This window comes from Streptomyces iranensis, assembly GCF_017874715.1.
Lineage (GTDB): Bacteria > Actinomycetota > Actinomycetes > Streptomycetales > Streptomycetaceae > Streptomyces > Streptomyces iranensis.
Genome location: NZ_JAGGLR010000006.1, coordinates 1 through 115,343, shown reverse-complemented (window position 1 = coordinate 115,343; position 115,343 = coordinate 1). Strand labels below are relative to the sequence as shown.

The window sequence follows — 115,343 nt, the reverse complement described above, 5'->3', positions numbered from 1 at the left end:
GGTCCGCCATGAGCTGCAGTCCACCATCCAGGAGGATCTGCTGCGGGCCGAGATGATCGCCCTGCCCATCACCCTGGTGCTGCTCGTCATGGTCTTCGGCAGCGCCGTGGCCGCCCTGCTGCCGCTCGGCGTCGGCATTATCGCGATCCTCGGCACCGACGCGGTGCTGCGCGGGCTCACCGAGCTCACCGATGTCTCGGTCTTCGCGCAGAACCTGACCACCGCGCTCGGCCTCGGACTCGCCATCGACTATGCCCTGTTCATCGTGCGCCGCTTCCGCGAGGAGCTGGGCCGGGGCGCGGAGAAGCTGCCCGCTGTCGCGGCCACGCTGCGCACCGCCGGGCGCACCGTGCTCTTCTCTGCGCTGACCGTCGCCGCCTCGCTCGCCGCCATGCTGGTCTTCCCGCAGTACTTCCTGCGCTCCTTCGCCTATGCGGGGATCGCGGTGGTGCTGATCGCCGCCACCGCGGCCCTGGTGGTCCTGCCCGCGGCGCTCATCCTCCTGGGCGACCGGGTCAACGCACTGGATCTCACCCGGCTGCTGCGCCGTGGCCGCCCGGCCCGCGGCGGTGAGCCCGGAGCGGGCTGGGCGCGGCTCGCGCGGCTGGTGATGCGGCGCGCCCCGGTGTTCGCGCTGGCCACCGTCGCCGGTCTGGTCGCGCTGGGACTGCCGTTCCTGAGGGTGGAGTTCGGCACCGCGGACGACCGTCAGCTGCCGTCGAGCGCCGAGTCCCATGTGGTGCAGCAGCACGTCCGGGAGGGGTTCCCCGGCGGTCCCGGGGGCGCGGTGGAGGTTCTCGCCGAGGGCACCGGCAGCGGCACCAACGCCCTCGCCGACTACAGCGCCAAGGTCTCCGCCCTCCCCCAGGTGCTGCGGGTGGACAGTCCGGCGGGCCGGTTCGCCGACGGGCGGCGGGTGGCCGAGCCGGGGCCGGCGGAGGCGGCGCGGCTGTCCGATGGCTCGGCGGAGATCACCGTGCAGCCCAAGGGCGAGGCCGTGGACACCGCCAGCCAGGATCTGGTGCGGACGATCCGCGCCCAGGAGCCGTCGTTCACCACCTCGGCGACCGGCACCGCCGCCGTCCTGGTGGACACCAAGGACTCCATAGCCGATCGGCTGCCCTGGGCCGCGGCCATCATCGTCGCCGTCACCCTGCTGCTGGTCTTCCTGCTCACCGGCAGCGTGCTGATACCGATTCAGGCAGTGCTGCTCAACGCGCTCAGTCTGACGGCGATGTTCGGCGCGGTGGTGTGGGTCTTCCAGGACGGGCATCTGTCCGGTCCGCTCTCCTTCACCACCTCCGGCGATATCGAGACCACCCTGCCCGTCCTGATGTTCTGCGTCGCCTTCGGGCTCTCCATGGACTACGGGGTCTTCCTGCTCTCCCGGATCAAGGAGGAGTACGACCGCACCGGGGACCATCAGGCGGCGGTGGAGTTCGGGCTGCGGCGCACCGGCGGCCTGATCACGGCGGCGGCGCTGATCCTCGCCGTGGTGATGGTGGGCATCGGCACCTCGCGGGTCACCAACACCAAGATGCTGGGGCTGGGTATCGCCCTGGCCGTGCTGATGGACGCGATGGTGGTGCGCGGGCTGCTGGTGCCGGCGGTGATGAAGCTGACCGGCCGGGCCACTTGGTGGGCCCCGGGCCCGCTGCGCCGGCTGCACACCCGGTTCGGGCTGAGTGAGGGGGAATCCACCCCCGCCGAACGCCGCGGGGACTCCGGGGCCGGCGCGGATGCCGCCACCGGAGGCGAGGCCGACGATCGCCGGTGCGGCGGCAAGGGCGGACCTCGTGGTGAGGACGGGGCACGCGGCAAGGGCGGGCCTCGTGGTGAGGACGGAGGTCAGGGAGAGGGGGAGAAGGCGCGGGACCGGGTGAGCACGGGCCGCTAGCGGTTCACGCGGGTGTGGCCGCACCGCTAGTCCTTGCCATCACGCCGGGCGCGGCGGTTGCCGGGTCTGCGGACCACCCAGGAGCGGATCGTATCCGCGTACCAATACGGCTTGCCGCCCTCCACATGATCGGGGGGCGGCAGCAGACCGTGCTTGCGATAGGACCGTACGGTGTCGGTCTGCACACCGATATGCGCGGCGATCTCCTTGTACGACCACAGCCTCCGGTCGGTCATCTCTTATGCCCTTCCGCAGGGCGTCGCGGTCACGGCCCGGTGGGGCCGTCGGGGGAGCCACGGCGCGCCTGCTCACATTGCATCAGCCTGTGCCCGGTCAACGACGCTGAGTGAAGGGCGGCTCGGGGCTGTTGAACACCTGTGACGGAGGCGTGTGGAGATGTGACCGCTGTGACGCACGAGTGACGCACCGGACGGGACTCGGACGCCATGACCACAGCGGGCCGGCCGCAAGGTCACGGCCGGCCCGCTGGGTGTCAGCTGGAGACGGGATGTCAGCTGTAGAAGGCGGGGCGCTCGATCATCTCGACGGCCGTGCGCCGGCCCGTGGCCTGGGCCCGGACCCCCGCCTCACTGACGGCGGTCGCGGCATAGCCGTCCCAGGCGCTGGGGCCCTCGATCTCCCCGCGCCGGGTGGCGTTGACCCAGCTCTGCACCTCGCGGTCGTACGCCTCTTCGAAGCGGGCCACGAAGTCGGGGGCGATCTCCCCGCCCCAGGTGCCGGGCCGGTTGACCAGCATCCCGTGGGCGTCGCCGACGCGGGCGGTGCCCCGCTCGCACACCGCCTCCGCCTGCACCTGGTAGCCGAAGCCGCAGGTGGCGAAGATCTCCACATTGACGATCGCTCCGCCGGTGGTCTCGAAGACCACCAGCTGGGGGTCGCTGAGCGGCTCGGGCGACAGCGAGCTGGGTGTCGGCTTGAGCACGGTGACCGCGGCGATCTCCTGCTCCAGCAGCCAGCGCGACTGGTCCATCTCATGCACCACCGAGTCGGTGATCATCATCTCGTTGGTGAAGTACGAGTGCACCGAGGCATTGCGGTGGCGGCAGTGCAGCAGCAGCGGGCGGCCCAGCTCACCCCCGGCCAGCAGCGCCTTGAGCTTCATGAACTCGGTGTCGTAGCGGCGCATGAAGCCCACCTGCACCCGGCGGTGGCCCAGCCGCTGCTCGGCCTCCAGCACCCGCAGCGCGGACGCGGAGTCCGGGGTGAGCGGCTTCTCGCACAGCACCGGCAGATCGCGCTCGAACGCGCTGAGCAGCGCGGCCTCGTGCGCGGGCCCCGGCGAGGCGATCAGCACCGCGTCCACGCCGGGCGCGGCCATCGCGGCGGCCGGGTCGGTGAACGCCTGACAGCCGTCGGCGGTGTCGGCGACCGCCTTGGCCCGCGCCTCGTCGATGTCGACCACGGCGGCCACCCGGGCGCCGCTGATCACGTCGTTGACGCGGCGGACATGGTCGGCGCCCATCTTGCCGGTCCCGATGACGGCGACCCCGAGCGTTCCCTGCTGGGTCATAGACTGCTCTCTCTTCTCTCTCTGCTCTCTGGACGGTTCGAAGGCCCGTGGGGCGAAGGCCCGGGTGGGCGAAGGCCCGTGGGGCGAAAAGGGACGGGTCAGGCGCCGCAGGAGCGCAGGAAGCGCCGGGTGCGCTCGGCGATGGGGAAGGGCCGGCCGGGCGGGCAGGGGTACATGTCCTGCTCGACGATGGCGAACAGATCCACATCCAGGTTCTGGGCCGCGGTCAGGACGGGGCCCAGCTCCGGAATGCCGTGGGGCGGTTCGCACATCACACCGCGCTGGACGGCGGGGCCGAACGGCACCTGGTTCTTGACCACATCGGCGAGGATCTCCGGGTCGACCTGCTTGAGGTGGAGATAGCCGATGCGCTCGCCGTAGGTCTCGATCAGCTTGACGCTGTCGCCGCCGCAGTAGGCGTAGTGGCCGGTGTCCAGGCAGAGGTTGACCAGGTCTGCGTCGGTGGCGTCCAGGAAGCGGGCCACGTTCTCCTCGGTGTCGATATGGGTGTCGGCATGCGGGTGGACGACGATGTCCAGCCCGAAGCGCTCCCGCACCTCACGGCCGAGCCGCTCCATCCCGGTGGACAGATGGCGCCACTGCTCCGCGCTGAGCGTCGGGGGCTCGATCAGCTCGGCGGTCTTGTCGTCCCGCCAGAAGGAGGGGATGACCACGAGGTGCTTGGCGTTCATCGCCCGGGTCAGCTCGGCCACCTGGGAGACGTGCTCCCAGGTGGCGTCCCAGACCTCGGGGCCGCGGTGCAGCGAGGTGAAGACGGTGCCCGCGGAGACCGTGAGACCGCGCCGGCCGGTCTCCTCGGTGAGCCGGGCCGGGTCCGTGGGCAGATAGCCGTAGGGACCCAGCTCGATCCACTCGTAACCGGCCTCGGTGACCTCGTCGAGGAAGCGCTGCCAGGGGACCTGCTGATCGTCGTCGGGGAACCACACCCCCCAGGAGTCGGGGGCCGAGCCGACCCGGATGCGGTCCAGGGCGGGTACGGGGGAGGCGTCGGCAGTCATGGCAGAGGGTCTCCTCGGTGTGCTGGGGTGCCCGCGTCGTGCTGTTTTGGGCAGCTTCACCGGCCGGGCGGGCGTCCGTCAAGGCTTCGTCAGGACATTCGGACGTCTTGTCAGGGAAAGGCGTCGGAAGAATGGCGTCCGTCAGGTGGCGTCCGTCAGGAGGAAGGGGCGGCCACCTCCTCCGGCAGCTCGTCCACATCGACCCCGCGGACCTGGGCCAGCTCATGCTTGAGCGCGGCCAGTTCGGCACCGCCGGCCATATGGTTGGTGAGCTCTTCGAGGCTGACGTCCTCGCGCGCCGCGTTCAGCTCCAGGGCGCCGAGCCGGAGCACCGCGAAGTGGTCGCCGACCATATAGGCGTGGTGCGGGTTGTGGGTGATGAAGATGACGCCGAGCCCGCGCTCGCGCGCCGCCGCGATGTACTTGAGCACCACACCGGACTGCTTGACGCCGAGCGCCGCGGTGGGCTCGTCCAGGATCAGCACCCGGGCGCCGAAGTGGACCGCTCGGGCGATGGCCACGGACTGCCGCTGACCGCCGGAGAGGGTGCCGATGGGCTGCTCCAGGTTGTCGAGGTGGATGCCCATGGCGGACAGCTCCTCGCCGGTGATCTGCTTCATCCGCTGGATGTCCAGCCGCCGCACCGGCCAGGGGCCGCGGGTCAGCTCGGAGCCGAGGAAGAAGTTCCGCCATACCGGCATCAGCGGCACGGTGGCGAGGTCCTGGTAGACGGTGGCGATGCCCAGTTTCAGGGCGTCGCGCGGGGTGTTCAGCCGCACCGGCTCGCCGTCCACGAGGTATTCGCCCTCGTCATGCTGGTGCAGCCCCGAGATGATCTTGATCAGGGTGGACTTGCCGGCGCCGTTGTCGCCGAGCACACAGGTCACCCGGCCCGGCCGGACGGCCAGGTCGATGCCCTCCAGGGCGCGGATGTTCCCGTAGAGCTTGCCCACGTCCCGCAGCCGGATCACCGGCTCCTCGTCCGGTGCGGAAGCCTGTGCGGCGCTGTCCTTGGTGACGTTCGTTGCCATTCCGATCACCTCCTGGCGGCCTGACGGCGCACCCACAGATTGACGAGGGTCGCGAGCAGCAGCATCACGCCGACGAAGAACTTGAACCAGTCGGGGTTCCAGTTGGCGTAGACGATGCCCTGGTTGACCATGCCGAAGATGAAGGCGCCGAGGACCGCGCCGATCGCGGAGCCATAGCCGCCGGTGAGCAGGCAGCCGCCGATCACGGCCGCGATGATGTAGTAGAACTCGTTGCCCACGCCCTCGCCGGCCTGCACGGTGTTGTACTCGAAGAGCAGATGCATGCCCACGAACCAGGCCGCGAAGCCCACCGTCATAAAGAGGGCGATCTTGGTGAGGTTCACCGGGACGCCCACGGCCCGTGCGCTCTCCTTCGAGCCACCGGCCGCGAAGATCCAGTTGCCGAACTTGGTGCGCAGCAGCACCCAGGTGGCGATGGCGGCGAAGATCAGCCACCACAGCACGGTGATCTTCACATCGACGCCGAAGACGTCGACCTCGGAGGCGAAGAGCGACTTGGCCTGGTCGAAGCCGTCCATGTCGCTGATGGTGTCGGTGGCGACATTGCCGGTCAGCAGCTTGGTGATGGCCAGGTTGGCGCCCTGCAGCATCAGGAAGCTGGCGAGGCTGACCAGGAAGCTGGGCAGCCCGGTCTTGATCAGCAGCAGCCCGTTGATCAGCCCCACGGTGAGCGAGACCAGCAGGGCGACGAGCACACCCACCCAGACATTGGCGGTGAGCTGGAAGCTGAGCATGCTCGCGGCCAGCGCCGAGGAGGTGACGGCGACACCGGCCGACAGGTCGAACTCGCCGCCGATCATCAGCAGGGAGACGGCCAGCGCCATGATGCCCATGGTGGACGCCTGGTAGAGAACGGTGGCGAAGGAGTCGGCCTGCCGGAAGGTGGGGGCCACGGCGAAGAAGAAGAGGTAGACGCCGACGGCCGCGACCAGCGCCCCGATCTCGGGCCGGGCCAGCGCCCGCCGGGCCAGCGAGCGCTCGGCGGTGCGGCTCTTGGGCGGGACCGCGGGGGAGGCGGGCGGGGTCGCGGCCGCCGGGGTGGCGGTATGGGTCATGACCGGCTCACCGCGTTCCCTTCTGGGCGAACGTAGCGATGGTGTCCACGTTGTCCTTGGTGACGAACGCGGGCCCGGTCAGCACGGGCTGCTCGCCGCCGCCGCTGAAGTTGCCGTTGTTCTTGTAGAGCCACAGGGAGTCGATGGACAGATAGCCCTGGAGGTACGGCTGCTGGTCGACGGCGAACTGGACATCGCCGCTCTGCACGGCCGAGACCAGGTCCTTGTTGAGGTCGAAGGTGGCGACCTTGGCCTTGTCGCCCGCGTCCTTCGCGGACTGCACGGCGGTCAGGGCGAACGGGGCACCCAGGGTGACGACATAGTCGATGCTCGAATCCTGCTTGAGCTTCGCGGAAATCGTCGACTTGACCGACGGCATGTCGGTTCCGTTGACGTAGAGGATGTCGGTCTTGCCCTTGAAGGTCTTCTTCACACCCGCGCAGCGGGCCTCGAGGGCGACATGGCCCTGCTCCTGGATCACACAGATGTCGTGCTTGGCGCCGATCTCGTTGAGGTGCTTGCCGAACGCCTGGCCCGCGATGTTCTCGTCCTGGCCGAAGTACTCCAGCAGGCCCATGTCCTTCCACTGGTCGAGTCCGGCGTTGAAGGCGACGACCGGGATCCCGGCCTTCTTCGCCTTGGCTATCGCGCCCTTCATGGCGTCGGGCTTGGCGAGGGTGACGGCGATGCCGTCGACCTTCTGGTTGATCGCGTTCTGGATCAGGTTGGCCTGGTCGGCTCCGTTGGGGTTGCTGGAGTAGACGAGGTCGACGTTGTCCTTGGCCGCCGCGGCCTTGGCGCCCTTGCGCACCGTGTCCCAGAAGGTGTCGCCCGGGGCGGCGTGAGTGATCATCGCGATCCTCATCCGCGGGGTGTCGGCCTTACCGGCCGCGAGGCCGGCGTCGGCTTCCTGGGCCTTCTTGCCACCCTGACTGCTGCAGGCCGCCGCCAGGAGGGCGGCTGCGGTGGCGAGTGCGGCGAGGCCCGCTCTGCGGTGTCGATTGAGTCTGAGGTCCATCCGTTCCAGCACCTCTCAAAGCCAGGTCCGTCGAATCAGCACGGCCGTTGCAGAACGGGAGCCTCTCCCCGTGGGTGGCCACTGTCAAGACTTTGTCATGACAACATTTCATCTGGACGTAACGAGGTAATAACGTGCCCTGTGGGCCCGGATGATTACGTCCGTATGTAAGGACAAAGTCTTGACAGTGGGTAGGGCGCACGTCTAGACCTGAAGAGCCGGGGCGGATCCCGGAATTCTGAAGTCCAGACCCTGAGCTGCGTCTTTCCCGAAGGGGCAGGCATGAGTGAGCCGCACGACCTGATCACGATGGGCCGCATCGGAGTGGACCTCTATCCACTCCAGACCGGTGTGCCACTGCCGCAGGTTGAATCGTTCGGAAAGTTCCTCGGCGGCTCGGCGACCAACGTCGCGGTCTCCGCGGCCCGCTTCGGCCACCGCTCCGCGGTGATCAGCCGCACCGGCGCGGATCCGTTCGGCGACTACATCCACCAGGAGCTGCGGGCCTTCGGGGTGGACGACCGCTTCGTCACCCCCGTCGAGGAGTACCCCACCCCGATCACGTTCTGTGAGATCTTCCCGCCGGACGACTTCCCGCTGTACTTCTACCGCCGTCCCAAGGCGCCCGATCTGGAGATCCACTCCGATGAGCTGGACCTCGACGCCATCCGCGCCGCCCGGATCTTCTGGATGACCGGCACCGGGCTCAGCGAGGAGCCCAGCCGCACCAGCACCCTCGCCGCGCTCGCCGCCCGCGCCAAGAGCGGCACCACCGTCTTCGACCTCGACTGGCGGCCGATGTTCTGGGCCGATCCGGAGACCGCCCGCCCCTTCTACGCCGAGGCGCTGCGCCACGCCACCGTCGCCGTCGGCAACCTGGACGAGTGCGAGATCGCCACGGGTGCGCGCGAGCCCAAGGCGTGCGCGCAGGCGCTGCTGGACGCGGGTGTGGAGATCGCCGTCGTCAAACAGGGACCGCGCGGGGTGCTCGCCGTGCACCGCGACGGCACCACCGCGGAGGTCCCGCCGGTCCCGGTCGAGGTGGTCAACGGGCTCGGCGCGGGCGACGCGTTCGGCGGCGCCCTGTGCCACGGGCTGCTCTCGGGCTGGCCCCTGGAGCGCGTGATGCGGTACGCCAACGCGGCGGGCGCCATCGTCGCGTCCCGCCTCGCCTGCTCCTCCGCGATGCCCACGGAAGCGGAGGTCGAGGCTCTGCTCGGTGGAGGCTGACCCCGGGGCCCAGTGGGGAGGCCGCTGGGTGCCCATCGTTACGGGTGTCTCCGTCCGACCGGCCGGGGGTACCTCCCAGCGGTAGCTGGGGGCGAGCCGAAGGGGCGCGTCGCTGTCGAAAGGGAGTCGCGCGCAGGGAGCGAGGAACGAGCGACCGAGCCCGTCGACCGTCGACAGCGACTTAGGCGCCCCGGAGGCGAACCGAGCCTCGAAAAGAGAGGAAAATCCCTTGAGTATCAGCGTTTCCGACCTCGTGACGGTGCGCAGCCGCCACCCGGAGGCCATCGCCGAGGCGGCCGCCCGCCGGGTCCGCCGCCCCCTCATCGGTGACAGCGGCCGCCTGATGATCGTGGCCGCCGATCATCCGGCGCGCGGCGCCCTCGCCGTCGGCGGCCACAAGCTGGCCATGGCCAACCGGGTCGAACTGCTGGAGCGGCTGTGCGTGGCGCTGTCCCGGCCCGGGGTCGACGGGGTGCTCGCCACCGCCGACATCCTCGAGGACCTGCTGCTGCTCGGCGCCCTCGACGGCAAGGTCGTCATGGGCTCGATGAACCGCGGCGGTCTCGCCGGGGCCTCGTTCGAGCTCGACGACCGGTTCACCGGACACCGCCCCCAGGACATCGAGCGCCTCCGCTTCGACGCCGGCAAGCTGCTGCTGCGCATCGACTACGAGGACGCCGGTTCGCTGACCACCATGGTCACCACGGCCCGCGCCATCGACGACATGGCCGAGCGGCGGCTGCCCGTCTTCGTCGAGCCGTTCATCTCCCGGCGGACGGGCGGAAAGGTCGTCAACGACCTGTCCGCCGAGGCCGTCACCAAGTCCATAGCCATCGCCTCCGGCCTCGCCGGAACCTCCGCCTACACCTGGCTGAAGGTGCCGGTCACCGACGACGCCGACGAGATGGCGGCGGTGATGGAGACGAGCACCCTTCCGGCGGTGTTGCTCGGCGGCGACGTGGGCAAGTCTCCGCAGGACCAGGAGGAGGCGTACGAGAAGTGGCGCAAGGCGCTGGGCCTGCCCACCGTGCAGGGGCTGGTCGTCGGCCGCTCCCTGCTCTATCCGGCGGAGGGCAGTGTCGAGACCGCCGTGGACACCGCCGTCGGCCTGCTGTGACGCTGTAAGAAAGGCAGAGACTTCACGCCATGACCACCACCGATCCGTTCCCCGGCTTCCATGTGCAGGCCGGCAAGGCGGCCGACGGCCCCTACGCCGTGGACATCGACCCCGAGCGGGCCGGCTGGGGCTACTCCAGCCTGCGGGTCCTCGATCTGCCGCCCGGCGGTTCGCACTCGCTGGCCACCGGGGACAGCGAGTGGATCGTGCTGCCGCTGAGCGGCGGCTGCACCGTGATCGCCGAGGGCCAGGCGTTCGAACTGCACGGCCGGGAGAGCGTGTTCAGCGGGGTGAGCGACTTCGTCTATCTGCCGCGCGACTCCCACGCCCAGATCGCCAGCGGCGCGGGCGGCCGCTTCGCGCTCACCGGCGCCCGCTGCGAGCGCCGGCTGCCCGCGCGCTACGGACCGGCCTCCGCCGTCCCCGTCGAGCTGCGCGGCAGCGGCAACTGCTCGCGCCAGGTCAACAACTTCGGCGCGGCGGCCCCCGCCGGAGGCGGAAAGTCAGCCGGCGGTTTCGAATGCGACAAGCTGATCGCCGTCGAGGTGCTCACCCCGGGCGGCAACTGGTCCTCGTACCCGCCGCACAAGCACGACCAGTGCCGCCCCGGTGAGGAGAGCGAGCTGGAGGAGATCTACTACTTCGAGATCGCCGAGGCCCACGGCAACGAGGGCGTCGGCTATCAGCGAGTCTCCCCGTCCGGCCACGGCCGCGGCACCGATGTGCTCGCCGAGGTCCGCTCCGGGGACACCGTCCTGATCCCCGACGGCTGGCACGGCCCCTCCATCGCGGCTCCCGGGCATGACATGTACTACCTGAACGTCATGGCGGGCCCGGAGGCGGAGCGCGCCTGGCTCATCTGCGACCACCCCGACCACGCCTGGATCCGCTCCACCTGGCCGGACCAGCCCGTCGACCCCCGTCTGCCCCTCTATCAAGCACCCGCTGGAGACCCACGATGAACGGTTCGGCAGTGCGCCGCCTCACCGTCGCCCAGGCGCTGGTGGAGTTCCTGGCCCACCAGTACACCGAGCGGGACGGGCAGCGGCATCGCCTGATCAACGCCACCTGGGGAATCTTCGGCCATGGCAATGTGGCCGGGCTCGGCCAGGCGCTGCTGGAGTCCGGGCCGGACACCATGCCGTACCTCCAGGGCCGTAACGAACAGGCGATGGTGCACGCCGCGGTCGGCTACGCCCGGCAGAACAACCGGCTCGCCGCCCAGGCCGTCACCACCTCCATCGGCCCCGGCGCCACCAACCTGGTCACCGGTGCCGCGCTCGCCACCGTCAACCGGCTGCCGGTGCTGCTGCTGCCCGGCGACATCTTCGCCACCCGGCCCGCCGACCCGGTGCTCCAGCAGCTCGAAGTGGGCTACGCGGGCGACATCTCGGTGAACGACGCGCTGCGCCCGGTCTCCCGCTACTTCGACCGGGTGATGCGCCCCGAGGCGCTGATCCCGGCCGCGCTCCAGGCCATGCGGGTGCTGGCGGACCCGGCCGAGACCGGCGCCGTCACCCTGGCCCTGCCACAGGACGTCCAGGCCGAGGCGTTCGACTGGCCCGAGGAGTTCTTCGCCGACCGGGTGTGGCACGTGCGCCGCCCCGCCCCCGAGGCGGCCGAGGTGGCCGCCGCCGCGCGGACCATCCGCGCCGCCCGCCGGCCGCTGATCGTCGCGGGCGGCGGGGTCCACCACAGCGAGGCCGAGGACAGCTTGCGCGCCCTCGTGGACGCGACCGGCATCCCGGTGGCCTCCACCCAGGCGGGCAAGGGCTCGCTGCGCCATGACCACCCCGCCGACATCGGCGGCATCGGCCACACCGGCACCGCCGTCGCGGACGACCTCGCCCGCACCGCCGACCTGGTCATCGGAGTGGGCACCCGCTACAGCGACTTCACCACCGCCTCCGCGACCCTGTTCGCGGACCCGGCCGTCCGCTTCCTCAACCTCAACATCACGCCGTTCGACGCCCATAAGCTCGGCGCCACCACCGTGGTCGCCGACGCCCGCGCCGCGCTCGAAGCGCTCACCGCCGAGCTGGCGGGCCACCGGGTGGACGAGATGTACGAGGCCGAGTACCGCACCGGGAAGACCGCGTGGGAGCGCCGGGTGGACGCCGCGTACGCCGCCGAGGACGAGACCGCCCGCCCGTCCCAGACCCAGGTCCTGGGCGCGCTGGACGCGGTCGTCGGCGACGAGGACGTGGTGATCAACGCGGCGGGCTCGCTGCCGGGCGACCTCCACAAGCTGTGGCGCGCCCGCTCCCCGCGCCAGTACCACCTCGAATACGGCTACTCCTGCATGGGATACGAGATCCCCGGCGCCATCGGCGTACGGCTCGCGGCGCCCGGCACCCCGGTCTGGGCGCTGGTCGGCGACGGTACGTATCTGATGATGCCCACCGAGATCGTCACCGCGGTCCAGGAGGGCATCAACATCAACATCGTGCTGCTCCAGAACCACGGCTACGCCTCGATCGGCGGTCTGTCGGAGACGACCGGCGCCGAGCGCTTCGGCACCGCCTACCGCTTCCGGGCGGCCGACGGGCGGTACACCGGCGATCCGCTCCCGGTCGACCTGGCCGCCAACGCCGCCTCGCTGGGCATGGACGTGCTGCGCGCGAAGAGCGTGGGCGAGCTGCGGGAGGCGCTCGCCGAGGCCCGCGCCTCGGACCGGCCCACATGTGTCTATGTGGAGACCGAAACGGCCGACACAGTGTCCGGCGCACCCGAGGCACAGGCGTGGTGGGATGTGCCTGTCGCCCAGACCGCGACCCGTCCGGCCGCCGTGAAGGCCCGCGAGGACTACGACCGGCAGGCCGCCGCACGCCGCCGCCACCTCTGACGTTTTTCTAGAGAAAGGCTCCGCACCCATGAAGACCGTCAACCACTGGATCGGCGGCAAAACCGTCGAGGGCGCGACCGGCGCGTACGGGCCGGTCTACAACCCCGCCACCGGGGCCCAGGACACCCAGGTCGCCCTGGCCTCCGTGGACGAGGTCGACGCGGCCGTGGCCGCGGCCAAGGAGGCGTTCCGCTCCTGGGGCACCTTTTCGCTGTCCAAGCGCACCGCGGTCCTCTACAAGTACCGCGAGCTGCTGGACGCCCATCGCGACGAGATCGCCGAGCTGATCACCGCCGAGCACGGCAAGGTCCACTCGGACGCGCTCGGCGAGGTGGCCCGCGGTCTGGAGATCGTGGAGCTGGCCTGCGGGATCGCCGAGAAGCTGAAGGGCGAGCTGTCCACCCAGGTCTCCACCGGGGTCGACGTCTCCTCGATCCGCCAGCCGCTCGGTGTGGTCGCGGGCATCACACCGTTCAACTTCCCGGCGATGGTGCCGCTGTGGATGTTCCCCGTGGCCATCGCCTGCGGTAACACCTTCATCCTCAAGCCCAGCGAGAAGGACCCCTCGGCCTCCCGCCGGCTGGCCGAGCTGGCCTCCGAGGCGGGGCTGCCGGACGGGGTGCTGAATGTGGTCAACGGCGACAAGGTGGCCGTCGACCGGCTGCTGGAGCACCCGGACGTCGCCGCCGTCAGCTTCGTGGGTTCGACCCCGATCGCGAAGTACATCCAGTCCAGGGCCGTCGAGCACGGCAAGCGGGTGCAGGCGCTCGGCGGCGCCAAGAACCACATGCTGGTGCTGCCCGACGCCGATCTGGACTTCGCGGCGGACAACGCCATCAACGCGGCCTACGGCTCGGCCGGTGAGCGCTGCATGGCGGTCTCCGTCGTGGTCGCGGTCGGCGACGCGGGCGACGACCTGGTGAAGAAGATCGCCGACCGGGCGGCCAAGTTGCGGATCGGCCCCGGGAACGACCCGGCCTCCGAGATGGGCCCGCTCATCACCAAGGAGCACCGCGACAAGGTCGCCTCCTATGTGCACGGGGCCGCGGCCCAGGGCGCCGAGGTGGTCGTGGACGGCACGGGGTACTCCGTGGCGGGCCATGAGAACGGCTTCTTCATCGGCGTCTCGCTGCTGGACAGGGTCCCGCCGACGGCCGACGCCTACCGTGACGAGATCTTCGGCCCGGTGCTGTGCGTGGTGCGCGCCGAGACCTACGACGAGGCCATCGCGCTGATCAACAGCTCCCAGTGGGGCAACGGCACGGCCATCTTCACCCGTGACGGCGGCGCCGCCCGCCGCTTCCAGCTGGAGGTGGAGGCGGGCATGGTCGGCGTCAACGTGCCGATCCCGGTGCCGGTGGGCTACCACTCCTTCGGCGGCTGGAAGGACTCGCTCTTCGGCGACCACCACATCTACGGCAACGACGGGGTGCACTTCTACACCCGCGGCAAGGTCGTCACCACCCGCTGGCCGGAGCCGTCCGAGGAGGTCGGCATCAACCTCGGCTTCCCGAAGAACCACTGAGGCGCAGAGCCACTGAGGGTGAAGAACCACTGAGGATGTAGAACCACTGAGGCGTATGTGACGTGTGATTCGCACGTTTGAGTGGTTTCCCCGCCCCCTGCCGGACCCGGTCCGGCAGGGGGTTTCGCCGTTGTGACGGGCGGGGATCCCAGGCGCAACAAGCACGGAAAGCCGGGGGAAAGCGGGGGAGCCGACGTGCCTGGGTTCACGGAGGGGGAAGGGACCGAGGAGTTCATCGAGGCGTTCAAGGGCGCCGTGGTGCCTCGGGACCGAAAGGCCAAGGCGCGGGATCTGCTGCCGCCCGTGCTGCTGCTCGCGAGCGGCGAGGGGGCGCCGGGCCGCGCCCACCGGGCGATACGGGGGCTGCGCCGGATGCTCTATCCGGACGGCGCCAAGCGGGTGCCGTACGCGGCGCTGGGCCCCGATGAGCTCCGCGCGGCCGCCGGGCGGCGGCCGCTGGCGCTGGACCTCGGCCGGGAGCTGTGCGTCGATGTGCCCCGCCGCACCGGCGGTCTGCGGCTCACCGACTTCTGGTTGATGCGGGACATCGTCGAGCAGGCGCTGGACCCGCGGGCCGCCGAGCCGGACGGCGGCGCGCTGCGCGACCACGCTTACGCACAGCGGCTCAAACGAGGGCCGCTGCTGCGGGCGTTGTGGACGTTCGGCGGCGAAGGCGGTGACAGCGGGTCGGGGAGCACGGCGGGGCCGGGCTGGATCGCGGAGCTGCGCCGGCTGCTGGTGCGCCCCCTCTTCCAGCTGCTGCCGCGCTGGTGGTGGGGGCGGCGCCGGACCCGTCGGCTGCTGCGCTCCACCCGGCGCGGCTGGTACGCGGACTGGCGGCGCATCAGCCATGGCCGCACCGCCGAGAAGTTCTTCGAGAACGCCGCGCGGCTGGTGCGCGCCGAGCGCGCGCGGGACGGCGAGGCGGCGGTCGGCCGGTGGGAGGAGCTGCTGCTGCGCGCGCTGCTGGCGGATCTGCGGCGCGCGGCGCGGCCGGGCCGGATCTCGCCCTGGCGGCGCCGCCGGCGCACCAGGTGTGTCTTTCTGCTGGAGCTGCCGGAGGACGCCGCGGGCGTGGCGGCCGGGGAGCGCTTCCTGGAGCGGTACGGAGAGGCCGCCCGGGACACCCGGTGCGCGGCGGTCGTGGTGGTGGCGGTGGCGCCGGTGTCCCCGGCGGGCGAGCCCCCGGAGGGTGGGGTGACCGCGTCCCCGGCGGGCGGTGTGACCGCGTCCCTGGCGGGCGGGGTGACCGAGGGGGAGAGCGGCGGGCTGGGGCGGGCGGCCGCCCGGCTGCGCGGCGCGAGCGGAATGCCGTCGCGTGCGCCCCGGCCGTTGCGGGCCGCGCTGCCCGAGCCCATGCCGGAGTCGGAGGCGCTGGACCTCGACCCCGTCTCGCCGCGCGCCTTCCGGCTCGGCCCGGCCGCCGAGCTGGCCCTGACCGGGGCCGTGGTGGCGGCCCTGCTGAGTGCGCCGGGCGTATGGCTGGTCGACCGGATCACGGACGAGCCGGACCGCGGCTGTCTGGGCGGGGCGTCCAGCGAGGTCGTGGCGGGCCGCCCCGAACTGAGCGCGGACTCGCCGCGGAAGCAGTACGAGGACGCCCGGCGGCTGATCCGCGAGGAGAACGCACGGGTGGACCGCGAGGTGGAGGACCACGGCGGCACCGCCCGTACGGTGGTGCACATCGGCTCGGACGTGGCCGCCGACCAGGAGGGGCAGCGGTACAACGCGGCCGTGCCCGAGTTGCGCGGTATCGCCCTGGCCCAGCGCTCGCTGAACGACGAGGCGAGCAACGACTCCCAGAAGGTCTGGCTGCGCGTCGACAGCCGTAACGCGGGGGAGAACTTCGCGGGCGCACCGCGCATCGCCCGCCAGGTCGCCGAGGACGCCCGTGAGAAGGGCTCCGGGATCATCGGGGTGGTGGGCTTCTCCAAGAGCCTGAAGCAGACCCAGGAGGCCGTGCGCGTCCTGGGGGCCGCGCGGATCCCCGTCGTGGGCACCACGGCCACGGCGGATCTGATGCAGGTGGACGGGTACTACCGCAGGGTGGCGCCCACCAACAGCCGTGAGGCCGCGGTCGAGGCCGACTTCGCCCACCGGGGCAACGTCATGGACGACGGCACCGGGCGCTGCTCCCCGGCCCGCGCCGCCGTGGTCGTCAAGGATCCCCGGGATCTGTACAGCGACGAGATAGGGACGCTGTTCGCCGAGCGGTTCGGCGCCCGGCCGTTCACCCTGGAGTACACCCCGGGCGGCCGGGGCGGCGGTCTCGGCCAGGGGCAGTCGCCGAAGGACGGTGTCGCCCGTAAGGAGAGCATCGGCGAGCTGGCCGACGCGGTGTGCGAGCGGATCACCGCCAACCCCCGGACGGTCGTCTACTGGGCCTCCCGCGCCCTCCAGTTCAGCGCGTTCCTCGACGACTTCGGGGACAACACGGCGTGCGAGGGCAGGAAGCTCACGGTGCTGGGCGGCAATGACCTCACCACCGCCGCCCTCGCCGGTGAGTATGCGGACCGGCCCTGGCTGCGGCTGTACCACACCGTCCATGTGCTGCCCGCGGGCCATCCGCGGCTGAGCGACATCGCCAAGAAGTTCAACGCCGACTACGCAAGGGACTTCGGATCCCATGACCTGTGGCGCGACGACGGACGGGCCGCCCTGGCGTACGACGCGATGCAGCTGATGGCCGAGGCGGCCAACCGGGCCTTCCGCAGTACGGACAACGTGGAGCGCTCCAATGTGCAGATCGGCCTCGACAACGGCATCCGGAAGCAGGGCGCCAGCGGCTATCTGGACGTCGGGCGGGGCCGCTCGGTGCCCAGGGACAAGCCGGTGGTGATCCTGCACCACACCGACCGGGGCTCGGAGCCGGTGCTGTACTGCGGCGCGTTCACCCAGAACCCGGCGGGGCGGATAGCGCACTGGGGTCCGCATGGGAAGTTCTCATGTCCCAGGGACAGTTGAGCAACCATTCGAGGGGCTGAGGGGTCTTCTTGTGTGCTCGCCCGGCTAAGGGGCGAATCATCAACGCAAGACCGTATACAGGGGGATTTTCCATGCTTCGTTCCATTCGTGCGCTTCGCTCCCGCGCCGCGGTGGCCGGCGGCTGTGTGGCCGCGCTCGGCCTCGGACTCGCCCTGGCCGCCGGGTCGCCCGCCTCGGCCGCCACGCAGACCGACCCGAACGGCCGCTACACCGCCGAGGAGATCCACCACTTCCTGGAGGGCTTCTACGGAAACCACGGCCCGCGCCCCTGGGAGCGGGAGCACCTGGTCTCGGATCAGCTCAAGGAGGAGGCCGCCCAGACGCCCGACTACGACCTGCTGCTGTGCGCGCAGAACGAGCCGCAGGACATCGAGGTCGGCGAGGTGACCACGGCCCAGTCCGCGCGGGTCGGCTGGGCGACCATCACCACCCACTGGGGCCAGGCGCCGACGACCCGGTCCTTCACCGCCTATGTGGACCTCGACGCCAGCCGGCCGATCCAGCTCCTCCAGGTGGACTGCGCACCCGGGGACTGATCCCCGCCGGGGGTCGCTCCCGGGCGGCGCCAGGGGCCGCTCCCGGGCGGCCCGGACCGGAACGGCTGGTTCAGTTCTCCCGGGGCCACCCCGTAGTCTCGCCGCATGACCTGGTCGCACGCCTTGAAGGAGACCGCCCGGACGGGCCTCGCGATCGAGCGCACCAGGACCGAACCGCTGGTCGCGGTCCGCGGCGCATGCGGGGTCGCGCTCGTCGTCGGGGTGGCGCTGTGGCTGGGCTCGCCGACGCTCGCCGTCTCGGCGGCCTTCGGCGCCTTCTCCGCCGGGATCGCCACCTTCCAGCGCAGCTGGCGCCCCCGCCCCTGGCTGGCGCTGGCCGCCGCGAGCGGTCTCGCGGTGAGCACCTTCCTCGGCTATCTGGCCGCCGCCCACACCCTCACCTTCGTCCTCATGCTCGCCGTGTGGACGCTGATGACGGGCATGTCGTGGGCGGTCGGCCCGGTCTCCGGACTGGTCTCCACCCAGATGGTGGCCGTCATGCTGATCACGGTCACCCTCCCGACCTCGGTCACGGGCGCCCTGGGGCACGCCCTGCTGGTCGGGCTCGGCGGTGTGGTGCAGGCCGCGCTGATCGTGCTCTTCCCGGTGCGGCCGTGGGGTGTGCAGCGCGACGCCCTCGCGGACGCGCTCGCCGCCGTGGCCGACTACGCCCGCAGGCTGCGCCACGAGCCGGTGGCGCCCTTCGACCCCAAGCCGCTGATGGACGCCCGCAGTGCCGCCGCGCTGACGCCCCGTCAGGCCCGGCGGGCCCCGGCAGCTGAGCGGCTACCGGCTGCTGGCCGAGCGGATCCGCCCGGTGCTCGCCTCGCTCGCCGACCCGGTGGTCGGCGCCCCCGAGGAGGGGCCCGAGCGCGACCGGGTGCGGGAACTGCTGGCCGCCACGGCCACCGTGCTGGACGCGGTGGCCCACGCCATCCGCCACGGCACACCGGTGCGGGTGCCCTCCGAGGCCATGGCCGTCCTGCGGATGCCGGAGGACGGGCCCAAGCTGACCGGTGCCGCCCGCCGTGCCGCACTGCGGCTCTTCTCACTGGTGGCGGACGTGGTGGAGGCGTCCGACGAGCCGGTGGAGGAGGTGTCCGCAGAAGGCCGGATGGTGCACCGCTTCCTGCCCCGCCCCGGTATCGGGGGCACCGCCGCCATGGCGCTGCGCGCCGTCCGCCGCGAGGCCCGCTGGTCCTCGCCGGTGCTGCGCCACGCGGTGCGGCTGTGCGTGGTCGGCGTCAGCGGCTATCTGCTGAGCACGACGCTGCCGCTGGGGCACTCCTACTGGGCGCCGCTGACCTCCACGATGGTCCTGCGGCCGGACTTCGCCCAGACCTACTCCCGCGGTGTCGCCCGCTTCCTGGGCACCCTGGCCGGGGTGCTGGTCGGCGGCGGGGTGGTGGCGCTGGTCCACCCCGGCTCGTATCTGAGCGCGGGGCTGGCAGTGCTGTCCGTCATGTCGATGTATCTGCTGCTGCGCACCGGCTTCATCGTGACCTCCGCGTGCGTGAGCGCGTACGTGGTCTTCCTGCTGAGCATCGCGGGCGAGGCATGGCATCAGACCGTGCAGGCGCGGGTGGCGCTGACGCTGCTCGGCGGGGTGCTGGCGATGGTCGCGTACGCGGTCTTCCCCGCCTGGGAGACACCGCGGCTGCGGGACCGGCTCGCGGACTGGCTGGCCGCCAACGGCGCCTTCGCCACCGCCGTCTTCGACGCCTACGCCCGCCCCGCCGAGCGCCGTCCCCGGCAGGTGCGGGACGCCCTGCTGGACGCCCGCGCGGCGCGGGAGGCCTGGGAGCAGAGCGAGACCCAGGCGCACCGGGAGCCGGTGCGCCACCGCGGGCTGTCGCGGCCCGCGGCGCGGGCGGCGCAGACGGCGCTGTCCACGATGGGCCGGGTCGCCATGCTGCTGGAGGCGCATCTGCCGGAGCGGGACGCGTCGCCGTCGGAGGAGGCCGGGGACTTCGCCGCGGCGCTGCGGCAGGCGCTGCCGGAGGCGGTGAAGGCGGTACGGGAGCGGCGGCCGCTCAACTGGTCGGCGGTGCACCAGTCGCTGGAGCGGTGGCGCCGGCGGTCCGGGGACCGTCCGGGGGTGGCGCTGCGCGACGCGGAGCAACTCGTCGACGCCCTGGACGATCTGGTGGAGGCGCTCAACAAGGGCGTACGACAGTCACGCACGCCCCGTGACCCCAGTCAAGAAGGATCCCCCTAGACTAGGGGTGCCCCCTACATCATTGGGCGTGTTAATCATGAAGGGGCAGTGCTTGCCGACGCGTCCTCGGGCGCGTGCCCGGTACGCTCTGCCGTCTGTCCCCCCACATATCGCTTGACGAGTGAAAGACTTTCCCTACGCATGGGTGCACAGCGAGAAGACAGCGTCTGGATACGACGATTCCATCCAATGCCGGAGAGTCGCGCCCGTCTGGTCTGTCTGCCCCACGCCGGGGGTTCGGCGTCGTTCTTCTTCCCGATGTCCCAAACGCTTTCGTCGTCCGCGGATGTCCTGTGCGTGCAGTACCCGGGGCGTCAGGACCGGCGGCAGGACCCGCTGATCGAGAACATCGACGAGTACGCCGACGCCATCGCCGCGGAGTTGAAGCCCTGGCTCGATCTCCCGGTCGTCTTCTTCGGGCACAGTATGGGCGCCGTTCTCGCGTTCGAGGTCGCCCGCCGGCTGGAGGAGTCCGACCCGGAGTTCTCCGCGCTCGCCCTCTTCGCCTCGGGCCGCCGGGCGCCGTCCCGTTACCGCGACGAGAATGTGCACCGGCGCGATGACGACGGCGTCGTACGCGAGATGAAGCTGCTGAGCGGCACCGATTCCCGCGTCCTCGGAAATGAGGAGATCCTGCGCATGGCGATGCCGGCGATTCGCGGTGACTACAAGGCGATCGAGAGCTACCGCTCGGTGCCCGGCGCCGCCGTCCGCGCGCCGATCACCGTGCTGACCGGCGACAACGACCCCAGGACCAGCCTCGAGGAGGCCGAGGCGTGGCGGTCGCACACCACCGGCGCGTTTGACATCCGGGTGTTCCCCGGTGGCCACTTCTTCTTGGCCGGGCATCAAGCGCCGATTATGAGTCTCGTCGCGGAGGCGCTTTCGGGGTCGAGACCCTGAGCCGACCGCCTCAGAAACCTGCCTGACGCACCGGAAAACACCACTCGTCATGCTCGATGCCCCCGGCGGTCCGCTGGGGGCATCAGGTGGCTTCATCGGGGGATGAATTCTTTGCCTGCGAACCTCTTCGAATGGGAGAACCACCTCTCCGCGCTGCGTGAAATGCTGCGCGGCGCGACGCAGGGCCGGGGTCGGCTGGCTCTTGTCAGCGGTGCGGTGGCCAGTGGCAAGACCACACTGCTGAACACCTTTGCCGAACAGGCCATCGAAAGCGGTGCGTTGCTCCTGGAAGGGACCGGTTCGCGGGCCGAACGGGACCTTCCCTTCGGAATTGTCCGAAAGATTTTCGATAACGGTACGATGCCCGCCGATGTGCGATCCGAAGTGATCGCGCTGCTTGACGGAAACGCGCTGGAAAGCACCGCCACGGGGCGCATGCACGTGATGTCCCAGATTTCCTCGGCGCTGCTGCGAATGGTCGACGATCGCACACTTGTCGTCCTTGTCGACGATGTGCACTGCGGCGACGACCAGTCCCTGCAATTCCTGCTCCACCTGGCACGGCGGGTGCGTCAGGCGAAGGTTCTCATCGTGCTCACCGAATCCCCCCGGCTCCGTCAGGAGCAGTTCACCTTCCACGCCGAACTGCTCCGCCAGCCCAACTGTGTGCGCATGCGGCTGCACATGCTCACCGAGTCGGGCGTCGCCGAGGCGCTGTCCGGCACCCTGTCCGCCACCGTCGCCGCCCGCCTCGCCCCCGAATGCCACCGCGTCTCCGGCGGCAACCCGCTGCTGCTGCGCGCCCTGCTGGAGGACTGGCGGACCGTCGGCGAGCACGGCGAGGCCCAGCAGCGCCCGGCGCCCGGCGAGGCGTTCGCCCACGCCGTCCTCGGCTGTCTGCACCGCGGCGAGCCCGAGGTGCTGCGGATCGCCCGCGGGGTCGCCGTCCTCGGCGACGCCTGCTCCCCGCGGCTGCTCGGCCAGCTCCTCGACCTGAGCGCCAACACGGTCCAGCAGGGTGTCCAGGACCTGCACCAGTGCGCCATCCTCGAGCACAACGCCTTCCGCGACGAGGTGGCCCGTACCGCGGTGCTCGACGCGACCCCCGCCACCGCCCGCGGCGCACTGCACGCCCGCGCCGCCCGGCTGCTGCACGCCGACGGCGCCTCCGCGCTCGACGTGGCCCGCCAGCTGGTCTCCGCCCCGCAGGACGCCGAGCGCTGGGCCGTCCCCGTGCTGCGCGAGGCCGCCGAATTCGCCCTGGTCGAGGAGGAGTTGGAGTTCGCGCTCCACTGCCTCGAATGCGCCCACCACGCCTGCGCGCCCGGCCCCGAGCGCACCGCGCTCAAGGCCCGGCTGGTCAGCGTCGCCTGGCGGATCGGCCCCGCCGCGGCCGAGAGCCATCTGCCGGAGCTCACCGAGGGCGCCGAGCGGGGCCGGCTCGCCCCGCGCGACGTCGCCCCGATCACCTCCTACCTCGCCTGGTCGGGACGGCTGGACGCGGCGGCCGGCGCCGTCTCCGCGCTGGCCCGCACGGCCGCCACCGGCGACGGCCTCGCGATGACCGCCGCCGTCTCCGCCTCCGCCCAGTGGCTGACCATGCTCAGCCCCCCGCTGCGCGACCGTCTCCCCACCGTCGGGACCGGCGCCACCGGCGCCACCGCCGGAGCCCCGCGCGACATGGCCGACCTGGCCCACGCCCACGCCGCCGCCACCATGTCCGCCGTGCTCACCGAGGGCCAGGCCGACCGGGCCGTCATCGAGGCCGAGCGGGTGCTGCAGCGCTACCACCTGAGCGACAGCACCCTCCAGCCGCTGGTCGTGGCGCTGATGGCACTCGTCCTGGCCGGACGGCTCGACCTCGCGCTGTCCTGGTGCGAGCGGCTGCAGGGCGAATGCTCCGCCCGCCGCGTGCCCACCTGGCAGGCGCTGCTGTCCGCCGTACGGGCCGAAATCGCGCTGCGCCAGGGCGACTTGCAGGTCGCCGCGCACCAGGCGCGCACCGCGATGTCACGGATCTCGGTGCAGGGCTGGGGCGTCGGCATCGGGCTGCTGCTGTCCACCCTGATCCAGGCCGAGACCGGAATGGGCCACTACGACGAGGCCATGGCGCTCCTCGAACAGCCCCTGCCCGAGGAGCTCTTCCAGACCCTCCCCGGACTGTTCTACCTGCGTGCCAGAGGCCGCTGCCATCTGGCCACCGGCCGCTACCACGCCGCGCTCGGCGACTTCACGGCCGCCGGTGAGCTGATGGGCGCCTGGCGGGTGGACATCCCCCTGCTGACCCCCTGGCGGCTGGACGCCGCCGAGACCTGGCTGGCCCTCGGCGACCCGGGGCGCGCTCGCGCGCTGGCCGAGGAGCAGCTGCGGCTGGGCTCGGAGGACGCCCGGCTGCGCGGCGCCCTGCTGGTCGTGCTCGCCCGCACCGACGAGCTCAAGCGCCGGGTGCCCCGGCTCAAGGAGGCCGTGGAGATCCTGGAGGGCGGCGAGGACCGCATCCAGCTGGCCGTCGCCCTCGGTGAACTCGGCCGTGCCTACCGCTCGCTGGGCGACTTCAACCGGGGCCGGGTGCTCGTCCGCAAGGCCTGGCACGTGGCCAAGACCTGCGGCGCCGATCCGCTGTGCCGTGAACTGATGCCCAGGCACGCGGACCCCGGCGAGCTCGCGGCGGCCGCCGCCCAGCCGGGCCAGGGGGCCGAGGCACAGCGCGATGTGGAGGCGCTGACCGAGGCGGAGGTGCGGATCGCGGTGCTGGCCGCGCACGGCAACACCAACCGGGAGATCGCCTCCAAGCTGTTCGTCACCGTCAGCACGGTGGAGCAGCACCTGACCCGCATCTACCGCAAGCTGAACGTCAAGCGCCGCCGCGACCTCCCCGCGAAGCTCTCCGACAGCAGCCTCACGGGAACGGTGTAGAGGGACCGCTTAATTCAGCAAGCCCTGTTCCATGGCCTTCATCACCGCGGCCGTGCGGTCGGACACACCGAGCTTCCGATACGCGCGCAGCAGATGCGTCTTGACCGTGGCCTCGCTGACGAACAGCTCGGCACCGATCTCGGCGTTGGTCAGCCCCCGGCCGACCAGCCGCAGCACCTCGCGCTCACGGCCGGAGATCGGGGACGGCTCGGGGGCCCGGGTGCGGAAGAGCTTGCCCGCGAGGGACGGGGTGAGCACGGTCTCGCCACGCGCCGCGGTCTGCACCGCGTCGATCAGCTCCTGGCGTGAACTGCCCTTCAGCAGATAGCCCGCGGCGCCCGCCTCCACCGCGCGCAGGATGTCGGAGTCATCCTCGTACGTGGTCACGATGACCACTTTGCAGCCCGGCACCTGGCGCAGGATCTGCCCGGTGGCCTCGACCCCGTCCATCCCGCCCATGCGCAGATCCAGCAGGGTGATGTCCGGCCGCAGCGCGACCGCCTGGACCACCGCCTCCTCACCGGAACCGGCCTGCCCGACCACCGTGATCCCCTCGGCGGACTCCAGCATGGCGCTCAGCCCCTCCCGCACCACGGGATGGTCGTCGGCCAGCAGGACCCTGATCGGGCTCGGCCCGCCCGGCGTGGTCTCAGCCATTCACTGTCTCCCCGGCCGGTGCGGTCATCGGCACGCTCACCTCCACGGTGGTGCCCCGCCCGGGGCCGCTGGTGACGGACGCCACCCCGTCGATCTCCTCCACCCGGGCCTGCATGCCGCGCAGCCCGTAGCCTTCCTGGCCGCCGTCCGGGGTGAACCCCTCGCCGTCGTCGCGGACCAGCAGCCGGACCCCGCCTTGGTCGAAGACCACGATCACATCGACCGTACGGGCCTGTTTGGCGTGCTTGCGCACATTGGCGATGGCCTCCTGCACCGTACGCAGCAGCACCACGCTCACCGCCATCGGCAGCGACTTCTCCTCGCCCATCACCGAACACCGCACCTCCAGGCCGGTTTCGGCGATCAGCCCCTCCGCCTGCCGCCGCACCGCCTGGGAGAGCGAACCGCCGCGCAGCGCGGGCGGGGTGAGGGCGGCCACGAAGCCACGGGCCTCGGCGAGCGACTCCTTGGCCACCCGCCCGGCCAGCGACAGATGGCTCACCGCCTGGTCCGGGGTCTCGCGCACCTCCGACTCGGCCGCCTGCACCAGGCTGATGATGCTGGTCAGACCCTGTGCCAGAGTGTCGTGGATCTCCCGGGCCAGCCGCTCGCGCTCGGCCGAGATACCGGCCTCGTGGGAGAGCCTGGCCACCCGCTCACGGCTGCGTTGCAGCTCCTCGATGAGCTGTCCGCGCCCCTTGCTCTGCCGCACCACCCGCTTGATCCACATCCCCAGCAGCACCGACAGCGCGATGCTCAGCAGCGAGATGGGCAGCACGCCCAGGACGCTCAGCCCCAGATCCTCACCGGTGAACGCCACCACCAGCACGGGGCAGAGATTGGCCGCCGTGGCCAGCACCACCGCCGAGGCCATCGGCAGGCTCATAATCAGCATCGGGATGACGGCGAACAGCGCAAACGCGCCGACGAGGTTGAACGCCGTGGTGAGACAGAACAGCGTCACCAGGCCCGCCGCGAAGACCAGGTTCCGCGGGCCGTAGGTGTCCTCGATCATCAGCGTCCGGCCGACCGCCGCGTACCAGGGCACGGTGAGGGTCAGCGCGGCGATCGGGATGGAGTGGTTGACCTGCGAGCCGGCGGAGAGGAAGAGCAGGACCGCCGTAACGAGATAGGAGACGGCGAAGAAGCCGTCCCACAAGCCGAACCAGCGGGTGCCGGACTCGGGACCGTAGTACGCCCCGGTCTGCGAGCCGTCCCCCGGAGAGTGATTGCGCACGGCTCAGTACTACCACGCGTGTCCACCGTGTCCACCGGACGGTTGACAGCCAGAACCCACCGTTCAGTCGTCTCGCGGTGGCGCGCCCGCTTCTAGCGTTGAGCCAGGTGAGGCGGAGAACCGTCACACCGAACGCACATCCCCGTTTGGCTTGGAGAACGTCGCATATGCCACAGATGAGCCAGTTCCTGTCCGCACTGATCGCCAGTGGCACGATCCTGATCATCATCCTGGCGACCGACATCGGCCGCCGCCGCATCACCACAATGCGGATGGCGCGCTCGGTCATCGCCGTGGCCGTGGTCATCGCGATCTTCGTCGAGTCCTTCCCGACCAAGGGCAACGACATTTCCCTGCAGCTCGTGGGCGTCGGCACCGGCGTCATCTGCGGTCTGATCGCCGGAGTGCTGCTGCCCGCCTACAAGGACGCCACGTCCGGTGAGCTCTACACCATCGGTGGCATCGGCTACGCCCTGGTGTGGATCGTCCTCTCCGCCGGACGCATCCTCTTCGCCTACGGCGCCGAGCACTGGTTCACCATGGACCTGGTCAAGTTCTCCATCGACTACAAGATCAGCGGCCAGGACACCTACGCCAACGCCTTCGTCTTCATGTCGCTGGCCATGGTGCTGACCCGAACCGCCGTACTGCTGGCCAAGATGCGCAAGCTGAAGGGCCAGCACACCGGAAGTGGTCAGCTGCCGCAGCAGACCGCCACCGGTGCGTCGGTCTGAGCCGCCTGATTTCATAGTCCACCAACCCCCGCCGGGCCCCGCCCCGGCACCCGTCAGACGCAAGAGCAGGGTGAAGCAGTGGAAAGCCATGACAATCTGAGGCTCCGACCGCCTCGGCACCGGGTCGACCGCCGTGCGATCGGCTGGTGGACGCTGCAGTCCGCACTCTTCGCCCTGCCCCTGCCGCTCGTCTTCGGGATCCTGTGGGCCTCCATTCCCCCCACGCGTGAGTTCTTCATGTGGGCCACGCTGATCTCGCTGGTCCCCGGGCTGCTCTACATGGCCGTCATGCCGGCCTGGCGCTACCGGGTCCACCGCTGGGAGGCCACCAACGAGGCGGTCTACGCGGCCTCCGGCTGGCTCTGGCAGCAGTGGCGGGTCGTGCCGCTGTCCCGGGTCCAGACGGTGGACACCCTGCGCGGCCCGCTGCAGCAGATGTTCGGGCTCTCCGGCGTCACCGTGACCACCGCATCCGCCGCGGGCGCGGTGAAGATCAAGGGCATCGACCACAAGCTCGCCGGGGACCTGGTGGAGCACCTGGCCACGTACACCCAGGCCGTGCCGGGAGACGCCACATGAGCTCCGAGACCACCGTACGGAGGTCCTCCCACGCGGCCAACCGCGACTGGGGGCGGCTCAACGGGCGGCTGCTCCTGGTCAACCTCTCCATCCTCGCCGCGCCGGTGGCCATGTTCCTGGCCAGCCTCGCGGTCACCGGAGGCGACACCAACCTCCAGGTCATCATCACCCTCGGCTCGCTGTTCCTGACCTTCCTGGTCATCAGCGGCATCGGGCTGATGCGGCTGTTCACCACCCGCTACCGGCTCACCGAGGACCGCTTCGAGCTCCACACCGGACTGCTCTTCCGCAGCGAGCGCTCGGTCCCGATCGGCCGCATCCGCGGTGTCGACGTCACCGCCAACCCGGTCCACCGCGTCTTCGGCCTCACCACGCTGCGCATCGACAGCGGGGACCAGAGCGACGCCGCCGCGCGCAGGCTCGCTCTCGACGGCATCACCAAGGCCGAGGCCGTGGAGCTGCGCCGCCAGATCATCGCCCTGCGCGACGCGGGCCGGGCCCGGCCGGTGGCCGACAGCGACGGTGTGCTCAGCCGGCTGGACTGGTCCTGGCTGCGCTACGGCCCGCTGACCGTATGGGGCGTGGGCGGTGTCTTCATCGCCGCGGCCAGTGTCTTCCGCACCCTGAGCGAGCTCCAGGTGAACCCGCTGGACCTCGGCGTCGTCAAGGACCTCGAAGGCCGCTTCGGCACCATTCCGCTCTGGTACGGAGTCCTGCTGGCCGTCGTCGTCATCGCCGTCCTCGGCATGCTCGGCTCCACGGCCACCTACATCGAGAACTGGGCCGGTTACGAACTGCGCCGCGAGGACGGCGGAATCCTCCGCATCCGCCGCGGACTGCTGGCCACCCGGTCCGTGAGCATCGAGGAGCGCCATCTGCGCGGCCTCGAACTCGTCGAGCCCGTCCCGCTGCGCTGGGCGAAGGGCGCCAAGCTCAACGCCGTGGCCAGTGGCCTGGGCAACCAGGAGGACAACCGCAGGCGCCGCGGACTGACCCCGCCCACCCCGCGCGACGAGGCCATGCGGGTCGCCGCCCAGGCGCTGCCGACCGGCCCAGGGCTGATCGAGCGCAAGGGCCTCCTCCCGCACCCCAAGGCGGCCCTGCGGCGCCGGATCAACCGCGCCCTCATGTGGTCGGTCCTGATCGCGGCCGTCCCGGTGGGCCTGGGTCTGTGGCTGGGCCGGTGGCTTGTCATCACCGGCGTGATCACCGGTGTGGTGCTGGTGCCGGTCCTGGTGGCGTTCGCCTTCAGCGCCTACCACAGCCTCGGCCACGGGCTGCGCGACCGCTATCTGGCCGCCTGCTCCGGCGCGTTCGCCCGCCGCACCGTCGCCCTCCAGCGCGACGGGATCATCGGCTGGAAGCTGTCCCGGACGCCCTTCCAGCGCCGGGCCGGGCTGATGACCCTCGGCGCCACCACCGCCGCGGGCGAAGGCGTCTACCACGTGCACGACCTGACCGAAGGCCAGGGAATCGCCCTCGCCGAGACCGCGGTACCGGGGCTGCTGGCCCCGTTCATCGAGAGAGCCCCCGACCGCGGCTGACCACCCCGAGACCAACTGGCGATCCCCCGAGAGGTGGAGGGGCGGACCGAAAGGCCGCCCCTCCACCTCTGAACCCCCCCTCCGCCTCTGAGCCCCTCCCGCCTCCGAACCCTCCGCCTCTGAACCTCTCCATCTCTGAGCCCCCTCCACCGCTAAAAATTGAATACTGGGCGCATTATTTGCTCGAGATCCTTGTCGCCACCGGAATTCTCATGCACTCTGGTGAATTAACGGTGGCCATTGCGCGATGCCCCTCGGATACGGGACCCCAAAGGGATGATAGGGGTCCATAGGGGGTTTGAAGGGGTTTCTGGCCGCCCTGCCCTGTGTAAAGCTGACGTACGGTCTTGGTGTTATGTCTGCGAGGGTAATGGGGCGCGCGATGGTGAGTGAGTCCGTGGATTTCACGCCCGAGCACACCGAAAAGGGGGGTACGAGCCCCGAAGGGACGTCCCCGTGGCGTGACCGGCTCGCCGCACTCCCCGAGGCCGAGCGCGCCGAGGCCCTCACCGCCTGGGTCGGCGAGATCGTCGAACAGGCCCTCAAGGACAAGGCGCCGGACCTCCTCGACCCCGAGCGCCCCTTCCTCGACCTGGGCTTCGACTCCCTCGCCACCGTCGATCTGCACGCCCGGCTGACCGCCGCCACCGGACTGCGGCTGCCCGTCACCCTCGCCTTCGACCACCCCACCCCCGCCGACCTCGCCCGCCATGTGCGGGCCGAACTGCTCGGCGCGGACGACGACTCCGACGCCCTCCCGGCCGACGCCGGAATGGGCCCGATCGCCGCCGACGAACCCATCGCCATTGTCGGAATGAGCTGCCGGTTCCCCGGTGATGTCGGGTCCCCCGAAGAACTGTGGGAAATCGTCGCGGGAGGAAAAGACGTCATCTCCGAATTCCCGGTGAGCCGGGGCTGGGATCTCGCCGGACTTTACGACCCCGACCCGGACCGGCCGGGCAGCAGCTATACCCGCGAAGGCGGATTCCTGCACGACGCCGATCAGTTCGACCCGGCGTTCTTCGGAATCTCCCCGCGCGAGGCCCTCGCGATGGATCCGCAGCAGCGGCTGCTGCTGGAGACCTCCTGGGAGGTCTTCGAACGCGCCGGTATCGACCCCGCGATCCTCCGAGGCGGCCGGACCGGTGTGTTCGTCGGCGCCGAGACCCAGGACTACGGACCCCGGCTGCACGAGGCCGAGCAGGGCTTCGAGGGCTATCTGGTCACCGGCAACGCCGCCAGCGTCGCCTCCGGCCGGATCGCCTACACCTTCGGCTTCGAAGGTCCCACCGTCACCGTCGACACCGCCTGCTCCTCCTCCCTGGTGGCGCTCCACCTGGCCGTCCAGGCGCTGCGCACGGGCGAGTGCACCATGGCGCTCGCCGGTGGCGCCGCGGTCATGGCCAACCCCGGCTCGTTCATCGCCTTCAGCCGCCAGCGCGGCCTCGCGCCCGACGGCCGCTGCAAGCCGTTCGCCGCCGCGGCCGACGGCACCGCCTGGGGCGAGGGCGTCGGCATGCTGCTCGTCGAGCGGCTCTCGGAGGCCCGGAAAAACGGCCACCGGGTCCTCGCCGTCGTCCGCTCCACCGCCATCAACCAGGACGGCGCCAGTAACGGCCTCACCGCCCCCAGCGGCCCGTCCCAGCAGCGCGTCATCCGCCAGGCCCTCGCCAACGCCGGACTGACGGCCGGCGACGTCGACACGGTCGAGGCCCACGGCACGGGGACGACCCTCGGCGACCCCATCGAGGCCCAGGCGCTGCTCGCCACCTACGGCCGGGACCGCGAGGCGGACCGGCCGTTGTGGCTCGGCTCGCTCAAGTCCAACATCGGCCACACCCAGTCCGCGGCCGGTGTCGGCGGCATCATCAAGATGGTCATGGCGATGCGCCACGGGGTGCTGCCGCGGACGCTGCACGTGGACGAGCCGACCCCGCATGTCGACTGGTCCGCCGGTGACATCGAGCTGCTGACCGAGGCGCGGCCCTGGCCGGAGAGCGACCGCCCGCGCCGCGCGGGCGTCTCGTCGTTCGGCATGAGCGGCACCAACGCGCACGCCATCATCGAGCAGCCGCCGGTCGAGGGCGCGGAGCAGGACGGGGCCGAGGAGCCCGAGGGCGAGGGTTCCGCGGAACCCGCCGTGCTGCCCTGGACCCTCTCCGCGAAGACCACCGACGCCCTCCGGGGCCAGGCCGAGCGGCTGCACGCGCTGCTCGACGCCGACTCCGGCCTCGCCCTCACCGACATCGGCCACTCCCTGGCCACCACCCGCGCCACCTTCGAACAGCGCGCCGTGCTCCTCGCCGGTGACCGCGACGGCTTCCGCTCCGCCCTGCGCACCCTCGCCGACGGTGGCGACGGGCCGTCCGTCGTACGCGGCGCCCCCGTCGCGGGAAAGCTCGCCCTGCTGTTCACCGGACAGGGCAGCCAGCGCCTCGGCATGGGCCGCGAGCTCCACGCCGCCTACCCCGTCTTCGCCGAAGCCCTCGACGACGCCTGCTGGTACCTCGAGGAGCAGCTCGAACTCCCGCTCCTCGACGTGCTCTTCGCCGAGGAGGGCAGCCCCGAGGCCGCCCTCCTGGACCGCACCGACTACACCCAGCCCGCCCTGTTCGCCATCGAGGTCGCGCTCTACCGCCTCCTCGAGTCCTGGGGACTGCGCCCCGAACTGCTCGCCGGACACTCCATCGGCGAGCTCGCGGCCGCGCATGTTGCGGGTGTGCTGTCCCTGGAGGACGCCGCCGCTCTGGTGGCCGCCCGTGGCCGTCTGATGCAGGAGCTTCCGGCCGGTGGCGCGATGGTCGCGGTGCAGGCGTCGGAGGACGAGGTGCTGCCGCTGCTCGCCGGGCGCGAGGACCGGATCGGCATCGCCGCGATCAACGGCCCTCACTCCGTCGTCGTCTCCGGCGCCGAGGAGGACGCGCTGGAGATCGCTTCTGGTCTTGAGGCGCGGGGTCGGAAGACCAAGCGGCTCACCGTCAGCCATGCGTTCCACTCCCCGCTGATGGACGACATGCTCGCCGAATTCCGGCGCGTCGCCCAGGTGCTGGAGTACGCACCGCCGCGCATCCCCGTGGTCTCCACCGTCACCGGGCGCGTCGCCACCGCCGAGGAGCTGTGCTCGCCCGAGTACTGGGTGCGCCACGTCCGCGAGGCCGTCCGCTTCCTCGACGCTGTGCACACCCTGGCCGACAAGGGCGCCGCCACCTTCCTGGAGCTCGGCCCCGACGCCGTGCTCACCGCCATGGCCCAGGACTGTCTGCCCGACGCCGACGCCGACGCCGACGCCGACGCCGACGGCACCGCGTATGCCGCCGCGTTGCGCGCCGGGCGCTCCGAGGCCGAGACCCTGACGGCTGCCGTGGCGCTGGCGTACGTCCGGGGCAAGAAGGCCGACTGGGCCGCTCCGTACGCCACCACCGGCGCCCGCACGATCGACCTGCCCACCTACGCCTTCCAGCGCCGGCCCTACTGGCTCAACGCCCCGGCCCCGGCCGGAACGGCGGCCGAGGCCGGGCCGGGCTCGGCGGTGGACGGGCGGTTCTGGGATGTGGTGGAGCGCGGGGATGTGGCCGCGTTGGCGGCGGAGCTGGCGGTGGATCCGGGGCTTTCGCTGGGTGAGGTGTTGCCCGCGTTGTCGTCGTGGCGGCGGCAGGAGTCGGTGCGTTCGGCGGTGGATGGCTGGCGTTACCGGGTGACGTGGAAGCCGGTGTCGGAGCGGTTGGGCACCGGGGTGTTGGGTGGTTGCTGGCTGGTGGTGGTCCCTGCGGAGGCGGCTGGGGGTGCCTGGGCCGCGGGTGTGGTGCGGATGCTGGCTGGGCGTGGTGTGGATGTGCGCGTGGTCGAGTCGGCTGCGGTGGACCGTGCCGGGCTGGCGGATGAGCTGCGTACGGCGGTCGTGGGCGGTTCGGTGGCGGGGGTGTTCTCGCTGCTGGCGGTCGAGTCCGCGTCGGGGTTGTTGCGTACGGCTGCGTTGGTGCAGGCGTTGGGTGAGGTGGGTGTGGGCGCGCGGTTGTGGGTGGCGACGCGGGGTGCGGTGTCGGTGGGGCGTTCGGATGGTGTGGTGAGTCCGGCTCAGGCGTTGGTGTGGGGGTTTGGGCGGGTGGCGGCGTTGGAGCTGCCGGAGCGGTGGGGTGGTCTGGTCGATCTGTCGGAGTCGGTGGATGAGCGTGCGTTGGGTCGGTTGGCGGGTGTGCTGGCCCCCGGTGGTTCGGGTGAGGACCAGGTCGCGGTGCGGGCCTCGGGTGTCTTCGGACGCCGGCTGGTGCGGGTGGTCGGGTCCCGGACGTCGGGCGACGAGGGCTGGCGGGCCTCGGGTTCGGTGCTGGTGACCGGTGGTACGGGTGCGCTGGGTGCGCATGTGGCGCGCTGGCTGGTGGCGAACGGTGCCGAGCATGTGGTGCTCACCAGCCGTCGTGGGCTGGAGGCTCCGGGTGCGGCCGAGCTGCGGGATGAGCTGGCGGCTTCGGGTGCTCGGGTGACGGTTGCCGCGTGTGATGTGGCGGACCGGGACGCGCTCGCCGAGCTGCTGGCGTCCATACCGGCCGAGTTCCCGCTGACCGCCGTCGTGCACGCGGCCGGTGTGCTGGACGACGGCGTACTGGACGCGCTCACGCCCGAACGGTTCGCCTCGGTGCTCCGGGCGAAGGCCGACGCCGCGCTCCATCTGGACGAGCTGACGCGTGGCCTGAACCTCTCGGCCTTCGTCCTCTTCTCCTCGATCACCGGGTCGGTGGGCGCCGCCGGACAGGGCAACTACGCCGCCGCCAACGCCTACTTGGACGCGCTGGCCGAGCTGCGCCGCGCCCAGGGCTTGCCCGCCACCTCGATCGCCTGGGGCCCGTGGGCGGACTCCGGGATGGCCGGTGACGACGCCATGGAGCGGCGGATGCGCCGCGAGGGCATGCCGCCGATGGCGCCCGAGTCGGCCGTCGCCGCGCTGCGGCAGGCGCTGGACCTCGATGACACCGCCGTGACGGTCGCGGACATCGAGTGGGAGAACTTCACCCGCACCCTCACCGCCGTACGGCCGAGCCCGCTGATCGCCGAGCTCGCGGCGGTGGCCGGGCCGGGCGCGGCGACCGGCGCCGACACCGTCAAGGTCGTCACCGACGCCGACTCCGCCTCTCCGCTCGGCGAGCGCCTGAGCGGCCTTCCGAGGGCCGAACAGGACCGTGCGCTACTGGAGTTGGTGCGTACGCAGGTCGCGTCGGTGCTGGGGCACGGCGGGGCGGAGGCGGTGGCGGCCGGGCGCGCCTTCAAGGAGCTGGGCTTCGACTCGCTGGCCGCGGTCGAGCTGCGCAACCGGCTGAACGCGGCGACGGGCCTGCGGTTGGCCGCCACGCTCAGCTACGACTACCCGAACGCCACCGCGCTCGCCGACCATTTGCGGACGGAGCTGGTGGGTTCGGATGCTGCGGTGAGTGGTGGCGTGGTGGCGCCTGCGGTTGCGGTGGCCGATGATCCGATCGCGATCGTGGCGATGAGCTGTCGTTTCCCGGGTGGGGTGCGGTCGCCGGAGGAGCTGTGGCAGCTGCTGACGGCGGGTGGGGATGCTATTGCGGAGTTCCCGTCGGATCGTGGTTGGGATCTGGCGGGGCTGTACGACCCGGATCCGGATCGTCAGGGGACGTCGTACGCGCGTGAGGGTGGTTTCGTTTACGACGCCGGGGATTTCGACGCGTCGTTCTTCGGGATCTCACCGCGTGAGGCGCTGGCGATGGACCCGCAGCAGCGGCTGCTGCTGGAAACCTCCTGGGAGGCGTTCGAGCGCGCGGGCATCGACCCGGCCACGCTGCGCGGCAGCCGTACCGGTGTCTTCGCGGGCACCAACGGCCAGGACTACGCCGGGCTCGTCTCCACGCCGCCCGAGGGCCTGGAGGGCCATCTGGGCACGGGCAACGCGGCGAGCGTCGTGTCCGGGCGAGTCGCCTACACCTTCGGTCTCGAAGGCCCGGCCGTCACGGTGGACACGGCGTGTTCGTCGTCGCTGGTGGCCCTGCACATGGCCGTTCAGGCGCTGCGACAGGGTGAGTGCACGATGGCGCTCGCGGGCGGAGTCACGGTGATGTCCACGCCGGAGGCGTTCGTGGACTTCAGCCGTCAGCGCGGACTCGCGGAGGACGGCCGGATCAAGGCGTTCGCGGCGGGTGCGGATGGCACCGGCTGGGGTGAGGGCGCGGGCATGCTGCTTGTGGAGCGGCTTTCGGACGCGGAGAAGAACGGCCACCCGGTGCTGGCCATCGTGCGGGGCAGCGCGATCAACCAGGACGGTGCGAGCAATGGCCTGACCGCGCCGAATGGTCCCTCGCAGCAGCGGGTGATCCGGCAGGCGCTGGCTGGTGCGGGGTTGTCGGCCGGGGATGTGGACGCGGTCGAGGCGCACGGTACGGGTACGACGCTGGGTGACCCGATCGAGGCGCAGGCGCTGCTGGCCACGTACGGGCAGGAGCGGGATGGGGACCGGCCGTTGTGGCTGGGGTCCATCAAGTCCAACATCGGTCATACGCAGGCGGCTGCCGGTGTCGCGGGGATCATCAAGATGGTGCTGGCGATGCGGCACGGTGTGCTGCCGCAGACGTTGCACGTGGACGCGCCGTCGCCGCATGTGGACTGGTCGGCGGGGGCCGTCTCGCTGCTGAGCGAGCGGGTGGAGTGGCCGGAGACCGGCCGTCCGCGCCGCGCGGGCGTGTCGTCCTTCGGGCTCAGCGGCACCAACGCGCACACCATCATTGAGCAGGCCCCGGCCCTTCTGGTCGCGCAAGCCGAGAAGCCCGTGCCGCGTGAGCTGACCGCGCTGCCGTGGCTGCTGTCCGCGAAGGACGGCCAGGCACTGCACGCCCAGGCCGCGCAGCTGGCCACCCATCTCCGCACCCACCCCGAGCTGAGCACGACCGACCTCGCCTTCTCGCTCGCCACCAGCCGCGCCGCACTGGAGCGGCGCGCGGCGCTCGTCACCACCGACCGTGAGACGTTCCTGGCGGGCCTGGACGCCCTGGCCCGGGGCGAGTCCGTCCCGGATGTGGTCGAGGGGACGGTTGCGGAAGGCAAGCTGGCGTTCCTGTTCACGGGGCAGGGGAGTCAGCGGCTGGGGATGGGGCGTGAGTTGTATGACGCCTATCCGGTGTTCGCGGATGCGTTGGATGAGGTGTGTGCGCATCTGGATCTGTATCTGGAGCGGCCGCTGCACGATGTGCTCTTCGGGGATGATGCCGAGGCGCTGGACCAGACGGGGTTCACTCAGCCTGCGTTGTTCGCGGTTGAGGTGGCGTTGTTCCGGCTGGTTACGGAGGCGTGGGGTCTGACGCCGGACTTCCTCTCCGGGCATTCGATCGGTGAGCTGGCAGCCGCGCATGTGGCGGGGGTGTTGTCGCTTGCCGATGCGGCGAAGTTGGTGGCGGCGCGTGGGCGGTTGATGCAGGAGCTTCCGGCCGGTGGCGCGATGATCGCGGTGCAGGCGTCGGAGGACGAGGTCGCACCGCTGCTGAGCGAGCGGGTCAGCATTGCCGCCCTCAACGGTCCGTCGTCGGTCGTGATCGCCGGTGATGAGGACGAGGCTGTCGCGATTGCGGCGGGTTTCGAGGCGCGGGGTCGGAAGACCAAGCGGCTCACGGTCAGCCATGCGTTCCACTCGCCGCGTATCGACGGCATGTTGGATGCGTTCCGGCAGGTGGCCGAGGGCCTTATGTACGAGGCCCCGCGCATCCCGATCGTCTCCAACCTCACCGGCGCCATCGTCTCCGCCGACGAGATCGCGACCCCCGACTTCTGGGTGCGCCACGTCCGCGAGGCCGTTCGCTTCCTCGACGGCGTCCGCACGTTGGAAGCGGAGGGTGTGACGACCTTCATCGAGCTTGGCCCCGATGGCGTTCTCACCGCGATGGCGCAGGAGTGCGTGACCGGCGAGGACGCCGCGTTCGCCGCCGCGCTGCGGAAGGGGCGTGCCGAGGCCGAGTCGGTGACTACCGCCCTCGCCCTGCTGCATGTCCGGGGTCAGTCCCCGGACTGGGGCGGCTACTTCGAGGGCACCGGGGCTCGGCGGGTCGAGCTGCCGACGTATGCCTTCCAGCGCACCCGGTACTGGTGGGAGGAGGCCCCGGCGGTGGCGGAGGTCGCGCCGGGCGGTGCCGTCGACGGGCGGTTCTGGGATGTGGTGGAGCGCGGGGATGTGGCCGCGTTGGCGGCGGAGCTGGCGGTGGATCCGGGGCTTTCGCTGGGTGAGGTTTTGCCTGCGTTGTCGTTGTGGCGGCGGCAGGAGTCGGTGCGTTCGGCGGTGGATGGCTGGCGTTACCGGGTGTCGTGGAAGCCGGTGTCGGGGCGGTCGGCGGCCGGGGTGCTGGGTGGCTGCTGGGTGGTTGTGGTGCCTGCCGGTGAGGCCGGGGGCGTGTGGGCCGCGGGTGTGGTGCGGGTGCTCGCCGGGCGTGGTGTGGATGTGCGCGTGGTCGAGTCGGCTGCGGCGGATCGCGCCGGGATGGCGGATGAGCTGCGTACGGCCGTCGTGGGCGGTTCGGTGGTAGGGGTGTTCTCCCTGCTGGCGACGGTCGACGATGAGACGGGTCTGCTGCGGACGGCCGCGTTGGTGCAGGCGTTGGGCGATGCGGGTGTGGGCGCGCCGCTGTGGGTGGCGACGCGGGGTGCGGTGTCGGTGGGGCGTTCCGATGGCGCGGTGAGCCCGCGTCAGGCCCTGGTGTGGGGTCTGGGCCGGGTGGCGGCGCTGGAGCTGCCCGAGCGGTGGGGCGGTCTGGTCGACCTTCCCGAGACGGCCGACGAGCGTGCGCTCGGACGGTTGGCGGGCGTGCTGGCCGGGGCCGGTGGTTCGGGTGAGGATCAGGTCGCGGTGCGGGCCTCGGGTGTCTTCGGACGCCGACTGACGGAGGCTTCCGGGACGCGAACGCGAACGCGAACGCGGACGCGGACGTCGGGCGACGAGGGCTGGCGGGCCTCGGGTTCGGTGCTGGTGACGGGCGGTACGGGTGCGCTGGGTGCGCATGTGGCGCGCTGGCTGGTGGCGAACGGTGCCGAGCATGTGGTGCTCACCAGCCGCCGGGGTCTCGACGCCCCGGGCGCGGTGGAGTTGCGCGATGAGCTGGCGGCTTCGGGTGCTCGGGTGACGGTTGCCGCGTGTGATGTGGCGGACCGGGACGCGCTCGCCGAGCTGCTGGCGTCCATACCGGCCGAGTTCCCGCTGACCGCCGTCGTGCACGCCGCCGGTGTGCTGGACGACGGCCTCGTGGACACGCTGGACGCCGAGCGTCTGGAGCGGGTGGTGCGCGCCAAGGCCACCTCCGCGCAGAACCTCCATGAGCTCACCCGCGACCTGGACCTTTCGGCGTTCGTCCTCTTCTCCTCGCTCGCCGGATCGGTGGGCGCCGCAGGACAGGGCAACTACGCCGCCGCCAACGCCTACTTGGACGCGCTGGCCGAGCTGCGCCGCGCCCAGGGCTTGCCCGCCACCTCGATCGCCTGGGGCCCGTGGGCCGAGGGCGGCATGGCCGCCGACGAGGCCCTGGAGCGGCGGATGCGCCGCGACGGAGTGCCGCCGATGGCACCCGAGTCGGCGCTCACCGCGCTGCGGCAGGCGCTGGACCTCGATGACACCGCCGTGACGGTCGCGGACCTCGACTGGGACCGGTTCCTCGCCGGGTTCACCGCCGTACGGCCGAGCGCGCTGTTCGGCGAGGTGCGGGCCGCGCGTCCGGCGCCGGCCGCCGAGGGCGCGCCGCGTCCGGCCGCCACCGCCGGGACCGGCACCGGCACGCTCGCGGAGCGGCTGTCCGGGCTGACGGGGAACGAGCGTGCACAGACGCTGCTGGAGTTGGTGCGTACGCAGGTCGCGTCGGTGCTGGGGCACGGCGGGGCCGAGGCGGTGGCGGCCGGGCGCGCCTTCAAGGAGCTGGGCTTCGACTCGCTCACCGCCGTCGAACTCCGCAACCGGCTCAACGCGGCGACGGGCCTGCGACTGCCCGCCACGCTCAGCTACGACTACCCGAACGCCACCGCGCTCGCCGACCATTTGCGTGCTGAACTGCTGGGTTCGGATGCGGCGGTGAGTGGTGGCGTGGTGGCGCCTGCGGTTGCGGTGGCCGATGATCCGATCGCGATCGTGGCGATGAGCTGTCGTTTCCCGGGTGGGGTGCGGTCGCCGGAGGAGCTGTGGCAGCTGCTGACGGCGGGTGGGGACGCTATTGCGGAGTTCCCGTCGGATCGTGGTTGGGATCTGGCGGGGCTGTACGACCCGGATCCGGATCGTCAGGGGACGTCGTACGCGCGTGAGGGTGGTTTCGTTTACGACGCCGGGGATTTCGACGCGTCGTTCTTCGGGATCTCACCGCGTGAGGCGCTGGCGATGGACCCGCAGCAGCGGCTGCTGCTGGAAACCTCCTGGGAGGCGTTCGAGCGCGCGGGCATCGACCCGGGGGCGCTGCGCGGTCAGCAGATCGGTGTCTTCGCCGGGACCAACGGCCAGGACTATCTGTCGCTGCTGATGCGGGCGTCCGAGGGTCTGGAGGGCCATCTGGGCACGGGCAACGCGGCGAGCGTCGTGTCCGGGCGGGTGGCGTACACCTTCGGTCTCGAAGGCCCGGCCGTCACTGTCGACACGGCCTGCTCGTCCTCGCTGGTGGCGCTGCATCTGGCGGTGCAGGCGCTGCGGCAGGGCGAGTGCACGATGGCGCTCGCGGGCGGCGTCACGGTGATGTCCACCCCCGAGAACTTCATCGACTTCAGCCGTCAGCGCGGACTGGCCGCCGATGGCCGGATCAAGGCGTTCGCGGCGGGTGCGGATGGCACCGGCTGGGGCGAGGGCGCGGGCATGCTGCTCGTGGAGCGGCTGTCGGACGCGCGGAGGAACGGCCACCCGGTGCTGGCGGTGGTCAGGGGCTCCGCCATCAACCAGGACGGTGCGTCCAATGGCCTGACGGCGCCCAACGGTCCGTCCCAGCAGCGCGTCATCCGGCAGGCGCTGACCAGCGCCGGGCTGACGACCGGCGATGTCGATGTCGTCGAGGCGCACGGCACGGGTACGACGCTGGGTGACCCGATCGAGGCGCAGGCGTTGCTGGCCACGTACGGGCAGGAGCGTGAGGCCGAGCGGCCGTTGTGGTTGGGGTCAATCAAGTCCAACATCGGGCACACGCAGGCCGCCGCCGGTGTCGCGGGGATCATCAAGATGGTGCTGGCGATGCGGCATGGTGTGCTGCCGCAGACGTTGCATGTGGACGCGCCGTCGCCGCATGTGGACTGGTCGGCGGGGGCCGTCTCGCTGCTGAGCGAGCGGGTGGAGTGGCCGGAGACCGGCCGTCCGCGCCGCGCCGGTATCTCCTCGTTCGGCATCAGTGGCACCAACGCGCACACCATCATCGAGCAGGCACCGTCGGTCGACGCACCGACCGAGGCACCGGTCGACGCACCGCCCGACGCACCGCCCGAGGCCCCGGCCGAGGCACCCGAGAAGCGGAACGGCCTCGGCGGCCTTCTGCCGTTCGCCCTGTCGGCCAAGAACGCCGAAGCGCTGCGGGAGCAGGCCGCGCGGCTGCACACTCACATCGCGTCGCGGCCCGAGTCGGTGCCGCTCGACCTCGCCCACGCCCTGGCCGTCGGCCGCGCCGCCCTGGAGCGGCGTGCGGTGCTGACCGTCGGCGACCGGGACGAACTGCTGCGGACACTCGACGCGCTGGCCCGGGGCGAGTCCGCCTCGGGTGTGGTTGAGGGGACGGTCGCTGAGGGCAAGGTGGCGTTCCTGTTTACGGGGCAGGGGAGTCAGCGGCTGGGGATGGGGCGTGAGTTGTATGACGCCTTCCCGGTGTTCGCGGATGCGTTGGATGAGGTGTGTGCGCATCTGGATCTGTATCTGGAGCGGCCCCTGCGGGATGTGTTGTTCGGGGGCGACGCGGCGGTATTGGATCGGACGGGGTTCACTCAGCCTGCGTTGTTCGCGGTTGAGGTGGCGTTGTTCCGGCTGGTTTCGGAGGCGTGGGGACTGCGGCCCGACTTCCTCTCCGGGCACTCCATCGGTGAGCTGGCCGCCGCGCATGTGGCGGGTGTGCTCTCGCTCGCGGACGCGGCGCAGCTGGTGGCCGCCCGTGGCCGGTTGATGCAGGAGCTGCCCGCCGGTGGCGCGATGATCGCGCTGCAGGCGTCGGAGGACGAGGTCACGCCGCTGCTGACCGAGCGAGTCTCGATCGCCGCCCTCAACGGGCCGACCTCCATCGTCATCGCGGGCGATGAGGACGCGGCGCTGGAGATCGCCGCCGGTTTCGAGGCCCAGGGCCGTAAGACCAAGCGGCTCGCGGTCAGCCACGCGTTCCACTCCCCGCGTATGGACGGGATGCTGGAGGCGTTCCGCGAGGTGGCGCAGGGGCTGACCTACGAGTCCCCGCGCATCCCGATCGTCTCCAACCTCACCGGGAACGTCGTCTCCGCAGACGAGATCACGACGGCCGACTTCTGGGTGCGCCACGTCCGCGAGGCCGTCCGCTTCCTCGACGGTGTCCGGACCTTGGAAGCCCAGGGCGTTACCACCTACCTCGAACTCGGCCCCGACGGCGTCCTCTCCGCGATGGCGCAGGAGTGCGTCACCGACGCCGACGCGGCCGCCTTCGCCGCCGCCCTCCGCAAGGACCGCCCCGACGCCGAGGCGCTGCTCTCGGCCCTCGCACAGGCGCATGTCCGTGGTGTGACGCCGGACTGGGCGGCCGTGTTCGCCGGTGCGGGCGCCGCCCCCGTGGACCCGGCCGAGCTGCCCACCTACGCGTTCCAGCGGCAGCGGTACTGGCCCAGCGCCGCCGCCCTCGCGTCGGGCGACCCCGAGTCGATCGGGCTGGGCGACATCGACCATCCGCTCCTCGGCGCAGCCGTCGCGCTCGCGGACGCCGATGGCCTCCTCCTCACCGGGGTGCTCTCCATCCGCACCCACCCCTGGCTGGCCGATCACGCGGTCATGGACACCGTGCTGCTGCCCGGCACGGCCTTCGTCGAGCTGGCGAGCACGGCGGGCGCCCAGGTCGGCTGTGAGCGGCTGGACGAACTCACCCTCGAAGCACCGCTCGTGCTGCCCGAGCACACCGGGGTACGGGTGCAGCTCGTCGTGGACGGGACGGACGAGTCCGGCCGCCGTTCCTTCAGCCTGCACTCGCGCCGTCAGGACGCGCTCGGCACCGAGCCGTGGACGCGCCACGCCACCGGTGTGCTCGCCCCCGGCGCCCGGATGGCCGAGCCGGACCAGTCCGGTGAACTGGCCGTATGGCCGCCGCAGGGCGCGACGCCGATCGCGGTCGAGGGGCTGTACGAGGAGCTGGCCGGGGCGGGCCTCGGCTACGGGCCGGTGTTCCAGGGGCTCCAGGGCGCCTGGCGGCTCGGCGAGAACCTCTACGCCGAGGTGGGCTTCCCCGAGGGCGCGCCGCTGACGTCGGGCGCCGAGGCCGAGCGGTTCGGGCTGCACCCGGCCCTGCTCGACGCCGCGCTGCATGTCATCGGCCTCGACAGCGCCGACCGCGAGTCGGCGCTTGCCGAGGGCGCGCTGCTGCCGTTCGCGTGGAACGGCGTCCAGCTGCACGCGGCCGGGGCCGGTGCGCTGCGGGTGCGGCTGTCCGAGCGGTCGTCGAACGCGGTCTCGCTGCGGGTGGCCGACGGCACGGGCCGTCCGGTGGCCACGGTCGAGTCCGTGGCGCTGCGGGCGGCCTCGGCCGACCAGGTGCGCGCGGCGCGTGGCGGGCCGCACGAGTCGCTGTTCCGGCTGGACTGGACGGCGGTTCCGGCGCCCGCGACCGGCGCGGTCACGGGCGACTGGGCGGTGCTCGGCGCCGACACCGCCGAACTGGCCGTGCTGGAGGGCGCGTTCGGGCCGGGGGTCCGGCTCGCCGCGTACCGCGATCCGGCGGTGCTGCGGACGGCCGTGGAGTCCGGGGCACCCGTGCCCGACACCGTCCTGCTGAGCGCTACCGGTGGCGATGGCGACGCACCCGCCGTGCACGAGGCCACGCAGACCATGCTCGCCCTGCTCCAGGAGTGGCTTGCCGATGAGCGGTTCGCCGGGTCGCGGCTGGTGCTGCTGACCCGGGGCGCGGTGGAGACCGAGCCGGGCACGGGCGTGGCGGATCTGCCGTACGCCGCCGTGCGCGGTCTGTTCCGCTCCGCGCAGTCGGAGAACCCGGGGCGTCTGGTGCTGCTGGACGTGGACGGCGAGGAGAGCTCGTACCGTACTGTGCCCGCCGCGCTCGGCGTGGACGAGGCGGAGTTGGCGCTCCGCGCGGGCGTGGCGCTCGCGCCACGGCTGGCCCGGGTGCCGGTCACGGATGACGCGGACATCGAAAACAGCGCGGAAACCGTCACCGTCCCGTCGTACGACCCCAACGGCACCGTACTGATCACCGGCGCCACCGGAACCCTCGGCGGCCTCTTCGCCCGCCACCTCGTCTCCGCCCACGGCGTACGCCACCTGCTGCTGGTCAGCCGCCGTGGCGCCGACGCCGAGGGCGCCGAGGAGCTGGGCGCCGAGCTCACCGCGGCCGGTGCCACCGTCACCTGGGCGGCCTGCGACGCGGCCGACCGCCACGCGCTCGCCGCGACCCTGGCCGCCGTCCCGGCCGAGCATCCGCTGACCGCCGTGGTGCACACGGCGGGCGTCCTGGACGACGGCGTCCTCGGCTCGCTGACGCCCGAGCGGGTGGCGCGGGTGCTGCGCCCCAAGGTGGACGCGGCGCTGAACCTGCACGAGCTGACCCGCGACCACGAGCTGTCCGCGTTTGTGCTGTTCTCCGGTGCCGCCGCCGTGTTCGGCGCGCCCGGACAGGCGAGCTACGCGGCTGCCAACTCCTTCCTGGAGGCGCTCGCGCAGCACCGCGTTGCCCAGGGCCTCCCGGCCACCGCGCTGGCCTGGGGCCTGTGGGCCGGTGCGGGCATGGGCAGCGAGCTGGACGAGGTGGACCTGCGGCGCATCGCGCGTGGCGGGGTCGCCCCGATCGCCGCCGACGAGGGGCTCGCCCTCTTCGACGCGGCCCGCGCCGACGGTGCGGCCGTGCTGTTCCCGATGCGGCTCGACTATGCGGGGCTGCGTACCGAGGCCACGGCGACCGGGACCGTACCGGCCCTGTTCCGGGGCCTGGTGCGGACTCCGGTCCGGCGGGCCGCCGCCACGGCCGCCGCCGAGGGCTCCTCGCTCGCCCAGCGCCTCGTCGGCCTCGCGCGGCCCGAACAGGACCGTGAGCTGCTGGAGTTGGTGTGCGGCCGGGTCGCCGCGGTGCTCGGTTATGCGGGCCCGGACGCCGTCGAGGCCGGGCGGGCGTTCAAGGAGCTGGGCTTCGACTCGCTCACCGCGGTCGAACTCCGCAACGACCTCAAGACCGTCACCGGACTGCGGCTCCCGGCGACGCTCGTCTTCGACTACCCGACCCCCGCCGCCCTCGCCGGCCATCTGCGCGAGGAACTGCTGGGCGCCGAGGAGACCGCCACCGCGCCGCAGGTCCCCGTACGGACGGGGGCGGCCCCGGCGCTCGACGACGACCCGATCGTCATCGTCGGCATGAGCTGCCGCTACCCGGGCGGGGTGCGTACCCCGGAGGAGCTGTGGGAGCTCGTCGCCACCGGCGGCGACGGCATCTCCGGCTTCCCCGTGGACCGTGGCTGGGACCTCGACGGCCTCTACCACCCGGACCCCGACCACGCGGGCACCTCGTACACCCGCGAGGGCGGCTTCCTGCACGACGCCGCCGACTTCGACCCGGACTTCTTCGGGATCTCGCCGCGTGAGGCGCTGGCGATGGATCCGCAGCAGCGGCTGCTGCTGGAGACGTCGTGGGAGGCGTTCGAGCGTGCGGGAATCGACCCGGCGCGGGTGCGCGGCAGCCGGGTCGGCGTCTTCGCGGGCGTCATGTACCACGACTACGTGACCGGCCTCGACGGAATCCCCGACGGTGTCGAGGGCTACATCGGCACTGGCAACGCGGGCTCCATCGCCTCCGGCCGGGTGGCGTACACCTTCGGTCTCGAAGGCCCGGCGGTCACCGTGGACACGGCGTGCTCGTCGTCACTGGTGGCGCTGCACTGGGCGATCCAGGCGCTGCGCGCGGGCGAGTGCACGATGGCGCTGGCCGGTGGTGTGGCGGTCATGGCCACGCCCGAGACGTTCATCGACTTCAGCCGTCAGCGCGGCCTGGCCACGGACGGCCGCTGCAAGTCGTTCGCGGCGTCGGCGGACGGCACGGGCTGGGCCGAGGGCGCGGGCATGCTGCTCGTGGAGCGGCTGTCGGACGCGCGGAGGAACGGCCACCCGGTGCTGGCGGTCGTACGCGGCAGCGCGATCAACCAGGACGGTGCGAGCAATGGCCTGACCGCGCCGAATGGTCCCTCGCAGCAGCGGGTGATCCGGCAGGCGCTGGCTGGTGCGGGGTTGTCGGCCGGGGATGTGGACGCGGTCGAGGCGCACGGTACGGGTACGACGCTGGGTGACCCGATCGAGGCGCAGGCGCTGCTGGCCACGTACGGCCAGGAGCGGGATGGGGACCGGCCGTTGTGGCTGGGGTCCATCAAGTCCAACATCGGTCATACGCAGGCGGCTGCCGGTGTCGCGGGGATCATCAAGATGGTGCTGGCGATGCGGCACGGTGTGCTGCCGCAGACGCTGCACGTGGACGCGCCCTCCCCGAACGTCGACTGGGAGGACGGCGCGGTCTCGCTGCTGAGCGAGCGGGTGGAGTGGCCGGAGACCGGCCGTCCGCGCCGCGCCGGTGTGTCGTCGTTCGGCATCAGCGGCACCAACGCGCACACCATCATCGAGCAGCCGCCGGCCGCCGAGGACCGCGAGGACGCGGCGGCGCGGCCGTCCGCCGTACCGCCGGTGCTGCCGTGGCCGCTGTCGGCCATGGGCGGCGACGCGCTGCGCGACCAGGCCCGCCGCCTGCGCGACCGGCTCCGCGCCGCCGACGAGGACGTGGACCTGGCCGCCATCGGCTACACCCTGGCCGCCGGGCGCACCGCCTTCGAGGACCGCGCGGTGTTGGTGGCCGACGGGCGCGACGGCTTCCTGCGCGCCCTGGAGGCGCTGGCCTCCGGCGAATCGGCCACGGGCCTGGTGCAGGGCTCGCCGGTGGCCGGGAAGCTGGCGTTCCTGTTCACGGGGCAGGGCAGCCAGCGGCTGGGGATGGGCCGTGAGCTGTACGACGCCTACCCGGTGTTCGCGGAGGCGTTCGACGCGGTCTGCGATGAGCTGGACGGGCATCTGATGCGGCCGCTGAAGACCGTGGTGTTCGGGGAGGACGCGGCGGAGCTGGACGAGACCGGGTTCACCCAGCCCGCGCTGTTCGCGGTCGAGGTGGCGCTGTTCCGGCTGGTCTCGGAGGCGTGGGGTGTGCGGCCCGATTTCCTCTCGGGGCACTCCATCGGTGAGCTGGCCGCCGCGCATGTGGCGGGTGTGCTCTCGCTCGCGGACGCGGCGAAGCTGGTGGCGGCGCGTGGCCGTCTGATGCAGGAGCTTCCGGCGGGTGGCGCGATGATCGCGGTGCAGGCATCCGAGGACGAGGTGACGCCGCTGCTGACCGAGCGGGTCTCGATCGCCGCGCTCAACGGGCCGTCGTCGGTGGTCATCGCGGGTGATGAGGACGCGGCTCTGGAGATCGCTTCCGGTTTCGAGGCGCAGGGTCGTAAGACCAAGCGCCTCACGGTCAGCCACGCGTTCCACTCCCCGCGTATGGACGGCATGTTGGACGCGTTCCGCGAGGTGGCCGAGGGGCTGTCGTACGAGGCCCCGCGCATCCCGATCGTCTCCAACCTCACCGGGGACGTGGTCTCCACCGAGGAGATCACGACGGCCGACTTCTGGGTGCGCCACGTCCGCGAGGCCGTCCGCTTCCTCGACGGTGTTCGCACCCTCGAGGCCCAGGGCGTCACCACCTACCTCGAACTCGGCCCCGACGGCGTGCTCTCCGCGATGGGCCAGGACTGCCTCGCCGAGGGCGACACGGCGGCGGGCTTCGTCGCCGCCCTGCGCGGTGGCCGCCCCGAGGCCGAGACCGTCGCCAACGCCCTCGCCACCCTGCACACCCGGGGACTCGCCCCGGACTGGGAGGCGTTCTACGCCGGAACCGGCACGCGGCGTGTGGAGCTGCCGACGTACGCCTTCCAGCGGCGGCGCTACTGGCTGGACGTACGGACGGCCACCACCACCCCCGAGGCCACGGCTCAGAGCGCCGTGGACGCCCGCTTCTGGGAGGCCGTCGAGCGCGCGGACCTGGCCTCGCTCGCCGAGACCCTGAACCTCGGCACCGAGGACAACGGCGCGCTGGAGGCCCTGCTGCCTTCCCTCTCGTCGTGGCGGCGGCAGCAGTCGGAGCGTTCGACGGTGGACGGCTGGCGCTACCGGGTGTCCTGGAAGCCGGTCACCGACCGCTCCGCCGCGTCCCTGAGCGGCGGCTGGCTCGTGGTGGTACCGGCCGAGGCGGCCGAGGACGCCTGGGTCGCGGGCGCCGTACGGATGCTGAACGACCGTGGCCTCGACGTACGCCGCGTCGAGCTGACCGCCGACGACGACCGCGCCACGGTGGCCGAGCGGCTGGCCGGGGCCGTCGGCGACGCGCCCGTGACCGGTGGTGTGCTCTCCCTGCTGGCCTTCACGGACAGCGATGGCGACGGCGATGGCGACGGCAACGGTGACGGCGATGTGCTGCTGCGGACGGCCGCGCTGACGCAGGCCCTGGGCGACACGGGCATCGGCGCGCCGCTGTGGGTGGCCACGCGGGGCGCGGTGGCCGTGGGCCGTTCGGACGGAACGGTCAGCCCCGCGCAGGCGCGGCTCTGGGGCCTGGGCCGGGTGGTCGCGCTGGAGGTGCCCGAGCGCTGGGGCGGTCTGGTCGACCTACCGGAGGCGGCCGACGAGCGGGCGCTGGGGCGCCTGGCGGAGGTGCTTGCCGCTGCCGGTGCCAGTGCCGGTGCCGGTGGCGAGGACCAGGTGGCGGTGCGGGCGTCGGGCGTGTTCGGACGCCGCCTCGTCCGGGCCTCCGTGCCCACGTCCGCGTCCGCCAGTGGCTCCTGGACGCCGGGCGCCGGTACGACCCTGGTCACCGGCGGTACGGGCGCGCTGGGCGCGCGGGTGGCCCGCTGGCTGGTCGCGGGCGGCGCCGAGCATGTGCTGCTCACCAGCCGCCGTGGCCTCGACGCCCCCGGCGCCGCCGAGCTGCGCGATGAACTCGCCGCCTCCGGCGCACGGGTGACGGTCGCCGCGTGCGACGTGGCCGACCGGGACGCGCTCGCGCGGCTCCTGGCCGACATCCCGGCCGAGCTGCCGCTGACGGCCGTGGTGCACACGGCGGGGGTGCTGGACGACGGCGTGCTGGACTCGCTCACCCCCGAGCGCTTCACCGGCGTCCTGCGTGCGAAGGCGGCCGCCGCGGCCCATCTCGACGAGCTGACGCGCGATCGGGAGCTGTCGGCCTTTGTGCTGTTCTCCTCGATCAGCGGCACGTTCGGCGCCGCGGGTCAGGGCAACTACGCGGCCGCCAACGCCTACGTGGACGCGCTCGCCGAGCGGCGCCGCGCCGAGGGTCTGCCCGCCACCTCGATCGCCTGGGGCCCGTGGGCCGAGGGCGGGATGGCCACGGACGGGGCGCTGGAGCAGCGTCTGCGGCGCGGCGGACTGCCGCCGATGGACGCGGAGTTGGCGATCGGCGCGCTCCAGCGGGCGCTCGACCTCGACGACACGGTGGTCACGGTCGCGGACATCGGCTGGGACCGGTTCGCACCGGACTTCACCGCCGGGCGGCCCAGCCGTCTGCTCGCGGACCTCCCGGAGATCCGCGCGGCGGCGGAGGACACCGCCACCGCCACCGCGCCCGCCGCCGACGGCTCCTCGCTCGCCGCCCGGCTGGCCGGGCTGGGCGAGGCGGAGCGGGACCGGCTGCTGCTGGACCTGGTCCGTACGCAGGTGGCCGCGGTGCTCGGACACGACGGCTCGGAGTCCATCGGCGCCGACCGGGCCTTCGGCGAGCTGGGCTTCGACTCGCTGACCGCCGTCGAGCTGCGCAACCGGCTCGGTGCCGCCAGCGGTGTCCAGCTGCCCGCGACCCTGGTCTTCGACTACCCGACGGCCTCCGCCCTCGCGGGCTATCTGCGCGGGGAGCTCATCGGAACCAGTACCGTCGCCGAGCCCGTGCACCCCACGGCCGTGACGGCGGCGGCCGATGACGACCCGATCGCCATCGTCGCCATGAGCTGCCGCTTCCCGGGCGGGGTGCGGTCGCCCGAGGAGCTGTGGCAGCTGCTCACCGGGGGCGGGGACGCCATCGCCGAGTTCCCGGCCGACCGCGGCTGGGACCTGGACGCGCTCTACGACCCGGACCCGGACACGCGGGGCACCTTCTACGCACGCGAGGGCGGATTCCTCTACGATGCGGGCCACTTCGACGCCGGGTTCTTCGGGATCTCGCCGCGTGAGGCCCTGGCCATGGACCCGCAGCAGCGGCTGCTGCTGGAGACCTCCTGGGAGGCGTTCGAGCGAGCGGGCATCGACCCGGCCACGCTGCGTGGCACCTCCGCCGGGGTGTTCGTCGGCTCCAACGGGCAGGACTACGACGCCTCGCTGCACACCGTCCCCGAGGGCGTCGAGGGCTATCTGGGCACGGGCAACGCGGCCAGCGTGGTCTCCGGCCGGCTCGCGTACACCTTCGGCCTGGAGGGCCCGGCGGTCACGGTCGACACGGCCTGCTCGTCGTCGCTGGTGGCGCTGCACTGGGCGATCCAGGCGCTGCGCCAGGGTGAGTGCTCGCTCGCGCTCGCGGGCGGTGTGACGGTCATGTCGAGCCCCGGTGCGTACATCGAGTTCAGCCGTCAGCGCGGGCTGGCCCCGGACGGCCGCTGCAAGGCGTTCGCGGCGGGCGCCGATGGCACCGGCTGGGGCGAGGGCGTGGGCATGCTGCTCGTGGAGCGGCTGTCGGACGCCCGGCGCAACGGCCACCCGGTGCTGGCGCTCGTCCGTGGCTCCGCCATCAACCAGGACGGCGCCTCCAACGGTCTGACCGCGCCCAACGGCCCCGCCCAGCAGCGGGTCATCCGCCAGGCGCTGGCCGGTGCGGGCCTGTCCGCCGCCGAGGTGGACGCGGTCGAGGCCCATGGCACCGGCACCCGGCTCGGCGACCCGATCGAGGCGCAGGCGCTGCTGGCCACCTACGGCCGGGAGCGGGACGCGGAGCGGCCGCTGTGGCTGGGCGCCATCAAGTCCAACATCGGCCACACCCAGGCCGCGGCCGGTGTCGCGGGTGTCATCAAGATGGTGCTGGCCATGCGCCACGGGGTGCTGCCGCGCACCCTGCACGTGGACGAGCCGTCGTCGCATGTGGACTGGTCGGCGGGGGCGGTCTCGCTGCTGACGGAGCAGGTGGAGTGGCCGGAGACCGGCCGTCCGCGCCGCGCCGGTGTCTCCTCGTTCGGCTTCAGCGGCACCAACGCCCATACGGTCCTGGAGCAGGCACCGGTCCACGGCGAGACCGCCCAGGCACCCTTCCACGACGAGACCGCCCAGGCACCGGTCCACGACGAGACCGCGGAGGAAGCCGCGCCGCGGCGCCCGCTCGTACGGCCCGATGTGGTGGCCTGGCCGTTGTCGGCCAAGGGCGAGGACGCGCTGCGGGCCCAGGCCGAGCGGCTGCGCACCCACCTCGAGGCCGACGCCGGGCTCGACGCGGTGGACGTGGCGTACTCGCTGGCCACCACCCGGTCCGCCCTGGAGCACCGCGCGGTGGTCCTCGGCCCGGACCGGGACCGGCTGCTCGCGGGACTCACCGCCCTCGCGCGCGGCGAGTCCGCCGCGCAGCTGGTCCGGGGCGTGCCCGTGGAGGGCCGCACCGCCGTGCTCTTCACCGGGCAGGGCAGCCAGCGGCTCGGCATGGGCCGTGAGCTGTACGAGGCCAGCCCCGTCTTCGCGGAGGCGCTGGACGCGGTCTGCGCCGAGCTGGACCGGCACCTGGAACGGCCGCTGTACGACGTCCTGTTCGGGGACGACAAGGAGCCGCTGGACCGGACCGGGTTCACCCAGCCCGCGCTGTTCGCCGTCGAGGTGGCGCTGTTCCGGCTGGCCGAGGCCGCCGGGCTGCGGCCGGACGTGCTGACCGGGCACTCCATCGGCGAGCTGGCCGCCGCCCATGTGGCCGGTGTGCTGTCGCTGGAGCACGCCGCCACGCTGGTGGCCGCGCGCGGCCGTCTGATGCAGGAACTGCCCTCCGGCGGTGCGATGATCGCGCTGCAGGCGACGGAGGACGAGGTCGAGCCGCTGCTCACCGAGCGTGTCGGCATCGCCGCGCTCAACGGGCCCACGTCGGTGGTCATCGCGGGCGACGAGGACGCGGCGATGCGGACAGCGGCGTCGTTGGAGGAGCGGGGCCGCAAGACCAAGCGGCTCACCGTGAGCCACGCGTTCCACTCCCCGCTGATGGACGGCATGCTCGCCGAGTTCCGCAAGGTCGCCGAGGGGCTGACCTACAACGCGCCGTGCATCCCGATCGTCTCCACCGTCACCGGACAGCAGATCTCCGACGAACTGGGCATGGCCGCCGACTACTGGGTGCGCCACGTCCGCCACGCGGTCCGCTTCCTCGACGGGGTCCGCGCCCTGGAGGCCCAGGGCGTCACCACCTACGTCGAACTGGGCCCGGACGGGGTGCTGTCCGCCATGGCGCAGGACTGCGTCACCGCCGGGGACGAGGGCGCCGAGGACGTGGCCTTCGTGCCCGTGCTGCGCGCCGGGCGCCCGGAGACCGAGACGCTGACCGGCGCCCTCGCCACGCTGCACGTCCGGGGCGCGGCCCTGGACTGGGAGGCGCTGTTCGCCGGGACCGGCGCCCGCCGCGTCGAGCTGCCCACGTACGCGTTCCAGCGGCGGCGGTACTGGCTCGAGGGCACCCCGCGCCATACGCCCGGCCAGGAGGCCACGGACCTCGACACGGCCGGCGCCCGGTTCTGGGAGGCGGTCGAGAGCGACGACCTCGCCTCGCTGTCGGACGCCGTGGGCATCGACGTGGACCAGCCGCTCAGCGCGCTGCTCCCGGCGCTGTCCGCGTGGCGGCGCCGTGAGCGCGAGCAGTCCGCGCTCGACGGCTGGCGCTACCGCGTCACCTGGAAGCCGCTGGAGGAGCCCCGGCTCGCCGCCGCCCCCGGCGTCTGGCTGGTCGCCGAACCGGCCGGAGCCGCGGGCCACGCCGACACCGTGCGGCGCGTCGTGGCCGCGCTGGCCGACCGAGGCGCCGACATCCGGCGCATCGCGGCCGATGGCGCGGACCTCGACCGGGACGCCCTGGCCGAGCGGATCCGCCGCGCCGCGTCCGGCGAGCCCGTGCACGGGGTGCTGTCGCTGCTCGCGCTGGACGAGAGTGCGCACCCCGGCCACCCCGCCGTGCCCACCGGGCTGTTGCGCACCGGAGTGCTGGTGCAGGCGCTCGGGGACGCGGGCCTGGACGCCCCACTGTGGTGCGCCACCACCGGCGCCGTCGGCACCTCGGCCGCGGAGCCGGTCGGCAGCGCCGCACAGGCGCAGATCTGGGGCCTGGGCCGGGTGGTCGCGCTGGAGCACCCCGAGCGCTGGGGCGGTCTGATCGACCTGCCCGCGACGCTCGACGAACGGGCCGCCGACCGCCTGGCCGGTGTGCTCGGCGGACACGGCGACGGCGACGAGGACCAGCTGGCGATCCGTACGGCCGGAGTCCTGGCCCGCCGCCTCGCCCATGCCGAGCGCGCCCACGCCGAGCGCACTCACGCTGAGCGCGCCCACGCCGAGGGCGCCCCGGCCACCGGCGCGCCGTGGCGGCCGCGTGGCACGGTCCTGGTCACGGGTGGCACCGGCGCACTGGGCGCCCATGTGGCCCGCTGGCTGGCGGAGAACGGCGCCGGGCATCTGGTGCTCACCAGCCGCCGTGGCCCAGACGCCCCCGGCGCCACCGAGCTGCGCGACGAACTCGCCGCGTCCAGCGCCCAGGTGACCGTCGTCGCCTGCGATGTGACCGACCGGGACGCGGTGGCCGGGCTGCTGGCCCGGATCCGCGACGCACACCCGCACCACCCGCTCACGGCGGTCGTGCACACGGCGGGTGCCGGGCAGTTCGCACCGCTCGCGGAGACCACCCCGGCCGATGTCGCCGATGTGGTGGCCGCCAAGGTGGCGGGCGCGGCCCATCTGGACGCGCTGCTCGGCGACGCCGAGCTGGACGCCTTCGTGCTCTTCTCCTCGATCGCCGCGGTGTGGGGCAGTGGCGGCCAGGGCGCGTACGCGGCCGGAAACGCCTTCCTCGACGCGCTGGCCGAACAGCGCCGGGCACGCGGTCTCACCGCCACCTCCGTGGCCTGGGGCCCGTGGGCGGACGGCGGGCTCGTCGCCGACGACGAGGCGGCCGAGCAACTGCGCCGCCGTGGCCTGCCGGTGATGGCCCCGCACTCCGCCATCGCCGCACTCCAGCAGGCGCTGGACCGGAACGAGACCGCCGTGGCAGTGGCCGACGTCGACTGGGGCCGCTTCGCCCCCGCCTTCGCCGCGGCCCGCCCCCGTCCGCTCATCGCCGATCTGCCCGAGGTCCGCGCGGCCCTCGCGGCGGACCCGGCGGAGGGCGCGGGCGGCGGCGGTTCGGCCGACGCACCGGCGGAGTCCCTGCGGCAGCGGGTCGCGGGGCTCACCGGGCCCGAGGCCGAGAAGGTCCTGCTCGACCTCGTCCGTACGGAGGTCGCCGCCGTCCTCGGACACGACGACACCACGGCCGTCCAGGCGGGCCGGGCCTTCAAGGAGCTGGGCTTCGACTCCCTCACCGCCGTCGAACTCCGCAACCGGCTGGGCGCGGCCACCGGACTCCAGCTCACCGCCACCCTGGTCTTCGACCACCCGACGCCCAGCGCGCTCGCCGGTGTGCTGCGCGCCGACTTCCTCGGCGAGGACACCACCCCCGGACTTCCGGTTCTCGCCGAAATCGACAAGCTGGAATTCACCCTTTCCAACGTCTCCGACGACGCGACGGAACGCGAGCGGGTCACCGCGCGCCTCGAAGCGCTGTTGCGGACCTGGAACGAGAACGAGAACGCGGCGGGCGCCGACGGTGCCGACGACGATGAACTCGACCTCGACGCCGCCTCCGCCGAAGACATCTTCGACATCATCAACAATGAATTCGGAAGGTCCTGACGTGATGACCGCCCTCAATTCAACCGACCTCAGGAGGTGACGTTTCCGTGGCTAGCGCGAACGAAGAGAAGCTTCTCGACAATCTGAAGTGGATGACCACTGAGCTGCGCCGGGCCCGTCGCCGCCTGACCGAGGTGGAGGCGGACGCGCAGGAACCGATCGCCATTGTGGCGATGAGCTGCCGTTTCCCCGGTGGCGTCGGTTCGCCCGAGGATTTGTGGCAACTGGTCGCGGAGGGCGGCGACGCCATTTCCGGATTCCCCGCCGACCGCGGCTGGGACATCGAGGGACTGGCCGATCCGGACCCCGACCGCAAGGGCACCTTCTACAACAGCGGTGGCGGATTCCTCGACGGCGCCGCCGAATTCGATCCGGGATTCTTCGGCATTTCGCCGCGCGAGGCGCTGGCCATGGACCCGCAGCAGCGGCTGCTGCTGGAGACGTCCTGGGAGGCGTTCGAGCGCGCGGGCATCGACCCGACGTCCGTCAAGGGCAGCCGCACCGGCGTGTATGTGGGCGCCGCGGCCATGGGCTACGGCTCCGACGTCCAGGGCGCGCCGGAGGAACTGGAGGGCCTGCTGCTCACCGGCGGCGCCACCAGCGTGCTGTCCGGCCGTATCGCCTACACCTTCGGCCTCGAGGGCCCGGCCGCCACGATCGACACCGCGTGCTCGTCGTCGCTGGTCGCACTGCACTGGGCGGCCCAGGCGCTGCGGCAGCGCGAATGCTCGCTCGCCCTCGTCGGCGGCGTCACCGTGATGCCCAACCCCGATGTCTTCGTGGAGTTCAGCCGCCAGCGCGGCCTCGCCCCCGACGGCCGCTGCAAGTCCTTCGCCGCCTCGGCGGACGGCACCGGCTGGTCCGAGGGCGTCGGCGTGCTGCTGGTCGAGCGGCTGTCGGACGCGCGCCGACACGGCCACCAGGTGCTGGCCGTGGTGCGCGGCAGCGCGGTGAACCAGGACGGCGCGTCGAACGGTCTGACGGCGCCGAACGGCCCCTCCCAGCGGCGTGTCATCCGCCAGGCGCTGGAGAACGCCCGGCTCTCCGCCGCCGAGATCGACGTCGTCGAGGCGCACGGCACGGGCACCACGCTGGGCGACCCCATCGAGGCGCAGGCGCTGCTGGCCACCTACGGCCAGGAGCGGCCCGAGGGGCGGCCGCTGTGGCTGGGCTCGCTCAAGTCCAACCTGGGCCACGCCCAGGCGGCGGCGGGAGTCGCGGGCGTCATCAAGATGGTCATGGCGATACGCCACGGCCTCATGCCCAGGACCCTCCACGTCGATGAGCCCTCCCCGACCGTGGACTGGACGGCGGGCGAGGTGTCCCTGCTGACCGAGGCCCGTCCCTGGGACGAGACCGGCAGGCCGCGCCGGGCCGGTATCTCGGCCTTCGGCGTGAGCGGCACCAACGCCCACACCATCCTGGAGCAGGCCCCCGATCAGGAGGAGGCTCAGGAAGATTCTCCGGAGCCGGACGGGGACGCCACCCCGGCCGCGAACGCCGCGCCGGTCACCACCAACGTGCTGCCGTGGCTCCTCTCCGCCAGGAACGCGGCGGCGCTGCGCGACAACGCCCGGCACCTCGCCTCCCGTCTCGACCGCGAACCCGCCCTCGGCACCGCCGATGTGGGCCACTCACTGGCCACCGGCCGGGCGGCCCTGGAGCGCCGCGCGGTGCTCGTGGGCGAGGACCGCGCCGGACTGGCCGCCGGTCTGGAGGCACTGGCGCGGGGTGAGTCCGCGCCGGGGCTGATCGAGGGCGCGGTCGTCGAGGGCGAGACGGCGTTCCTGTTCACGGGGCAGGGGAGTCAGCGGTTGGGGATGGGGCGTGAGCTGTACGACGCGTTCCCGGTGTTCGCGGAGGCGCTGGATGAGGTGTGTGCGGAGCTGGATCCGCATCTTGAGCGGCCGTTGCGGGATGTGTTGTTCGGGGATGATGCGGCGGTACTGGATCGGACGGGGTTCACTCAGCCTGCGTTGTTCGCGGTTGAGGTGGCGTTGTTCCGGTTGGTTTCGGAGGCGTGGGGGCTGCGGCCCGATTTCCTTTCCGGGCATTCGATTGGTGAGCTGGCTGCCGCGCATGTGGCGGGTGTGCTCTCTCTGGCTGACGCCGCGAAGTTGGTTGCGGCGCGTGGGCGGTTGATGCAGGAGCTTCCGGCGGGTGGCGCCATGATCGCCGTCCAGGCGTCGGAGGACGAGGTGACGCCGCTGCTCAGCGAGCGGGTGTCGATCGCCGCGCTCAATGGGCCGTCGTCGGTGGTCGTCGCGGGTGATGAGGACGCGGCTGTCGCGATTGCTTCCGGTTTCGAGGCGCGGGGTCGTAAGACCAAGCGGCTCACGGTGAGCCATGCGTTCCATTCGCCACGTATGGACGGGATGTTGGAGGCGTTCCGTCGGGTGGCGGAGGGGCTGTCGTACGAGGCTCCGAAGATTCCGATCGTGTCGAATCTGACCGGTGGTGTGGTGTCCGCCGAGGAGATCACGACTCCCGACTTCTGGGTGCGTCACGTCCGCGAGGCCGTGCGCTTCCTCGATGGTGTGCGCACTCTCGAGGCCAAGGGCGTCACCACCTTCATCGAGCTGGGCCCGGACGGTGTGCTCACCGCGATGGCGCAGGAGTGTGTGACCGAATCCGCTTCCGACGCCGCGTTCATCTCGGCGCTGCGCAAGGACCGCCCCGAGGCCGAGGCGCTGACCACCGCCGTCGCTCGCGCCCATGTGCGCGGTGTGGCGGTGGACTGGGCCGGATACTTCGCCGGTAGGGACGCCCAGCACGTCGATCTGCCGACGTATGCCTTCCAGCATGAGCGGTTCTGGCTGGAGCCGGGCGCGGCCTCCGTGGGCGATGTGGCGTCCGTGGGCCTGGAGTTGGCGGGGCATCCGCTGCTGGGTGCCGCCGTGCCGCTGGCGGAGACCGATGGGCTGGTGTTCACGGGACGGCTGGGTGTGGATACGCATCCGTGGCTGGCCGACCATGTGGTGCAGGGCGCGGTGGTGCTGCCCGGCACGGCGTTCGTGGAGCTTGCCGTCCGCGCCGGTGACCAGGTCGGCTGCGATCTGCTCGACGAGCTGACCCTGCACGCCCCGCTGGTGCTGCCCGAACGCGGTGGCGTGCGGCTGCAGCTCACCGTCGGCGCGCCCGATGGCGCCGGTCGGCGGCCCCTGGCCGTGCTGTCCCGCGCGGAGGACGCCCCGGCCGAGGAGCCCTGGACGCGACACGCCGACGGTGTGCTCGCCACGGGCGCGCCCCGGCCGTCGTTCGCGCTGACCGCGTGGCCGCCGCAGGGCGCCGAGGCGGCCCGTACCGAGGAGCTGTACGCGGCGCTCGCGGACGGCGGGCTGCGGTACGGCCCGGTGTTCCAGGGGCTCACGGCCGCGTGGCGGCGCGGGGACGAACTCTTCGCCGAGGTCCGGCTGGACGATTCCGCCGCCTCCGACGCGCAGGCGTACGGCCTGCACCCGGCGCTGCTCGACTCGGCGCTGCACGCGCTCGGCCTGGACGGCCTGGGCGACGGCGACGGCCAGGGGCGGCTGCCGTTCGCCTGGAGCGGTGTGTCGTTGTACGCGAGCGGCGCCTCGGCGCTGCGGGTACGGCTGCAGCTGCGTGGCGCGGACGGTGTCCGGCTGGAGATCGCGGACGCGGCCGGTGCGCCGGTCGCGGCCGTGGACTCGCTGGTGCTGCGCGCCGTGTCGGCGGAGCAGGTGCGGGCCGCGCGGGCGGCGTACCACGAGTCGCTGTTCCGCGTGGAGTGGACCGAGCTCCCGGCGGGGGCGGGAGCCGGCGCGCCCGGCGGCGGTCGCTGGGCGGTGCTGGGCACGGATGCGTTCGGGTTGGGTGCCACGGCATACGCGGACCTCGCGGGGCTGGGCGAGGCCGTCGATTCCGGAACGGCGCTGCCGGAGTACGTAGTGGTGTGCCCGGCACTTGAACACTCGGGTGCGGCAATTCAAGCCCGTCCGGCGATTGAGGACACGCCCGAAGGGCGTACCCACCCGCACGCAGACGGCGCGGTACTCGAATGCCCGGGTGCGGCATCTCCGGCCCGTCCGGCGCTTGAGGACCGGGGCCAAGGGGCGGAGCCCATTGTTTCGGGGAGGGGCGGGGTGGGGGAAAGCCCCTCGCCCGCCACCACGGCGCATCAGGCCACCACTCAGGTGCTGGGACTGCTTCAGCAGTGGCTGGCCGACGACCGCTTCACGGACTCACGTCTGGTCCTGCTGACCTCGGGGGCCGTGGCCATCGAGGCCGGTGAGCCGGTGGCGGACCTCGCGGGCGCCGCCGTCCACGGTCTGCTGCGCACGGCGCAGGCCGAGAACCCGGACCGCTTCGTCCTCCTGGACATCGACGGCCAGGACGCGTCGCTCGCGGCGCTTCCGGCCGCGCTGGCGGCGGGCGAGGAGCAGCTGGCCGTCCGCGCGGGTGTGGCCCGTGTCCCGAGGCTGGCCAGGGTGCCGGTCGCGGAAGGGACGACCACCGGGAACACCTTCGACCCCGAGGGCACGGTGCTGGTCACGGGCGCGTCCGGTTCGCTGGGCGGGCTGGTGGCCCGGCATCTGGTGGCCGAGCGTGGCGTACGGCGTCTGCTGCTGGTGAGCCGTCGTGGCGGCGAGGCCCCTGGTGCGGAAGAACTCCATGCGGAGCTCGCCGAGTTGGGCGCCACGGTCAGCTGGTCGGCGTGTGATGTGGCCGACCGGGACGCGCTTGCCGCGACCCTCGCGACCGTCCCCGGCGAGTATCCGCTGACGGCGGTCGTGCACACGGCCGGTGTACTGGACGACGGTGTGATCGGCTCGCTGACGCCTGAGCGCATAACGCACGTCATGCGCCCGAAGGTGGACGCGGCCTGGAACCTCCACGAGCTCACCCGCGAGCTGGACCTGACCGCCTTCGTGCTGTTCTCCTCCGCCTCGGGCGTGTTCGGCACCCCCGGTCAGGGCAACTACGCGGCCGCCAACGCCTTCCTCGACGCCCTGGCCGCACACCGCCGCGCCGAGGACCTGCCAGCCGTCTCGCTTGCCTGGGGCCCCTGGGCGGGCGCCGGGATGGCCGGTGGCCTGGACGAGTCCGACATCAGCCGGATGCGGCGCGCCGGACTTCCGCCGCTGTCCCCGGCGGAGGGCCTGGCGCTTCTGGACGCCGCGCTCACCACGGACGAGGTGGCACCGGTCCCGATGCGCGTGGACGCCGTGGCGCTGCGCGCCCAGGCCGCGGCGGGCGCGCTCGCGCCGCTGCTGCGCGGGCTGGTGCGGGTCCCGGTGCGCCGCGCGGTGGACACCGCCGCGGGTGGCGGTTCCGCGCTGGCGGAGCGGCTGGCCGGGCTGAGCGCGGCCGAGCGGGACCGGCTGCTGCTGGACCTGGTCCGTACGCAGGTGGCGGCCGTCCTCGGCTATGCGGGCCCGCAGGCCGTTGAGGAGGGCCGGGCGTTCAAGGACCTGGGCTTCGACTCCCTGACCGCCGTCGAGCTGCGCAACCTGCTGCGCGAGGCCACCGGGCTGCGGCTGCCGCCGACGCTCGTCTTCGACTACCCCACCTCGACCGCCCTGGCGGGCCATCTGCGTCAGGAGATCGCGGGGGATCCGGCCGACGGAGACGTCCCCGACCGGGTGATCAGCGCGGTGGACCGCGACGACCCGATCGCGATCGTCGCGATGAGCTGCCGCTTCCCCGGCGGGGTGCACTCGCCCGAGGAGCTGTGGCAGCTGCTGGTGGCCGGTGACGACGCCATCACCCCGTTCCCGGCCGACCGCGGCTGGGACCTCGCCACCCTCTACAGCGACGACCCCGACCTCGAGGGCACCAGCTACACCCGCGAGGGCGGCTTCCTGCACGACGTGGCCGACTTCGACGCCACGTTCTTCGGGATCTCGCCGCGTGAAGCCCTCGCGATGGACCCGCAGCAGCGGCTGCTGATGGAGACCACCTGGGAGGCGTTCGAGCGGGCCGGGATCGACCCGGCCGCGCTGCGCGGCAGCCGTACCGGCGTCTACATCGGCTCCAACGACCAGGACTACCTGACCCTGTGGCTGAACGAGCCGCAGGGCCTCGAAGGCCACCTCGGCACCGGCAACTCCTCCAGCGTGGCCTCCGGCCGTCTCTCCTACGCCTTCGGGCTCGAAGGCCCGGCGGTCACCATCGACACCGCCTGCTCGTCCTCGGTGGTGGCGCTGCACCTGGCCGCACAGGCGCTGCGCACCGGCGAATGCTCGCTCGCGCTGGCCGGTGCCGTCACGGTCATGTCCACCCCGGGCGCCTTCCTCGAGTTCAGCCGGCAGCGCGGACTGGCCGCCGACGGCCGCGTCAAGGCGTTCTCCGGTGACGCGGACGGCACCAACTGGTCAGAGGGCGTAGGCCTGTTCCTGGTGGAGCGGCTCTCCGACGCACGCAGGAACGGTCACCCGGTGCTCGCGATCCTCGGCTCCACTGCCATCAACCAGGACGGCGCGTCCAACGGCCTGACGGCGCCCAACGGCCCGTCCCAGCAGCGCGTCATCCGGCAGGCCCTCGCCAACGCCGGGCTGTCGGCCACGGACATCGACGTCGTGGAGGCCCACGGCACCGGTACGACGCTGGGCGACCCGATCGAGGCGCAGGCGCTGCTCGCCACCTACGGCCAGGACCGGCCCGGGGACCGCCCGCTGTGGCTGGGCTCGGTGAAGTCCAACATCGGCCACACCCAGGCCGTGGCGGGCGCCGCCGGCATCATGAAGATGGTCATGGCGATGCGGCACGGTGTGCTGCCGCGGACCCTGCACGTCAGCGAGCCTACCCCGCACGTCGACTGGACCGCCGGGGACATCGAGCTGCTGACCGAGGCCCGGCCCTGGCCGGAGACCGGCCGTCCGCGCCGCGCGGGCGTGTCGTCGTTCGGCTTCAGCGGCACCAACTCGCACGCCATCATCGAGCAGGCCCCGGCCATGGACGCGGTCTCCGCGCCCGCCCCGGAGCGGTCCCTGCCCGTCCTCGCCTGGCCGGTCTCGGCCCGTACCGAGGACGCGCTACGGGCCCAGGCCACACGGCTGCGCCCCTCCGTGGCCACCGCCGGGGCCGACGGTCCGCGCCCGCTCGACCTCGCGTACTCCCTGGCCACTTCGCGTGCCGCGCTGGAACACCGGGCCGTGCTGCTCGGCCGGGACGGCGACCTCCTCGGCGACCAGCTCGCGGCGCTGGCCGAGGGGCGTGGCGCGGCGGGGCTCGTTCAGGGTTCGGCGGCCGGTGGCAAGGTGGCGTTCCTGTTCACGGGGCAGGGCAGCCAGCGGCTGGGGATGGGGCGTGAGCTGTACGACGCGTTCCCGGTGTTCGCGGAGGCGCTGGACGCGGTGTGTGCGGAGCTGGACGCGCATCTTGAGCGGCCGTTGCGGGAGGTGCTGTTCGGGGATGACACCGAGACGCTGGACCGGACCGGGTTCACTCAGCCCGCGCTGTTCGCCATCGAGGTGGCGCTGTTCCGGCTGGTGGAGGCGTGGGGTCTGAAGGCGGACTTCCTGTCCGGCCACTCCATCGGTGAGCTGGTCGCCGCGCATGTGGCGGGTGTGTTCTCGCTCGCGGACGCGGCGAAGCTGGTGGCCGCGCGTGGCCGTCTGATGCAGGAGCTGCCCACTGGTGGGGCGATGATCGCCGTCCAGGCCTCCGAGGACGAGGTGCTGCCGCTGGTCAACGAGCGGGTCTCGATCGCCGCTCTCAACGGGCCCACTTCCGTGGTCATCGCGGGTGACGAGGACGCGGCTGTCGCGATCGCTTCCGGTTTCGAGGCGCAGGGCCGTAAGACCAAGCGCCTCACGGTCAGCCACGCCTTCCACTCCCCGCGCATGGACGGCATGTTGGAGGCGTTCCGTGAGGTGGCGCGGGGGCTCACATACGAATCCCCGCGCATCCCCATCGTGTCCAACCTGACCGGCGAGCTGGTCTCCACCGAGGAGATCACCAGCCCCGACTTCTGGGTGCGCCACGTCCGCGAGGCGGTCCGCTTCCTCGATGGCGTACGGACGTTGGAAGCCCAGGGCGTCACCACCTACGTCGAGCTGGGCCCCGATGGCGTCCTCACCGCCATGGTCCAGGAGTGCGTCACCGACGCCGGCGCGGCCGGTTCCGCCGCCGCGCTGCGCAAGGACCGCCCCGAGGCCGAGACCGTCACGACCGCGCTCGCCCAGGCGTATGTCCGGGGTGCCGAGGTGGACTGGGCCGGATACTTCGCCGGGACCGGCGCACACCGCGTCGACCTGCCGACGTACGCGTTCCAGCGCCGCCGCTACTGGCCGGACACCGCCCCGGTGGCCGGGACCCCGGCCGAGGGCGCCGTGGACGCGGTGGACGCGCGGTTCTGGGAGGCCGTGGAGCGCGAGGACTGGGAGTCGCTCGCCGGTGAGCTGCGGGTCGAGGGCGACCAGCCGCTCAGCGCGGTGCTGCCCGCCCTGTCGTCGTGGCGCCGCGCCCAGCGCGAGCGGTCCGCCGCCGACGGCCACCTCTACAACGTGATGTGGAAGCCGCGTCCGCAGGGCGGCCCGTCGGGTGCTCCGGTCCCCTCCGGCACCTGGCTGACCGTCGTCCCGGCGAGCCACGCCGACGACCCGCGGATCACCGCCGTGGCCGACGATCTGACGCGGCGCGGCCTACGGGCCGTCACGCTCGAACTGGACGCCGTGGACACCGACCCCGCCGCCCTGGCCGACCGTCTCGCCGCGGCGTCGGCCGACGGCCCGGTGGCCGGGGTGCTGTCCCTGCTGGCGCTGGACGAGCGGCCGCATCCGGAGCATCCGGCGGTGCCGGTCGGCCTCGCGCTGACCGGTGCGCTGGCCGATGCGCTGGCGCGGCGGGGTGACGACGCCCCGGCGCGGCTGTGGTGCGCCACCCGGGGCGCGGTCTCGACCGGCGGCGCCGACCGGCTGGACAGCGCCACCCAGGCCCAGGTGTGGGGCTACGGCCGCGTGGTCGCCCTGGAGCAGCCCGAGCGCTGGGGCGGTCTGGTGGATCTGCCGGAGACCGTGGACGAGCGGGCACTGGACCGGCTCGCGGCCGTACTCGCCGGGTCGGACGACGAGGACCAGGTGGCGATCCGCGCCACCGGGGTCTTCGTACGCCGCCTCGTCCCGGCCGCGCGCACCGCGGCCACCGCGGCGGCCGAGCCCTGGACGCCGCGCGGCACCGTGCTGGTGACCGGGGGCACGGGCGCCCTGGGGCGGCATGTGGCCCGCTGGCTGGCGGATCACGGTGCGGAGCGGCTGGTGCTGCTCAGCCGCCGTGGCCCCGACGCGCCGGGCGCGGCCGAGATCGTGGCCGAACTGTCCGGCACCGACACGGCGGTGACCGTCGAGGCGTGCGATGTGGCCGACCGCCCCGCGCTCGCTGCGCTGGTGGAGAAGCTGGCTGCCAACGGCACCCCGGTCCGGGCCGTGGTGCACTCGGCCGGGATCTCCCAGGAGCCCGGCACCGGCACCGAACTCCCCGAGTTCGCCCGGATCGTGGCGGCCAAGACGACCGGTGCGGTCCACCTCGACGCGCTCTTCGGCGCGGACGCCGACCCGCTGGACGCCTTCGTGCTCTTCTCCTCGATCGCCGGGGTGTGGGGCAGTGGCGGCCAGGGCGCGTACGCGGCCGGAAACGCTTTCCTCGACGCGCTGGCCGAACAGCGCCGGGCCCGTGGCCTGCCCGCCACCTCGGTGGCCTGGGGCCCGTGGGCGGAGGGCGGCATGGCCGCCGAGGGCAACGCGGAGGAGCAGCTGCGCCGCCGTGGACTGCCGCCCATGGCACCGGAGTTGAACATGGTCGCCTTCCAGCGGGTGCTCTCCCGCGAGGAGACCGCCGTGACGGTGGCCGATGTCGACTGGGAGCGTTTCGCCCCGGCCTTCACCGCCGCCCGCCCCCGCCCGCTGATCGACGATCTGCCGCAGGTGGCCAAGGCCCTGCGCGGCGGCGGCGACGGCGAGCCGGCGGACACGGCGGCGGCCGAAGGCGCGTCGGGCCTGCGCGAGCGGCTCGCCGGGCGGTCCGCGGCCGAGCGCGAGGACGCGGTGCTGGAGCTGGTCCGCAGCCATGTGGCCGGCGCCCTCGGCCACGCCTCCGCCGACGAGGTCGAGGCCGGGCGCGCCTTCAACGAGCTGGGCTTCGACTCGCTCACCGCGGTCGAACTGCGCACCCGGCTCGGCGCGGCCACCGGCCTCAAGCTGCCCGCGAGTCTGGTCTACGACTACCCGACACCGGCCGCGCTCGCCGAGCACCTGCTGACCGAGCTGGTCCCGGACGGCCCCGGCCACGGTCCCGGCCACGCCCTGTCCGACGTGGACCTCGATCCGCAGGACGTCGAGCTGCGCCGCACCCTGGCCACCATCCCGATGAGCCGGATCCGGGAGGCCGGACTGCTGGACACGCTGCTCCGGCTGGCCGATCCACAAGCCGCCACTTCCGACCCCAGCCGCGCCGAGGACGAGGCGGAGTCCATCGACGAGATGGACGTCCAGCACCTCATCGACATGGCGCTCGACCTCGACAGCCTCGACGGCAACGATTCCTGACGCGGGCCCAAGCACGGAGTACACGATGACAACCCCCAACGAAAAGCTCGTTGACGCGCTGCGGGCCTCGCTGAAGGAAACCGAGCGGCTGCGGAAACAGAACCAGCAGCTCTCCGACGCCTCCCGGGAACCGATCGCGATCGTCGGCATGAGCTGCCGGTTCCCCGGCAGCGTCGGGAGCCCCGAGGAGCTGTGGCGGCTCGTCGCGGACGGCCAGGACGCCATCTCCGGCTTCCCCGACGACCGCGGCTGGGACATCGAGGCGCTGTACGACCCGGACCCGGAGCGCGAGGGCACGTTCTACGCCCGCGGGGGCGGCTTCCTGCACGACGCGAGCCGGTTCGACCCGGGATTCTTCGGGATCTCGCCGCGTGAGGCGCTCGCGATGGACCCGCAGCAGCGGTTGCTGCTGGAGACGTCGTGGGAGGCGTTCGAGCGGGCCGGGATCGACCCGGCGACGATGCGGGGCTCGCGCACCGGTGTGTTCGTCGGCGCGTCCACGCAGGCGTACGGGGCGGGGGAGTACGACCTGCCGGAGGGTGTCGAGGGCCATCTGCTCACCGGCACCGCTTCCAGCGTCGCGTCCGGGCGGCTCTCCTACGCCTTCGGGCTCGAGGGCCCGGCGGCCACCATCGACACCGCCTGCTCCTCGTCCTCGGTCGCGCTGCATCTGGCGGTCCAGGCGCTGCGGCAGAGCGAGTGCTCGCTGGCAGTGGCGGCGGGCGCGACCGTGCTGTCCTCCCCGGATGTGTTCGTGGAGTTCAGCCGCCAGCGCGGACTCTCCGCCGACGGCCGCTGCAAGTCCTTCGCGGCCTCGGCGGACGGCACCGGCTGGTCCGAGGGTGTCGCCGTGCTGCTGGTCGAGCGGCTGTCGGACGCGCGGCGGAACGGCCACCCGGTGCTTGCGGTGGTGCGCGGCAGCGCCGTGAACCAGGACGGTGCGTCCAACGGTCTGACGGCGCCGAACGGCCCGTCCCAGCGGCGTGTCATCCGGCAGGCCCTGGAGAACGCCCGGCTCGCCCCCGCCGACGTGGACGCGGTGGAGGCCCATGGCACGGGTACGACGCTCGGCGACCCCATCGAGGCCCAGGCGCTGCTCGCCACGTACGGGCAGGAGCGGCCGGAGGGGCGGCCGCTGTGGCTCGGCTCGCTGAAGTCGAACATCGGCCACACCCAGAACGTCGCCGGTATCGGTGGCGTCATCAAGATGGTCATGGCGATGCGGCACGGGGTGCTGCCGCAGACGCTGCACGTGGACGAGCCCACCCCGCATGTCGACTGGTCGGCGGGAGAGGTGTCCCTGCTGACCGAGGCGCGGCCGTGGCCCGAGACCGGCCAGCCGCGCCGGGCGGGCATCTCGTCGTTCGGTGTGAGCGGCACGAATGTGCACACGATCATCGAGCAGGCGCCGGTGGTGGAGGCGGCTGAGGCGCCTTCGGGTGCTGTGGCTCCGGGTGTGGTGCCGTGGGTGCTGTCGGGGCGGGGCGCTGCCGCGCTGCGTGCTCAGGCCGAACGGCTGGTCGCGCATGTGGAGGCCCGCGGCGAACTGCGCCCGGTCGATGTCGGGTACGCGCTGGCGACGAGCCGGTCGGCCTTCGAGCACCGCGCGGTGGTGGTGGCCGGGGACCGTGCGGGGCTGCTGACAGGGCTGGGGGCACTGGCGCGGGGTGAGTCGGCACCGGAGCTGGTCGAGGGCAAGGTCGCCGGTGGCAAGGTGGCGTTCCTGTTCACGGGGCAGGGGAGTCAGCGGCTGGGGATGGGGCGTGAGCTGTACGACGCCTATCCGGCATTCGCGGAGGCTCTGGACGCGGTGTGTGCGGAGCTGGACCCGCATCTTGAACGGCCGCTGCGGGATGTGTTGTTCGGGGATGATGCGGCGGTACTGGATCGGACGGGGTTCACTCAGCCTGCGTTGTTCGCGGTTGAGGTGGCGTTGTTCCGGCTGGTTTCGGAGGGGTGGGGGCTGCGGCCCGATTTCCTCTCGGGCCACTCGATCGGTGAGCTGGCCGCCGCGCATGTGGCGGGTGTGTTGTCGCTTGCGGACGCGGCGAAGCTGGTGGCCGCTCGTGGCCGTTTGATGCAGGAGCTTCCGGCCGGTGGCGCGATGATCGCCGTCCAGGCGTCGGAGGACGAGGTGACGCCGCTGCTCAGCGAGCGGGTGTCGATTGCCGCGCTCAACGGGCCGTCGTCGGTGGTCATCGCGGGTGATGAGGACGCGGCTGTCGCGATCGCGGCCGGTTTCGAGGCGCGGGGCCGTAAGACCAAGCGGCTCACCGTGAGCCATGCGTTCCACTCGCCGCGCATGGACGGGATGTTGGACGCGTTCCGTCAGGTTGCGGAGGGGCTGTCGTACGAGGCTCCGAAGATTCCCATCGCGTCGAATCTGACCGGTGGTGTGGTGTCCGCCGAGGAGATCACGACCGCCGACTTCTGGGTGCGCCATGTCCGCGAGGCCGTTCGCTTCCTCGATGGCATACGGACACTGGAGGCGCAGAACGTCTCGACGTTCATCGAGCTGGGCCCGGACGGTGTGCTCACCGCCATGGCTCAGGACTGTGTGACCGGCGAGGACGCCGGGTTCATCTCGGCACTGCGCAAGGACCGCCCGGAGGCCGAGGCGCTGACGACGGCCGTCGCCCGCGCGCATGTCCGCGGTGTGGCCCCGGACTGGGCCGCGTACTTCGCCGGGACCGGTGCCGCACACGGCGTCGACCTGCCGACGTACGCCTTCCAGCGCGAGCGGTTCTGGCTGGAGCCGGGTGCGGTGTCCGTGGGTGATGTGGCTTCTGTGGGGCTGGAGTTGGCGGGACATCCGCTGCTCGGTGCTGCCGTGCCGCTGGCGGAATCCGATGGGCTGGTGTTCACGGGACGGCTGGGTCTCGACACCCATCCGTGGCTGGCCGATCACACGGTCCGGGACGCGGCGGTGGTGCCGGGCTCGGCGTTCGTCGAGCTTGCCGTTCGGGCCGGTGACCAGCTCGGCTGTGACCGCCTCGACGAGCTGACCCTGCACGCCCCGCTGGCGCTGCCCGCACGCGGTGGCGTCCGGCTGCAGGTCACGGTCGGTGCGCCGGACGACGCCGGGCACCGCTCGTTCACCGTCTCCTCCCGCGCGGAGGACGCCGCCGCCGACACGGCGTGGGTGCGCAACGCGAGCGGAGCGCTCGCCTCCGGCGCCCCCAGCCCGTCGTTCGACCTCGCCGAGTGGCCGCCGACCGCCGCCGAGGCCATCGAGCCCGAGGCGCTCTACGCCCGGCTGGCCGAGGACGGGCTGCGGTACGGCCCGGCGTTCCAGGGGCTCACGGCCGCCTGGCGGCGCGGGGACGAACTCTTCGCCGAGGTCCGGCTGGACGACGACGCCAAGCCCGGCGCCGAGGAGTTCGCCGTGCACCCGGCGCTGCTGGACGCCGCCCTGCACGCCCTCCACGGCCGCGACGGCGCCCAGCTGACCGATGGCTGGCAAGGCGTCTCCCTGTACGCGGAGGGCGCGTCCGCGCTGCGCGTACGCATCGCACCCGCCGGAGCCGACACGGTGTCCCTGGCGCTGGCCGACGCCACGGGCGAGCCGGTCGCCGCCGTGGACGGCCTGCGGTGTCGTCCGCTGCCCGACGACCTCACCGGTGACGCGGACGTGGCGCGGCAGAGTCTGTTCCAGCTGGACTGGGTGGCCCCGCGGACCGCCTCCGCCGGGCCGGATGCCGCCGCTCGCCGTATCGCCCTGGGCGAGGACCCGTTCGGGCTGGTCGCGGCCGGAGCGGCCGTCGACTCCGCCCCCGATCTGGCCGCGCTGGGCGCGTCCGTCGAGGCGGGCGACACCGCCGCCCCGGAACTGGTCCTCGCGTCCTTCGGGCCCATATCCCGCGACGCGAACGAGAACGTGGCCGAGGCCGCGCACCGGGCGGCGCGGCGTGCGCTGGCGCTGGTGCAGGGCTGGCTGGCCGATGAGCGGTTCGCCGACGCGCGCCTGGTGCTCGTCACCCGGGGCGCGATGGCCGCTGATGCCGAGGAGGACGTCACCGACCTGGCGCACGCGCCCCTGTGGGGTCTGGTGCGCTCCGCCGAGACCGAGAACCCCGGCCGATTCGTCCTCGTCGACCTCGACGAGACCTCCGCCGACGCGCTCTCCGACGCCCTGGCCACCGGGGAACCGGAGCTCGCCCTGCGCACGGGTCGCCCCCTCGCCCCCCGCCTGACCCGCACCCCGGCCCCGGGCAACGGCTCCACGGCCGCCGCTCCCGCGTTCGACGCCGACGGCACTGTGCTCATCACCGGCGGCACCGGCGCCCTCGGCCGGCTGCTCGCCCGCCACCTGGTGGCCGAGCACGGCGTACGCCATCTGCTGCTGACCAGTCGCCGTGGCGCGGACGCCGACGGCGCCGCCGAGTTGGCCGCCGAACTCCGCACGCGGGGCGCCGAGGTCACCCTCGCCGCCTGCGACGCCGCGGACCGTGACGCGCTCGCCGCGGCTCTGGCCGCCGTCCCGGCCGGGCATCCGCTGACGGCCGTCGTGCACACCGCCGGTGTGCTGGAGGACGGCACGGCCGCCGCCCTGACGCCCGACCAGCTGGAGCGGGTGCTGCGTCCGAAGGTGGACGCGGCGTGGAATCTGCATGAGCTGACCCGCGACCTCGACCTGTCCGCGTTCGTGCTGTTCTCCGCCATCGCGGGCACGCTGGGCGGTGCGGGCCAGGCCAACTACGCCGCGGCCAACGTCTTCCTCGACGCGCTCGCCGCACACCGCCACGCGGCGGGCCTGCCCGCCACCTCGCTGGTGTGGGGCCTGTGGGCCCAGTCCGGCGGGATCACCGGCGGTCTGACCGAGACCGATCTGCTGCGGCTGGCCCGCAGCGGCATGGGCACCCTCAGCGACGACGAGGGCATGGCGCTCTTCGACGCCGCTCGCCGCACCGGCCGTACCCTGCTGATCCCGGCCCGCCTCGACCTCGCCGCGCTGCGCTCCGCGGCCGGATCCGGCCCGGTCCCGGCGCTGCTGCGCGGGCTGATCCGGACCACCGGCCGGCGCACCGCCGCGGGCGCGGTCGCCGCCGGTTCGTCCCTGGCCGAGCGGCTGCGCGCGCTCTCCCCGAACGAGCGCCGCCGGACGCTGCTGGACCTCGTACGCGGCCATGTGGCCACGGCCCTCGGCCACGCCTCCGCCGACGCCATCGAGGCGCGCCGCGCGTTCAAGGAGCTGGGCTTCGACTCGCTCACCGCCGTCGAACTGCGCAACCGGCTCTCCGCCGCCACCGGGCTCAAGCTGCCCACCACGATCGTCTTCGATCACCCCAACCCCGCTGTCCTCGCCGACCATCTGCGCGCCGAACTCCTCGGCCCGGACGAGAACGAGGCCGAGGCCGAGGCCGAGCCGGCGGGCGCGGGACTCGCCGCCACCGCCGCCTCCCTCGCCGACGACCCGATCGCCATCGTCGCCATGGGCTGCCGCTACCCCGGCGACGTCCGCTCGCCCGAGGAGCTGTGGCAGCTCGTGGCCACGGGCTCGGACGCCATCACCGGGTTCCCCGTCAACCGCAACTGGGAGAGCCAGTGGGCGGCGGACGGCGACGAGGCCGACGCGGGCCCGTCCGACTACGCCCGCGCCGGTGGCTTCCTGCACGAAGCGGACCTCTTCGACGCGGCCTTCTTCGGGATCTCACCGCGTGAGGCGCTGGCCATGGATCCGCAGCAGCGGCTGCTGCTGGAGACGTCCTGGGAGGTGTTCGAGCGCGCCGGGATCGACCCGGACTCGATGCGCGGACGCTCGGTCGGCGTGTTCGTGGGCGCGGCCTACAGCGGCTACGACGCGGGCCTGGAGCAGGCCGGTTCGGAGGTCGCGGGCCATGTGATGACGGGCAACGCGGGCAGTGTCATGTCCGGCCGTATCGCCTACGCCCTCGGTCTGGAGGGCCCGGCGGTCACCGTCGACACGGCCTGTTCGTCGTCGCTGGTGGCGCTGCACTGGGCGATCCAGGCGCTGCGCCAGGGCGAGTGCACGATGGCGCTCGCGGGCGGTGTCACCGTGATGACGACGCCCGGCCACTTCACCGAGTTCAGCCGCCAGGGCGGCCTGGCCGCCGACGGCCGCTGCAAGGCGTTCGCGGCCGGGGCGGACGGCACCGGCTGGGGCGAGGGCGTCGGCATGCTGCTCGTGGAGCGGCTGTCGGACGCACGGCGCAACGGCCACCAGGTGCTGGCCGTGGTGCGCGGCTCGGCCGTCAACCAGGACGGTGCCAGCAACGGCCTCACCGCGCCGAACGGCCCGTCCCAGCAGCGCGTCATCCGCAAGGCGTTGACCAGCGCCGGGCTGACCAGCGGCGATGTGGACGTGGTCGAGGCCCACGGCACGGGTACGACGCTGGGCGACCCGATCGAGGCGCAGGCGCTGCTCGCCACGTACGGCCAGGAGCGGGCCGAGGGGCAGCCGCTGTGGCTGGGCTCCATCAAGTCCAACATCGGCCACGCCCAGGCGGCGGCCGGTGTCGCCGGAATCATCAAGATGGTGATGGCGATGCGGCACGGTGTGCTGCCGCAGACGCTGCACGTGGACGAGCCGTCGCCGCATGTCGACTGGGCGGCCGGTGACATCGCGCTGCTGACCGAGCGGATGGCGTGGCCGGAGACCGGCCGCGCGCGCCGGGCCGCGGTGTCCTCGTTCGGCATCAGCGGCACCAACGCGCACACCATCATCGAGCAGGCCCCGGCCATCGCCGTCGAGCCGGTGGCGGACGCCGGGCTGGACGGCTCCGGTGTGCTGCCGTACGCGCTCTCGGCCAAGGGCACCGACGCCCTGCGCGCCCAGGCCGAGCGGCTGTACGCCCATCTGAACGGCCGGCCCGACCTCGAACCGGCAGCCATCGCCCACACCCTGGCCACCGGCCGCGCCGCGCTGGACGCACGCGCGGTACTGGTCGCGGACGGCAGGGACGACCTGCTGGCCGGTCTCGACGCGCTGGCGCGGGGGGAGTCCGCGCCGGGGCTGGTCGAGGGCGCGGTCGCCGAGGGCGAGACGGCGTTCCTGTTCACGGGGCAGGGCAGCCAGCGGCTCGGGATGGGCCGCGAGCTGTACCACGCCCATCCGGTGTTCGCGGAGGCGCTGGACGCGGTCTGCGATGAGCTGGACGCACACCTTGAACGGCCGTTGAAGACGGTGCTGTTCGGGGACGACGCCGAGGCGCTCGACCGGACCGGGTTCACTCAGCCCGCGCTGTTCGCGGTTGAGGTGGCGCTGTTCCGGTTGGTCGAGGCGTGGGGGCTGACGCCGGACTATCTGTCGGGTCACTCGATCGGAGAGCTGGCCGCCGCGCATGTGGCGGGTGTGCTCTCGCTCGCCGACGCCGCCAAGCTGGTGTCGGCCCGTGGGCGGTTGATGCAGGAGCTGCCCGCCGGTGGCGCGATGATCGCGGTGCAGGCGTCCGAGGACGAGGTCGCGCCGCTGCTGACCGAGCGCGTCTCGATCGCCGCTCTCAACGGCCCGGCCTCCGTGGTCATCGCGGGCGACGAGGACGCGGCTGTCGCGATCGCTTCTGGTTTCGAGGCGCAGGGTCGTAAGACCAAGCGCCTCACGGTCAGCCACGCGTTCCACTCCCCGCGCATGGACGGCATGTTGGACGCCTTCGGCGAGGTGGCCGAGGGGCTGACCTACGAGGCCCCGCGCATCCCGATCGTCTCCAACCTCACCGGCACCGTCGTCTCCGCCGAAGAGATCACGACCGCCGAATTCTGGGTGCGCCACGTCCGCGAGGCCGTCCGCTTCCTCGATGGCATCCGGACCCTCGAGGCCCAGGGCGTCACCACCTTCATCGAGCTCGGCCCCGACGGTGTTCTGACCGCCATGGCGCAGGACTGCGTCACCGACGCCGACGCGGCCGCCTTCGCCGCCGCGCTGCGCAAGGACCGTCCCGAGACCGAGGCGCTGACCACGGCCGTCGCCCGCGCGTATGCGCGTGGCGTGGCGCCGGACTGGGCCGCGTACTTTGCCGGGACCGGCGCGCACCGCGTCGACCTGCCGACGTACGCCTTCCAGCACCGCCGCTACTGGCCCGAGGAGCCGGTGACGAGCCCGGCCGCCGCCGCGGGTGTCGACGGCTGGCGGTACCAGGTGGCCTGGAAGCCGCTGTCGCTGGGCTCCGCGGCCCGGCTGTCCGGGGTGTGGCTCGTCGTCGCCCCCGCCGAGGACTCCGCCGCCGCCGCGTGGACGGACGGTGTCGTCCGTACGCTGACCGAGCGGGGCGCCGAAGTACGGCGGCTCGACCTGGCACTCGACCTGGCAGACAGTGCCGACGGTGCCGCCGAGGACCGCGCGTCCATCGCCGGGCGGCTGCGTACGGCGGCCGACGGTGGTGCCGTGGCCGGTGTGCTCTCGCTGCTGGCCACCGGGGACGCCGACGCCCTGCTGCCCACGGCCGCTCTCGTGCAGGCCATGGGCGACGCCGCGATCGACGCGCCGCTGTGGTGTGCCACCCGGGGCGCGGTCTCCACGGGGCGTCAGGGCGAGCCGGTGGACCCGGCCCGCGCCCAGGTCTGGGGCCTGGGCCGGGTGGCGGCCCTGGAGCTGCCCGACCGCTGGGGCGGTCTCATCGACCTCCCCGAGACGATGACCGACCGGGTGCTGTCGCGGCTCGCGGTGGTGCTCGCCGGGGCCGGGGACGAGGACCAGATCGCCGTCCGCGCCTCCGGGGTGTTCGGCCGCCGACTGGCGCGGGCGACCGCACGGCGGGTGGCGGAGTCCGAGGGCTGGAGCGCTCACGGCACGGTGCTGGTGACGGGCGGTACGGGCGCGCTGGGCGGCCAGGTGGCCCGTTGGCTGATCGACAAGGGCGCCGAGCATGTGGTGCTCACGAGCCGCCGTGGCCTCGACGCCCCGGGCGCGGCCGAGCTGCGCGATGAACTCGCCGCGTCCGGCGCCCGGATCACGGTCGCCGCGTGCGATGTGGCCGACCGGGAGGCCCTGGCCGGGCTGCTGGCCGACCTCCCCGCCGAGCTCCCGCTGACTGCCGTGGTGCACGCGGCCGGGGTGCTGGACGACGGCGTCCTGGAGTCGCTGACTCCCGAGCGCTTCGCCACCGTCCTGCGCGCGAAGGCCGACGCGGCGCTCGCGCTGGACGAGCTGACGCGCGATCTCGACCTGTCCGCGTTCGTGCTGTTCTCCTCGACCAGCGGCACCGTGGGCGCCGCGGGCCAGGCCAACTACGCCGCCGCGAACGCCCTCCTGGACGCGCTCGCCGAACGGCGGCGCGCCGAGGGCCTGCCCGCCACCTCGATCGCCTGGGGCCCGTGGGCCGCGGGCGGCATGGCCGCCGACGAGGCGCTGGAGCAGCGCATGCGCCGCGCGGGGATGCCGCCGATGGACTCCGATCTCGCGATCGACGCCCTGGAGCGCGCCCTCGACCTGGGCGATGCGGCCGTGACCGTGGCCGACGTCGACTGGGACCGGTTCGCACCGGGCTTCACCGCGGGCCGTCCCAGCCCTCTGCTGGCCGACCTGCCCGAGGTGCGCCAGGCCGCTGTCACCGCGACCAGCGAGTCCGCACCCGCCGAGACGGCCTCCGCGCTCGCGCGGCGCCTCCTCGGACTGCCCGAGGCGGAGCGCCACCGGGCGCTGCTGGATCTCGTACGGACCCATGTCGCGGAGGTCCTCGGCCACGCCGATGTGTCCGACATCGGCGCCGAACGGGCCTTCCGCGAGATCGGCTTCGACTCCCTCACCGCCGTCGAACTGCGCAACGGCCTCAACGCCGCCACCGATCTGCGGCTGCCCGCCACCCTCATCTACGACTACCCGACACCGCTCGCCCTCGCCGACCACCTCTTCGCCGAACTGCTCGGCGGGCAGGCGGCGGCCACGGGCGACGTCTCGCCGGTGGCGGGCGTGGCGGGCGTGGCGGCCGACGACGATCCGATCGCGATCGTCGCGATGAGCTGCCGCTTCCCGGGCGGTGTCCGCACCCCCGAGGAGCTGTGGCGGCTGCTGGTGTCCGGCACGGACGTCATCTCGGACATGCCCGCCGACCGCGGCTGGGACCTCCACACGCTCTACAACCCGGACCCGGACGCCGAGGGCACCTCGTACGTCCGCGAGGGCGGATTCCTGCGGAACGCGGCCGACTTCGACCCGGCGTTCTTCGGCATCTCGCCGCGCGAGGCGCTTGCCATGGATCCGCAGCAGCGGTTGCTGCTGGAGACGTCGTGGGAGGCGTTCGAGCGGGCCGGGATCGACCCGGCCACGCTGCGCGGCTCCACCGCCGGTGTCTTCGTCGGCACCAACGGCCAGGACTACCTGTCCCTGCTGCTGGGCGACTCGCAGGGCCTCGAAGGCCATATGGGCACGGGCAACGCGGCCAGCGTGATCTCGGGCCGGCTCGCCTACACCTTCGGTCTCGAAGGTCCCGCGGTCACCATCGACACCGCCTGCTCCTCCTCGCTGGTCGCCCTCCACTCGGCGATCCAGGCGCTGCGCGGCGGCGAGTGCTCGATCGCGCTCGCGGGCGGTGTGACCGTGATGTCCACGCCCGGTGTGTTCGTGGACTTCAGCCGTCAGCGCGGGCTCGCGGAGGACGGCCGGATCAAGGCGTTCGCGGCGGGTGCGGATGGCACCGGCTGGGGCGAGGGCGTCGGCATGCTGCTCGTCGAGCGGCTGTCGGACGCGCGGCGCAACGGCCACCCGGTGCTGGCGCTCGTGCGTGGCACGGCCGTCAACCAGGATGGTGCGAGCAACGGTCTTACGGCGCCGAATGGTCCGTCGCAGCAGCGGGTGATCCGTCAGGCGCTGGCGGGTGCGGGGTTGTCGGCGTCCGAGGTGGACGCGGTCGAGGCCCACGGCACGGGCACCCGGCTGGGCGACCCGATCGAGGCCCAGGCGCTGCTCGCCACGTACGGCCGGGACCGGGCGGAGGGGCAGCCGCTGCTGCTCGGCTCCATCAAGTCCAACATCGGCCATACGCAGGCCGCCGCCGGTGTCGCCGGTGTGATGAAGATGGTCCTCGCCATGCGGCACGGGATGCTGCCACGCACCCTGCACGTGGACGAGCCCACCCCGCATGTGGACTGGTCGGCGGGCGACATCAGTCTGCTGACGGAGGCGCGGGAGTGGCCGGAGACGGGCCATCCGCGTCGTGCGGGCATCTCCTCGTTCGGCTTCAGCGGCACCAACGCCCACGCCGTCCTGGAAGAGGCCCCGGCGGCTGACGTTGTCGAGGCTGCTGCGGACACCGATGAGGGCCGGGCGGCCCTGCCGGTGCTGCTCTCGGCCCGTACGGAAGACGGGCTGCGCGCCCAGGCCGAGCAGTTGCACGGCCACCTGACCGCGCGGACCGATCTCCGCACGGCCGACCTCGGCTACGCACTCGCCGTGGGCCGCTCGGCCTTCGAGGAGCGCGCGGCGCTGGTCGCCGAGGACCGGGACGGGCTGCTGTCCGCTCTGGAAGCGCTCGCCGAGGGGCGTGCGGCGGCCGGGCTGGTGCAGGGCTCGGTGGCCGGTGGCCGGGTGGCGTTCCTGTTCACGGGGCAGGGCAGCCAGCGGCTGGGGATGGGCCGTGAGCTGTATTACGCGTACCCGGCCTTCGCGGAGGCGCTCGACGCGGTCTGCGATGAGCTGGACGGGCATCTGATGCGGCCGTTGAAGACGGTGCTGTTCGGGGAGGATGCCGAGGCGCTGGATCGGACGGGGTTCACTCAGCCCGCGTTGTTCGCGGTTGAGGTGGCGCTGTTCCGGCTGGTTTCGGAGGCGTGGGGGCTGCGGCCCGATTTCCTCTCCGGTCACTCGATCGGTGAGCTGGTCGCCGCGCATGTGGCGGGTGTGCTCTCGCTCGCGGACGCGGCGAAGCTGGTGGCCGCTCGTGGCCGTTTGATGCAGGAGCTTCCGGCCGGTGGCGCGATGGTCGCGGTGCAGGCGTCGGAGGAAGAGGTGGCGCCGCTGCTCACCGAGCGGGTGTCGATCGCCGCGCTCAACGGGCCGTCGTCGGTGGTCATCGCGGGTGACGAGGACGCGGCGGCTGAGATCGCGGCGGCCTTCGAGGCGGAGGGCCGCAAGACCAAGTGCCTCACCGTCAGCCACGCGTTCCACTCCCCTTGCATGGACGGCATGTTGGACGCGTTCCGCGAGGTGGCGGAGGGCCTGTCGTACGAGGCCCCACGGATCCCGATCGTTTCCAACCTCACCGGGGACGTGGTCTCCGCCGAGGAGATCACCAGCCCGGACTTCTGGGTGCGCCACGTCCGCGAGGCCGTGCGCTTCCTGGACGGCATCCGCACGCTCGAAGCGCGCAACGTCACCACGTTCATCGAGCTGGGCCCGGACGGGGTCCTGACCGCGATGGCGCAGGACTGCGCGACCGATTCGGCGTCCGACGCCGCGTTCATCTCGGCGCTGCGCAAGGACCGTCCCGAGGCCGAGGCGCTGACCACGGCCGTGGCACGGGCGCACGTCCGTGGCGTGGCGGTGGACTGGGCGGCCTGCTACGCCGGGACCGGCGCCGTCCGGCTGGCGCCGGACGAGCTGGCCGAGCTGCCCACGTACGCCTTCCAGCGGCAGCGCTACTGGCCGAAGGTCTCGTCGCTGTTCCTCGGCGACGTGGCCGCGGTCGGACTCGGCCGAGCCGAGCACCCGCTGCTCGGCGCAAGTGCCGAACTGCCCAGCGCGGACGGCATGTTGTTCACCGGACGGCTGGCGCTGTCCACGCACCCGTGGCTCGCCGATCACACCATCATGGACACCGTGCTCCTGCCCGGCACCGCGTTCGTGGAGCTCGCGGTCCGCGCCGGTGACCAGGTGGGGTGCGAGGTGCTGGAGGAGCTGACCCTAGAAGCGCCGCTGGTCCTGCCCGAGGACGGCGGGGTTCAGCTGCGGCTGTGGGTCGGCGCGGCCGATGACACCGGCCGCCGCCCGCTGGAACTGCACTCCCGGGCCGAGCACCTGTCGGCCGAGGAGCCGTGGACCCGGCACGCGTCCGGTGTGCTGGCGTCCGGCGGTGCGCCGGAGGCGGCGTTCGAGCTGAGCGGATGGCCTCCGGCGGACGCCGCCGAGGTCGAGGTCGGTGACCGTTACGCCGAGCTGTGGGACGTCGGTTTCGCGTACGGCCCCGCGTTCCAGGGGCTTCGTAAGGCGTGGCGGCGCGGCGGCGAGGTGTTCGCCGAGGTGGCGCTGGACGAGGGCACGGCCGAGGAGGCCGCCGCGTTCGGGCTGCACCCGGCGCTGCTGGACGCCGCGCTGCACGCGCTCGGCCTGGCCGGGCTCGGCGGCACCGAGACCGAGGGGCGGCTGCCGTTCGCCTGGACCGGGGTGTCGCTGTACGCGAGCGGCGCGGCCACGCTGCGGGTGCGGATGGCCGCCCTGGGCGGCGACGGCGTCCGGCTGGAGATCGCGGACGCCACCGGCGCACCGGTCGCGGCCGTGGACTCGCTGGTGCTGCGCCCGGTCTCGGCCGAGCAGTTGGAGAGCGCACGCACGGCCTACCACGAGTCGCTGTACCGCGTGGAGTGGACGACCACGCCCGCACCCGCGGACGCGGCCGACGGCCGCTGGGCGGTGCTGGGCACGGACGCGTTCGGGCTGGGCGCCACGGCGTACCCGGACCTGGCGGCGCTGTCCGAGGCCGTGGATTCCGGAACGGCCCTGCCGGACCAGGTCGTGGTGGACTTGACGCATCAAGCGCGTCCGGGTGTGCATTCGGACGGTGCGGCGTTTGAAAGGCCGGGCGCGGTGTCTGAAGGCTCGGGTGCGGCAATTCAAGCCCGTCCGGCGTTTGAGGACACGCCCGAAGGGCGTCCGGGCGTGCACTCGGATGGCGCGGCATTCGAAGGCCCGGGTGCGGTATCTCCAGCCCGTCCGGCGTTTGAGGACCGGGGTCTTGGGGCGGAGCCCCAAGTTGCGGGAAGGGGCGGGATTGGGGAAAACCCCACCCGAGCCGTACACGACACCACCACCCAGGCCCTCCACCTCCTCCACTCCTGGCTGGCCAACGACCGCTTCACGGACTCCCGCCTGGTCCTGCTGACCTCAGGAGCCGTGGCCACCACAACCGGTGAGCCGGTGACGGACCTCGCGGGCGCCGCCGTACGCGGTCTGCTGCGCTCCGCGCAGTCCGAGAACCCGGACAGGCTCCTCCTGATCGACCTGGACGGCCACGACAACTCGCGGGCCGCACTGCCCGCCGTCCTCGCCGGCGGCGAGACCGAGGTCGCGGTGCGAGAGGGCGTCCTCAAGACGCCACGCCTGGCCCGCGCCGCATCGGCGGCCGACAGCGAGGCCCCGGAGTGGAACCCGGACGGCACGGTGCTGGTGACCGGCGCGTCCGGCTCATTGGGCGGCCTGTTCGCCCGCCACTTGGTGGCCGAGCGTGGCGTACGGCAGCTGCTGCTGGTCAGCCGCCGTGGCGACCAGGCACCGGGCGCGGACGAACTAACCGCCGAACTCACCGAGTTGGGCGCAAGGGCACGCTGGGCGGCGTGCGACGTGGCGGACCGGGACGCGCTCGCCGCGACCCTGGCCACCATCCCCGCCGAGCATCCGCTGACGGCGGTCGTACACACCGCAGGCGTGCTGGACGACGGCGTAATCGGCTCGCTGACACCGGAACGACTGACCAAGGTGCTGCGCCCGAAGGCGGACGCGGCCTGGAACCTGCACGAGCTGACCCAGGACGCGGACCTGTCCGCGTTCATCCTGTTCAGCTCGGCCGCAGGCGTCTTCGGCGGCCCGGGTCAGGGCAACTACGCGGCCGCCAACGTCTTCCTGGACGCCCTCGCCCAGCACCGCGCCGCCCAGGGCCTGCCGGCCACCGCGCTGGCGTGGGGTCTGTGGGCCGGGGCCGGTATGGGCGACACCCTGGACGAGGCCGACATCGCGCGGATGCGGCGGGCCGGAGTGCCCCCGCTGCCGGTGACGGAGGGGCTGCGGCTCTTCGACGCCGCGCTGACCGTCGACGAGGCGTCGTTGGTGCCGATGCGTCTGGACCTCGCGGCGCTGCGCAACCAGCCCGTCGTCTCGCCGTTGCTGCGCGGTCTGGTGCGGGGCCCGGCGCGGCGTGCGGTGGACGCGGTCGCGGCGGGCGGCGAGTCCGGTCTCGCCGGGCGGCTCGCCGGGCTGTCCGAGCCCGAGCAGGAGCGGCTGCTGCTGGACCTGGTCCGGGCGCAGGTGGCCACCGTGCTCGGCTACGCGGGCGCGGAGACCATCGGCTCCGGGCGGGCGTTCAAGGAGCTGGGTTTCGACTCGCTGACCGCTGTCGAGCTGCGCAACCAGCTCAACACGGTCACCGGGCTGCGGTTGCCCGCGACGCTCATCTTCGACTACCCGGACCCGCAGCTCTTGGCCCGCCATCTGCGGACCGAGCTGGTGGGCGAGGAGTCGGCGGAGGTGCACACCCCGGTCCCGGTGGCGGCCGTCACGGAGGACGAGCCGATCGCCATCGTCGGTATGAGCTGCCGCTACCCGGGCGGGGTCACCACCCCCGAGGAGCTGTGGCAGCTCGTCATCGGCGCCACCGACGCCATCTCCGACTTCCCCGTCGACCGTGGCTGGGACCTCGACGCGCTCTACAGCGACGACCCCGACCAGGTGGGCACCAGCTACACCCGCGAGGGCGGCTTCCTGCACGACGCCGCCGACTTCGACCCGGACTTCTTCGGGATCAACCCGCGCGAGGCCGTGGCGATGGATCCGCAGCAGCGGCTGCTGCTGGAGACGTCGTGGGAGGCGTTCGAGCGGGCGGGCATCGACCCGGCGGCCGTACGGGGCAGCAGGACCGGTGTCTTCGCGGGCGTCATGTACCACGACTATCTGACCCGGCTCACCGCCGTCCCCGAGGGGCTCGAGGGCTACCTCGGCACCGGTGGCGCGGGCAGCATCGCCTCGGGCCGGGTGGCGTACACCTTCGGTCTGGAGGGTCCGGCGGTCACCATCGACACGGCGTGTTCGTCGTCGCTGGTGGCGCTGCACCTCGCCGCGCAGGCGCTGCGCAACGGCGAGTGCTCGCTGGCGCTGGCCGGTGGTGTGACCGTCATGGCCACACCGGACACGTTCATCGACTTCAGCCGCCAGCAGGGACTGTCCACGGACGGCCGCTGCAAGTCCTTCTCGGCGTCGGCGGACGGCACCGGCTGGGCCGAGGGCGCGGGCATGCTGCTGGTCGAGCGGCTGTCGGACGCACGGCGCAACGGCCACCGCGTGCTGGCGATCGTGCGTGGCTCCGCCATCAACCAGGACGGCGCCTCCAACGGTCTGACGGCGCCCAACGGCCCGTCCCAACAGCGCGTCATCCGCGACGCGCTCACCAGCGCCCGGCTCACCACCGCCGATGTCGACGTGGTGGAGGCGCACGGCACGGGTACGACGCTGGGCGACCCGATCGAGGCCCAGGCCCTGCTCGCCACCTACGGCCGCAACCGGCCGGAGGGGCAGCCGCTGTGGCTGGGCTCGCTGAAGTCCAACATCGGCCACACGCAGGCCGCCGCGGGTGTCGCGGGCATCATCAAGATGATCATGGCGATGCGCCACGGGGTGCTTCCGCGGACCCTGCACATCGACGAGCCCACCCCGCATGTGGACTGGTCGGCGGGCGACCTCGAGCTGCTGACCGAGGCCCGGCCGTGGCCGGAGCTCGACCGGCCGCGCCGGGCGGCCATCTCGTCGTTCGGCGTGAGCGGTACGAACGCCCACACCATCCTGGAGCAGCCCCCGGCCCCCGCCCCCGCCCCCGAGGAGGCCCCCGCGACCGGTCGTCCGGTGGCGGCGCCGCCGACGGTGCCGTGGGTGCTCTCGGGCAAGTCCGAGGCCGCCCTGCGCGGGCAGGCCGAACGGCTCCTCGCCCACCTCGCCACCCACCCCGAGCTGGACACCACGGACGTCGGCCACTCGCTGGCCACGGGCCGGGCGGCGCTGGAGCGGCGCGCGGTGGTCATCGGCGAGGACCGCGCCGGGCTGCTGTCCGGCCTGGAGACGCTCGCGCGCGGCGAGTCGGCGGCCGGGCTGATCCAGGGAACGGTGGCCGAGGGCGGCAAGGTGGCGTTCCTGTTCACCGGCCAGGGCAGCCAGCGGCTCGGCATGGGCCGTGAGCTGTACGACACCTACCCGGTGTTCGCGGAGGCATTGGACGCGGTCTGCGATGAGCTGGACGGGCATCTGATGCGGCCGTTGAAGACGGTGCTGTTCGGGGATGACGCCGAGGCGCTGGATCGGACGGGGTTCACTCAGCCTGCGTTGTTCGCGGTTGAGGTGGCGCTGTTCCGCCTGGTCGAGGCGTGGGGTGTGCGGCCCGACTTCCTCTCCGGGCACTCCATCGGTGAGCTGGCCGCCGCCCATGTGGCCGGTGTGCTCTCGCTCGCGGATGCGGCGAAGTTGGTGGCGGCGCGTGGGCGGTTGATGCAGGAGCTTCCGGCCGGTGGCGCGATGATCGCGGTCCAGGCGTCCGAGGACGAGGTGACGCCGCTGCTGACCGAGCGGGTGTCGATCGCCGCGCTCAACGGTCCGACCTCCGTGGTCATCGCGGGTGATGAGGACGCGGCGGCTGAGATCGCGGCTGTATTCGAGGCGCAGGGCCGTAAGACCAAGCGGCTCACCGTGAGCCATGCGTTCCACTCACCGCGTATGGACGGCATGTTGGACGCGTTCCGCGAGGTGGCCGAGGGGCTGACCTACGAGGCCCCGCGGATCCCGATCGTCTCCAACCTCACCGGGAACGTGGTCTCCGCCGAGGAGATCACCAGCCCCGACTTCTGGGTGCGCCACGTCCGCGAGGCCGTCCGCTTCCTCGACGGTGTCCGGGCGATGGAAGCCCAGGGCGTCACCACCTACGTCGAGCTGGGCCCGGACGGTGTGCTCACCGCCATGGCCCAGGAATGCGTGTCCGGCGATGCCGACGCCTTCGTCTCGGCGCTCCGCAAGGGGCGTACCGAGCCGGTGGCGCTGACGGCGGCGCTCGCCGCGCTGCACACCCGGGGGCTCGCCCTGGACTGGGCGGCGTTCTTCGCCGGTACGGGGGCCCGCGTGGTCGAGCTGCCGACCTACGCCTTCCAGCGGCAGCGCTTCTGGGTCGAGAACCCGGAGGAGGTCCGCGAGGCCGTCGCGGCCATGGATTCCGTGGACGCGCGGTTCTGGGAGGCGGTCGAGCGGGAGGACTTGGAGGCACTGGCCGGGACGCTCCAGTCCGAGGACGCGGACGCCGACGCCGACGCGCTCTCCTCGCTGGGCGCCGTCCTGCCGATGCTGTCCTCGTGGCGGCGCCGCCAGGGCGAGCGGTCCACCGTGGACGCCTGGCGCTACCAGGCGACCTGGAAGCCGGTGGCCGCCCGCGCCGAGGTGGCGCCGACCGGCCGCTGGCTGGTGGTGGCCCCGGCCGACGCGACAGCCGATGCACTGGCCGAGGGTGTCGTACGGACGCTGTCCGCACGCGGCGCCGAGGTGCGGACGGTCGAGCTGGCCGCAGAGGACCGTACGGACATGGCCGAGCTGCTGGGCGAGGCGATCGCCGACGCCCCGGTGGCCGGGGTGTTCGCGCTGCCGTCCCTGACGGAGGGCGCCGACGGGCTGTTCCGCACGGCCGCCCTGGCACAGGCCCTGGGCGATCTGGCCGTGGACGCGCCGCTGTGGGTCGCCACGCGCGGCGCGGTCTCGACCGGCCGGGCGGACGGTCCCGTGGACCCGTGGCAGGCGCGGGTCTGGGGCCTGGGCCGGGTCGCGGCCCTGGAACTGGCCGAGCGGTGGGGCGGTCTGGTCGATCTGCCGGAGACGGTGGACGCCCGTGCGCTGTCGCGGCTCGCGGGTGTGCTGGCCGGTGGCGACGGCGAGGACCAGGTGGCGGTGCGCGCCTCCGGTGTCTTCGGCCGCCGGCTGACCCGGGCCGCCGAGACCGCCGCCGAGACCGCCGCCAAGACCGCCAAGACCGCCAAGACCGAGCGTGGCCGCGACTGGCGGCCGGGCGCGGGCTCGGTGCTGGTGACCGGCGGTACGGGCGCGCTGGGCGCGCATGTGGCCCGCTGGCTGATCGACAAGGGCGCCGAACACGTGGTGCTCACCAGCCGCCGTGGCCTCGACGCCCCCGGCGCGGCCGAGCTGCGGGACGAACTCGCCACCTCCGGCGCCCGGGTCACCGTCGCGGCCTGTGACGCCGCCGACCGCGAGGCGCTGGCCGCGCTGGTGGCCGGGCTCCCGGCCGAACTGCCGCTGACGGCGGTGGTGCACGCGGCCGGGGTGCTGGACGACGGCGTTCTGGAGTCGCTGACCCCCGAGCGCTTCGCCACCGTCCTGCGCGCCAAGGCCGACGCCGCGGCCAACCTCCACGAGCTGACGCGGGACCTGGACCTGGACCTGTCGGCCTTCGTCCTGTTCTCCTCCTTCGCGGGCTCGATCGGCGCCGCAGGTCAGGCCAACTACGCCGCCGCCAACGCCTTCCTGGACGCGCTCGCCGAGCGCCGCCGGGCCGAGGGCCTGCCCGCCACTTCGATCGCCTGGGGCCCATGGGCCGAGGGCGGAATGGCCGCGGACGACGCGCTGGAGCAGCGCATGCGCCGCGCGGGTGTGCCGCCGATGGCCGCGGACCTGGCCATCGCCGCGCTGCAGCGCGCCCTGGACCTGGACGAGACCGCGGTGATGGTGGCGGACATCGACTGGGAGCGGCTGGCCCCCGGCTTCACCGCCTCCCGGCCGAGCCCGCTGCTGCTTGAGCTGCCCGAGGCGCGCGCGGCGCTGGAGGCCGAGGGCGGGCGTACGGCCCGTACGGCCGGTGGCGGCGCGGACGAGTCCTCGCTGGCCCAGCGGCTCGCGGGGGTCCCGGCGGCGGAGCGCGAGCGGATGCTGCTGGACCTGGTGCGCTCGGCCGTGGCCGATGTGCTGGGCCACTCCGACGCCGAGGCCGTCGAGGCGGACCGGGCCTTCCGGGACCTGGGCTTCGACTCGCTGACGGCGGTGGAGCTGCGCAACCGGCTGAACACCGTGACCGGGCTGCGGCTGCCGCCCACCCTGGTGTACGACTACCCGTCGTCCTCGGCGCTCGCCGCTCACCTCCGTACGGAGATCCTGGGCGACGAGAGCGCGGCCGACGCGGTGGCCGGTGTGCCGTCCACGGCGGTGGCCGTCGCCGACGATCCGATCGCGATCGTCGGCATGAGCTGCCGCTTCCCGGGCGGTGTGCGGTCGCCGGAGGAGCTGTGGCGGCTCCTGGTCGCCGGGCAGGACGCGGTGACGGGCTTCCCGGCCGACCGCGGCTGGGACCTGGAGGCGCTGTACGACCCGGACTCGGCCACCGAGCACACCAGCTATGTCCGCGAGGGCGGATTCCTGGCGGACGCCGGGGAGTTCGACGCGGCGTTCTTCGGTATCTCGCCGCGTGAGGCGCTTGCCATGGATCCGCAGCAGCGGTTGCTGCTGGAGACGTCGTGGGAGGCGTTCGAGCGGGCCGGGATCGATCCGACCACGCTGCGCGGCCAGCAGGTCGGCGTGTTCGCGGGCACCAACGGCCAGGACTACATGTCGCTCGTCCTCCACTCGCCGGACGGCGGCGATGGCTTCATGGGGACGGGCAACGCGGCCAGTGTGATGTCGGGTCGGGTGTCGTACGCGCTCGGCTTGGAGGGCCCGGCGGTCACCGTCGACACGGCCTGCTCCTCCTCACTCGTCGCGCTGCATTGGGCGATTCAGGCGTTGCGGGCGGGTGAGTGTTCGTTGGCGTTGGCCGGCGGTGTGACGGTGATGTCGACGCCGGGTTCGTTCGTGGACTTCAGTCGTCAGCGTGGGCTGGCCGCTGATGGACGGATCAAGGCGTTCGCGGCGGGTGCGGACGGCACCGGCTGGGGCGAGGGTGTGGGCATGCTGCTCGTGGAGCGGCTGTCGGACGCCCGGCGGAACGGCCATGAGGTGCTGGCGGTCGTGCGCGGCAGCGCCATCAACCAGGACGGTGCCAGCAACGGCCTCACCGCGCCGAACGGTCCCTCGCAGCAGCGGGTGATCCGTCAGGCGCTGGCGGGTGCGGGTCTGTCGGCGTCCGAGGTGGACGCGGTCGAGGCCCACGGCACCGGTACGACGCTGGGCGACCCGATCGAGGCCCAGGCGCTGCTGGCCACCTACGGCCGGGACCGCGAGGAGGGCCGACCGCTGTGGCTCGGCTCCATCAAGTCCAACATCGGGCATACGCAGGCCGCGGCCGGTGTCGCCGGTGTGATGAAGATGGTGCTGGCGCTGCGCCACGGTGTGCTGCCGCCGACGCTGCACGTGGACGAGCCGACCCCGCACGTCGACTGGTCCGCCGGTGAGCTGGAGCTGCTGACCGAGGCGCGGGAGTGGCCGGAGACCGGCCGTCCGCGCCGGGCGGCGGTGTCGGCGTTCGGCATCAGCGGCACCAACGCGCACACCCTGCTGGAGCAGGCTCCGGAGCCGGAGGAGACTCCCGCCGCCACCCCGGTGGTGGAGTTGCCGACGGTGCCGTGGGTGCTGTCGGGCAAGTCCCCGGCCGCCGTACGCGGTCAGGCCGAACGGCTCCTGGCCCACCTCGGCGGACTCGGCGGCGTAACAGCGACGGCCGCACCGGCCGCCACCGATGTGGCGTACTCACTGGCCACGACCCGCGCCGCCCTGGACCACCGGGCCGTGCTCACCGCGGACAGCGGGGACGGGCTGTCGGCCGGTCTCGCGGCGCTGGCGCGCGGCGAGACCGAGGTGCCGGGCCTGGTCGAGGGTTCGGTGACCGGTGGCAAGGTGGCGTTCCTGTTCACCGGTCAGGGGAGTCAGCGGCTGGGGATGGGGCGTGAGCTGTACGACGTCTTCCCGGTGTTCGCGGATGCGCTGGACGAGGTGTGCGCGCACTTGGACGGGCACCTGGAGCGGCCGCTGCGGGAGGTGCTGTTCGGTGAGGACGCCTCCGCGCTGGATCAGACGGGCTTCACTCAGCCCGCGCTGTTCGCGGTTGAGGTGGCGCTGTTCCGGCTGGTGGAGGCGTGGGGTCTGAAGGCGGACTTCCTGTCCGGGCATTCGATCGGTGAGTTGGCCGCCGCGCATGTGGCGGGTGTGTTCTCGCTCGCGGATGCGGCGAAGTTGGTTGCGGCGCGTGGGCGGTTGATGCAGGAGCTTCCGGCCGGTGGCGCGATGATTGCCATCCAGGCGTCCGAGGACGAGGTGACGCCGCTGCTGACCGAGCGGGTGTCGATCGCCGCGCTCAACGGGCCGACCTCCGTCGTCATCGCGGGTGATGAGGCCGCGGCGGCCGAGATCGCGGCTGTATTCGAGGCGCAGGGCCGTAAGACCAAGCGGCTCACCGTGAGCCACGCGTTCCACTCGCCGCGTATGGACGGGATGCTGGAGGCGTTCCGCGAGGTGGCCGAGGGGCTTACGTACGAGGCTCCGCGGATCCCGATCGTCTCCAACCTCACCGGGGACGTGGTCTCCGCCGAGGAGATCACGACCGCCGACTTCTGGGTGCGCCACGTCCGCGAGGCCGTCCGCTTCCTCGACGGTGTCCGGACGCTCGAAGCCCGAGGCGTCACCACCTACGTCGAGCTCGGCCCCGACGGTGTCCTCACCGCCATGGCGCAGGACTGCCTGGCCGAGTCCGACGCGGCCGAGCTGCTGCCCGCGCTGCGCAAGGGCAGGCCGGAGGCCGAGGCGGTGACGGGCGCGCTGGCCCGGCTGTACGTCCGTGGCCTGGCCCCCGACTGGGAGGCGTTCTTCGCCGGTACGGGCGCGCGGAAGGTCGCGCTGCCGACGTACGCCTTCCAGCGCGGCCGCTACTGGGTCGACGCCCAGCTGAGCCTGGACGAGGTGGCCTCGGCGGGGCTCGGCTCGGCCGATCACCCGCTGCTGGGCGCGGCGGTGGAACTGCCCGACGCGGACGCGTATGTGTTCTCCGGGCGGCTTTCGCTCGCCTCGCACGCGTGGCTGGCGGACCACACGGTCGCGGACACGGCCGTGTTGCCGGGCTCCGCGTTCGTGGAGCTGGCGGTGCGCGCCGGGGAGCATGTGGGCTGTGCGCTGCTGGAGGAGCTGACCCTGGACGAGCCGCTGGTCCTGCCGGAACGCGGCGGGGTGCGGCTGCGGGTCTCGGTCGGCGAGCCGGACCGTGACGGCCGTCGCCCGCTGGCCGTGTACGGGCGTGACGAGCGCTCGGAGACGGACCGGCCGTGGACCCGGCACGCCGCCGGTGTCCTCGCGTCCGAGGCCCCGGCGGGTGGCGGCGCCGAGTCGCTGTCCGTCTGGCCGCCCGCCGACGCGGAGCCGGTCGACACCGATGAGCTGTACGCGAGCATGGCGCGCGCCGGGCTGCTGCACGGCCCGGCGTTCCAGAGCCTGCGCCGCGTCTGGCGGCGTGGCGAGGAGGTCTTCGCGGAGGTGCGTATCGCGGCGGAGCGGCAGCCCGAGGCGGCCCGCTTCGCCCTGCACCCGGCCCTGCTGGACGGCGCGTTGCAGCCGCTGGCGCTGGGCGCGGGCGGTGCCGCGGTGGCGCGCTCCTGGCGCGGGGTGAGCCTGTACGCGGTGGGCGCCGAGGCGCTGCGCGTACGGCTCGCGCTGACCGAGGGCGGCGCGGTGTCGATGGTGGCGGCCGATGAGTCGGGTGCGCCGGTGGCGTCGGTGGACGCGCTGGTGACCGGGGCGCTGGAGGTGGACCGGATCGCCGGTGCGGCCGCCTCCGACCGCCATGAGTCGCTGTTCCGTATCGACTGGGCGCCGGTGGCGGCGCCGTCCGAGGCCGCGTCGGCGGGCTTCGCCGTCATCGGCGGCGATGAGCTCAAGCTGAGCGTGGCCCTGGAGACGGCCGGGTTCCGTGCCACGGTCCACGACGACCTCGTATCGCTGAACGCGGCGGTCGAGGCGGGCGGGCCCGCGCCGGACACCGTGCTGGTGCCGTTCCCGCCGGAGCCGGGCGCCGCGGAGGGCGGCCTCGCCGCCGGTGCGCACACGGCCACCCACCGCGTCCTGGCCCTGGTTCAGGAGTGGCTGAACGGCGGCCGGCCCGGTGCGGCCCGGCTGGCCGTGGTCACCCGTGGCGCGGTCGCCGCGGCCGGTGACCCGGCGGTGGCGGACCTGGTGCACGCCCCGGCGTGGGGTCTGCTGCGGTCCGCGCAGACGGAGAACCCGGGCCAGTTCGTCCTGCTGGACGTGGACGGCGAGATGTCGTACCCGGCGATCGCGGCGGCACTGGACTCGGGCGAGCCCGAGCTGGCGCTGCGCGCCGGGACGGCGTACGCGCCACGCCTGGCCAGGGTCGAGACGGCCCCGGCCACCGAGGCCGTCGACCCGGCCGGGGTCACCGAGGCCGTCGACCCGGTTGAGGTCCCCAACGCCGTCGGCTCGGCCGGGGCCACCGAGTCCGTCGACTCGGCTGGGGTCGCCAATGCTGTCGGCGTCGCCGGGGCCGCCAAGGCGATCGATCCGGACGGCACTGTGCTGATCACCGGCGCCACCGGCGGTCTGGGCAGGCTCTTCGCCCGGCATCTGGCCACCGCGCATGGCGCCCGCCATCTGCTGCTGACCAGCCGCAGTGGCCCCGCCGCCGACGGTATGGACGAACTGGTGGCGGAGCTTGCCGAGTTGGGTGCGGGGGCCACCGTCGCCGCGTGCGACGCGGCCGACCGGGAGGCGCTGGCCGGGCTGTTGGCCACGATTCCGGCCGACCGTCCGCTGACGGCCGTGGTGCACACCGCGGGCGTCCTCGACGACGGCGTCATCGACATGCTGACGCCCGAGCGGGTGGACGCGGTGCTGCGGCCCAAGGTCGACGCGGCGGTCAACCTCCACGAGCTGACCCGCGATCTGGACCTGTCCGCCTTCGTGCTCTTCTCGGCCGCGGCCGGCACGCTGGGCGGCGCGGGCCAGGGCGGCTACGCGGCGGCGAACGTCTTCCTCGACGCCCTCGCCGGTCACCGCCGCGCCACCGGCCGTACCGCGCTGTCCCTGGTGTGGGGCATGTGGGCCGAGGAACGTGGCATGGGCGGCAGGCTCGGCGAGGCCGATCAGAAGCGGGCGGCGCGCGGCGGGGTGCTGCCGCTGTCCGCGGAGGAGGGGCTCGCCCTGTTCGACGCGGCCCACGCCGTGGCCGACGAGGCGGTCCTGGTGCCCGTACGGCTGGAGATGGCGACGCTGCGCGCCGCCGCCACCACCGGGGAACTGCCGTCGCTCTACCGAGGCCTGGTGCGCACGCCGGTGCGCCGCGCCGCGGCCGGTGGCCCCGCCGCCCCGGAGGCGGTGGCGGACACCGGCGAGGGCACCCTGGCCCAGCGGCTTGCCGGGCAGTCGGAGGCCCAGCGGCAGCGGACCGCGCTGGACCTGGTCCGCCGTCAGGTGGCCGCCGTGCTGGGCTACGCCTCGAAGGACCAGGTGGGCGCCGAGCAGGCGTTCAAGGAGCTGGGCTTCGACTCGCTGACCGCCGTGGAGCTGCGCAACCGGCTGAACGCGGCCACCGGGCTGAAGCTCACGGCCACGCTGGTCTACGACTACCCGACGCCGGTGGCACTCGCGCGCCATCTGCGCCAGGAAGTGGCGCCGGACGCCGAGGGCCCCGGAGTGCCCGTACTGGAGGAGCTGGAGCGGTTGGAGAACAGCCTGTCCTCGCTGACGCCGGAGGAGCTGGTCTCGGTGACGGAGGACGAGGCCGCGCATGCGAACATCGCGGTGCGCCTGCAGACGCTGCTGGCGAAGTGGAACGACGTGCGTCGCACCGCGGACGACCCCGGGGCGGACGCCGAGGCGGAAGCGTTCGAAGAGGTCAGTGACGACGAGCTCTTCGACTTCATCGACAAGAGGTTCGGTAACGGCTGAAGCGCGGCAGCACCCTCATCCGGACCCCCCGACGATCAAGAGCATTGCGAATAGGTGAACGTCCATGGCGACTGCGAACGAAGCCAAGCTCCGCGAATATCTGAAGAAGGTCACCACCGACCTCACCGCCGCCCACCGGCGGCTGCAGGAGGCCGACGACCAGGCCCATGAGCCGATCGCCATCGTGGGCATGAGCTGCCGTTTCCCCGGAGGTGTCAGCACCCCCGAGGAGCTGTGGCAGCTCATGGCCTCCGGTGGTGAGGCGCAGACGGAGTTCCCGGCCGACCGCGGCTGGGACCTGCGGAACCTGTTCGACTCCGACCCGGACACCCCGGACACCACCTACACCCGCGAGGGCGGGTTCCTGGGCGACGCCACCCGGTTCGACGCGGCGTTCTTCGGGATCTCGCCGCGTGAGGCCATGGCGATGGACCCGCAGCAGCGGCTGCTGCTGGAGACCTCGTGGGAGGCGTTCGAGCGGGCCGGGATCGACCCCGCGTCCCTGCGCGGCAGCCGGACCGGTGTCTTCGCGGGCATGAACGCCTCCGACTATCTGACGGTGGCGCTCGACGCCGAGGACGACTTCGGCGGCCACCTCGGCACCGGCAACGCCAGCAGCGTCGTCTCCGGCCGGCTCTCCTACGTGTTCGGCCTGGAGGGCCCGGCCGTCACGGTGGACACGGCCTGCTCCGCGTCGCTGGTGGCGCTGCACCTGGCCGTCCAGTCGCTGCGGCTGGGCGAGTGCTCGCTCGCCCTGGCGGGCGGCGTCCATGTGATGTCCACCCCGGGTCTGTTCATCGAGTTCAGCCGTCAGCGGGGACTGTCCGAGGACGGCCGCTGCAAGGCGTTCTCGGCGGACGCCGACGGTTTCGGCCCGGCCGAGGGCGTGGGCGTACTGCTGCTGGAACGGCTCTCGGACGCCCGCCGCCTGGGCCACAAGGTGCTGGCCGTGGTGCGCGGCTCGGCCGTCAACCAGGACGGCGCGTCCAACGGTCTGACCGCGCCCAACGGCCCGTCCCAGCAGCGCGTCATCCAGCAGGCGCTGGCCAACGCGCGGCTGTCCGCGGGCGATGTGGACGTCATCGAGGCCCATGGCACGGGCACCTCGCTGGGCGACCCGATCGAGGCGCAGGCGCTGCTGGCCACCTACGGCCAGGAACGGACCGAGGAACTGCCCCTGCTGCTCGGTTCGGTGAAGTCAAACATCGGCCACACCCAGGGCGCCGCGGGCATCGCCGGGGTGATGAAGATGGTGCTGGCGATGGAGCACGGGGTGGTCCCCGAGTCGCTGCACATCGCCGAGCCGTCCCCGCACATCGACTGGTCCTCGGGGAAGCTCGCGCTGGTCAGGTCGGTCACGCCGTGGCCCGAGACCGGCCGTCCGCGCCGCGCGGGCATCTCCTCCTTCGGCTTCAGCGGCACCAACGCGCACACCATCGTCGAGCAGGCCCCCGCCGAGGAGCCGGGCCCGGTCGAGCTGGTGTCCAAGCAGCCGGGTGTGCTGCCGTGGGTGCTGTCCGGCAAGAGCGAGGCGGCGCTGCGCGCCCAGGCGTGGCGGCTGCTGGACCGGCTCCACGACGAACCGGCGCTGCGCACGGTGGACATCGGCCTGTCGCTGGCCACCACCCGCTCCGCCCTGGACCACCGCGGTGTGGTCCAGGGCCGGGACCGCGAGGAGCTGATGGCCGGGCTGACCGCCCTCGCCGAGGGCGGCATGGCGGCCGGTGTGGAGCGGGGCGCCGTGGTCGCCGGGCAGACGGCGTTCGTCTTCCCCGGGCAGGGGTCGCAGTGGGTGCGGATGGGCGTGGGGCTGATGGACGCCTCGCCCGTCTTCGCGGCCCACATCGAGGAGTGTGCGGCGGCGCTCGCGGAGTTCACCGACTGGTCGTTGGTGGATGTGTTGCGGGGTGCGGAGGGCGCGCCGTCGCTGGAGCGCGTGGACGTGGTCCAGCCGGTGCTGTTCGCGGTGATGGTGTCGCTGGCGGAGCTGTGGCGTTCGCTGGGTGTTGTCCCGGCGGCGGTGATCGGTCATTCGCAGGGTGAGATCGCGGCGGCGTGTGTGGCGGGAGCCCTGTCGCTGAAGGACGCGGCGCGTGTGGTGGCGCTGCGCAGTCAGGCGATTGGCCGGGTGCTGGCGGGCAAGGGCGGCATGGTGTCGGTGGCGCTCCCGGTGGCCGACGTACGCGAACGGATCGCGGCCTGGGGCGAGGAGCGGATCTCCATCGCGGCGGTCAACGGGCCGTCGTCGGTGGTGGTTTCGGGTGAGCCCGAGGCGCTGGAGGAGCTTCTGGCGTCCTGTGAGGCGGATGAGGTGCGGGCGCGTCGGGTGCCGGTGGACTACGCCTCGCACTCCGCGCAGGTGGAGTTGCTCCGCGAGGAGCTGCTGGAGCTGCTGGCTCCCGTACAGCCGAAGAACGCTCAGGTGCCGTTCCTGTCGACGGTGACGGGGGAGTGGGTCGAGGGTCCGGAGCTGGACGCCGAGTACTGGTTCACCAACCTCCGTAGGACCGTTGAGCTGGAGGGTGCGGTCCGGCGGCTGCTGGACGAGGGCTTCGGGGTGTTCATCGAGTCCAGCGCCCACCCGGTGCTGACGATGGCGGTGCAGGAGACCGCCGAGGACGCCGGTGTGGACGCGGCCGCGATCGGGTCGCTGCGCCGTGACGAGGGCGGACTGGACCGGTTCTGGGCCTCCGTCGGCGAGGCGTGGTCGCGCGGTGTGGCCGTGGACTGGGACGCGTTTTTCGACGGCACCGGCGCCCGCCGCGTCGAGCTGCCCACGTACGCCTTCCAGCAACAGCGCTATTGGCCCGAGGCCGCGCAGGCGCAGGCCGCGGGGGAGACCAGGCACGACGCCGTGGAGGCGAAGTTCTGGGCCGCGGTGGAAGCCGAGGACTGGCGGACGCTGGCCGCGGAGCTGACGGTCGAGGGCGATCAGCCCATGAGCGCCGTTCTGCCCGCCCTGGCCTCCTGGCGCAAGCAGGCCCGTGAGCAGTCCACGGTGGACGGCTGGCGCTACCGCGTGACGTGGAAGCCGCTCGCCGAGGAGCGGTCCGCGCGGCTGACCGGCGCCTGGCTCGTCGTCACCCCCGCCACCGAGGACACCTGGACCGACGCCGTGGCCGGTGTGCTCGCCGAACGCGGCGCCGACGTACGGCGGATCGCCGTGGACACCGCCATCGACGGCCGGGAGGAGCTGGCCGGGCGGCTGCGCACCGCGCTCGCCGAAGCCGAAGCCGAAGCCCAAGCCGAAGCCGATGCGGAGGCCGAAGCCGACGGCGCCGCGTTCGCCGGAGTGGTGTCGCTGTTGGCCCCGGCCGAGGGCGCACACCCCGAACAGGCCTCCCTGCCCGCCGGAACCGCCGCACAGCACGCGCTGGTCCAGGCCCTCGGCGACGCGGGAATCGGCGCACCGCTGTGGTGCCTCACGCACGGCGCGGTCTCCGTCGGCGGTACGGACCGCCCGGCCGCGCCCGAGCAGGCCCTCGTCTGGGGGCTGGGCCGGGTGGCCGCGCTGGAGCACCTGGAGCGCTGGGGCGGTCTGATCGACCTGCCCGACACGCCCGACGAGCGCGCCCTGACCCGGCTGGTGGGCCTCCTCGCCTCCGACGGCGAAGACGACCAGGCCGCGATCCGTGCCACGGGCGTCTTCGGGCCCCGCCTGGTGCGTGCCCCGCTGGCCGACACCCCCGCCGTACGGGCCTGGAAGCCGACCGGCACCACGCTGGTCACCGGCGGTACGGGACGGCTCGGCGCACAGGTCGCCCGGTGGCTGGCCCGCAACGGCGCCGACCATCTCGTGCTGGCGAGCCGCAGGGGCCCGGACGCCCCCGGGGCGGTCGAGCTGGAGGCCGAGCTGACCGGGCTCGGCGCCAAGGTCACCCTCGCCGCGTGCGATGTGACCGACCGCGCCGCGCTCGCCGACACCCTCGCGGCCATCCCGGCCGACCAGCCGCTGACGGCCGTCGTGCACACCGCCGCCGTCATCGACGACGGGGTGATCGAGGGGCTGACCCCCGGTCAGGTCGAGCGGGTGCTGCGGCCGAAGGTGGCCGCCACGCGCCATCTGCACGAGCTCACCCGGGACCTGGACCTGACCGCGTTCGTGCTGTGCTCGCACTTCTCCGCCACCTTCGGCGCACCCGGCCAGGGCAACCAGGCGCCCGGCAACGCCTTCCTGCACGCCTTCGCCGAGCAGCGCCGCGCCGACGGGCTGCCCGCCACCACGCTGACCTTCGGCCCGTGGGGCGACGGAGCCACGGTGGACGGCGCCGTCGGCGACCGGATGCGCCGCCACGGCATCAACGAGATGGCGCCGGAGCCGGCCACCGCCACGCTCCAGCACGCGCTCGACCGGGACGAGACCGCGCTGACCGTCATCGACATGGACTGGCGACGCTTCACCCTCGCCTTCACCGCCGACCGGCCGCGTCCGCTGCTGCACGACCTGCCCGAGGCCCGCGAGGTCGTCGAGGAGACGGCCGCCGCCGAGGCCGACGACGCGGGCGCGGCCGGTGCCGCCTTGGCCGGGCAGCTCGCGGGCCTGCCGGAGACCGAGCGGGAGCGGGTGCTGCTGGATCTGGTGCGCAGCGCGGTGGCCGCCGTGCTGGGCCACTCCGGCGCCCAGGCCATCGAGGCCGGGCGGGCCTTCAAGGAGCTGGGCTTCGACTCGCTGACCGCGGTCGAGCTCCGGAACCGGCTGGGCGCCGCGAGCGGGCTGAAGCTGCCGCCGAGCCTGATCTTCGACCACCCGACTCCGGCCGCCGTGGCCGCCTATCTGCGGGCCGGGATCGCGCCCGACGAGGCGGCCGACGGCACGGCGGTGCTCGAGGAACTCGACAAGCTGGAGTCCGCGCTCACCGGCACCGCGCCCGACAACATCACCCGGGCCCGGATCACCATGCGGCTGCAGTCGCTGCTGGCGAAGTGGAACGAGTCGGACGGCACGGCGGTCACCGCCGAGCCCGCCGCCGCGGCGGCGCCGGAGCGCCCGGCGAAGGACACGGTGGACGCCGGGCAGCTCCAATCGGCCAGCGACGAAGAGCTCTTCGCATTCATCAACAAGGGCCTCGGAAGGGCTTGACGAGAATTTCGCTATTGACGTCGTATCCGATGTCGGCCAGGATTTTCTCTACCCTTCAATAGAGTTTCGAAATACCGGGTTGCCCCCTATCGCTCCTTGGGTCTCCAGGGGGTCATAGGGGGCAGCTAGGGGTTGTTATGAGGGTTAGTTCTTACATAGCCTCTCAGCGAGAAGTCGACTGATTTGGTTGTTGGTTACCGGCTCCCGTTGAGGATCTGTGGAGCATTTCCGATGCCGTCTGCCGTAATTGGATTGCGTAAATGGCGAATGAAGAGACGCTGCGGGACTACCTCAAGCTGGTAACGGCGGATCTGCACCAGACTCGCCTCCGCCTGCAAGAGGCCGAGGCGAAGAACCACGACCCCATCGCCATCGTGGGGATCGGCTGCCGTTATCCCGGAGGCGTCCAGTCGCCCGAGGACCTGTGGCGCATCGTCAGCGAAGGCGTCGACGCGGTCAGCGAGTTCCCACTGGACCGTGGGTGGAATGTCGACACGATGTACCACCCGGACCCGGACCACCCCGGCACCAGCTATGTGCACGAGGGCGGATTCGTCGACGGCATAGCCGATTTCGACCCCTCCCTGTTCGGCATCAGCCCCCGGGAAGCGCTCGGCATGGATCCGCAGCAGCGGATGCTGCTGGAGACCTCCTGGGAGGCGTTCGAGCGCGCCGGAATCGACCCGGTCGCGGTGCGCGGCCGGCAGATCGGCGTCTTCGTCGGCACCAGCAATCACGATTACCTGGGCGCGATCCTCAGTTCCAATGAGAACTTCGAGGGCTACTTCGGCACCGGTAACGCCGCGAGCGTCGCCTCCGGCCGCCTTTCCTACACCTTCGGTTTCGAGGGCCCGGCCGTCACCGTCGACACCGCCTGCTCCTCCTCGCTGGTGGCGCTCCACCTCGCCGTCCAGGCGCTGCGCAACGGCGAATGCTCGCTCGCCCTCGCCGGTGGCGCCACTCTGATGTGCGCGCCCGGCGTCTTCGTCGACTACAGCAAGATGCGCGGACTGGCCCTCGACGGCCGCTCCAAGCCCTTCGCCCCGGAGGCCGACGGCTTCTGCCTGGGCGAGGGTGTCGGCATGCTGCTCGTCGAGCGGCTGTCGGACGCCCAGCGCAAGGGCCACCCGGTGCTCGCCGTGGTCCGCGGCTCCGCCGTCAACCAGGACGGTGCCAGCAACGGCCTCACCTCGCCCAACGGCCCCTCGCAGCAGCGCGTCATCCTCCAGGCGCTGGCCAACGCCCGGCTCAGCCCCGACCAGGTGGACGCCGTCGAAGCCCATGGCACCGGCACCGCCCTCGGCGACCCGATCGAGGCGCAGGCGCTGCTCGCCACCTACGGCCAGGACAGGCCCGAGGGCAAACCGCTGCTCATCGGCTCCATCAAGTCCAACATCGGCCACGCCCAGGCGGGCGCCGGTGTCGGCGGCATCATCAAGATGGTCATGGCGATGCGGCACGGTGTGCTGCCCCAGACCCTCCATCTCACCGAGCCCACCCCGCACGTCGACTGGACGGCCGGGGAGGTCGAACTGCTCACCGCCCCCCGCGAGTGGGGCAAGGACCCCGAGGGCGCCACCCCGCGCCGGGCGGGCGTCTCGTCGTTCGGCATGAGCGGCACCAATGTGCACACCATCCTCGAGGAGGCCCCGGCCCTCGCCGCCCCCGTCGAAAGTGGTGGGGACGACGAGCCGGAGCGGGCCGAGGTCCCCCTCGTCCCGGTCGTGCTGTCCGGCAAGAACGAGCAGGCGCTGCGCGCCCAGGCGCTCCGGCTGCGGACCCAGCTGGCCGCCCGCCCCGGCCACCGCCTCGCCGACATCGGCTACTCCCAGGCCGTCACCCGTGCCGCCCTCGACCGCCGTGCCGCGGTCGTCGCCGCCGACCACGACGAACTGCTCGCGGGCCTCGACGCGCTCGCCGAGGGCCGCCACCACCCCGAGGTGGCCGAGGGGCTCGCCACCGAGGGCAAGGTCGCGTTCCTCTTCACCGGGCAGGGCAGCCAGCGCCTCGGCATGGGCCGTGAGCTGTACGACGCCTACCCGGTGTTCGCCGAGGCGCTGGACGCGGTCTGCGGTCAGCTCGACCGCTTCCTCGACCGGCCGCTGAAGGACGTGCTGTTCGGCGACGACGCCGCCACCCTCGACCTGACCGGCTACACCCAGCCCGCCCTCTTCGCCGTCGAGGTGGCTCTCTTCCGCCTCGTCGAATCCTGGGGGCTGCGGCCCGACTTCCTCTCCGGCCACTCCATCGGCGAGCTCACCGCCGCCCATGTCGCCGGGGTGCTCTCGCTCACCCACGCTTCCGCCCTGGTGGCCGCGCGCAGCCAGCAGATGCAGCAACTCCCCACCGGCGGCGCGATGATCGCGGTGCAGGCGGCGGAGGACGAGGTGACGCCGCTGCTCACCGAGCGGGTGTCCATCGCCGCCATCAACGGCCCGACGTCGGTCGTCATCGCGGGTGACGAGGGTGCGGCCCAGGAGATCGCGTCCGGTTTCGAGGCGCGGGGCCGCAAGACCAAGCGGCTCACCGTCAGCCACGCGTTCCACTCCCCGCACATGGACGGGATGCTGGAGAACTTCCGTCAGGTGGCCGAGCGGCTGACCTACGAGGCCCCGAAGATCCCGATCGTCTCCAACCTCACCGGCACCCTGGTCAGCGCCGACGAGATCACCACGCCCGAGTTCTGGGTCCGCCACGTCCGCGAGACCGTCCGCTTCCTCGACGGCGTGCGCCGCCTCGAGGACCACGGCGTGACCACGTATCTGGAGCTCGGCCCCGACGGGGTGCTGTCCGCCATGGCCCAGGAGTGCGTGAGCGGCGGCCGGAACCGCACGTCCGCCTTCCTGCCCGCCCTGCGCTCCGGCCGCCCCGAGCCCCGCACCCTGAGCAACGCGCTCGCCCAGGCCCACGTCCGCGGCCTGCCCGTGGACTGGGCCACGTACTACGCGGGCACCGGCGCCCGCCGCGTCGAGCTGCCCACCTACGCCTTCCAGCGGCAGCGCTACTGGCCCGCCAACCCCTTCTCGTACGGCGTCGACTCCGCCGCGGCCGAGGCCGCCGCCCCGGCCCTGGCCGACGCCCGGTTCTGGGAGGTCGTGCACAGCGAGGACCTGCCCGCCCTGGTCGAAACCCTCGGCCTCGACGGCGATCAGCCCCTCAGCGAGGTGCTGCCGGTCCTCTCCGCGTGGCGCAGGCAGAGCCACGTGGACACCACCGTGGACGGCTGGCGCTACCGCGTCACCTGGACACCGCTGCCGCAGACCCCGGACAAGCCGCTCACCGGCACCTGGCTCGTGGTCACCCCCGAGGGACACGCCGACGACCCCTGGGTGGCGGAGCCGCTGCGGCTGCTGGCCGAACGCGGCGTCACCGTCCACCGGATCGACGTCGACGGCACCACCGCCGACCGCGCCGCCCTCGCCGAGCGGATCCGCACCGCGCTGAGCCAGGACCCGGCGGCCGAGGCCCCGCCCTCCGACGGTTCGTCCTCCCAAGGGGCGTCCTTCGATGGTGTGCTCTCCCTGCTCGGCCTGGACGAGCGCCCCCACGGCCAACACCCCTCCCTCACCGCCGGACTCGCGGGCACCCTCGCCCTCGTCCAGGCCCTCGGCGACGCCGACCTCGACGCCCCGCTGTGGGCCGCCACCCGCGGCGCGGTCTCCGTCGGCCGCTCCGACCGGCTCACCAGCCCCGAACAGGCCCAGATCTGGGGCCTGGGCCGCACCGCCGCCCTTGAACACCCCGAGCGCTGGGGCGGTCTGATCGACCTGCCCGAGACCGCCGACGACCGCGCCCTCGGGCGGCTCGCCGACATCCTCGCCGGGCCCGAGGGCATCAGCGGCGAGGACCACCTCGCCATCCGCCCGCAGGGCATCCACGCCCGACGGCTGGCCCGCGCCCCGCATCACGAGACCACCGACGACGGCTGGACCACCCACGGCACCGCGCTGATCACCGGCGGCACCGGCGCCCTCGGCGGCCATGTCGCCCGCTGGCTCGTGGCCCACGGCGCCCAGCACATCCTGCTCGCCGGCCGCCGTGGCCCCGACGCGCCCGGCGCCACCGAGCTGCGGGACGAACTCACCGCCCTCGGCGCCCAGGTGACCGTCGCCGCCTGCGACGTCGCCGACCGCGACGCCCTCGCCGGGCTGCTGGCGACCGTCCCCGCTGACCTCCCGCTGACCACGGTCGTCCACGCCGCCGGAGTGCTGGACGACGGGGTGCTCGACGCCCAGACCCCGCAGCGCATGGCCGCCGTGCTGCGCGCCAAGGCCGACTCCGCCCGCCATCTGCACGAGCTCACCCGCGGCCTCGACCTGTCCGCCTTCGTGCTCTTCTCCTCCATGGCCGCCACCTTCGGCGCCGCCGGACAGGCCAACTACGTGGCCGCCAACGCCTACCTCGACGCGCTCGCCGAACAGCGCCGCGCCGAGGGCCTGACCGCCACCTCGATGGCCTGGGGTGCCTGGGCGGACGGCGGCATGGCCACCGACGAGCTGGTGGCCGAGCGGCTCCGGCAGTCCGGGCTGCCCGCCCTTGCCCCCGGACCGGCCACCGCCGCCCTGGGCGCCGCGCTCGACCTCGACGAGACCTTCTCCCTCGTCGTGGACATCGCATGGGACCGCTTCGCACCCGGCCTCTCCGGCCACCGCCCGAACCCCCTGCTCGCCGACCTCTCCGAGGCCAAGCGCGCCATCGAGGCGGCGCGCACCGCCACCGGCGGCCCCGCCGTCCCCGGCCAGCCCACCTCGCTGGCCCAGCGGCTCACCGACGCCGGAACCGACGAGGAACGCGACCAGATCGCCCAGGACTTCGTCCGCACTCAGGTGGCCGTCGTCCTCGGCCACCCCGGGCCGGACTCGGTGGAGCCCAGCCGAGCCTTCCGCGACCTCGGCTTCGACTCGCTGACCGCCGTCGAGATCCGTAACCTGCTGTCCACGCTCACCGGGCTCAAGCTGCCCGCCACCATCATCTTCGACTACCCCACCCCGATCGCCCTCGCCGACCACCTCCAGGCCGAACTCATCGGCTCGCGCCCCGCCGTGACCGGGGCGTCGTCGGTGGGCGTGGCCCTGGACGACGACCCCATCGCGATCGTCGGCATGAGCTGCCGCTTCCCCGGTGGTGTGCGGTCGCCGGAGGAGCTGTGGCGGCTCCTGGCGTCCGGCCGGGACGCGGTGGTCGACTTCCCCGCCGACCGCGGCTGGGACCTGGAGACGCTGTACGACCCGGAGGGCACGGGCGAGTACACCAGCTACGTCCGCGAGGGCGGATTCCTCGCCGACGCGGCCGAGTTCGACCCCGTCTTCTTCGGTATCTCGCCGCGTGAGGCGCTTGCCATGGATCCGCAGCAGCGGTTGCTGCTGGAGACGTCGTGGGAGGCGTTCGAGCGGGCCGGGATCGACCCGACCACGCTGCGCGGCCAGCAGGTCGGCGTGTTCGCCGGTACCAATGGCCAGGACTATCTGCCCGTGATCCTCTCCGCCCCCGACGGCTCGGAGGGCTTCATGGGGACGGGTAACGCGGCCAGTGTGATGTCGGGTCGGGTGTCGTACGCGTTGGGTCTCGAAGGTCCGGCGGTGACGGTGGACACGGCCTGCTCGTCGTCGTTGGTGGCCTTGCACTGGGCGATTCAGGCGCTGCGTGCGGGCGAGTGCTCGTTGGCGTTGGCCGGTGGTGTGACGGTGATGTCGACGCCGGGTTCGTTCGTGGACTTCAGTCGTCAGCGTGGGCTGGCGGCGGATGGGCGGATCAAGGCGTTCGCGGCGGGTGCGGACGGCACCGGCTGGGGCGAGGGTGTGGGCATGCTGCTGGTGGAGCGGCTGTCGGACGCCCGGCGGAACGGCCATGAGGTGCTGGCGGTCGTACGCGGCTCCGCCATCAACCAGGACGGTGCGTCCAATGGTCTTACGGCGCCGAATGGTCCGTCGCAGCAGCGGGTGATCCGTCAGGCGCTGGCGGGTGCGGGGCTTTCGGCGTCCGAGGTGGACGCGGTCGAGGCCCACGGCACGGGCACCCGGCTGGGCGACCCGATCGAGGCGCAGGCGCTGCTCGCCACGTACGGCCGGGACCGGGCGGAGGGGCAGCCGCTGTGGCTGGGCTCCATCAAGTCCAACTTCGGCCATACGCAGGCCGCGGCCGGTGTCGCCGGTGTGATGAAGATGGTGCTGGCCATCCAGCACGGACTGCTGCCGCAGACCCTCAACGTCGATGAGCCCACCCCGCATGTGGACTGGTCGGCGGGCGCGGTGTCGCTGCTGACCGAGGCGCGGGAGTGGCCGGAGACCGGCCGTCCGCGCCGGGCCGCGGTGTCCTCGTTCGGCATCAGCGGCACCAACGCGCACACCATCATCGAGCAGGCCCCGGTGTACGCGGACGAGACCGAGGACACGGCGCCCGCCGCCGCGCCCCGGTCCGGCTCCCCCGCCACCTGGGTACTCTCCGCCAAGTCCCCCGAGGGCCTGCGCGACCAGGCCGTACGGCTGCGCGCCCACCTCGACGAGCGGCCCGAGCTGGACCTCGCCGACGTGGCGTTCACGCTCGCCACGCGCCGTACCGCCTTCGAGGAGCGCGCGGCGCTGGTCGCCGAGGACCGGGACGGGCTGCTGTCCGGCCTGGAGGCGCTCGCCGAGGGCCGCACGGTGGCCGGACTCGCGCAGGGTTCGGTTGCCGGTGGCAGGGTGGCGTTCCTGTTCACCGGTCAGGGCAGCCAGCGGCTCGGCATGGGCCGTGAGCTGTACGACGTCTTCCCGGTGTTCGCGGATGCGCTGGACGAGGTGTGCGCCCACTTGGACGGGCACCTGGAGCGGCCGTTGCGGGAGGTGCTGTTCGGGGACGACGCCGAGGCGCTGGACCGGACCGGGTTCACTCAGCCCGCGCTGTTCGCGGTCGAGGTGGCGCTGTTCCGGCTGGTGGAGGCGTGGGGTCTGAAGGCGGACTTCCTGTCCGGTCACTCGATCGGTGAGCTGGCCGCCGCGCATGTGGCGGGTGTGCTCTCGCTCGCGGATGCGGCGCGGTTGGTTGCGGCGCGCGGGCGGCTGATGCAGGAGCTTCCGGCCGGTGGCGCGATGATCGCTGTGCAGGCGTCCGAGGACGAGGTCACGCCGCTGCTCACCGAGCGGGTCTCGATCGCCGCGCTCAATGGGCCCACTTCCGTCGTGATCGCGGGTGATGAGGACGCGGCGGCCGAGATCGCGGCTGTATTCGAGGCGCAGGGCCGTAAGACCAAGCGCCTCACGGTCAGCCACGCCTTCCACTCCCCGCGCATGGACGGCATGTTGGAGGCGTTCCGCGAGGTCGCGGAGGGCCTGTCGTACGAGGCCCCGCGCATCCCGATCGTCTCCAACCTCACCGGGAACGTGGTCTCCGCAGAGGAGATCACCAGCCCCGACTTCTGGGTGCGCCACGTCCGGGAGGCGGTCCGCTTCCTCGATGGCGTACGGACGTTGGAAGCCCAGGGCGTCACCACGTATGTCGAGCTCGGCCCCGACGGTGTTCTGACCGCCATGGCCCAGGACTGCGTCACCGACGCCGATGCGGCGGGTTTCGCCGCCGTGCTGCGCAAGGACCGTCCCGAGGCCGAGGCGCTGCTGTCGGCCGTCGCGCGGGCGCATGTGCGTGGCGTGGCGGTGGACTGGGCGGCGTACTACGCCCGCACCGGCGCCGCGCAGGTCGCGCTGCCCACGTACGCCTTCCAGCGGCAGCGCTACTGGCCGAAGGTCTCGTCGCTGTTCCTCGGCGACGTGGCCGCGGTCGGGCTGGGCGAGGCCGGGCATCCGCTGCTCGGTGCCAGCGCCGAACTGCCGGACGCGGACGGGATGCTGTTCACCGGGCGGCTGGCGCTTTCGACCCACCCGTGGCTCGCGGGCCACACCATCCTGGACACGGTGCTGCTGCCCGGCACCGCGTTCGTGGAGCTGGCGATCCGCGCCGGTGACCAGGTCGGCTGCGACTACCTGGAGGAGCTGACCCTCGAGGCGCCGCTGGTGCTGCCCGCGCGGGGCGGTGTCCAGCTGCGGCTCTCGGTCGGTGCGGCCGACGAGACGGGCCGCCGTCCGCTGTCGCTGCACTCCCGGCTGGAGAGCCTGCCCGCCGATGAGCCGTGGACCCGGCACGCCGCCGGTGTCCTGGCGTCCGGCGGCCGTCCGGAGGCGTCGTTCGAGCTGAGCGCGTGGCCCCCGGCGGGCGCGACCGAGGTGGAGCTGGACGGCCGCTACGAGGGCCTGCTGGACATCGGTTTCGCCTACGGCCCCGCCTTCCAGGGGCTGCGCAGGGCGTGGCAGCGCGGCGGCGAGGTGTTCGCCGAGGTGGCGCTGGACAAGGAGACGGCCGAGGAGGCCGCCGCGTTCGGGCTGCACCCGGCGCTGCTGGACTCCGCCCTGCACGCCATCGGCATGGGCGGCCTGGGCAACACGGGCGGCGAAGGGCGGCTGCCGTTCGCCTGGACCGGCGTGTCGCTGTACGCGAGCGGCGCCTCGGCGCTTCGGGTGCACCTGGCCCCCGCGGGCACCGACGGTGTCCGGCTGGAGATCGCCGACACCACCGGCGCGCCCGTCGCGGCCGTCGAGACGCTCGGGCTGCGCCCGGTCTCGGCCGAGCAGCTGCGGAGCGCGCGCACGGCCTACCACGAGTCGCTGTTCCGCCTGGAGTGGGCGACCACGGCCGGGCTCGCCGACGCGGCCGGGGCGGATGTTCCTGCCGACGGCCGGTGGGCGGTGCTGGGCGCCGATCCGCTCGGGCTCGGGACCTCGGCATACGGGGACCTGGAGACGCTGGCCGGGGCGGTCGCCGCGGGCACCGCGCCCGCGCCCGAATACGTTGTCGTCTCGCCGTCCGCCGAGGTCGGTGAGCAGGTGGCCCGTGCGGCGCACCGCGCCGCCGCCGCGGCGCTCTCCGTCGTCCAGCACTGGCTGGAGGAGGAGCGGTTCGGGGACGCCCCGCTGGTCGTGGTGACCCGTGGCGCGGTGGCCGTCGAGGACGACGAGCCGGTGGCGGATCTGGCCGGTGCGGCCGTCTGGGGTCTGCTGCGCTCGGCGCAGTCGGAGAACCCGGGCCGCTTCGTGCTGGTGGACACCGACGGCGGGGACGAGTCGCTGCGGGCGCTGCCCGCCGCTCTGGCCTCGGGCGAGCCGCAGCTGGCGATCCGCGCGGGCGCGGCGTCCGTGCCGCGGCTGGCGCGGGTGGCCGTGGAGCCGGAGGGCGACGAGGCCCGGGGCCTCGACCCCAAGGGCACGGTGCTGGTGACCGGCGCGTCCGGTTCGCTGGGCGGGCTGGTGGCCCGGCATCTGGTGGCCGAGCGTGGCGTACGGCAGCTGCTGCTGGTCAGCCGCCGTGGCGACCAGGCGCCGGGTGCGACCGAACTCGGCGCCGAACTGGTCGAGTTGGGTGCCGAGGTGGCGTGGGCGGCGTGTGATGTGGCGGACCGGGACGCGCTCGCCGCGACCCTCGCCACCGTCCCCGCCGACCGTCCGCTGACCGCCGTGGTGCACACCGCGGGCGTCCTGGACGACGGTGTGATCGGCTCGCTCACCTCCGAGCGCGTCGACCACGTCATGCGCCCGAAGGTGGACGCGGCCTGGAACCTCCACGAGCTCACCCGCGAGCTGGACCTGACCGCCTTCGTGCTGTTCTCGTCCTCCTCCGGTGTGTTCGGCGGCCCAGGTCAGGGCAACTACGCGGCCTCCAACGCCTTCCTGGACGCCCTTGCCCGCCACCGGGCCGCCCAGGGCCTGCCGGCCACCGCGCTGGCGTGGGGCCTGTGGGCCGGGGCCGGTATGGGCAGCACCCTGGACGAGGCCGACATCGCGCGGATGCGGCGCGCCGGACTGCCGCCGCTGCCGGTGGCGGAGGGCCTCGCGCTGCTCGACGCCGCGCTGACCGTCTCCGAGCCGTCGTTGGTGCCGATGCGTCTGGACCTCGCGGCGCTGCGCAACCAGCCCGTCGTCTCGCCGTTGCTGCGCGGTCTGGTGCGGGGCCCGGCGCGGCGTGCGGTGGACGCGGTCGCGGCGGGCGGCGAGTCCGGCCTGGCCGGGCGGCTCGCCGGGCTGTCCGAGCCCGAGCAGGAGCGGCTGCTGCTGGACCTGGTCCGGGCGCAGGTGGCCACCGTGCTCGGCTACGCCGGTGCGGAGACCATCGGCTCCGGGCGGGCGTTCAAGGAGCTGGGCTTCGACTCGCTGACGGCTGTCGAGCTGCGCAACCAGCTGAACACGGTCACCGGGCTGCGGCTGCCCGCGACGCTCATCTTCGACTACCCGGACCCGCAGGTCCTGGCCCGCCACCTGCGGACCGAGCTCGTCGGCGAGCGGTCCCCGGTGGTGCACACGTCGGTGCCGGTCGTGGCCGCCACCGACGACGAGCCGATCGCCATCGTGGCAATGAGCTGCCGCTACCCCGGCGGGGTCACCACCCCCGAGGAGCTGTGGCAGCTGCTCGCCGCGGGCGAGGACGGCATCTCCCGCTTCCCGGACAACCGCGGTTGGGACCTCGAGGCGCTCTACGACCCGGACCCGGAGACCCAGGGCACCTCCTACGCCCGCGAGGGCGGATTCCTGCACGACGCCGCCGAGTTCGACCCGGCGTTCTTCGGCATCTCACCGCGTGAGGCGCTGGCGATGGACCCGCAGCAGCGGCTGCTGCTGGAAACCTCGTGGGAGGCGTTCGAGCGCGCCGGGATCGATCCGCTGTCCGTGCGCGGCAGCAGGACCGGTGTGTTCGCGGGCGTCATGTACCACGACTACGGGTCCCGGCTGCACGCCGTCCCCAGCGAGGTCGAGGGCTACCTCGGCACCGGCAGCTCCAGCAGCGTGGTGTCCGGCCGGGTGGCCTACACCTTCGGCCTCGAAGGCCCGGCCGTCACGGTCGACACGGCCTGCTCGTCGTCGCTGGTCGCACTGCACCTGGCGGCGCAGGCGCTGCGCCAGGGCGAGTGCTCGCTGGCGCTGGCCGGCGGTGTCACGGTGATGTTCACCCCGGGTACGTTCATCGACTTCAGCCGCCAGCGCGGCCTGGCCAGGGACGGCCGCTGCAAGTCCTTCGCGGCCGCCGCCGACGGCACCGGCTGGGGCGAGGGCGCGGGCATGCTGCTCCTGGAACGGCTTTCGGACGCCCGTCGACACGGCCATGAGGTGCTGGCGATCGTGCGCGGTTCGGCCGTCAACCAGGACGGCGCGTCCAACGGTCTGACCGCGCCCAACGGCCCGTCCCAGCAGCGCGTCATCCGCCAGGCCCTCGCCAACGCCCGCCTGACCACCGGTGAGGTGGACGTGGTCGAGGCGCACGGCACCGGAACCACGCTGGGCGACCCGATCGAGGCGCAGGCGCTGCTGGCCACCTACGGCCGGGAGCGGGACGCGGAACAGCCGCTGTGGCTGGGCTCGGTGAAGTCCAACCTGGGCCACACCCAGGCCGCCTCCGGTGTGGCCGGTGTCATCAAGATGGTGCTGTCGATGCGGCACGGCCTGCTGCCGCGGACGCTGCACGTGGACGAGCCGTCGCCGCATGTGGACTGGTCGGCGGGCGCGGTGTCGCTGCTGACCGAGGCGCGGGAGTGGCCGGAGAGCGGCCGTCCGCGCCGGGCCGCGGTGTCCTCGTTCGGCATCAGCGGCACCAACGCCCACGCCATCATCGAGCAGCCGCCCGCCCCCGAGCCGGACGAGCCCGCGGCGGAGCCCGAGGCCCTGCCGTACGTGCCCGTGCTGCTGTCGGCCCGTACGGAGGACGGTGTGCGGGCCCAGGCGCGGCGGCTGCGGTCGCGGATCGCCGCCGAGCCCGGTGCCTCCCTCACCGACCTGGGCTATTCGCTCGCCACGACCCGCGCCGCGCTGGAACACCGCGTCGCCCTGGTGGCCGAGGGCCATGACGAGGCGCTGGGCGCGCTGGACGCGCTGGCGCGCGGTGAGCACCCGGCGCAGGCGCTGCGCGGGGTGGCCACCGAGGGCAAGGTGGCGTTCCTGTTCACCGGGCAGGGCAGCCAGCGGCTCGACATGGGCCGTGAGCTGTACGGGGCGTTCCCGCGCTTCGCGGAGGCGCTGGACGAGGTGTGCGACGCGCTGGACCCGCATCTCGAACGGCCGCTGAAGACCGTGCTGTTCGGCGAGGACGCCCAGGCCCTGGATCGCACCGCGGTCACCCAGCCCGCGCTGTTCGCGGTTGAGGTGGCGCTGTTCCGGCTGGTGGAGGCGTGGGGGCTGAAGGCGGACTTCCTGTCCGGCCACTCCATCGGTGAGCTGGCCGCCGCGCATGTGGCGGGTGTGTTCTCGCTCGCCGACGCGTGTGCGCTGGTGGCGGCCCGTGGCCGGCTGATGCAGGAACTGCCCGCCGGTGGCGCGATGATCGCCGTCCAGGCGTCGGAGGACGAGGTGGCGCCGCTGCTCACCGACCGGGTGAGCATCGCCGCGCTCAACGGCCCGAACTCCGTGGTCATCGCGGGTGATGAGGACGCGGCGACGGAGATCGCCGCGTCGTTCGAGGCGCAGGGCCGTAAGACCAAGCGGCTCACCGTCAGCCACGCCTTCCACTCGCCGCACATGGACCCGATGCTCGCGGACTTCCGCAAGCTGGCCGAAGGCCTGACCTTCAACGCCCCGAAGATCCCGCTGGTGTCCTGCCTCACCGGCACGGTCGTCTCCGCCGACGAGATCCGGCTGCCGGAGTTCTGGGTGCGCCACGTCCGCGAGACCGTCCGCTTCGTCGACGGAGTCCGTACCCTGCGCGAGCAGGGCGTGACCACGTATCTGGAGCTCGGCCCGGACGGGGTGCTCTCCGCGATGGGCGAGGACTGCCTCGCCGAGACGGAGACCGGGACCGACAGGGACGGCGACACCGACGCGGTGTTCGTCCCCACCCTGCGCGGTGGCCGACCCGAGGCCCAGGCGCTGGCCACCGCCCTCGCCCACGTCCATGTCCGCGGCGCGGCCCCGGACTGGGCGGCGGTCTACGGCGGTCGCGGCGCCCGCCGCGTGGAGCTGCCCACCTACGCCTTCCAGCGCCAGCGCTACTGGCTCGACGTGGGCATCTCCGTCGAGGACGTGATCTCCGCGGGCCTCGGCACGGCCGACCACCCGCTGCTGGGCGCGGCGGTGGAACTCCCCGACACCGGTGGCTTCGTGTTCACCGGGCGGCTGTCGCTGCTCACCCACCCCTGGCTGGCCGACCACGCCGTGATGGACACCGTGCTGCTGCCCGGCACCGCCTTCGTGGAAATCGCACTGCGCGCGGGCCACGAGGCGGGCTGTGACACGGTCGAGGAGCTGACCCTCCAGGCCCCGCTGGTCCTGCCCGAACAGGGCGCCGTCCAGCTGCGGCTGGAGCTCGCGGCGGCCGACGGGAACGGGCGGCGCCCGCTGACCCTGCACTCCCGCAAGGAGGACGTGCCCGCCGACGAGCCGTGGATCCGCCACGCCACCGGCTTCCTCGCCCCGAGCGCCGCGGTCGGGCACACCGCCGAGCAGGTGGACCTGAGCGCCTGGCCCCCTGCCGACGCGACGGCCCTGGCGACCGAGGAGTTCTACGAGGGCGCGGCCGCCGCCGGACTCGGCTACGGCCCGGTCTTCCAGGGGCTGCACGCCGCCTGGCGGCGCGGCGAGGAGCTGTTCGCCGAGATCCGGCTGGACCAGGGCTCCGAGCCGCAGGCCGCCGCGTACGGGGTGCATCCGGCGCTGCTGGACGCCGCCCTGCACACCCTCGGCCTCGACCCGGAGGCCGAGGGGGGCGAAGGAGCGCGGCTGCCGTTCGCCTGGACCGGCGTACGGCTGCACACCGGCGGTGCCGCATCGCTGCGCGTACGGCTGCGGCCCGGTGCCGACGGGGTGTCGCTGCACCTCGCCGACGGCACCGGTACCGCCGTGGCCACCATCGACGGCCTGGTGCTGCGCCCGCTGGCGGCCGAGCAGCTCGACGCCTCGCGCGCCGCGCACCACGAGTCGCTGTTCCGCCCCGAGTGGGCGGCCCTGTCCGCGTCCGCCACCGACATCCCGCTCGGTGAGCGCTGGGTGACCCTCGGCGCCGCCACCGGCTTCACCGTCGGCGGCGAACGGCTGGACGACCACGCGGACCTTGCGGCGCTCGCCGCCGCCCTCGACGGTGGCGAGTCCGCCCCCGACGTGGTCGTGGTGCCCCTCACCGGGCCCGGTGGTGTGGCGTCTCTGCCCGCGACAGGCGGCGCGGCGCCTCTCACGGGGACGGGCGGCGCGGCGCCTCTCACCGCGACCGATGGCGCGGCGTCCCTGCCCGCCACCGACGGCGTGGCGCCTCTGCCCGCCACCGGCGATGCGGTGCCCCTCACCGCGAGGGCCGCCGCCCGGGACGTCCTGGACCTGGTCCAGAGCTGGCTGAACGACCAGCGGCTCGCCGACACCCGTCTCGTCCTCGTCACCCGTGGCGCGGTCGCGGCGGCACCCGGCGAGGACGTCGCCGACCTGGCCCACACCACCGCGTGGGGCCTGGTGAAGTCCGCGCAGTCGGAGAACCCCGGCCGCTTCGTCCTGGTGGACACCGACGGCACCGACGCCTCCCAGCGGGCCCTGCCGTCGGTGCTCGCCACCGACGAACCCCAGCTCGCCCTGCGCTCCGGCACCGGCCACGCCTACCGCCTCGCCCGGGTCCCGGCCCTGGCGGACACCCCCGAGCCGGCCGGACTCGGCGACCCGGAGGGCACCGTGCTGCTGAGCGGCGCCACCGGCGCCCTGGGCGGACTCTTCGCCCGCCACCTGGTGGCGGAGCGCGGAGTGCGGCATCTGCTGCTGGTCAGCCGCCGCGGTGGCGAAGCCCCGGGTGCGGCCGAACTAACCGCCGAACTGGGCGTGTTGGGCGCCGAGGTCACCTGGGCGGCCTGCGACACCGCCGACCGGGACGCCCTCGCCGCCACCCTCTCGGCCATCCCGGCGGAGCACCCGCTGACCGCCGTGGTGCACACCGCGGGCGTCCTGGACGACGGGGTGATCAGCTCGCTCACCGGTGAGCGGATCGACACCGTGCTGCGCCCCAAGGTGGACGCGGCGTGGAACCTCCACGAGCTCACCCGCGAGCTGGACCTGGCCGCGTTCGTGCTCTTCTCCTCGGCCGCCGGTGCCTTCGGCAGCTCGGGACAGGGCAACTACGCGGCGGCCAACACCTTCCTGGACGCGCTCGCCCAGCACCGCCACGCCCAGCGCCTGCCCGCGAGCTCGCTCGCCTGGGGCCTGTGGGCGGCGGCCGACGGCATGGCCGGAAGCCTCGACACCTCCGATGTCACCCGCATCTCGCGCGGTGGTTTCGAGGCCCTCGGACAGGACGAGGGCCTGGCGCTGTTCGACGTGGCGGGCACCCTGCCCGAGCCCGCGCTGGTACCGATCCGCATCGACACGGGCGCACTGCGCGGCCAGGCCGCCGCCGGGCTGCTGCCGCCGCTGCTGCGCGGCCTGGTCCGCACCCCCGTACGGCGCTCCGCCGACACCGGGGCCACCTCCGGTGCCGTGGCCGACTCGGGTGCGGGCTCGCTCGCGACACGGCTCTCCGGGCTCTCGGAGACCGAACGCGACCGTGAGCTGCTGGAGGTCGTCCGCGGCCATGTGGCGGCCGTCCTCGGCCACGCCACCCCGGACGACGTGGACGCCGGACGAGGCTTCCTCGACCTCGGCTTCGACTCGCTCACCGCCGTGGACCTGCGCAACCGACTGGGCGCCGCCGCCGGGCTGCGCCTTCCGGTCACGCTGATCTTCGACTACCCGACGCCCACCGCGCTCGCCGGGTATCTGCGCGAGGAGCTCGGTCTGGACAGCGCGGCCGGACACCAGCCCGTTCACGCGGAGCTCGACAAGCTCGAGGCCATCCTCGCCACGATCGCCCCGGACGACCTCGATCGCCCCGGCATCACCACCCGCCTGCGCGACCTCATGTCGAAGTGGAATGAAACGCAAAGTGCTACGGACAGCACCGCAGAAGACCGTGAAATCCAGTCCGCGACGGCAGACGAGATCTTCGATCTCCTCGACGACGAGCTCGGGCTCTCCTGACCTGCTCCACAAGAGCTCATCGACTCACCTCAGCACCGCGGGGACGGCGTAATGGCGACGGCGAACGAAGAGAAGTACCTCGACTACCTCAAGCGGGCCACCACCGACCTGCGCGAGGCGCGGCGGCGGCTGCGCGAGGTCGAGGAGCGCGAGCAGGAGCCCATCGCCATCGTGGCGATGAGCTGCCGCTACCCCGGCGGGGTCAGCACCCCCGAGGAGCTGTGGCAGCTCGTCGCCCGCGGCGGTGACGCGGCCACGCCGTACCCCACCAACCGCGGCTGGGCCACCGACGTCCTCTTCGAGCCGGACCCGGACAGCGGCCAGGAGCCGTACGTCCACGAGGGCGGATTCCTGCACGACGCGGCCGACTTCGACCCGGCGTTCTTCGGCATCTCGCCGCGTGAGGCGCTGGCCATGGACCCGCAGCAGCGGCTGCTGCTGGAGACGTCGTGGGAGGCGTTCGAGCGCGCGGGCATCGACCCGACCTCGCTCCAGGGCAGCCAGACCGGTGTGTTCGCGGGCGTGATGTACCACGACTACGCCTCCCGGCTGTTCTCCGCTCCTGAGGACGTCGAGGGCTTCCTCGGCAACGGCAGCTCCGGCTCCATCGCCTCCGGCCGCGTCGCCTACACCTTCGGCCTGGAGGGGCCGGCCGTCACCATCGACACGGCCTGCTCCTCCTCCCTGGTCGCCCTGCACTTCGCCGCGCAGGCGCTGCGCCGCCGGGAGTGCTCGCTGGCCCTGGCCGGCGGTGTCACCGTCATGTCCACCCCCGGCACCTTCAGCGAGTTCAGCCGCCAGCGTGGACTCGCGGCAGACGGCCGCTGCAAGTCCTTCGCGGCGGCGGCGGACGGCACCGGGTGGGGCGAGGGCGCGGGCATGCTGCTGCTGGAGCGGCTCTCCGACGCCCGCGCCAACGGTCACCAGGTGCTCGCCGTCGTCCGCGGCAGCGCCATCAACCAGGACGGCGCCAGCAGCGGGCTGACCGCGCCCAACGGCCCCTCGCAGCAGCGCGTCATCCGCCAGGCCCTGGCCGCCGCCCGGCTCGCCCCCGGCCAGATCGACGCGGTCGAGGCCCACGGCACGGGCACCACGCTCGGCGACCCCATCGAGGCCCAGGCCCTGCTCGCCACGTACGGGCGCAACCACGGCGAGGACCAGCCGCTGTGGCTGGGCTCCATCAAATCCAACATCGGGCACACCCAGGCCGCCGCCGGTGTCGCGGGCATCATCAAGATGGTCATGGCGATGCGCCACGGGGTGCTTCCGCAGACCCTGCACGTCGACCAGGCCACCCCCAACGTCGACTGGTCGGCGGGCGCCGTCTCGCTGCTGACGGAGGGGCGCGCCTGGCCCGACACCGGGCAGCCGCGCCGGGCCGCGGTGTCCTCGTTCGGCATCAGCGGCACCAACGCGCACACCATCCTGGAGCAGGCGCCGGAGCCGGAGGAGGCAGAAGCCGCGAAGACGGCTGACGACGCCCCCGCCGAGACCCGCGCCGCCACCGCGCTGCCGCTGTGGACCGTGGCAGCCAAGAGCCGCCCCGCACTGCGCGCCCAGGCCGCCAACCTGCGCGCCCACCTTGAGGCCCACCCCGAACTGCGCCTCACCGACGTCGGCTTCTCACTGGCCATCGGCCGGGCCGCCTTCGAGCACCGGGCGGCGGTCGTCGCCGACGACCGCGAGGGTTTGATACGGGCCCTCGACGCGCTGTCCCGCGAGGAGCCAGCGACCGGGCTGGTCGAGGGCAAGGTCGCCGGTGGCAAGGTGGCGTTCCTGTTCACGGGGCAGGGGAGTCAGCGGCTGGGGATGGGGCGTGAGCTGTATGGCGCCTATCCGGTGTTCGCGGAGGCGCTGGATGAGGTGTGTGCGGAGCTGGACCCGCACCTTGAGCGGCCTTTGAAGGATGTCCTGTTCGGGGATGATTCGGCGGTACTGGATCGGACGGGGTTCACTCAGCCCGCGTTGTTCGCGGTTGAGGTGGCGTTGTTCCGGCTGGTTTCGGAGGCGTGGGGGCTGCGACCGGACTTCCTTTCCGGGCATTCGATTGGTGAGTTGGCTGCCGCGCATGTGGCGGGTGTGCTCTCTCTGGCTGACGCCGCGAAGTTGGTTGCGGCGCGTGGGCGGTTGATGCAGGAGCTTCCGGCGGGTGGCGCGATGATCGCGGTGCAGGCGTCGGAGGACGAGGTGACGCCGCTGCTGACCGAGCGGGTGTCGATCGCCGCGCTCAACGGGCCGTCGTCGGTGGTCGTCGCGGGTGATGAGGACGCGGCTGTCGCGATTGCTTCCGGTTTTGAGGCGCGGGGTCGTAAGACCAAGCGGCTCACTGTGAGTCATGCGTTTCATTCGCCGCGTATGGACGGGATGTTGGAGGCGTTCCGTCGGGTGGCGGAGGGGCTGTCGTACGAGGCTCCGAAGATTCCGATCGTGTCGAATCTGACCGGTGGTGTGGTGTCCGCCGAGGAGATCGCGACTCCCGACTTCTGGGTGCGTCACGTCCGCGAGGCCGTCCGCTTCCTCGACGGCGTACGGACGCTGGAGGAGCGCAACGTCACGACGTTCGTGGAGCTCGGCCCGGACGGTGTGCTCACCGCCATGGCCCAGGACTGCCTGACCCGCGACGACGCCACCCTTGTGTCCGCGCTGCGCTCCGGCCGCCCGGAGCTCCAGAGCCTGGCCACCGCCGTCGCCGGGGCGCATGTGCACGGTGTCTCCCCGGACTGGGCCGCGGTGTTCGCCGGGACGGACACGGCCCGCACCGACCTTCCGCTCTACCCCTTCCAGCGCGAGACCTACTGGCTCGACACCGGCTACTGGGCGGGCGACATGTCTTCCGCCGGGCTCGGCGTGGCCGACCATCCGCTGCTGGGCGCCGCGGTGGCGCTCGCCGACTCCGACGGCTTCCTCTACACCGGCCGGCTCGCCCTGGACACCCATCCATGGCTGGCCGATCACGCGGTGGCGGGCTCGGTGCTGCTGCCGGGTACGGCCTTCGTGGAGCTCGCGATACGCGCCGGTGACCAGGTCGGTTGTGATCTGCTGGAGGAGCTGACGCTGGAGGCGCCCCTGGTGCTTCCCGAGGCGGGCGGTGTCCAGCTCCAGCTCTCGGTGGGCGCGCCCGACGGTTCAGGGCGGCGCTCGCTGACGGTGTACTCGCGGTCCGAGGACGCGGCGGTCGACGAGCCGTGGATGCGGCATGCGTCGGGTGTGCTGGGCTCGGGCGCGCCCAAGGCGTCGTTCGACCTGGCGGCGTGGCCCCCGGAGGGGGCGTCGGCGCTGCCGGTCGAGGGTCTGTACGAGGGCCTGGCCGAGGCCGGGCTGGCGTACGGCCCGGTGTTCCGGGGGCTGAGGTCCGCGTGGCGGCTGGGTGGTGAGGTCTATGCGGAGCTGGAGCTGCCGGAGGGCGCGCGGGCCGAGGCGGGTGCGTTTGGTTTGCATCCGGCGTTGCTGGATTCCGCGTTGCATGCGGTGGGGTTGGGCGGTCTGATCGAGGGTGAGGGCGGGGCGCGGTTGCCGTTTTCGTGGTCCGGGGTGTCGCTGCATGCGGTGGGTGCTTCGGTGTTGCGGGTGCGGTTGTCGGCTGCTGGTGTGGATGCGGTGTCGCTTGCGGTGGCGGATGGCGTGGGGCGTGCGGTGCTGTCGGTGGATTCGTTGGTGTTGCGGCCGGTGTCGGCTGAGCAGATCCAGGGTGCGCGGGGTGGTCGTCAGGAGTCGTTGTACCGGCTTGATTGGGCCGAGGTGTCGGCTCGGGGTGCGGCCGGGCGTTTGGCGTTGTTGGGGTCCGACGTCCTCGGTCTGGCGTCGGTGGGGCAGCGGTTCGACACCTATGCCGACTTGGATGCGCTGGCCACGGCGGTTGAGTCCGGCGCCACGGTGTTGCCGGATGATGTGGTGGTCGCCCTGCCCGCGAGCCTTGCGGTGCCGCACGCTGTTGCGGCTTCTCAAGCTGGTACGGCGGGTGCGGCAATTCAAGCCCGTCCGGCGTTTGAGGACACGCCCGAAGGGCGTCCGGGGTCCTGGGGCTTGCCCCAGGTTGTGGGAAGGGGCGGGATTGGGGAATGCTCCTCACCCACCGAGACGGCGCACCGCGCCACCGCCGAGGCGCTGGGTTTGCTGCAACGGTGGTTGAGTGACGACCGCTTCGCCAACTCGCGTCTGGTCCTGTTGACCTCGGGCGCTGTGGCCGCTGGGACGGACGAGTCGGTGGCTGATCTGGCTCATGCCGCCGTCTGGGGCTTGGTGCGCTCGGCCGAGTCGGAGAACCCCGGCCGGTTCGTTCTGGTCGATGTCGATGGGGCCGCTGA

General features: G+C 72.9%; 27 protein-coding genes and 1 pseudogene (1 of these 28 running past the window's edge). 20 read left to right on the top strand and 8 right to left on the bottom strand.

The window, feature by feature from the left end:
* On the top strand, positions 1 to 1,897 hold the 3' portion of the coding sequence (locus J2Z30_RS12230) for an MMPL family transporter (protein ID WP_044575014.1). It extends 518 nt beyond the left edge of the window; 1,897 of the gene's 2,415 nt are visible here — the last part of the coding sequence; its start codon lies off the left edge, out of view; its stop codon occupies positions 1,895 to 1,897.
* A gap of 26 nt (positions 1,898 to 1,923) precedes the next feature.
* On the opposite strand, the gene J2Z30_RS12225 is transcribed toward J2Z30_RS12230, so the two are convergent.
* The 6 genes from J2Z30_RS12225 to J2Z30_RS12200 all read right to left on the bottom strand — a co-directional run bounded on the left by J2Z30_RS12225 (position 1,924) and on the right by J2Z30_RS12200 (position 7,572).
* Entirely contained in the window at positions 1,924 to 2,133 is a 210-nt protein-coding gene (locus tag J2Z30_RS12225; RefSeq protein WP_020871200.1) for a helix-turn-helix transcriptional regulator, read from the bottom strand.
* Between the two features lie 275 nt (positions 2,134 to 2,408).
* Positions 2,409 to 3,428, bottom strand: a complete 1,020-nt coding sequence (locus J2Z30_RS12220; protein ID WP_044575017.1) for a Gfo/Idh/MocA family protein — start codon at positions 3,426 to 3,428, stop codon at positions 2,409 to 2,411.
* Positions 3,429 to 3,526: 98 nt separating this feature from the next.
* Complete coding sequence (locus J2Z30_RS12215) at positions 3,527 to 4,447, bottom strand: sugar phosphate isomerase/epimerase family protein (protein ID WP_044575020.1); 921 nt, start codon at positions 4,445 to 4,447, stop codon at positions 3,527 to 3,529.
* A 155-nt stretch (positions 4,448 to 4,602) separates the two neighbouring features.
* Positions 4,603 to 5,478: an ATP-binding cassette domain-containing protein gene (locus J2Z30_RS12210; protein WP_044575021.1), complete on the bottom strand. Its 876-nt coding sequence runs from the start codon at positions 5,476 to 5,478 to the stop codon at positions 4,603 to 4,605.
* A 5-nt stretch (positions 5,479 to 5,483) separates the two neighbouring features.
* Positions 5,484 to 6,554: an ABC transporter permease gene (locus tag J2Z30_RS12205; RefSeq protein ID WP_044575023.1), complete on the bottom strand. Its 1,071-nt coding sequence runs from the start codon at positions 6,552 to 6,554 to the stop codon at positions 5,484 to 5,486.
* A 7-nt stretch (positions 6,555 to 6,561) separates the two neighbouring features.
* The gene (locus J2Z30_RS12200) at positions 6,562 to 7,572 is read right to left on the bottom strand and encodes a substrate-binding domain-containing protein (RefSeq protein ID WP_044581908.1); all 1,011 of its coding nucleotides are present in this window, start codon (positions 7,570 to 7,572) and stop codon (positions 6,562 to 6,564) included.
* A gap of 282 nt (positions 7,573 to 7,854) precedes the next feature.
* Between J2Z30_RS12200 and iolC the strand changes: the two genes are divergently transcribed.
* From iolC to J2Z30_RS12150, 10 genes and pseudogenes are all read left to right on the top strand, one after another.
* Positions 7,855 to 8,802 carry a 5-dehydro-2-deoxygluconokinase gene (gene iolC, locus J2Z30_RS12195; RefSeq protein WP_044575025.1) on the top strand — a complete coding sequence of 316 codons (948 nt, stop codon included), beginning with the start codon at positions 7,855 to 7,857 and terminating at the stop codon, positions 8,800 to 8,802.
* A 229-nt stretch (positions 8,803 to 9,031) separates the two neighbouring features.
* On the top strand, positions 9,032 to 9,919 hold the full coding sequence (locus tag J2Z30_RS12190) for a Cgl0159 family (beta/alpha)8-fold protein (protein WP_044575027.1): 888 nt from the start codon (positions 9,032 to 9,034) through the stop codon (positions 9,917 to 9,919).
* 29 nt (positions 9,920 to 9,948) lie between these two features.
* Positions 9,949 to 10,881, top strand: coding sequence for a 5-deoxy-glucuronate isomerase (gene iolB, locus J2Z30_RS12185; protein ID WP_044575028.1), 933 nt, complete (start codon positions 9,949 to 9,951; stop codon positions 10,879 to 10,881).
* On the top strand, positions 10,878 to 12,764 hold the full coding sequence (iolD, locus tag J2Z30_RS12180) for a 3D-(3,5/4)-trihydroxycyclohexane-1,2-dione acylhydrolase (decyclizing) (protein ID WP_044575031.1): 1,887 nt from the start codon (positions 10,878 to 10,880) through the stop codon (positions 12,762 to 12,764). Before iolB ends, iolD begins: the two co-directional genes overlap by 4 nt.
* 28 nt (positions 12,765 to 12,792) lie before the next feature.
* Entirely contained in the window at positions 12,793 to 14,289 is a 1,497-nt protein-coding gene (locus tag J2Z30_RS12175) for a CoA-acylating methylmalonate-semialdehyde dehydrogenase (protein WP_044575033.1), read from the top strand.
* Positions 14,290 to 14,484: 195 nt separating this feature from the next.
* The gene (locus J2Z30_RS50880) at positions 14,485 to 17,253 is read left to right on the top strand and encodes a hypothetical protein (protein ID WP_052701575.1); all 2,769 of its coding nucleotides are present in this window, start codon (positions 14,485 to 14,487) and stop codon (positions 17,251 to 17,253) included.
* A 92-nt stretch (positions 17,254 to 17,345) separates the two neighbouring features.
* Positions 17,346 to 17,810, top strand: coding sequence for a hypothetical protein (locus J2Z30_RS12165; RefSeq protein WP_044575036.1), 465 nt, complete (start codon positions 17,346 to 17,348; stop codon positions 17,808 to 17,810).
* Between the two features lie 105 nt (positions 17,811 to 17,915).
* Positions 17,916 to 20,028: pseudogene (locus J2Z30_RS12160) on the top strand (FUSC family protein).
* Between the two features lie 141 nt (positions 20,029 to 20,169).
* The gene (locus tag J2Z30_RS12155) at positions 20,170 to 20,931 is read left to right on the top strand and encodes a thioesterase II family protein (protein ID WP_044575039.1); all 762 of its coding nucleotides are present in this window, start codon (positions 20,170 to 20,172) and stop codon (positions 20,929 to 20,931) included.
* Between the two features lie 102 nt (positions 20,932 to 21,033).
* Complete coding sequence (locus J2Z30_RS12150; protein WP_052701577.1) at positions 21,034 to 23,847, top strand: helix-turn-helix transcriptional regulator; 2,814 nt, start codon at positions 21,034 to 21,036, stop codon at positions 23,845 to 23,847.
* 9 nt (positions 23,848 to 23,856) lie between these two features.
* On the opposite strand, the gene J2Z30_RS12145 is transcribed toward J2Z30_RS12150, so the two are convergent.
* Positions 23,857 to 24,504, bottom strand: coding sequence for a response regulator transcription factor (locus J2Z30_RS12145; protein ID WP_044575042.1), 648 nt, complete (start codon positions 24,502 to 24,504; stop codon positions 23,857 to 23,859).
* Positions 24,497 to 25,741 carry a sensor histidine kinase gene (locus J2Z30_RS12140; RefSeq protein WP_052701578.1) on the bottom strand — a complete coding sequence of 415 codons (1,245 nt, stop codon included), beginning with the start codon at positions 25,739 to 25,741 and terminating at the stop codon, positions 24,497 to 24,499. The genes J2Z30_RS12145 and J2Z30_RS12140 overlap by 8 nt, the downstream gene beginning before the upstream one ends.
* Positions 25,742 to 25,908: 167 nt before the next feature.
* Between J2Z30_RS12140 and J2Z30_RS12135 the strand changes: the two genes are divergently transcribed.
* The 9 genes from J2Z30_RS12135 to J2Z30_RS12095 all read left to right on the top strand — a co-directional run.
* Positions 25,909 to 26,475 (top strand): hypothetical protein, encoded by a 567-nt coding sequence (locus J2Z30_RS12135; protein WP_044575046.1) that lies wholly within the window; start codon positions 25,909 to 25,911, stop codon positions 26,473 to 26,475.
* Between the two features lie 78 nt (positions 26,476 to 26,553).
* Entirely contained in the window at positions 26,554 to 27,054 is a 501-nt protein-coding gene (locus J2Z30_RS12130; protein ID WP_044575048.1) for a PH domain-containing protein, read from the top strand.
* On the top strand, positions 27,051 to 28,598 hold the full coding sequence (locus tag J2Z30_RS12125; protein ID WP_044575051.1) for a PH domain-containing protein: 1,548 nt from the start codon (positions 27,051 to 27,053) through the stop codon (positions 28,596 to 28,598). Before J2Z30_RS12130 ends, J2Z30_RS12125 begins: the two co-directional genes overlap by 4 nt.
* A gap of 397 nt (positions 28,599 to 28,995) precedes the next feature.
* Positions 28,996 to 53,736: a type I polyketide synthase gene (locus J2Z30_RS12120; RefSeq protein ID WP_345662671.1), complete on the top strand. Its 24,741-nt coding sequence runs from the start codon at positions 28,996 to 28,998 to the stop codon at positions 53,734 to 53,736.
* A gap of 47 nt (positions 53,737 to 53,783) precedes the next feature.
* Positions 53,784 to 64,241, top strand: a complete 10,458-nt coding sequence (locus tag J2Z30_RS12115; protein WP_044575056.1) for a type I polyketide synthase — start codon at positions 53,784 to 53,786, stop codon at positions 64,239 to 64,241.
* 25 nt (positions 64,242 to 64,266) lie between these two features.
* Entirely contained in the window at positions 64,267 to 89,970 is a 25,704-nt protein-coding gene (locus J2Z30_RS12110) for a type I polyketide synthase (RefSeq protein WP_044575058.1), read from the top strand.
* Between the two features lie 64 nt (positions 89,971 to 90,034).
* Entirely contained in the window at positions 90,035 to 95,050 is a 5,016-nt protein-coding gene (locus J2Z30_RS12105) for a type I polyketide synthase (protein WP_044575061.1), read from the top strand.
* 260 nt (positions 95,051 to 95,310) lie between these two features.
* Positions 95,311 to 111,039, top strand: coding sequence for a type I polyketide synthase (locus J2Z30_RS12100; RefSeq protein ID WP_209468651.1), 15,729 nt, complete (start codon positions 95,311 to 95,313; stop codon positions 111,037 to 111,039).
* 51 nt (positions 111,040 to 111,090) lie between these two features.
* On the top strand, positions 111,091 to 115,343 hold a 4,253-nt coding region (locus tag J2Z30_RS12095), incomplete at its 3' end, for a type I polyketide synthase (protein WP_209468650.1).

Excerpts from the sequence above, each read along its gene's own strand:
- J2Z30_RS12225 (WP_020871200.1), bottom strand. The coding sequence starts at position 2,133 with ATGACCGACCGGAGGCTGTGGTCGTACAAGGAGATCGCCGCGCATATC.
- J2Z30_RS12220 (WP_044575017.1), bottom strand. The coding sequence starts at position 3,428 with ATGACCCAGCAGGGAACGCTCGGGGTCGCCGTCATCGGGACCGGCAAG.
- J2Z30_RS12215 (WP_044575020.1), bottom strand. The coding sequence starts at position 4,447 with ATGACTGCCGACGCCTCCCCCGTACCCGCCCTGGACCGCATCCGGGTC.
- J2Z30_RS12210 (WP_044575021.1), bottom strand. The coding sequence starts at position 5,478 with ATGGCAACGAACGTCACCAAGGACAGCGCCGCACAGGCTTCCGCACCG.
- J2Z30_RS12205 (WP_044575023.1), bottom strand. The coding sequence starts at position 6,554 with ATGACCCATACCGCCACCCCGGCGGCCGCGACCCCGCCCGCCTCCCCC.
- J2Z30_RS12200 (WP_044581908.1), bottom strand. The coding sequence starts at position 7,572 with ATGGACCTCAGACTCAATCGACACCGCAGAGCGGGCCTCGCCGCACTC.
- iolC (WP_044575025.1), top strand. The coding sequence starts at position 7,855 with ATGAGTGAGCCGCACGACCTGATCACGATGGGCCGCATCGGAGTGGAC.
- iolB (WP_044575028.1), top strand. The coding sequence starts at position 9,949 with ATGACCACCACCGATCCGTTCCCCGGCTTCCATGTGCAGGCCGGCAAG.
- iolD (WP_044575031.1), top strand. The coding sequence starts at position 10,878 with ATGAACGGTTCGGCAGTGCGCCGCCTCACCGTCGCCCAGGCGCTGGTG.
- J2Z30_RS12175 (WP_044575033.1), top strand. The coding sequence starts at position 12,793 with ATGAAGACCGTCAACCACTGGATCGGCGGCAAAACCGTCGAGGGCGCG.
- J2Z30_RS12165 (WP_044575036.1), top strand. The coding sequence starts at position 17,346 with ATGCTTCGTTCCATTCGTGCGCTTCGCTCCCGCGCCGCGGTGGCCGGC.
- J2Z30_RS12155 (WP_044575039.1), top strand. The coding sequence starts at position 20,170 with ATGGGTGCACAGCGAGAAGACAGCGTCTGGATACGACGATTCCATCCA.
- J2Z30_RS12150 (WP_052701577.1), top strand. The coding sequence starts at position 21,034 with ATGAATTCTTTGCCTGCGAACCTCTTCGAATGGGAGAACCACCTCTCC.
- J2Z30_RS12145 (WP_044575042.1), bottom strand. The coding sequence starts at position 24,504 with ATGGCTGAGACCACGCCGGGCGGGCCGAGCCCGATCAGGGTCCTGCTG.
- J2Z30_RS12135 (WP_044575046.1), top strand. The coding sequence starts at position 25,909 with ATGCCACAGATGAGCCAGTTCCTGTCCGCACTGATCGCCAGTGGCACG.
- J2Z30_RS12125 (WP_044575051.1), top strand. The coding sequence starts at position 27,051 with ATGAGCTCCGAGACCACCGTACGGAGGTCCTCCCACGCGGCCAACCGC.
- J2Z30_RS12110 (WP_044575058.1), top strand. The coding sequence starts at position 64,267 with ATGACAACCCCCAACGAAAAGCTCGTTGACGCGCTGCGGGCCTCGCTG.
- J2Z30_RS12105 (WP_044575061.1), top strand. The coding sequence starts at position 90,035 with ATGGCGACTGCGAACGAAGCCAAGCTCCGCGAATATCTGAAGAAGGTC.
- J2Z30_RS12100 (WP_209468651.1), top strand. The coding sequence starts at position 95,311 with ATGGCGAATGAAGAGACGCTGCGGGACTACCTCAAGCTGGTAACGGCG.